Below are 115,343 nucleotides of genomic sequence, written 5' to 3'. Positions count from 1 at the left end.
CCCGAAGATATTAGTTTTGGATGAAGCAACGGCAAATATAGATACAGAGACAGAGGAAGCTATTTCAGCAGCCTTGGCTGAGATGCGCAAAGGGAGAACCACCATTGCGATTGCTCATCGTTTGTCAACGATACAGGATGCTAATCTTATTCTTGTTATGCATCAAGGAGAAATTGTTGAAAGAGGAAACCATCAAGAATTACTTGCTCAAAAGGGTTTGTATCATAAAATGTACTTGCTCCAAAATGGTGTTACTGAGCTGGAGGATGCTTTAGGATAGGGAAATTTTGAAGGTCTAATTAAAAAAGTAATAAAACAGCTTGGAATAGTAAGAATTTCAAGCTGTTTTATTGTGCTTGTACTTTTTTTAAATAATGTCTGTTATATTCGTTTAAGAGAATATCAAGTTCCTCGCTGTAACGAATTGCAATACTTGAATGTAAACCGTTAATCATCGCTATTTTGACTAACTCTGCTCGTTTTTTTTCGATTAGGGTTATTAACTCTTTTTTTAGCACTATGGTTTAATTCCTTTCAAATTTTTATAAATAAAGCTAAAGATTTGTAAATTAATTTTAAAATCTAGTAAATAATGTTAACTTTCTAGTATTATAACTGATTTTGGGAATTAATTCAAAGGTGTCATTCATAATTATTTCCAAAAAATTATTCAAATAAAATAATTTATAATGTAAAAACGGGGTTAATAGTGTAAAATTTGATACACGTCGATGTTCACATACAATTCGATTTCTTTTCAATCAAAGTTTTGATAAAATGAGAATTGAATAATGTTTTTTTCTATTAGGGGAATATAAGATTGTATGTCTTATAAATTGGGAGTTTTTTGGGAGATGTTTTCATGTCAGATGTGAACGTATTCATTGCACTTGGCGCGGGGTTTTTAAGTTTTATTTCGCCTTGTTGCTTACCTCTATATCCAGCTTTTCTTTCATATATTACAGGAATGTCAGTTGCAGAGTTGAAAACGGAAAATGCAATGCTGCAAAAAAGAAGTTTATTGCATACACTTTTTTTCCTCATTGGTTTTTCCATTATTTTCATCGCAATTGGATTTGGTTCCTCTTTTATTGGTGAATTCTTTCAAGAATATCAAGATTTAATACGTCAAATAGGGGCTATCTTTATCGTATTCTTCGGCTTGGTAATTGTTGGAATATTAAAACCGGAATTTATGATGAAGGAGCGCAAATTTGAATTTAAGAATAGACCATCTGGATATTTAGGTTCTGCTTTAATTGGTCTAGCGTTTGCAGCTGGTTGGACACCTTGTACAGGCCCTATTTTAATGTCGGTAATTTTATTAGCAGGGTCAAATCCGGGTTCAGCCCTATTTTACATGATTGCCTATACATTAGGCTTTGCGATTCCGTTTTTTATCTTATCCTTCTTTATTGGAAGAATGCAATGGATTAGAAAGCATAATGTCATTATTATGAAGGTCGGCGGTTATTTAATGATCGCTATGGGGATTATTTTGTTTTTTGATTGGATGACAAAAATTATCGCGCTTTTCTCGTCAATAACAGGTGGTTTTAAAGGTTTTTAGAGCGGTTATGGTCGACTGATGCAGGTTTCTCGAAGATAATATCAAACTTTGTCGTAAACAATAAATTGATATTTTGTGTAAAATTCGCTATATTTGAGAATGTGTTCTTACAAAAAAAGCTATGATTTAACCATAATTAATTGACATGAATTAAAAATTACTTCCGTTTGAAATACCAAGGAGGATTATACTATGGCAAGAATATTAATAGTGGATGATGCAAAATTTATGAGAATGACCCTTTCTAACATCCTGAAAAAGGCAAATCACGAAGTAGTGGGTGAAGGTGAAAACGGAAGAGATGGAGTTCAATTATATCGTGAATTACAACCTGACTTAGTAACAATGGATATTACGATGCCTGAAATGAGTGGTTTGGAAGCAGTAAAGGAAATCAAAGCTGAATTTCCAAACGCTAAGGTAATTATGTGTTCAGCAATGGGGCAACAAAAGATGGTTGTTGAGGCAATTGAAGCAGGGGCAAAGGATTTTATTGTTAAACCCTTTGATGAAAATAGAGTAATCGATGCGATCAACAGGGTATTAAACTAATTTTTATTGGTCGCAATTTTCAGAATTCTACTTTAGCTATTTTTTATGTTAATGATCGAGGCCAAACCTGTTGGATGGCCTTTTTTTTAATCACTTTTGTTTTCCTTATTTAAATGATTAGTATATAATATTTTCTGTAAAACTTGATTGATAAGGATGGATGTATGTAATGAATATGGTTGTAATTACTTCGATAGGTGCCATCTGTATGGCGGTCTTTGTCATGTTCATTCGAATGAAAGCCTCGAAGAAGCCAGCTTCTGCAAAGAAAATTATTTTGCCACCAATCTTTATGAGTACGGGTGCTTCTATGTTTTTTGTTCCTGCCTTTCGTGTAACTGGTATGGAATTAATTGAAGCGGTGGTTGTTGGTATGTTATTTTCCATTTTGTTGATAAAAACTTCTAATTTCGAAATTGTTGAAGATCAAATCTTCTTGAAACGCTCTCGCGCTTTTATCTTTATATTAGTAGGATTGCTAGTTGTCCGTATTGCAGGTAAGCTCGTCCTGAGCACATCGATTGATGTGGGTCAGTTAAGTGGAATGTTCTTTATCCTTGCTTTTTCCATGATTGTTCCTTGGCGGGTTGCGATGTATATCAATTACCGTAAGTTATATCAGAATCTTATGGGTGGTAATGGAGATATGGAAACTGTATAATGTAATTAGGTAAAAGACGCGAATTTGCGTCTTTTTTTTTATCGTGAAAATGTGATTAGCGGAACTAGGGTCCGTTAGTGAGCCCCCTCTTCCGAAAGAAATATGCCTTAAACATGTTAATAAGTTTGAAAAGCACCAATTCGAAAGCGGTTTCCAAACAAATCGACAAAAAGATACGATTTTCTTAAACTAGAAACCTATCAATTCACCCATTTATCCTATAAAAGTCGATTTGTAGCGAAACCGTTTTACAAATAAATAACAAAAATTTTAAAAAAGTGGTTGATTTTCCCTGCTATAAGGAATAATATAGGTAATGTAAGCGGTTGCTTCACATATTTTTTTAAGATTTATAGAAACCGGTTTCCATCATTGGAATATCCTTATTGGGGGTGAAATCTTACAGCGACTAAAGATGGAGTACCTTGCTTAGTTTTTAGATTACTATGTTACCTTAAAAAAATAGGGGGTATCTAACTTGAAAAGCATGAAAAAATTGGCTGCTATCGGGATTTCTTCTATGCTAGCGCTATCATTAGCTGCTTGTAGTGGAAATGATGAAAAGGCCTCAAGTGATTCGAAGGATAGTAACAAACAAATTACATTAGATTTTTGGACATTTGGTGCAACAGGGTATGAAGATTTAGCCAAAGAATATGAAAAGGAAAATCCTAATATTAAGATTAAGGTAAGATCCGCTGAAACTGCTGACCATCATGATGCGTTATTTACTGCACTATCTGCTGGCAGTGGTGCACCTGATATGACAATGATAGAGATTGACCAATTTGACCGCTTTAAAGCCGCTAAAGATAGATTTGCAAATTTATATGATCTTGGTGCGAAGGACGTTCAAGATCAATACTTAGATTGGAAATGGAAAGGTGGGGAAAACACCAAAGGAGATTTCCTTTTTGGTTTACCTACTGATATAGGTCCAAAGGCTTTATATTACCGTACTGATTTATTCGAGCAAGCTGGATTACCTACAGATCCAGATGAAGTATCAAAACTCATAAATACTCCTCAAGCATTTGAAGAAGCAGGGTCCAAAGTAAAAGAAAAAACTGGAAAACCATTTGTTGATAGTATTGAAATGGCATTTAGAGCTTATTTAGACGCTGCTGATGAAGCATATTTAAGCCCTGATAATGAATTATTGCTAGAAAAAGATGGTAATCAGGTGAAAAAAGCATATGATTATGCTGTTCGCTTAAATGATTTAGGTATCGTTGGCAAATTTGAAATGTGGACTCCAGAATGGGGCAATGCAGTAAATAAAGGTGAATTTGCTGCTGAATTAGGCGCTGGCTGGTTAAAAGGTTGGATGGAAGGAAACGCACCTGAAGCTTCTGGAAAATGGAAAGTTGCAACATTACCAACAGACTTTGCTGCTAACTGGGGCGGATCTTATATAACCATTCCAAAAGAAACAAAGCATCCTCAAGAAGCATATGACTTTATTGAATGGCTAGTATCACCAGACAATCAATTAAAATCATTCCAAAGCCATGGTTTATTCCCATCAGCTCCAGCAGTCTATGACATGGATGCATTCAAAGCGAATGAAGACAAATTCTTCGGTGGCCAAGTAACTGCTTCTGTATTTGCTCAAGCAGCACAAGATATTAATGGTTCTGTTTATAAGGGTGAAAAATACTTCCCAATTCATAATGAAATATTAAATGCTCTTAAAAATGTTCAAAACAAAAAAGCAGATCCAGAAAAAGAATGGAAAGCTGCCGTTAAACGTGCAAAAGATTTACTAAGCAGATAATTTCATATTTTAATAGTTTTATATGGATATGGTGCTGCGAAAAGGCACCATATCCTACTTTAAAGGAAAAGGGGCTTGAAAATGAATTCAATTAGAAAGAAGGATACTATATTAAAAAAGAGGTTCATGTCTGAAGAGAAAAAAGACATGGTTTCTGGTTATGTATATATAGCACCTTTCTTCATCATTTTTACAATTATTGGACTATATCCAGCCCTGTTTAGTATTTTTTTAGCTTTTCAAAAATGGAACGGCTTTAGCCCAATGTCTTTTGCTGGGTTGGCTAATTTCAAAATTGTATTAGAAGACCCCATTTTTTGGAAGTCTGTGTATAATACGATTGTTATGGGTATTTTAGGAACTGCTCCTCAACTAGTTGTTGGAATCATTCTTGCATACTTATTAAATCTCACCTTTCTCAAATTTAAAAATTTCTTTCGTGTGACTATTTTTATGCCCTATATTACATCGATGGTTGCCGTAGCTCTCATTTTTAGCGTGCTATTTAGTAATCATGATTCTTCCTTAGCCAATTTTGTTATGACCCATCTATTCGGACTTGATCCAGTTCAATGGGGAACCTCTGAATGGGGAACGAAAATTGCCATTTCTATCATGGTCTTTTGGCGCTGGGTGGGTTACAACACGATCATTTATCTCGCGGGAATTCAAAGTATTCCTAATGATTTGTATGAAGCTGCAACGATTGATGGAGCCAACAAGTTTCAACAACTTATGCATATCACCATGCCGATGCTGAAGCCATTCATCATCCTAACGGTATTCACTTCGACTGTTGGAGCTATGCAATTATTCTCTGAACCTACCGTATTTTTAGGTAGAGACGCTTTTACTAGAAATGAAGCGATGACGATTGTCATGTATTTGTATCGTGATGCCTTTAGATTGCAATCCTTTGGAACAGCTTCAGCAACAGCTGTCATCCTTTTAGTCATTATTACAGTTTTTGCGGTAATTAATACTTTACTTACATCTGGTTATGGTAGGAAAAAAAGAGGTGGAAAAGCATGAGTAAACAGAACAAGAATACGAAGAAATTTTCAATAAGCAAGGTGTTCATTTACTTATTTTTATCATTAGCATCCCTATTTTCCTTGTTTCCTTTTTATTGGATGTTTGTTATGGCTACTCGGCCTAGTGCAGCTTATAACTCCATCCCGCCGACCATTACCCCAGGAAAGATGTTGGTTGAAAACTTTAAAAAGGTGTTGAGCCAAATTGATTTCTTCGGTGGCATGTGGAACTCATTCATCGTTTGTTCTGTCGTTACGATTGTAGTGCTGTTTATTAGTTCCTTGGCAGGCTTTGCTTTCGCCAAATTTAAGTTTCCAGGAAAAAACATCCTGTTTATGGCAGTCTTACTAACAATGATTATTCCTCCTCAGCTTGGACTAATCCCACAATATTTCCTAATTTCGAAAGCGGGATTACTCGATACATTACCTGGGGTTATGATCCTATTCTTTTTAAATCCTCTTGGTATCTTTCTAATGCGGCAATATATTACTGAAGCAGTACCAGATGAGCTAATTGAAGCAGCAAAATTAGATGGTTGTTCAAATTTTAGAATCTATCGAAGTGTTGTTTTACCTATAATTTTACCTGCCTTTGCTACATTGGGGATTATCGTCTTTACAGCAGTATGGGGAGAATTCCTATGGCAGTTTACAGTCTTAAGGGATCCAGAAATGTATACAATTCAAGTAGCCTTGGCACAATTAAGTAATACCCAAAATGTTGACTTCGGTATGATTTTGTCAGGTGTATTTTGGGCAACTGTACCATTATTAGTTATTTTCTTATTATTTAACCGATTATTTATTTCAAGTATTACGGAGGGTTCGGTAAAATAATAATATCTACTGCGAACAATTAGTTTTTGTAAATACAAGTATTATTTACTTTGAGGATAATAGAAGGGATTAAGATGAATTTAACGATTAAAGATATTGCGCAAATGGCGGGAGTTTCCCAAGCCACTGTTTCAAAAGTAATTAATAATTATGGAGGAATCAGTGAGCAAACGAAGAAAAAGGTCATGGATATTATTAACCAAATGGGTTACGAGCCTAATTTTTCTGCTAAGCTTCTTGCAACGAAAAAGTCAAACCTGATTGGATTGATTTATGCAGGGAAGATCAATGTAGATATGACCCACCCTTATTTTAATGAGGTCATTTCTACTTTTAAAAAGAATATTGGGCTATTAGGTTACGATATCCTCATGTTTTCAAATGAAAACTTTCTTCAAGATAATGGAAGCTATTTAGCTAGGTGCAAACATTTTCAGGTAGACGGATGTCTCATTATTGCTGGGGAAGAAGTGGAAGGTGCCATTTATGAACTGGCTCAAGCTGGAGTAGCTTGTATTGGGATTGACATTGAACTTAATGGCCCAAGGGCGAGCTTCGTTATGACAGATAACGTCAACTTATCAAGAAAAGTAGTTGAGCATTTTTATTTGAATTCAGTTAGAAAAATCGGTTTTGTAGGTGGGATGCCCGATTCTGTGATTTCTAATTTGCGGAAAAAAGGCTTTATCGATGCCATGAATCAGTTTGGACTTGAGGTAAGGGAAGAATGGATTCAATATGGTGATTTTAAAGAAGAAAGTGGCTATCTCGCCATGAATAAATTGCTTGAAACCAAAGATTATCCTGAAGCTGTCTTTTTTGCATCTGACTTAATGGCACTTGGAGGATTGAGAGCCATTAACGAAAAGGGATTAAGTGTCCCTGAGGATATTAGAATAGTAGGATGCGATGATATAGCTGCTTGTAGGTATAGTAATCCGAAATTAACTACGGTGAAACAAGATAAAGAAAGAATTGGGAAACTATCTGCCTATATGTTAAATGATTTAATCAATGGGAAATCTCAGTTAAAGCCTGTATTAACAGACTCAGAATTAATCGTAAGGGAATCTTGTGGGACTAGTAAAAGCATCTAGTAACCCCATCAATAGTTATTAAAATATGTTAAGTATCCTAAAGAGAGAAAATGCTCAATAACATTTTCAAATCGTAATACTTTAGGGCAAGGTTTTTAAGGGTTGATAGGAGGTTGGCGCATGAGTTATTATTCAGTTTTTGACGTTGGAGGTTCCTCTATTAAATATGCCCTTATGAATGAGTCTGGTGATTTTATAGAAAAGTCATCCGTTACAACGCCAAAGGATGGGATCCAATCATTTGTCGATTGCATCGATTCTATTGTAAAGGATTTTCAAAAAAGGTTTTTACTTGAAGGGATAGCATTAAGCATGCCAGGCGCAGTTGATATTGATACTGGATTCATTTATGGAGTTACTGCGCTTCCCTATATCCATGGACCGAATATAAGACAATTGCTTCAGGATCGAACAAATCTATCAGTTGAGCTTGAAAATGATGCGAATTGTGCCGGACTTGCGGAAGGCTGGATTGGTGCAGCGAAAGATGTGAAGGATTACATTTGTGTTGTCATTGGTACAGGTATCGGTGGTGCATTAATACTGGACAAAAAAATTCGCCACGGTAAGAATCTTTTTGGTGGGGAATTTGGCTATATGATCATGGAAGATTATTTCGAAAAGCCCCTTGGAGAGAACTGGAGTTCACTTGGCGCGGTGGGTGGATTAATTCAGCTTGTCGGTAAGCGGAAAGGAATCGATCCAAGTACACTTGATGGAAAGAAGATTTTTGAAATGGCTGAAGCAGGCGATATGGAGGTACAGGATGAAATTGATAAGTTTATCATTCGCCTAGCAGTTGGTATATATAATTTGCAATTCATCATCGACCCAGAGAAAATTTTGATTGGCGGAGCCATTAGCGGTCGTGAAGGCTTCATTACGGAAATTAATCATCGATTAAGCCAAATGAAACTCGATCAAGATAGCTTGACCATTCAGGTGGAACAATGTCGATTTGGGAATGACTCTAACTTAATTGGAGCTTTATATCATTTTTTGCATAGGAAATGTGCAAACTTCATAGATTCCTCCGTAAATTAAACAACAATGGAGATTAGAGAGCAGGAAGGCTAATCTCTATTTTTCATTTATTTAGGGGAATTTTGAAAATGAAAAGTATTTTCTTAGATGAATAGAGTGTTCAAAGAATTTACTTCATGAGAGGAGACTAATACAATGATACATAAACATTTAAAACCATATCCTACTAATTTCCTATGGGGTTCTGCGTCTGCTGCCTATCAAGTGGAGGGCGCCTGGGATAAGGGCGGAAAGGGACCTTCCAACTGGGATTTATTTGTCCGCATCCCGGGTAAGACCTTTAAAGGAACTACCGGTGATGTCGCAGTAGACCATTACAATCGCTTTAGAGAAGATGTTCAGCTCATGGCTGAGATGGGACTGAAGGCTTATCGATTCTCTGTTTCTTGGGCAAGAATTTTCCCTAAGGGCAAAGGAGAATTGAATAAAGAGGGCATTCGTTTTTATGATGAGTTAATCAACGAGCTAATCAAATATAATATCGAACCGATTTTAACGATTTATCATTGGGATCTTCCCCAAGCCTTACAAGATGAATATGGTGGTTGGGAGTCCCGTCAAATCATTGAAGACTTTACGAATTATGCAGTGACCTTATATGAGCATTTTGGTGACCGGGTAAAATATTGGGTTAGCCTGAATGAACAGAATATTTTTACTAGCTTTGGATATCGGACTGCCTTACATCCACCAGGTGTGAAGAATGAAGAGCTTTATTATCAGGTCAATCATCATGCCAATTTGGCAAATGCAAGTGCAATCAAGGAATTCCGAAAATTTGTTCCAAATGGAAAAATTGGACCTAGCTTTGCCTATTCACCAGCCTACGCAGCTTCTTCTAAACCAGAGGATGTGTTAGCTGCAGAAAATGCTGAAGAGTTTAATAGCCATTGGTGGATGGATGTCTATGCATGGGGAATCTATCCTAAGGCCGCTTGGGATTATATTGCTGAGAAAGGCTTAGCTCCAAAGTTAGAGGATGGCGATCTTGAACTATTAAAAGAAGGAAAACCAGATTTCATGGGTGTCAACTACTACCAAACAACTACCTTTGAATCCAATCCTTTAGACGGGGTTTCAGAGGGACAAATGAATACCTCAGGGAAAAAAGGAACATCCCAGGATACTGGAATTCCAGGAGTTTATAAAACAGTGAAAAATGAGCACCTCGAAAGAACAAATTGGGATTGGAATATCGACCCTACTGGATTAAGGGTTGGTTTGCGTAGAATTACCAACCGCTATCAATTACCAATTTTGATAAGTGAAAATGGTCTAGGGGAATACGATAAAGTTGAACCCGGTGATGTGATTAATGATGATTATCGAATCGCTTATCTTGGTTCCCATTTAAAGGCCGTGCAAGAAGCGATTAGCGATGGAGTAGAAATGCTTGGTTATTGCACATGGTCATTTACTGACCTTTTGAGCTGGTTGAACGGCTTCCAAAAGCGCTATGGGTTTGTTTACGTGAACCAGCATGAAGAAGGGGAGCATGACCTTCGTCGCATTAAGAAGAGAAGCTTCTATTGGTATAAGGAAGTAATTGAGGCTAATGGGCGAAATCTAATGGATGACGATAAATGAATGGAATAGAATGATTGTTATAAACTCGACTCGGTCTCGAAAATGGGGCCGGGTTGTTTTATGTGGATTTAAAGGGTGTCAGAGAATTCGTTATTGGTTGAATACGGGAGGGGAATCATGTGAAAAATCAGCAAATAAAGGAACAAGGGTTTGTAAAACTTAGAATATCCTATGAAAAACGAAAATAATGGAACCAGTGTCCGTAAAGGTAATGCCAGTCAACATCACTGCATTTTTGTGTGTCTATTTTATAAATTAACCTCCAAACAGATTACTGTTCTTCCCTAGTATATTGCTTAACTTCATTATAGAAGATCATATTTTGTATAATAATAATCACGAATATTCCAGAAAAAATCATCAAGCGTGTAGCAAAAATGGATAGCCCGAACAGAGCAGGCGTTACAACAGCCATGAAGGTGTGTACCTTTTTGGTAGCTTGCATTGTGACTAGCATAAACATTTCGTCTTCTTCTATATATTCATTCGGGCGGAAGCTGAATGGGTTTATTTTTTGCATTGGATATTTTTTATTAAAGCTCCAAACTGCAAACGAATATACAGTTACAATGATGATTAATAGAATGGTCCAAACAAGAATGCTATTTTGTAAGAATTGAGAAAAATCACTTTCCTTACCACTTCCTTCACGTAGAATAATCGAACTACCAATGAAGAATAATGGAATTAAACTAACGATGTTCCAAAGTGGATAATGAACCCGTAAATTCATGATTTATTCCTCCTCCAGCCAAAATAATTTTTCCAATGGGACTTGAAGCTCTTTTGCTAATTTTAATGCCAATGTGACAGATGGTGAAAATTCACCTTTTTCGATAAAGCTGATAGTCTGACGAGTAACACCAACTCGTTTACCCAACTCACTTTGTGAAAAATTAAATTTAGCACGCAATTCCTTCACTCGATTTTTTAGCAATATTCTATTTCCCTCCAGTATAGCGAACCGAAATGTTAAGTTTAGTTAACAAAAATTGTTATATTAAATGTAAACAATACTTAACATTATGTCGAGTATTGTTTACTCCTGTTTTACAAAAAAGAAAATTGACTAGAGATTTATATATTTGTTACGAGGAAAAGTTAGTTCTAGGTATCCTTATTTTGCCACAATTTTTACCATTAAATTTCGTCGAATATTGTTAGAATTAGCTTAAGGTATTCAATCCATAAATCCGTTATTCGTGCTAAAAAACTAGCCAAAAAATTTTACTATTCTTTTAGGAGAATAAGAGTGATGAAACGAAAGCCTACTCGGCTGGGGAGGAGACCATATGAGTAAAATAGTATTCTTTTCGATTCCCGCACATGGACATACAAATCCAACAATTCCGGTGGTATCTGAGTTAGTAAACAGAGGGCACGAAGTTTGGTATTATTCGTTTACTGAATTTCAGGGAAAAATTGAAGGAGCAGGAGCTAAATTTATTTCCTGTGACAAGTTTTTACCACCGATATCAGAAGAAGAATTGGATCGCAAGGTTGGAAAGGATTTTGCGGCATTAATTGAAATGGTTGTGGATACGACGATTGCATTGGATGAAAAGGTGTGTACGGAATTAAAGGAATTTCAGCCAGATTGTATTGTTAGCGATTCTGTATGCTTTTGGGGAAAATTATTCGCAAAAAAATTAGGTATCCCTTATGTCTGTTCGACAACCACTTTTGCTTTTAATCAGTACACCGCAAAGCTAATGAAACGCGGTTTTAAAGAGATTGTTCGAATGATCTTTGGTATTCCACGAATCAGCAAAAAAATGAAATTACTTAGGAATCATGGCTATCAAGTGGATAATTTTATATCAATCATTCAAAATGACAATGAAACGGACACCGTCGTCTATACGACAAAAGAATTCCAGCCAATGGCTGAGACCTTTTCAGACAAATATACTTTTGTTGGCCCCTCCATTCGACAGTCTTCAGAGATGCCTGTTGATAAAAAAGGGAGTAAAGTTATCTACATTTCATTAGGAACGGTATTAAACCAAAATAAGGATTTTTACCAACATTGCTTTGAGGCTTTTGCTGACAGTGATTATGAAGTTGTGATGTCTATCGGCGAAAAAACAGAGATGGCATCTCTTGGTCACATACCGGACAATTTTTCTATACAAAAATATGTCGATCAAATTGCCGTTTTGCAGAGGGCGGATGTGTTTATTACTCATTGCGGGATGAATAGTGTGAATGAGAGCTTATACTTTGGAGTTCCAATGGTTTTATATCCTTTACATAGTGAGGAAGGGGCAGTAGCAAATCGTGTAGCCGAGCTTGGAGCAGGAATTAAACTACAAGGAAGCCATTCGAAAAATCTGGAAAAGGCAGTTGCGGAATTGTTGACCAATCCAAGTTATCTTGGAAATGCTCAGAAGCTGTCAGTGAACTTTCAAAATGCAGGTGGAGCGGGAGAGGCTGCCGATGTGATTTTGGCTAAAGCGGAGAGGAAACCTTATAAATAATGGTGTCTGGCCTCACAACAAAAAAGTGTCAGGCACCTTGAATGCCTGACACTTAATGAAATCGAACTTTAAAAGAGATGTTGATAGGGGGTCATATCGACATTTTTCTCGTCTAATTTTTTCTTTAAAAATTTATGATCCCTTTTTGGTGTTGCTTGAATATATCCACGAATCACTAAATCATCGGTAATCCTCTCCGCATGTTCTTCCATAGCAAGCTCACCAATTTTTCCAGCAATTTTATGCCTAGCCACATCACGGAATAATTCGGGAACGGGACTTACCAGGTCATCTAAAAGCAACTTTTGCTCCTGATTCCACAAATGGCTAGTTTCATTCACATAATGCTCTTCCCAATCCATATCGGACTTTCCATCTTCCTTTGGAAGCTTCTTCAAAAACTTTCGGAACATAAAAAATCCACCAATCCCAAGAAAGCCAACTAAAAAAACGGCCCAAAATAAAACAATCCAAAGAAACATTCCATTTCACCTACAATACTCATTTTCCTATCTTCTATTATAGATGTTTCCGTGGTTTTAAAACAAGAGATTCATATGCGACTCCAATGAAAACTATTAGAATGGCAAAAGGTTATTACTATTGAAAAATAATTGGACAAGTATTATAATCATTTTATTTCTAACATGGGGCTGAATGGGGTACTGGTGTCTCCCGCGGTCTTCAAAACCGTTTGTGACCTGCGTGCCAGGTTAGCTGGGTTCGATTCCCAGGCAGTCCCGCCAAACCTTGATAGACAAGGGTTTATGAGGTTTTTTGTTGAAGTTAGTGTTCGTATAGAATTGTTGGCCAACAAGTAAAATTTATGGTTTGGGACACATATCGGACACAGTGCTTTTCCGTGAATTACATACATCATCCCAAAACGATATATCATAAAATTATTTCAGAAGTTGCTCGAACTGATCGGCAGCTTCTTTTTGCATATTTGGCAATACGTGTGTATAGGTGTCCATTGTGATTCCAATCGTTGAATGACCCAATCGCTCTGATACAACTTTAGGATGGATGCCTTGTTGGAATAATAAAGTTGCATGAGTATGTCTTAAATCATGAAATCTGATATAGGGCAAATTAGTACTCTTGACTACCTTACGATAATCTCGTGCCATTTCAGGTGATTGAATTGGCTTGCCATTTTTCTGAGCGAAGACTAAATCAAGAGCATGGTATTCTGAACCGAATTGCTCCTTATAGATGAATTGTTGTTCATTAATTTTCCTCAATTCAGCGATTATATTTGATGTAATAGAAATCGAGCGGCTTTTTCCTGATTTAGGTTCTTTGAAAGTTAATCCTACTCCTCTTAATGGCTGCAGGGTTTGTCTTACGTAAATGATTTTGTTTTCCCAATCAACATCCTGCCAACGTAAGCCTAAGACTTCACCACGACGCATTCCAGTATAGATCGTTGTCAGATAAATAGAGTAGTAGACTGATGTTTTAGCAGCCTCTAAAAAGGTTTTTATCTGCTTATCATCCCAGGTCTGCATCTCTACTTTCTTCACTTTAGGAGGAGAAACTGCTTCGGCTACATTCCTTGCCAGGAACTGCCATTTTACAGCATCCCTAAGAGACTTCGAGATGACTCTATGCTGGTGCTTGACCGATTGAGCTGAAAGTCCGCCTTCTCCATTTATTCTGCCATTTGCTAATTTTTCAGTATAATACTGCTGAAGATGTGAAGGATTAAGCTGTGCAATCTTTATGTTCCCTAAAGAAGGTTTTAAATGTAGATTAATAATATAGCTGTAACCTTCAATTGTTTTTGGCGCTGTATTTAGCTTTGCGTGGTTGTCTAACCAATAGTCCAAAAACTCACTGAAAGTGATATCCTTAGGCTCAAAATAAGTCCCTTTATTAATTTCATTTAATTGTTCGCTAAGGAACTTCTGAGCTTCTTTTTTTGTTTTAAAACCACCTTTTTTTCTTTGCTTTCTAGCACCAGTTACAGGATCTTTTCCTGCATCATATCGGACTTGCCAAGTATCTCCGACCTTTTTTATTGAACCTTCCATCTTGTTGCCTCCATCGTCTATAAATTATGTGGTCATCCAACGCAATTTATAGTTACCGACTATTTTATTGTACAATATCATTAGGAATTTGAAAAACTGTAGAATAAATAAATTACTATGTTGATGGTTATCTTCCTACTTGATTCAATTGCCCAAATAATAATGGTAACTATAAAGATAAGGTCTTTCCCAATTGATACATCTAGCAGCAGTGATCGTCACGTTTTATCGTGAATTTACTTTCCTTCGAACCATTCAATAAATCCTCTCTTAGGAATCTTAATTCTTCGATTAAGCCGGATCACGTGAAATTCACCTGAGTTAACCAAATCATATGCCTGCACCCTGCCTATATTGAGAAAATCTATAATGTCTTTGACATCTAAGACATCAGGTAAATGATCGTAATTTATAATTAGACATAAAAAATTCTCCTTGAAAAATTAATTTTGATAAAGGAATAACTCCTTTAAAGGACCTTTTAGTTTTGTTGGGTTTTGATTGCACTGGTAGGCTTAACAGTAATTGCTCTGAATGCCCAGCATTGGTTTCCTAATATATCACATTGGATGTCATGCTTCATTGCATTCGCAACTTTACTATGTGTGAACCCAGTAATTTACACTTTTTAGCCAAATGGAAATTGGGGTTTGTTTTAAATAAATGGCTTGCCATTTTAGCTTTAATGGTGAGTAATAGCTTATTATAAAAGGATTTCTACTGATTCAGGTGTATCAAGCTGTGATGTTAAGATACTACATACAAAATAGTACCTACGCCATGAAAACTGCCAGTAGTTATATAACCACTTTGATTTTGCAAAGTAACCTGTTTATTAAGGGGACAATCAAGTTATAGGTTCGCTGATGCCGCTGATTTAAATATAACTAAATAGAATTTTTAGGTATAATTTTATTTGTAAATGATGGCTTCATAATTCTTATGATGGGTAATAGATGAGGGGAAAGGGAGAGAGGTAGGGTATGTCTAATACAGCAGTTAAAAATATAACAGTTGAAGTTTGTAGTTTTGAAGATTTCCTTGCGAGTAAGGCAAAATACCAGTAGGGATTGATACTTATCAGCGCCCCTATGTTTGGGATGAGAATAAGATTCAGGAGTTGCTGCAGGATCTAGAAGATTATTTAGAGCCAAAAGGTAATGTGCCATATTATATGAGAACGATTTTAATACATCAAAATGATGATCAACAAAAGTTATATATCATCGACGGACAGCAGAGGCTGACTACTTTAAATATACTTTATTATGAATTGAATAAAAGGCTTATTAATGAATAAAAGGTGGCCCTGGAATATGATTCACCTATTTCTATTCAAAATACCAACAAAATTCACCGGTTATTTAAAGAGTATAAATGGACTCACGATTATTCTAACTGGTTTAATAGTATCCATTTTACCATCATAATAACCAGATCACGGTGTTAAATGGTATTGCTGAATTTGAAGCAGATATGATTAAAGAAAGACAGTTGGAAGGAATAGAATTAGCAAAGCAACGAGGTGTCTATAAAGGAAGATCTCATAAGTATATGGATAAACATAAGGGGCTGCAACATGCTCTTGAGTTATTTCATAATAGAAATATAAATAAGCTGACTGTTAATGAGATAGCAGAGATTACGAAGATAAGGGCTACTTTATATAGGGCAGTGAACGAAAGGAAGCAGGAAGATTACATAAATATGTAAAACGCTATAATGAAAAGAATGATGAAACTTTCTTTGAAGAATTAACATTATTTATTGAGGAAGAAAAAATACGTAGACAACTTACACTTGAACGTCCTGGGGAGTTGTTTTTCTTTTATAAATCCGATCACATTGTGGTAACGGAAGAATTGTCAAAAATACCGCTTAATGCAGATGAATTTAAAGGAATTCCGAGCCTCCTAAGACAACTTAATGAAGATCAAATTGAAACAGTTGGACAGTTACCACAAGAACTTGTTATTTTAGCCAAGTATGCAAATGTTGGGATAGGGACAGTAGAAAAATTATTTGAGCAATTAAAAGAAAAACAATTAAGAAGCAGCGATCCTGTGTCTGCTACATTATTATAGATTGTGAATTTGTAATACAAAGTAGTAGGGAGAGATTCATGAATTTAGAGCAAATTGATCCTCAGGTACACATTGAAAGAGGATATATAGATGTAAGGGATGACATAGCTTTTAAAAGGATTTTTGAAGCTTGTAATATTTTTGGCCATAACTATAAAGGATTTCAAAGAGGTGGAGCATATCATCCATATAGAGATGATGTTACCATTTGGTTTCCTAAAATATATTCTAATGGAACTTGGGATAATAGTATCTCTGCTGATGAAAATACTATTTATGAAAAGCCAACAGATCCAGGTAAAGTAGAAGAACATATGAATTATCATGTATCTAGAGATATTCAGAAAAGAATTGTGTTTGCACATGAAAAGGATGGTCAAGGTAAATTGATGTATCGATTTAAGGGAGAATATGAAATTGATGTTCAGCGGTCATATAAAGAGAAATGTTTAGTATGGACAAGAATAGCAGAAAGAGTAAAAACATATCCGCCAAAACGGTAAGATTATTGAAAATCTCAACCTAGTAATAATTTAGGCTTTGGTCAATTATTGGGAGGGTTTGTATAAATTATATGGTTTCTAATTATGAAAAATATCATTGCTGTCTAAGAATCAGTATTCTGTAAAAAGTAGGTGAGTCAATGGATATAAGAGATTTGTTAACGGTCATAAAAGATGGTTTTCCTGACAAGGCAATTGATTTATCAGAAAGTCTAGAACTTTTAAAAGAAACGATAAATGATACTATGTCTGTGATAAATAACGAGGTTAGTGCTGCTTACTTCAATAGAGATTTTGATAGTGTAAGAAATTATGCTCAAATAGGAGAGAGCATCAATCATTATGAACAAAAGATAGATGAATTTATTGAACTGTTAGAAGTTGATGGGTTGGATGAAAGTATTGATGAAGCGGAACAAGAAGAAGTTGAGAGAATAGCATTTCGAGATTATTCAGCTTACTTTGTTGATACAAATGTTGAGCATACACTTTATGAGAATTTTACACATAAACGACCATTTGCATTTCGTATTAATAATAATCAAATGATTGAAGTAAAGACTTGGCAGGAAATGTTACTCAAAACATGTGAATTACTTATCTCTGTAGATGAAGATAAATTTATAAATTTTGAAAGTAAACCATCCATGCAAGGGAAAAAACGTAAATATTTTTCAAGCCATGAAAGTGATATGAGAAAACCTAAATTAGTGGGTGATAAGATATACGTTGAAACTAATATTAGTGGAAATGGAGTAAGAAACTTATTGCTCAAACTTTTAAAAGAATATGGGTATAAGCCAATTGAATATAAAGTTTATTTAAGAGCTGATTACACAGAACGGCATAGTTAATAGAATTGTAAAGTTATCAGGCTGGAAGGAGTAAATTTCGGCCTGGTTTATCAAGCAAAGAGTGAAAATGAGGTAAAGCTTGTTAAAAGAATTTCATTTATATATAAAAAGCAATAAAAAAAGCAGATAAGATAATTTTAGCTTGGGGAGAAAAAGGGGAATTCCAGAAAAGAGGAAAACAAGTCCTATTACTGTTGAAAAACTCCCTTAATGATAAGGAAGTTTATTGCTTAAATATTTTAAAAGGAGGACATCCACAACATCCTTGATATGTTGATAGTATGGAACAGCCAATTGAATATCCACTTTTAGAGCAACTTATAATTTTATAAAAAAGACAGGTTATGATTTCCCTCTGTAAGTTTATAAAGCAAAAGAACTATTAGTCTATTGTCATATAGTGATGATCAATATATTAATTTCTCACTATAATATGTTGCAATTTTACAATAATAAAATAATTCATATTAAAAGGGTGGGTTTAATGACTAACCATATTACTGTTCGCTTGGCTTGGCATAATGACGGCTGGGATGGTCATATTTGTAAGAATCCCAAGGAGAATACCTATTGCATAGGAAGACATTCATATCCTGGGGATGTAATATCTACAGAACGAGATTTAGAATGGGAACAATCCTGTGCTGGTAAATCATGTGCTAGCATAGATGGTATCCCGGCTTGTGCCTTTAGTATTAATGCTTTTGGGAAAGAAACTATTAAGGCATACTCCGATCCTCCTGAATGGTACAGAGATGGCTCTAAGGGGATATACATTAATTTACCACCTTCAAGCGTTTGTATATGGCCATATGAGGGGATGTATAGCGACGATGTAACGAATTTAGCAACAAATGGTCAAAAATATAACGGAAATCAACGTTTTAAAAATGCATCAGATTATTTTAATAAACTTGAACCGAATAAATCGTTAATATTCTACTATGCCAACTATAGTAATCCTTTTAGTGGAGAAGACAATCCAAAGTATGTCGTTGTTGGAATATCTAGATTGAAATCGGTTGGGGATTTCCAATATTATGAGAACGTTTCTGAACGGGTTAAAGAAAAGTATGCGAACGGAATGGTTTGGCAGCGTGTGGTGACTTCGAACTATCCTGATGAAGGTTTTAGAATCCCCTACGAAAAATATATGGATAACCCTGAGATCTTGGAGAGAATACTATTTGTTCCAGAAAACCCAAGAAATTTCAAATATGCTACCAGACATGTATCTAATGATGATGCCCTTACACTTGTAGAGAGAATGATTGAGATTGTAAATACTTTAATTGAAATATCAGACACAACTCAAAATTGGGAAGAACGTAGAAACTGGCTGTATGGACTATTAAGTGAACTTTGGAAACATAGAGGCTGTTATCCAGGATTTACGGAAGTATTACGATACATAGATCTACATGAGGGAATTGAGTATTATCGTAATCAGACTTTATTAGGAAATGAGCTCGAGGCTTATACTTTAATTAGTGATTTTATTAAAGGTAAAAGTAAAGAATTGCAGGATAGTGATATGAGCACCAGAAGAGTAAAAGAATTTCAACGAGGATGGAAGCTGCAGGAGGATGAAGAGCAACAATTATTATTAGAAATCTTGCCACGTTTTGATATTGGTCTTCAACAAATCAAGAATATCCTAAATCCTAATCGTGACAAAAATAATCTTTCAGCTACATTAGTAGAAATTATTGAAAACCCTTATATTTTATCAGAACAGTACATTGGCGATGAAATGGATGACTATATTTCCTTTAACAAAGTGGATAATGGAATATTACCTTCACCAGAGCTTGGGATTGATCATCTTATGTCCAAGAATTCAGCGGAAAGATTTCGAGCTTTGTGTGTCTCAGCCATTCAGCGAGACAGTGTTCATTCCTTTGTATTAGCTAATCGTATTCTTGATAATATTAATAGGAAACTCGAGAGTAATTCTGATTGGAAAAGGCACCAATTTGTAATGAAAAACTTTATTGTTGACGAGGAAGTCATTGAAGAAGCAATCGTCATGCGGAAGGATAATGAGAAGCTATATCTTTACTTGAAAGAAGTGTACGAAGATGAAAGGCTTATTGAAAATACGATTCGAGAATTAACAAAGAGGAGAGATATTTCGCTTCGAGTACCTGCAACAGCAGAAAAGTTTTATGATTCATTAATTGACACAAGTAGTGTACTGAATCAAAAAGCTCCAAGTGAATATGATGCGGCTCTTAAGGGACAGGCTGATGTTTGTGTTAAGGTATTTAATAAACCTGTTTGTGTAATTTCAGGAGCAGCAGGAACTGGAAAAACAACCATCATTCGTTCCATTATTCAAATGATAGAAAAGGTTCATGGTGTTGGAACAAATATTTTATTAATGGCTCCAACTGGAAAGGCAACAGAAAGAATTAAAGACAAGGCCCAAAAACCTTCCTCTACTATACATTCTTTTTTGGCAAAAAATGGTTGGCTAAATGATAATTTTACTTATAAACGAGATGCAGGAAAGGTAGAAACTGATATTCAAACCATTATTATTGATGAATGTTCCATGATTGATTTGCATCTCTTTGCAGCACTATTTCGTGCAATTAAATGGACCAATGTACAAAGGCTTATTTTAATCGGTGATCCAAATCAGCTGCCGCCAATTGGCCGAGGAAAGGTATTCTCCGATATTATTAATTGGTTAAGAGAGACCGATCCTGAAAACCTAGGAAAACTTGATGTCAATGTTCGTCAATTGGAAAATAAGGTAAGTAATAAGGGCAATGGAATTCTAGATTTGGCGGAGATTTTTATTCAAGAAAAACAGCAAGAGAAGGATAGCAAATTCGATATGGAAGATGTAATAAAAAAAGTACAGGAGGGAGGAGAAATTGACAAAGATCTTTCTGTTTATTATTGGAACAATGAAGATGAGCTAGAAACTCTCTTACAGAGGATCATAATACGAGATTTAGAAAATGATACGGGCCAAGAAGCAGAGGAAGGTAAGGAATATTACCTTTGGGGAAATGCTTGCAGCAAAAATTCAGACTCAAAGGATCCTGCTTATTTACAAGTTCTATCTCCATTTAAAGGGGAGCTTTATGGTACAGACAACTTGAATCTTATGCTTCAAAAGCTTTTTAATGGATATTGGATCTCGAAGAATCAAATTGATGGAATTTCTTTGTTTGATAAAGTTATTCAGTATCGCAATCGGCCAAAGTCAGACCCTATTTTTGCTTATGATATAAGTACTAAAACAGGGAAATATGTTGAGGTTTATAACGGTGAAATTGGTTTTGTTAAACCTCATCCATTTGATAAAGGTGAATATAAGAAGCCATACTTTCGACTGGAGAAATTCCAAACCCAATTTAAAGGGAAAGAGCATCTATGGATTGGTTATGGGAAAAAGCTTGGAAAAGATAATGCTGACAAATGGATAAGAGAACAAAAACCTGAAGACAATCTTGAGTTGGCTTATGCAATCTCTGTTCACAAGGCACAAGGAAGTGAGTTTGACCGTGTATATTTCGTATTACCTAAGCGGACAAGTAGCCTGCTGTCCATGGAGCTTCTCTATACAGCTATAACGAGGGCGCAACGCCACTTTACTATTTTTATTCAAGAAGACGTTTCGACCTTACTTTCATTAAGAAGAATCGAAAGATCTAATATTAGACGTATTAATTCATCTTTATTTAATTTTGAACCAATACCTGAAGAGTTTCTTCATTTTACTGGATGGTATGAAGAAAATAAGGTAATTTCCACTCTTACCCAATATCTAGTAAGATCCAAATCGGAAATGAATATTGCTAATATCTTATTTTTAAATAATATTGACTTTAAATATGAGGAACCGCTCTTTGCGAAGGATGGTTCTATGTACCTGCCAGACTTCACTTTAAACTGGCACGGTGAGAATTATTACTGGGAGCATGTTGGAAGACTGGATTTGCCAGATTATCAGAAAAAATGGGAAGAAAAGAAAAAATGGTATAACAAGCATTTCCAAGGTAAGCTCATAACCACTTTTGAAGGTAATAATCAGACTTTGGAAATTAAGAAGATATTAAAAGAACAGTTCGATATTGAAATTAATGAATAATTCTTATACATACTCTCTGTATTTACAGGGGGTATTTTTTATATTTGGGTTTTACAAACAGGATAATTGTACTATTTTCTCGAATATATTAAACAATACAGCTGTTTAAATTATATATAAGAAGAAAAATAGTATCCATAGTAGTTAACTATTTTTATGGCTGTATTTTAGGGGGAGTATTAGTGATTATTCAGGACGATATTTATTTTGACCAATTATCAAAAGGCAGAGAACATATTGCTGACATTCTTGAAGTTCCTGCTTTGCGTGGCGTGAAGACAAGTGTTGTCGAGAAGTATTCTGACCAAGCACACTTTATTTACGAGTTACTCCAAAACGCTAATGATGCTGAAGCAACATCTGCTCGGTTTGTGTTGCGTAAGGATAAATTAATCTTTGCCCATAACGGAACAAGGAGATTTACTATTTCCGATCCAGCAAATGAAAAAGAAGATTCTGAAAGTGGCAAGTTAGGTGATATTAATGCAATAACTTCCATTGCTAACTCTAATAAAAATGAAGCCTCAATAGGTAAATTCGGTGTGGGATTTAAGTCAGTGTTTCAATACACGTCTACACCGCATATTTATGATCCAAATATCTATTTTAAAATAGATCGTTTTATCGTTCCCATGAGGATTAGAGAAGATTTTTCTGGAAGAAAAACAGACGAAACACTATTTGTTTTTCCATTTGATCACCCAGAAAGAAGTGCAGCGGAGGCGTATGAGGATATTTCAGAGAAACTATGTTCATTAGATTATCCTCTTTTGTTTCTATCATGCCTTGAACATATTTCACTTGAGATACAAGGAGTATTGGGATCATATAAGAAATCCATATTGGATAAGAAGAAATTCGGCGAATCAGTCGCAGAACTCATTTTCCTTACGCAAAATTACGGTGATAAAATTTATAATGATAAACTTTGGCTGTTTACTCGAAAAGACAGAAACGAACACAAATATTCCGTCGGCTTCTTTCTCGATGAAAAAGAAAATCTGATTTCAAAACAACATGCGGCCTTTTGCTTCTTTCCAACAAAAGAAGTAACAGGTCTTAACTTCATTATTCACGCACCGTTCTTGCTTACTGACAGCCGTGAGGGTATTCGGGCAGGTGTTTCGCATAATAAAGATATGATGGAATTATTGGCGGCTTTGGCAGCGGATAGTCTTGTTTATCTTAGAGATACTGGTCAAGTTAATGGTTATCCACTTATTAATGATGAAATATTTGATATTATTCCTTACGACGAAAGCAAGTTTAGCGATGTGAATGACAAAAGGAAGATTTCTTTCATGCCATTTTATACAGCTATTTTGGAGAAAATGAGTAGTGAGGAGCTACTGCCAGCTTCGGATGGATTTGTATCAATGCAAAATGCATACTGGGCGAACGTTCCTCAAATTGCGGAGTTATTTACAAATGGCCAGTTGGCTGCATTAAGCGGAAACGAAAAAGCAAAATGGGTGTTCACATCTTTTGGAAGACAGGATACACAACGTAAAAATAAGGAACTTACTAAATATATAGATTCCATAACCAATTTATGGATTGATGAAAATGATATTATAAATGGTTGGAAATCTGAGGGAGGGAATGAAGTTATTGTTGGTATCAACAGTGCTTTTATTGAAGCCCAGCCCGTAGATTGGCTACACAGGTTTTATAAGTGGATCACGGAAACAAGTGGACGAACTAAGTTGACAAAGATGAAACCAATATTCCTCAATCAAGACAGAAAGGCTGTTGCAGCCTTTGATGCAAACGGACAATCTATACTGTTCCTTCCATCTGAAGATGTCAGTGGTTATGAAACCGTAAATACGTCTTTATTGGATGATAAAGAAACAATTGAGTTCCTTCATAGTCTCGGTATTAAGGAACCTTCGCTGCGTGATGAGATATATAATATTATTCTACCGAAGTATCAGGATGCTAACGAGATTGATACCGACCCACATTTTCGGAAATTCTTTAAATATTACAAAGAATGTCCGCAGTCGGAGATCGAGGATTATATAGAACTAATTATGGATTGTGAATTTGTCAGCTTTCGCTCCGCTGAAGACAATACGGTTTATCGAGGAAAAGCCGGAGACCTGTACTTTCCGAGCGAGTCACTTTGCCAGTGGTTTCAATCAAAACCAGATACCAATTTCGTAGAGTTTGATGAATATCTACAACTTGTTGGTGAAAATGATAAAAAAGAGTTGATTAGTTTCTTGACTGAACTTGGTACAAAGGATGTGCCTAAAGTTCTGGAACGTGAAATAAACTATCAAGATGCGATGAATATACGTCAAACTTGGTCTCGTTCAACCGGGAGACAGAAATGGATTGAACGGTACATTGATGGATGTCAAGAGATACTGGAACATGCCACAACCGATAACTCTACTATAATATGGAGGCAATTGCTCAATGTTATTTCTTCAGTTTGCACCCGTTGGGATAGATTCGATCGTGTTTTAAATGGAACCTATGAGTATTATTTTCGGGTTCCTCGTAACGAAAGTTTTGAATCAAGGACAGTAGTTCAACTACGAACAACCCCGTGGCTACTCAATGCAGAGGGGAACCTTGTTTCCGCAAAAGAACTAACTTTACAAACTCTTTCTCCGCAATATGACACTAAGAGTGACGAAGCTAAAGAACTGCTACAGTTTTTGGGGATTGAGGAAGAACTCGGTGATGAGAAGGATGACTATTTAACCGATGAGCAACGAGAAAAAATTGAACTAGCTGAAGCCCTTTCTGATATTCCACTTGAAGAAATAATGAGTTTTGCGGAACAATTCCGTGCAAATAAACATATCTCTACTAATCTAGATGAAGATGACGAAAGAGAAGAAAGCGATTCTGCTTTAGAAAACCCAGTTGTATCCCGTATAGCAAAAGAAATTATTAAACGAGCTATATCAGCTCCAAAAGAAAAAGAAACTAATACTAATTATAAAGACGAAGATACTAAAGACTCTGACGAAGATGATTACACGAAGCCGTCTATTAATTTCAGCCAGAAAATTGAGCTAGCGAAAAAAAGAAGTGCAAAAGAGATAGCAGAGATCGCATATCTTGATGAATTAACGCAAAAAGCGATAAATACAGATAAGTATTCTTTCGGGTGGTTCAAAGCTTTACTTGAACTTGAATCACTGAATAACGGTGAGAAAACCGCTTATAGCAGGGAAATTTCCATAACCTTTTCAAAGGTAGAACGGGAGGAAGGCACTTCAAGAACTCTTATTTTAAAACATCCAAGCCGTTATATTCCTCAGTCTATGGAAGACCTTGCGGATATTCCACTTGAATTGCATTTTGCCAATCAGCCGATGGTAAAAGTCGCCGTTGAAGTTGTGAACGTAAAATCATACACTTTAAGGGCGAAATTAAGGACGAATGCGCAGATTGAAGGAGTGGATTTATCACTGGTCACCGAGGCAAGAATCGAGGCAAAGAATCCAGTGTTTTTATTAGAGGAGCTACGAAAGGCATTCAATCAACTTGATTTCGATGACGACTATGATATGCAGAACAACCTCTGCGGTAATATTGAATTTGTGTTTGGACCACCTGGAACTGGAAAAACAACGCACCTAGCGAAAGAGGTTATTCTTCCTCTGATGCAAGAAGATAACAACCTGAAAGTTCTTGTTCTAACTCCGACAAACAAAGCGGCAGATGTGCTTGTGCGTCGCCTTATGGAGACGGATACAAATCAAGGTTATACGGATTGGCTTGTTCGTTTTGGTGCGACGAATGACAGTGTCATTGAGCAGAGCGGTGTTTTTCGTGATAAGGCCACCGATATTCGTACATTCCGAAGAAATGTAACTGTAACGACAATTGCTAGGTTCCCATATGACTATTTTCTGCCTGACGAAGCCACAAGACTTCATTTGAGTGCGCTTAAATGGGATTACATCATTATTGATGAAGCGTCAATGATACCACTGGTAAACATCGTTTTTCCACTTTACAAGAAGACACCTGAGAAGTTTATCATTGCGGGTGATCCATTCCAGATTGAACCAATCACAACTGTAGACATCTGGAAAAACGAAAACATTTACACGATGGTGGAGCTTAATTCATTTACTGATCCCAAAACGATACCTCATCTGTACCATGTTGAGCTTTTAACCACTCAATATAGAAGTACTCCAGAAATTGGAGAGGTGTTTAGCCAGTTTGCATATGGCGGTGTGTTAAATCATAACCGTCCCACAGACAGTAGGCGACCATTACTTATTGAAGATTTCCTTGATATTAAATCATTAAATATCATAAAATTTCCTGTAAGCAAATACGAGAGCATTTATCGTCCGAAACGTCTACAAAGTAAGAGTAATTATCAGGTGTATTCTGCACTTTTTGCATTTGAGTTTGTAAAGCACCTGTCTTCTCTCCTTGAAAAAGCAAATGGAAAGGAATTCTTTCGTATAGGTTTAATTGCACCATATCGTGCTCAGTCTGATTTAATAGATAAGTTAATGACCTCTATCACATTCCCAAAGAATATTGATGTTCAAGTAGGGACAATCCATGGATTTCAAGGGGACGAATGCGACATTATTATTGCACTATTCAATCCGCCACCGTCCATATCAGCTTCAAAGGATATGTTTCTCAATAAACTTAATATTGTAAATGTGGCAATTAGTAGAGCCAAAGACTATCTGTTCATAATGATGCCGGACGATGCCACAGAAAATGTAGGAAATCTCACAATGGTAAAGAGAGTCGAACAACTATGCAAGAAACAACCGGAATGGATTGAGCTGGAATCGCATTATATTGAAGAAGTAATATTCGGAAGCAATAGCTATCTCGAGGATAATTCGTTTTCGACAACGCATCAGTTGGTCAACGTATATGGAAAGCCTGAAAAAAGATATGAGATTAGGAGCGAAGACAGTGCTGTCGATGTTCAGATCCATGATTAGTTAATCAAGGTTTTTCAGGTATTCCAAAATAGGTTAATAAGTTTAGTTATGGGAGTACTCATAAAAATTATTTCAATCTTGATGATATTGCTTTTCTTTACAATAGGTTAGTTGTATAAGATTGTAACTTATATGATTTAGTTAAAGACGCTGGTGAATTTGTACCAGCGCTTATTTTTTATAGGCTCAACGTGAGTACGATCGATGTGGTGCACGAAATTATCAAGAGAATAGTAGTGATTTTAAGCTATTTATGTTGAAAGTATTATACAATGGATGCTAAAAGAAATAAGAGAAGAATTGTTAAAATCTTACCTTCATTTTTAAGAATAACAATCGGGTTGTTACTGTGGATAGTCTTTAGGGATAACCTTTGGTCAAATTTCTGATCAGTTTCTGTTTTATTTTAACTTTTAATATTTCTAACAAATTAACATTCAAATAACATCATGTGCTAAATACAAATAGTATAAGTTAACTATCAAGCGGTAAAAGAAAATCAGAAACTTAAAGGTAAATCGAGGAAACGGAGTGATAAGAATGTGTGAAAAGGTTTGGGATTACCAAAGCGTATTAATTAAGGTTAAAGATTCTCTGCCTGCTGCTAAAAAAATAAAAATCACTGATATACCAGTACCCGTTACGATCTATAAAGGGATATATTGTTCAATATTTGGCGCTCCATTGGAAAAAGATCAGGATGGTATTGATTTTGAATATAAAGAAATGAAATTTCCGAGATATAACCCTAAGAAACAAAATACTTTACGTGCAAATGGACGGATGATCGTAATTTTTCCAGATACAGCTTCTAGAAATGGTAGTTTCATCGTAGCACATGAAGTTCCATCTGGACATATAAGACCGATCATTGAAGTTAGTGATGCAGGGAGAGCGTGTTTTCGTGCAAGGCAATGGGCAATGTTATTCCAATGTGATTTTCAGGAAAAAGTGGATGGAAAGCTAGTAATGGAACAAAACGAATATAGAAAACTACTAATACAGTTAAGTAGTATACAGGTTATTTAGGAGGAATCATGGCACAAAGTAAACACTCTATTTCCGACTATTGGAGAAATAAAATTAGTCAAGAAGAGGAAATGGGCCTGACGAAAAACGAATTTCTAGAGCTAGCCTCAGATGACATCTATCAAAATAATTTCTTGAAGAGAAAAGTCACAGGCATTTTAACAAATCGATTGAATGTTGCATTTTAGTCTATAAAATGTGGTTAACATAAACATGCTGCACTCTCTATATGAAAGGGATGCAGCATGTTTAGCTTTGTTTATCAATGTCCTCTAGTAATTACTTCATTGATTTGTTCTTCCGATTTTCCTTTTGCTCGTAATTCTTGTTTTAAATCCTCGATAACTTTCCAGTTGCCGCCTTCTTGTTCATATTTAACTAGACAAGTTTCAAAGAAATGGATTAAAAATAATTGCGTTTCCTTTGATTGTTCGGCCAAGTATTTGTCAAACCACGATAGAATCGTATTTAAGTTGGAAAAATTTCGCGGTGCGATTAAGTAATGACTTAACCGTTCAATGATTGCTACCGCTGAGTTATTTGGAATCATGACTACTTTCAGGTGTTGGCGAACAATACGATTCAGTTTGCATCTTTTGCGATATTCGAGATTCGTTTCTAATGGCATTCTTCATCCATCCTTTTTATAAATACAGTATCAAAAATGATAGTCTAGATTAATCCACTCAGGGTAATCGATTTCGTGATAGCGGCATGATCTTTTAATCTTTCGGATATAGAAATGCCAGTTCGATTTTCTTAATGGCTCTTGAAGTTCAATCCTTTCATCCATTAGTTGAATTTCTTTTTGAAGCTCTTCTTTTGAAAAGAACCCGGGATAGTAGGACTGTTCACAAGAATCACAAAAAAACCATCCGTCTTGAGAATCGATATTGTTAATGACTTCAATATCAGCACATTCTCCTTCGCATCGATAAGCTTCGTCATAATAAATATCGATATCATCGTGAAAGATTTTTTCTAGCTTTTCGATGACCCTATCTAGTTCCTCTTGTGTTTCAAAGTAAAAAGCTAAACCGTCGTAAGGGTGAGTATGATCTTTTAGTAATTCATATATTTCGATTGCTTCGATTTGATAAAGATACTTGGCAAAAGCTTCCCAATCCTCGATGTTTTCAATGGGATTGAAGTGAAGCGACAAATAAAAAGATATCTCACGTTGTGGCCTCCAACACAAGATCTTTTTTTGCAGATCTTGAAATTTAAGTAAATATAAATAAATCTCTCGAGCAAATACACCATCATCTCCCTCAGTAAATAAAAAGTCACTATAGGCTGTATATACTTCATCGATTTTGTCCAGAATGTCGTCCGCATGATGTTGAAGGTTATTCCATTCTGGATCTACAATTAAATCATTTTCCCAGTTTTCCAGCCAATCGAGATAATTGCTGCGAATTGATTCATAATCATCAATATAAGGATGAATGATGTCCTTACATTCATGAGACTCGTAAAAACGGTTATAACAATCATCATGACAAAATACATTCCCATACTCGTTCACTCGATATTTTTCAGCTGTTTCTTTGCCGCAGAAAAAACAAGTTTGATTCACAATCCTCTACCTCCTTGATCTATGCTCATTTTACATATACATCGGTTAATGATTTTCTGTTATGGCACGCTGAAAGAAGCTGGATTAATAGTTTTAATAAAAAATATAGGGTTTTACAATGTATAATGTGATTTTGCCGTTTAGTATGTGATTGTTGGTGCAACGGAGATATGGTTTGATAACTAGCAACAATTCCGATATATAGGCAGTCTTACAGTATAATAGAATGAGAAGGAGGGGAAAATAATGCTTAATATGAAAAGGATTTTGAAAACACTTTCAGAAAAAAGACCTATTTTCCATTCGGAGGCTGATTTTCTAGTGGTACAAGGGGACAGGTGCTCTGTCCCAATTAAAAGAGTAATCCTATAAAGGGGGATCTGTTTTCTCCATAATTCAAAATATTAAAATGGGATGATAAAGAATAGTTCGATGGTTTTATACATGGTGAAGTGATGCCAGGGTTTTTATCGAGCAGATAAAGCAGGAAGCGGGGATATTTTAAAAGATATATATATAGCTGCTTTCACTTAATGTTTTGCTAATTTTACTATAACAAAATTTTATTAAACTATTAATTTGATGACAAGGACACCTGGTATTAGATTAACACAGGTGTTTTTTTAATGAATCATAAATTGTTGCCCGTAGACTTATTGACTTGTGTAATATTAAAGTAATATACGATTTACTAAATAAAGGGTGATGAGAATTGATATTTTATCCTGTTGAACAGTTAAGAGAAGAATTTGAGGTATCGGCAAGTTTTTATCAAATCAAAGTCAATAACAAATCGTATCAATGTAGAAATCATGCTCTAATAAAACGGAAAGGGATTGACAATCATCAGCCAGATGCTGTGATTATTATGGCAAACCCAGGAAGTTGTTCTCCGAAAAATACTGATATTGAATTACCTATTATGAAACAGCACCCTTTAAATAGTCATTATGTTGATGTAAAAATCGATCCTACACAATACCAACTCATGCGACTGATGAAGATGATGAAGTGGAACATGATATCTATAATAAATTTAAGTGATCTTTGTTCCGGCAACATGAGTGATTTCAAGAAAAAGAATTTAGAAGTGGAACAAAATAAATATTATTCACACTCCATTTTTTCGAAAGATAGAATTGAAGAATTAGAGAAAATGTTAGCCTGTTTTCGTAAATATTGTGGTTTTAAAACTATTAAACATGGTTAGTTGTAATTTTATGGTAAAAAATAAATATATAAAGGAATGTGAATTTTATGGTTTGGAAAAAATACGCAATACTAACACCGCTATTTTTGCTTATTGGTATAATTTTAGCAATCTATCTCCCGTTGGGTCATAAGCATTATGCAATATTAGTGGCATTTGTATTTTGGGCAACTTACTATGCTTGGGTTTATATTGAGAAAAAGAGAATAAAAGATGACAATAAACCACCTAATTTTAAAGACATCAACAAATAAGACCTGGTGAAACATCCGGAAACATCGGAACGCATCTCGTGTTTCAAGATGGATTGGAACGGAAGAAACGTCCCCGTGTTTCGCCAGTATAATACTTATTCAATATATGGGATGAGGTACCTGTCCCTGTGTCCCTACAGTTAATGTATGTTTTTATGGTGTTGGCACTCATTTTATACGGTTTCCAACATCTTAAAGAAAAGGTATCGTTAAGAGAGTTGTCGCGTTAAACCAACTTGGGTATGTATATATTTTTATGATTACAGTTCCACTTTCATTTAAGAATAAAAATAAAGCCATGCGAATGCTCTGCAAAAATGCTTCCAAAAGTAGTGGAGAAGTTTATTGAAATAATGTACATCATGCACCTCTTTGTATGAAAGGGCAATTTAATTGAACATACAGTCGGCTTAATGTAGGTTCAATTAGGAAAAGTGAAGGAATATACCATAGTACGTTAGACGAAATAGGATTATCATATATCTTGACTAAATTTCTATAAGGAGCACAGCGATGAACTACCAAGTCATTAAAAGAAATGTACTTAAGATCATTGGTTTGAAAAAGGTTTTTTAGTGTGATGGCCAAGTTGGACACTCTATTGAGATTCAACAACTTTGGGGACAAGCCGTTCAGGATGGAACGATTATAAATTGATGTCATTGAATTCTGGTGAAATCACTGGTTTAATTGGCATGACAGTAAGTTATAGTTACGAAAGAAATTATTATACAATGTAAATTTGATAGGAGGTTTATAATGAAACCACGAGTGTCAGTTATTACATTGGGTGTAGATGACTTAGAGAGGGCATTGAAATTTTACAAGGATGGACTTGGACTACCAACAGAAGGAGTAGTTGGTCAAGAATTTGAGCATGGTGCTGTTGCATTTTTCGATTTACAATCGGGACTAAAACTCGCAATTTGGAAACGTAAAGATATAGCACATGATACATGCCTAGAGAAGACAGCGATTAGTCCAACTGAATTTACGATTGGTCATAATGTTGGGAATAAAGAAGAGGTCGATATGGTAATGGAACAGGCAATAAATGCTGGGGCAATTATGACGGTTCCTGCACACGATACCTTTTGGGGAGGATACTCCGGATACTTCCAGGACCCAGACGGCCATTTGTGGGAGGTAGTGTGGAATCCGGCTTGGGAGTTTCTTGAATAAGGTTATTCAGAACTTCATCTTTAATGAAGAGTTGCTTTAACACTACAATGAGAACGTCACAATAATCTTTTTTTGACAATACCGAAGCATCAAACAAAATCGACTTGACAAAAAAAATCTAATTAATCTATACTTCTAATTTTATTTATTCTAATTAGCCCTTTGTAAAAAAAGAAAGAAGGTTTTCCATGAAATCTATATTATTAATCGGACAATCGAATATGGCAGGCAGAGGATTTATTGAGGATGTAACTCCCATTTATAATGAGCATATTAATATGTTGCGAAATGGTAGATGGCAAATGATGGCAGAGCCAATTAATTTTGATCGTCATGTATCTGGTGTTGGGCCGGCAGCCTCTTTTGCTCAGGCTTGGACAGAGGATCATCCGGGTGAGTCCATTGGGCTTATACCATGTGCCGAGGGAGGAAGCTCTATTGATGATTGGGCAATTGACGGACTATTAACCAGACATGCGATTTCTGAAGCAAAATTTGCTATGGAAACAAGTGAATTAGTGGGAATTCTGTGGCATCAAGGAGAAAGCGACAGCTACGGAGAACGTTATAAGACCTATGAGGATAAATTACTTTCATTATTAAAATACTTCAGAGAAGAATTGAATGCACCAAAGATCCCGATTATTATTGGTGAGTTGGGGCATTACCTTGGAAAGGTCGGGTTTGGAAAAAGCGCTGTAGAATATAAGCAGATAAACCAGATATTATCCAAAGTTGCCACCACAGAAAAAAATTGCTATTTTGTAACATCCAAAGGCTTAACTGCCAATCCAGATGGCATACATATGGATGCTATATCCCAAAGGAAATTTGGATTAAGATACTATGAAGCTTTTTCAAAACAAAAGCATGTTTTAGATATTTTGGACACAGAGGATGAATGGATGGAAAAGGTATCAAAACGTGAACTAACTAAAAATGAACGTATATTTGTTCAAAGCACTATGTTTGCTTTGGGCCAATTGAGTTTTGGGGAGTTTACTATTAATATCTCCAATATTAATGAAGGTAAGTAAAGAAAAATTGTTCAAAAATCGGGCGCGATTATTGAAGGACTTTTATTGAAAAATAATTGGAGTACACTACCACATCAATGTTTTTGGAATCATCACTCAAGCCACGTTGAAACGGTGCTTCTGCTAGAGAAAAATAGGAAGGAAAGCTCCTGGAAAGGTGTGCTGATGTTTCCAAGGGCATTTTTATTTCTAGGCCTGGAGGTTTTTTATGAACTATATTAGTTTTTTCATATAAAGGTAATTATCAATAAATAACGGTAATTTATCTTTGTAACATATATCCATCATTGGATTATATAAATGATGGATATATGAAGAAAAATTATGTAATAGCAAGTCCCTATGATACTGGGGAACGGATTGATAGGATTTTTTTATACTTCTGACGACGCTTAATTTTCAGAAAGTCATAAATAATAATATGGACTATTTCAGTGGTCGCGAAACGTCCCGATATGTTTCCGAAACATTCATAGAAAATCGTGAAAATGGATAATTTTACCACGAAAAGAATGTTACTTATTCATCTCTTGTTCAGGAATTTTCCCATTCAATGTGATTAAATCAAGTATTTCTCGGATTCCTTAGTATAATGCACTACTTGATCAAGTTCACCATTTTTAAGTTTTACTGCCCATTCTGCATCAGCTAAAAGCGCACGGCCCACTGCTACATAGTCAAATTCGCCTGCATTGATTTTTTCATCTATAATTTTGAGATTGTCTATGATTGTTACATGATCATTATCCTTATTGCTTAGATAGGCACGATTGATCCCTACGGAACCGACCGCAATCGTTGGCTTTTTCGTAATTCGTTTCGTCCAGCCGGCTAAGGTTAAGGATGGATCTTCATCTTTAAATTCAGGTTCCCATATTCGTCTTGTCGAGCAGTGGAAAATATCTACTCCAGCTTCAACCAAGGGGAGAAGGAATTGCTCGAGCTCCTTAGAATTCTTAGCTAATTTTGCTTGATAATCGGTTCCTTTCCATTGTGAATAACGGATGACAATTGGGAAATCGGGCCCGACTTCTTTCCTGCAAGCACCGACAATATCTGCCGCGAATTTTGTTCGCTCTCCTATATCCCCACCATACTCATCGTTACGCTTGTTCGTTAATTCCCAAAAGAATTGGTCAATTAAGTATCCATGCGCGCCATGCAATTCAATTCCGTCAAAGCCGAGACGCTTAGCATTTGAGGCTGCTTCGGCGTATGTATCAATCATTTTTGCGACTTCTTCCCTTGTTAACGATTTTATCTTCTCATTTCTCTTGCCTTTTAAAGTGATTCCTGACGGGCTCACAGGAGGTGCGTCAATATTTGGTTCACTGCCTGCTTTACGTGCGGCGCCAACATGCCATAATTGTGGAATGATTTTGCCACCTGCTTCGTGGACTTCATTAACTACATTTGCCCAGCCGCTTAATGCGTCATCACCATAAAAACGGGGAATGTCGGGGCTCATTACTGCAGCTGGGTGGTTGATTGCTGTTCCTTCCGTGATGATAAGTCCAATCCCATTCTCTGCACGTTTGCGGTAATATTTTGCCACGTTTTCTCCTGGGACTCCGTTCGGCGAAAACATTCTTGTCATCGGGGCCATGACTAACCGGCTTGCTAACATTTCATTTCCAAAGGGTACAGATTGTAACAAGGTATGACCTGGGTAATTTTCCTTCAAGACTTACACTTCCTTCCAGTAAGTTGTAATATATTCCTTTTACTATACAATTTTACTATATTATACCAAGAGGTCTTATTCATTACTAATAATATAATTCAGAGAAAAGGTTGTTGGCTGATCATAAATTGTATTGTCGACGTTTGAAAAAGTCGCTTTATCAATATTGTGACAACTCCTTCTTGAAATAATTTTAAAAGAAGGGAGGGGATGTCTTTAGTAAGGATCATCGCTTATTTTACAGGATTTTCCAAACCAAGCACAACTGGAGTAGATTTATACCCAATTCCCATACGGTCGATCCCCATGTCGATTAATTGAAGGAAATGTTCACGTGTGCGAATAGCACCGCTACCTTTAATCTTGATTCTTCCTTTACATTGGTCCATCATCATTTGGATGACTTCAATGGTTGCACCCTTTGATTCATAACCTGTGATAAATCCTGTACTTGTTTTAACAAAGTCAGCTCCAGCCTCGATGGCACACTCACAGGCTTGGCGAATTTGTTCTTCATTTAATGTATCTGTTTCAAAAATAACTTTTACTGCAGTACCGTATTTATGGCAAACATCAACGACCGCTTTAATGTCGTGAGTGACATCTTTGTATTTTCCGCTGCGAATCCATCCGAAGTTTGCAACAATATCCAGCTCATAAATGTCTCCTCGTTTGCAATATTCCTCCGCTTGCATCCCTTTTGAAGCAGTTGTACTTGTGCCAAATGGAAAGTCGCAAACAACACAGATTTTTGTGTCAGTACCCTTTGTCATTTCTGCTGCGATATCAAGAGAAGAAGGGTTGATACATACAGTTGAGCAGTTGTAATCGATTCCTTCTTGAATGTATTTTCTGATTTCCTCTTCAGTGAAATCGGGTTTTAAAACAGATTGGTCAATATAACTTCCTAATTCTTTTAGGCTCATATCTTTTGCTAATTTTTTCGGCGTTTTCATAGATTTTCTCCTTTTTTTATGTCTAATTGTATTTTTGCTACAATTTTAATATAAGACTTTTAGGTTTGTTTGTTAATAGATAAATGTAATTTTCCTACAATGTTTAATTAAAAATGTAGTTTTGCGGAAATGCCGATATGATTGCTGATCATAAAGGTAGATACATCAAAGGATGGAGACGGGCTTTGGAAATAGAAATGGTAGTAGTGAAACATATCCTTGGGGATTTTTTTGCGAAAAAAGAAATTAGGTTGAGCAATTAATAAATTTGACGATATAGATTGTGTTTATTAAAATGTAGTAAAACTACATAGGGATGAAATTGGTGATGAATAACCAAACTTATACAGAAATCATTAAACTAAACTATAATTCACTCAGTAAATCAGAAAAGAAAATTGCTGATTTTGTTCTCGCTACAGGAAATAAAGTATCAGAAATGACGCTTTCAGAATTAGCCAGAGCAACAGAACTGAGTGAACCATCAGTTGTTCGTTTTACGAAGGCAATTGGATTTAAAGGCTACAGCGAATTTAAAGCACAAATATTGCGTGACTGGGGGAAAGAAAGTTCATCTGAAGGGGAGAATAAACTCGTAAATATAAATATTACTCCAGAGGACACGCTTGGTTATGTTCCAGAAAAAATAGTCAATTCAACGATTCGCGGACTGGAAGATACGCTGAAAATATTCGACCAAAAGGCATTTGAAGAGGCAATAATAGCCATCATAAACGCCAGAAGAATCGACGTATTTGGCGTAGGTACATCTGGAAGTATCGCTCTAGATTTTGTTAGTAAGCTTATCAGAATTGGGCTAGATGCTCGCTATTTCGCCGATAACCATCTGGAGCAGTTGAGCTGTGTCTCGTTAACAGAAAAAGACGTAGCCATCGCAATTTCTCACTCTGGTAGCACAATAGATGTAGTAAATACGCTTAAAATCGCAAAAGAAGCTGGGGCGAAAACGATTGCATTAACCAACTACAAAGCCTCGAAAATCTTAGAATTTGCAGATATAAAATTATTAACAGGCGACCATGAAACAACTTTCTACAGTGAAACGATGATTTCAAGGATTTCACTCTTAGCCATCGTAGACATGCTGTACACAGGGATTTTACTAAGCGACTACGAAACCTTCACTACAAGACTTCACAAAGTCAATAAACTTGTGTAGGAAGCATGGGGACGGTTCTCTGCTTCCAAATGGTGGAAGCAGAGAACCGTCCCCATGCTTCCTTTTTAAAGTTGCTCGAATGTGAGCAGCTTTTTTATATGTGGATCAGATTTGTATCAATATATCAGATTGTTGACTTTGCTATATTTCCTAATTCATGTGAGTCTCAAATACGAAAACATTTTAATGAAGGAATGAAGGAAAGAGAAATTCCCGATAGTGTAATTAAAGTATAAAAAAATGAAAAAGTATGCTCTTTGTGGTATTGTTTAATCGACCAAAACCAAACACTCCACGAAAGGCATACTTTTTCATATGTTCATAATATCACGTACTGCAACAAAAATACATCTTCATATTTTCCCTTTTCCAAGTCGGGCCGTATTGTCAAGATTTTTATAAGAAATAGGCTACAAATTGCCTTGATAGAGGGCTATATGAGCAAAAAAATTGCCACCCCCTAAAATTTAAGGAAATAGAGGTTACCACACACCCAACAACCTTAGAAAAGGAAGTGACAATTTGTACCCTCAAATTATAACCTATTTGTTAACTTTTATGAACTATCAAGAACAAATGATTCGAACATTACTTACCTTATTAATCAGAAGACTTAACATTCCTAGTAGATGGGAATCCATTCTGTCTTCTGGCTCAACACGATATTAAATTTTACGTGAAGCAGGTAATAGTACTAACCAATGAAGAACCTGTTTCAACGGAATACAGACCTTTAAAACAGATCGTTGAAAGGCTCAATCGCACATTTAAAGGCAATTATCGTTCGACCCATGGGTTTGGATCAGAACAAGGTAAAGTATCCTTTGTGACGTTGTTTTGGCCTACTTTAATTTTCTTCGCCCACACACCTCACTAGAAGGAAAGGTACCTGTTGTGAACCCGGAATCGGGAGCTATCCATGAACAAGGATAAGCATTCACTTAAGGGCAATTTTGAAGTAAAAAGATTTAATATTTAATGTTATATTTGGTATTATAAAGAAACAAGTAATTTATTATTAAGGGGGCATTTATGGTATATATAATAATTTTATTTGCAATTTTAATTTTATCACTGTGGAAAATAATTGATCATCTTCGTAAAGGTACAGGGCTTGATGTTTTACCATATTTATTAATATTTGTAGGGTTTGGGACAATTTTGGTTAGTTTTTCTGTGCCAGGTGGTTTTGAGGGAATGGCAATAGGTGGAATGGGATTAATTGTAGGTTTTATAGGTATAATTTGGTTGTTAATATATATATTTGTGAAAAAATGATTGCTAAAAATTGATGTTTTCCCTCAATTTAACTCCCGCATTTGGTGCGTTGAATTAAAAGGGTTTTAACGCCTTTTTGTTGAACTTATTGATGAAACGGGACATAAGAGTCTAAATAAAGTAAGGGGAATTTTATGAATAATAAGATGAAAAGCAGTAGTTGGTGGATAAAGAGATTTGTTGTATTCATTGTCATTTTTGTTTCTATAATGACTTGGCTATATCCTTACTCCACTTTCAGTGTTTATAAAAGTTATTCCTTTAAACCCTACAAGATTCTATTTAATGATAAAAGCTATAAAGAAATCGTAAATGAATTTAAAGCTTCCTATGAAAAAGATTTAAAAGATAATTCAGATAACAAAAATATAAATCTAACAATAAATCGAACACAATATATTCTACCGATTTTTGAACAAGATTGGTTAATTAATAAAGATTCTGTATCGTTTAATTCTATGAAATTAGATTCTATGATTTTTGAGGTGCAAGAAGTAAGAGAAATTTTACTGAAACTAATTGTTCAGGTAGAGTATACAAGTGAACAAAGAGGATATTTAGTTGATATAATAAGAAACTTATTATCATTGGAAGAGAATATTGCTGAATTAAAAAATAATAAGTACATTACTAGGAGTGGACTTAAAAATCAATTTAGTAATATTTATGTAGAGTATACAAACAACTTTAGATATTTTGTGACCTTTTATGAGAGAAGCCACTAATTAAAAGCGTTCTTCAAATAATGGGGGCTATTGTTTAACTCTCCTATCAACGCGGTTCAGTAATTGAACTATTTGTTAATCATTTCAATCGACATGCCATTAGAATGATAATAATGTGTTTTAGGCTCCCTCAAGTTACATATCTTAAGGGAATTACTTTAAAAACAATTCCAAAGCGACTCTTTGTAATTATAATTATCATTTCTCTTGTATTTATTATCGGGATACTATCTTCAATTTATGCATCAAAGATACTACCTGAAGATTATGACCAGGCGGCATTAATGTCATAGTGGGGAGGGGGAGAATGTATCCAAAATCAAACGAAATCTCTATAGATGAGAATCCTGGGCATATTAAATTAGTAAAAAAATAAAATTCTAGAGAGAGATAAAAGTTTGAAATCCCATAGAGATGGGGGCCGCGACTTCATTCTTCTCCGGCAATCGAAAATTTTGCATTTGGAACTCCAAACAAGAAAACAGCAAAGGCACAACGAGCAATAATACGCTAGTTGTGCCTTTTTGAGTGCAAAACTTCCGATTGTCCGCTTAAAAGAGCCGTCCCCATGCTTACGGCTGTGCCACTTTGGAAGCAAAGAACCGTCCCCATGCTTCCAAAAAAAGTCGAAAATTCATGCTAATTGCTTTAAAATAGATGTGTGATATATTTTTTTGCTATCACTTGTGAAATTATTCACAAGACTATACATATAATGTGAGGGCTCGATATGAATAATCAAAACATTTTCAAGGAAGGTAAAATTGGTGATTTAACTTTAAAAAACAGGATTGTTATGCCCCCAATGGGAACGAATTTGGCTGGTGTGGAAGGTGAGGTCACAGATCACCTTATTGCCTATTATGAAGAAAGGGCAAAGGGGGGAACGGGGTTAATTATTATTGAATTTACCTGTATCGATTATGAATACGGGAAAGGATTTGTTAGGCAATTGCGGTTTGACGATGATCGATTTATCCCTGGAATCCAACGTTTAGCTAATTCGATACATAAATATGGGGCGAAGGTTTTTATACAAATCCATCACGCTGGAAGGCAGTCAAATTCCGCATTTTTAAATGGGAAGCAAATCGTTGCTCCGAGTAACGTTGCCTGTGCTGCAGTAGGTGAAGAACCTCGGGAATTAACGACAGCAGAAGTAAAAGAATTGGTAAATAAATTTGTTCAGGCTGCTGAAAGATGCAAGCGGGCTGGGATTGATGGTGTTGAAGTTCATGGTGCCCATGGCTATTTAATTAACCAGTTTTTAAGCCCAGAAGCAAATATACGTACGGATGAATACGGAGGAAGCTTTAGGAATCGAATGAGATTTCTTGAGGAAATTATTCTTGGCATTCGTGAAAAATGTGGCGAGGATTACCCTGTTACCGTTCGTCTTAGTGTGGAGGAATTTATTGAAGGGGGCATTGATTTAGAACTAGGCAAAGAAATTTGCCGTTACGTGGAAAAACTAGGAGTCGATGGACTGCATATCAGTTGTGGAACCTATGACTCTAGCGACAAAATTATAGAATCTCCTTTGTATGAACAAGGTTGGAGAGTGTACTTGGCAGAAGAGATAAAAAAAGTAGTCAATATCCCATTGATCACGGTCGGGTCTATCCGTGAACCGCAATTTGTGGAAAATATCTTATCTGAAGGTAGAGCAGACTTTGTTGCCATTGGAAGGGGTCTAATCGCAGATCCTGAGTGGGTTCATAAAACAAAGGAAGGTCGCGAGGATCAAATTAGAAAATGTATTAACTGTCTCCATTGTATCCATTCAGTTAATAAAAACTTACATGTCCGGTGTTCCATCAATGCCAGAGCAGGCCGGGAACTGGAATTTAAGGAACTAAAGTGTCTTCCTTCTGCTGAAAGACGCCATGTTGTGGTTGTTGGCGGTGGACCAGGTGGAATCGAGGCCGCGCGAATTTTAAGACTAAAAGGGTATGAGGTTACTCTTTTTGAAAAGGATGATAAACTTGGTGGCCAATTGAACCTTGTCGATGATCCAACTTATAAAAAGAAAATGGCATGGCATCTTCATTACCTCAAAAATGAAATGGAACGTTTAAATGTAGACGTCCGATTGAATACTGAGGCAACTGTACCAGGAATTATCAATCTCAATCCTTATGCTGTTTTATTAGCAACAGGCGGAAGACCAAGACTTCCAGAGGTAGAAGGCGTTGATTTGGATCATGTATACACCTATGAAGATATCAAATTAGAGAGAAAAGGATTTACGAATAATAAAGTTACTGTCGTAGGCAGTGGTATGACCTGTCATGGAATTGCACGACGTCTTGCGGAGGCCGGCAATCAAGTTACATATTTAGAAATTCCTACGAAAGCAAGCAGAAAAATTGGTGAAGATACTAGATTAAGACTTCTTAATAAGCTGAAAAAAATAAATGTGGAAATTGTTACGGGACATCAATTAGTGGAAATCCTTCCGGAGAGGGTTGTTATAGAGGACTCTTTATCTGGGAAACAATCAGTCATTGACTCAGAATATGTAATAATTGCGATGGGTATTATGGCGTATAACCCACTAGAAGAAGTATTAAAAGAAGAAATGGATAATGTGTTTGTGCTGGGAGATGCTCTAGGCTATGGTTCTCTTGGCGAGGCTACTAGAGAGGGATTCGAAAAGGCCTATGTTCTTGAATCCATTGTTACAAATAGATAGAAGAAAAGGCGTTACAAATCTTTTGATTAGACATCTCATTTGAATTCTGTCTTACCAATTAGATTATGGAAGTAGGCTCATGTTCTTGTGTGATAAGGACTTGAGCCTGTTTTCCGTTTGGTTCATTTTTTCAAGTAGAGTTTTTGGTTTCTCTACGCTCTGACCAATTTTTGGCCAATTGGGAGCAGATGATCCTTTCCCAAGGTATTTTTAGAAGCAGAGAATTGCCATTGCAATTTCTGCGGGTTTCTTATGTGCTTCCGTTTCGGAAGCAGGGAACCGTCCCCGCGAATCTTCTCGGAAGCAGGGAACCGTCCCCACGCTTCCTGCAGATTTGGAAGCAGGGAACCGTCCCCATGCTTCGAAAGTTTTTGCTTTTTGAATATTATATGATATGGGATAATTGACAGGGAAAGGAGTGGTTTTTATGCAAGGGATTTTGATTATTGAGGATGATCCTAAAATTGCTGAGCATTTGCAATTATACATAAATAAATATGGATATGATTCGTATGTTGTAACTGATTTCGACCAAGTTATGAATGATTTTCAAGAACAAAAGCCAGATCTTGTTTTATTAGATATTAATCTACCTAGCTTTGATGGCTATTATTGGTGCCGTCAAATACGTAAGCAATCGATTTGTCCAGTGATTTTCATCTCGGCGCGGGTTGGGGAGATGGATCAGATCATGGCATTGGAAAATGGGGGCGACGATTTTATTACCAAACCCTTTCATCCGGAAATTGTCATTGCGAAAATTCGCAGTCAGCTTCGCCGAGCCTATGGAGAATACGCTTCTAAGCTTGAGGAGCGTGTGTTGGAGATCGAAGGGTTAAAGCTACTTCCCGAGAGGCTGGAATTAATTTTTAAAGAGGAAACAGTTACCCTTACCAAAAAAGAAGCAGATTTGATTGAAAGTTTAATAGAAAGATATCCTCGAGTAGCGGGTCGAGAGGATTTACTTGAAAAATTATGGGATGACCAAATGTATGTGGATGAAAACACATTGAATGTAAACATTACGCGGATCCGTAAAAAATTTGAGGCTGTTGGTATTCAAGGAGCAGTCGAGACCATAAGAGGTGTAGGGTATCGACTGAATATTTCCTGGATAAGGGTTGAAAACCAATGAAATTATTTCTAAAGGAGCACACTTTTCTAGTTTTTGTGCAAATCATACAATTCTTTGTGATTCTGGCAATTTATTTTCTTGATGGGTATCATCATTTATTACCTGCCCTTTACTCGGTGTTCCTCGGGATTTTTTTCCTCGGGGGATATTTAATTATTCATTATTATAATCGTCGTCATTTTTACAAAAGGCTTAGCAGCGACCTGGAGTCTTTGGATCAATCCCTACAAAAAACAGAACAAACCCCCATTTCTGAAGCACTTGATCAATTATTAAAGAATCAATATAAGCTATTTCAGGGACAAATAAAAAAATTAGAATCGAGCAAAGAAGAGCATTTGAAGTTTATGGATCAATGGGTCCATCAAATGAAAACGCCATTATCAGTTGTTGAGCTCATTGCCCAAAACCTGGATGAGCCAGATTCATCGAGTATTCGAGAGGAAACCGACCGTATCAAGACTGGCTTGAATACCATTCTTTATATGGCAAGATTGCGGACGATTGAACAGGATTTTCATATCAAACCGGTAGAACTTTTAAGGCTTGTTAATGAAGTGAATCATGAAAATAAACGCCTCTATATTAGAAATCAAGTGTATCCAAATTTTTCGCAGGAAAGGGAAGGGATTACGGTCGAAACAGATGAAAAATGGTTGTTCTTCATGCTTTCCCAGCTTATTAATAATGCAGTTAAGTATTCAAAGGGAAAAAGCAGAACCATCTTTCTATCGATTTATGAAAGAGGTGGAGAAGCCGTATTAGAGGTTAAGGATGAGGGTGTAGGAATCCCTGAAACGGACAAGCGCCGGGTGTTCGACCCCTTTTATACAGGAGAAAATGGTCGGAAATTTAGAGAATCGACTGGAATGGGTCTTTATTTAGCAAGGGAGGCCGCTGAGCAGCTTGGCCACCGAATCGAACTCGATTCAAGGGAAGGGGAAGGCTCCACTTTTAGAATCATTTTTTCTGTGGCCCAAAACCTTACATGCGTGTAAGGAAAGTGAAAGATAAATCGATTTTTATAAATAGAAATAGCGGCTATACTAGTCACAAGTTAAGAAAATGGTAGAGAGAGGGGAACTTGTGATGCTGAATGTAAAACAGGTAAGTAAAATTTACGAAGGAAACATTGCGTATCGTGCATTAACAGATATTGATTTAGTGATAGATGAAGGTGAATTTGTCGGCATAATGGGGCCGTCCGGAAGTGGGAAAACCACCCTATTAAATTTGATTGCAACCATTGATGAGCCAACGACCGGAGAAATCTTAATTAATGGGAATAATCCTCATCAATTAAAAAAGGATGCCTTGGCCAAATTTAGACGTCGTGAGCTTGGCTTTGTCTTTCAAGACTTTAATTTGCTACATACATTAACGGTTGAAGAGAATATCGTTCTTCCATTAACTCTAGATGGGAAAAAAGTGAAGGAAATGAAGCGGAAAGCCAATGAAATTGCTGAAAAGCTAGGGATTAGCGAAATTATGAAAAAACGCACCTACGAAATTTCGGGAGGACAAGCACAAAGAGCCGCAGTAGCAAGAGCGATGATTCATGGACCGAAGCTATTATTGGCAGATGAACCGACAGGAAATCTTGATTCAAAGTCATCAAAAGATGTGATGGAAATGCTTGAGGCAATTAATAAGAAAGAACGAACAACGATGATGCTTGTGACTCATGATGCCCAGGCTGCCAGCTATTGTAATCGGGTCGTATTTATCCGTGATGGAAAGTTCTATTCCGAAATCCATCGTGGCGATAATCGCCAAGCCTTTTTCCAAAGGATCATCGATACACTTTCTTTATTGGGAGGGGATGCACGTGACCTTTCGTCAATTCGCGTTTAATAATGTGATACGTAATAAAAGGTTATATGCTGCCTACTTTCTTAGCAGTTTATTTACCGTGATGGTATTCTTCACATTTTCGATTTTTGCTAATCATCCAGCATTAAACGGGGCTGGAATGAATTCAAGTGTAGCAAAAGGGATGAACATATCTGCAGGAATCATCTACGTCTTTTCTTTTTTCTTCATTCTTTATTCAATGAGTTCATTTTTACAATCGCGGAAAAAAGAATTTGGTTTGTTAATGATTCAAGGAATGTCAATGAAGCAAATTCGCTTAATGGTGTTTTTAGAAAATATGTTGATTGGTTTTTTTGCGACACTTGGAGGGATATTACTAGGCGTTGTGTTTGCGAAGGGAATTCTGCTCCTAGCAGAAAACGTGTTAATAATTGAAAGTGCCTTACCATTTTATTTTCCAACAAGGGCAATCATTTTGACCTTTGCTTCATTTATTGTCTTGTTTTTCTTTATATCCTTATTTGTGACCTATGTATTGCGAAGTAAAAGGTTGATTGAACTGATTAAAGGAAATAAAATCCCTAAGGGTGAGCCAAAGGCTAGCATATTTTTAACCTTGTTAGCAGTTTTTTTACTTGGAACCGGCTATGCAGTGGCCTTGCTTGTAAAGGGAGTTTTGGTTGTTGCCGCAATGCTTCCTGTTATTATCGTTGTCGTTATTGGCACCTATTTATTATTTACGCAATTAAGTGTTTATATCATTCGGAGATTAAAAAAGAAGGAATCAATTTTTTGGTTTAAAACGAATATGCTTCTCTTTTCCGACTTAGCGTTTCGAATGAAGGATAACGCGCGCACATTTTTTATGGTTGCCATCGTTTCGACGGTTGCATTTTCTGCCATTGGAACTTTATTTGGGTTCCAAACAGTACTTACATCAGGTCTCAAAGATGTGAATGCCCATACCTTTTCCTATAAAACTTCTGAGGAAAACACAGAAAAGCAAGACGTTGCGTTGATTAACCAAACATTAAAAGAAGAAAAGATTGAGGCAGATTATGAGCATATGGTAATGAGTTATTATGATATTGCAAACGATGAAGTCTTAATCACAAAGGAATCAGATTTTAATCGTTTTGTCTCGTTAATCGATGAAAAGAAGGTAGCGGTGAAGGATGGTCAAGTAATCGTTGTCGATTTTATAGGAACGAATTTTGGCCAGAAAACAGAACTGTTAGATAAAACCATTCAATTAGAATCAGGGGTGACATTAAAAGCTAACAAAGATGATGTTCTCTCCTCTAAAGCTCTACCTGCAACAGGCTCTTATTATATTGTGTCTGATCATGATTTTGAATTGCTTCCTAAGCCAAAAGTGAAGCAAAGCTATTATGCATGGCAAGTCACTTCTGGTAAGGATGGAATTATGACTGCAGCTGAAAAGATAATAAAACATATAGAACGCTATAAATTTACGTCTATCGATTATGAAACCTATGAAATCATGAAATTTTACGGACCAATTTTATTTGTAGGATTATTTATTGGCATTGTCTTTTTCGTATCAGCCGGTAGCTTCCTTTACTTCCGATTGTATATGGATTTAGATGAGGATAAGCAAAAATTCAAGGCGATTTCGAAAATGGGGCTAACAGTGAAAGAATTAAAGAAGGTATTAAACAGACAAACCGCCATTCTCTTTTTCGCACCAATAATAGTCGCTCTCGTCCATGGAGCTGTTGCGTTAACGGCATTATCCCATATGTTTTCCTTTAACCTCTTTAAGGAATCGGTAATGGTATTAGGTGTGTTTTTAATCATTCAAATCATTTACTTCTTCATTGTTCGATTCTACTATATTAAGCAGATTCGAGCGGGTATTTAAAGGTTATGGAGAACGTAGGTTCAAGAGCTATTAAGAGCTTGAGAAACCTACGTTCTTTTTATTAGAGTGATTTGTTTTGGTGTAGGCTCAAGTTCTTTTGTAATAAGAATTTGGGCCTACTTTCGTTGGTTAGGGGTATCTGGTATTTCATTTTTGAGATCTGTACAAACGGTGATAGCTTTGTGCGAATGACTATTATTTGGAAGCAAAAGAACCGTCCCCCGTGCTTCCCCCGTGCTTCATTTGGAAGCAGAGAACCGTCCCCGTGCTTCTTCCCGTGCTTCTTAGTTTGCATGAGGTTGCTGGACTGGGTGGGCATCGTTGATTACTGTTATTGGTCTCATCATGTCGTGGTCCTCATGTTCTAAGAAGTGACAGTGCCAAATATAGTTCCCTGTGAATTCCTTCCAGTGCATGATAACCGATGTTACGTAACCTACATCTGCCTTAAAGACATCTTTCCAACCGGTTTCATAATTACGTGGTAATTCAAGGGGTCCCATTTCAAGCTTTCCTTCATTAATATATTTTTGTACATTAAATGGTCTTCGTCCAAGAATCTTGCCCTGAATTAAGTGGATATGCATTGGATGTGGGATGGGTGTCGTGTTTATGAAATTCCAGATTTCGATGCTGTCCAGTGATGGTTTTTCAGTTGCTGGTTCATGATACATCATGTTGTTTAACATTAGCATGAGTCTGCCATACGAATCATTAGAAACCGTTAAAGGCAAATCTCTTTTAATATGTGCATGTTGCTCATGGAGGTCTAAATCACGCGGTGCCATTTCTTCAGGAATGACACTTGTATCTTTTCCTATTAGTGGAAGGGTTACTCGGAATTGCATAATGACACCAGTATGTTCATTTGGTGGAGCAGATTCGATGTCATCGTTCATTAATGTAATCGTCTGACCTTCTAATCCGGAAAAATCAATAATCAAATCTGTTCGTTCGGCTGGCAATAATTCAATGGCTGGAATGGGATTGGGGTCTGTCAAAAAACCACCATCCGTTCCTATTTGAATCATTGATTGATCGTTGGAAAGTCTTAAAATGTATCCTCTTCGGTTGGAAGCATTAAGTATACGGAAACGATATTTTCTAGGCTCAACGTTTAAATAGGGCCATACTTTACCGTTTACCGTAATCGTATTACCGAAAAATCCAACGGTAATAGAAGGGGTGACTGGAGCTGGTGGAAGAGGTGGTTCAGGTCCAATTGGATAGAAGAGGGAGCCGTCCTCGTTAAATGATTTATCTTGGATCATCAAAGGAATTTCATATTTTCCCTTAGGCAAATGTAATCTTTCCTCCATACTATCCCGAAGAAGGTAGTAGCCAGCGAGTCCAGCGTAAACATTTAATCTAGTTAATGCCATTGCATGATCATGGTACCATAAAGTGGTGGCAGGTTGGTGATTGGTATATTCATGGACTTCTCTTCTGAATTTTGGCCCCACATATTCATAGTTTTGCGTATACCATGCCTCAGGGTGACCATCACTTTCCCAAAAGACATTAGCCCCATGTAAATGGGTGACTGTCCGAACCTCTGGTGAATCACTGGCAACATGAAGTGTACGGTCCACAGGAAGAAAATGTTTCTTTGGCAGGTTATTAATATATTTGACATAAGTAGTTTTATCCTTTTCCGCCTCAATAGTGGGACCTGGAATAAGCCCATCATATCCCCAAATCGTTGTAAGTGGGAAATCTCGATGGAAACGGTGTTTGTCTTCTTTCATTTCCAACTCATAATAGGAATAATAAGGATAATTAGGATTTCGTGTAGGTCTAGCAACCTCAGGCTTTTCTAACCTGTCGACAAACTTAGGGATTGTTTCTGGGTCAGAAGGATTGACTTTACTAAATATACTCAAGGATATCACTTTCCCTCATAATAAATTTTGTGAAAAACCAAAAAGTGATGTTGAGCTGTGTGCTCATATTCACTTTAGAATATTCACCATAGGCATAAATGAACATGGAGAAATTCAATTTTTATAAAAATACAATGGAACACTCCACTAGAAAAAATGAGTATACTAGTCCTATATTGCTAAAATTGGGAGGGAAAAATAATGAATCGATCAGAAATAACGATAAGATTAGAGCAGGAAAGGGACTACTTTGAAGTAGAAAATCTTACGAGAGAGGCATTCTGGAATTTATACCGCCCTGGGTGCTTCGAGCATCTGGCTTTACATAATTTAAGGAAGGATGCCTGCTTCGTACCTGAGTTAGACTATGTTCTAGAGGAGAACGGTAAAATCATCGCTAATATCGTCTATGCAAAAGGGACATTAGTCTTGGATGATGGCGGAAAAAGGGATATTTTGTTGTTTGGTCCGGTAAGCGTATTACCTGAATACCAAGGCAAAGGATACGGTTCAAAATTAATAAACTTCACGCTGGATAAAGCAAAACAAATGGGATACCCAGCAGTTGTAATTACAGGAAACCCTACATATTACATCAAATTTGGCTTTGAAAGTGCCTCAAAGTATGGAATTTTTTATGAAGGGATGGCCAGATCTGAGGAGGTTCCATACTTTATGGTCAAGGTTTTTGACAGCCACGAAATCAAAACGATGAAAGGAACCTATTCCGATCCGAAATGCTATTCCATAGATGAAAAGGAACTTGAAGAGTTTGATAATGCATTTCCGTATAAAGTCAAAGAAGTTAGGCCAGGGCAGCTGCAATAGTTTTTGTAGGGAAAGGCCATGCGTTGAGTGGGACCAGTAAAATACTTATTTCAATGATATGCTTTACTAACTCAAATAAAGGGGAAAGCTGTTTAAAGAGAAATTGATTGATATTTTTGTAAAAACAATTGACTATCCCCTTGGGTGTTAGCTTACGTTAGTTCTGAGGTGACAAATATGTTAATAAACGAAACTAGTAAAGCAACAAATTTAACTAAAAAAGCAATTGAGTATTACACCGAACAAAAATTAATTTTCCCTACTATTTTAGAAAATGGGTATCGAGATTTTAGCCCAGAAGATATTGTACGTCTACAAAAGATTTCTGTATTACGAAAACTTGGACTAAGTATAGGGAAAGTAAAAGCTGCGCTCGATGATGAAACTAGTGAAACACTACATAAATTATCCATTCAAAAGGAATTAAGTATTCAAAAAGAACAGGCAAAAAAAGAAATTCTCGATAAGCTCAGTTGTGGTAAGGGCTTTGTTGAAATAAGTGAGGATTTAAAAGCAATTGAGCAAAATGCGACAGTAGCTGAAAAACTTTTAGATGCCTTTCCGGGTTATTATGGAAGATTCATTTGCCTTCATTTTTCCCGGTTTTTGAACGAACCAATATTAACAACTGAGCAGCAATGGGCATATGAGGAAATCATAGATTTTTTAGATCATGCACCTTCCCTTCATTTTCCTGATGAATTACGTGCATATTTTGAGGAAAATACAAAACAAATCAGCGCACAAAATATGAACGAGATTATTGAAAGCACAAGGCAATCTGTAGAAGATCCTGAAAAGTTTTTATCTGAAAACAAGGCTCTTCTAGAGCAATATTTAGAATATATTCAATCCGATGAATACAAGAATTCTCAGGCGTATAAAATGCAAGCTTTGCTTAAGGATTTCAACAAGATGAGCGGATACTACGATAGACTCATTCCAGCCATGAAGAAGTTAAGTGTTTCTTACGCAGAGTATTCTAAGCAAATGGAATGCGCAAACGAAAAGATGCTTACTCAGTATCCTGAGCTGGAAAAGTTTTCGAACTAAAAGAGCCATTTTTTTCATTAACAAACAGGAGCAGTTCTTCAAGAGTGAAGGATTGCTTTTTTGCTTTTACTAGATTAAGGGCAGTTTACTTTGATAAAACTTATATATTACGAAAAAAAGTTACCCTCTAGGCATAATAATATTGGTGTAACCAATTGTGATTGGGGGATTTAATAGGTGAACTGGGGACATATTCGAGAAAAAGGGAAAAAAAGATTTATTTTACTATCTGGATTGGTCTTATCTATGCCGCTGGCTCTTGACTACTATATTATTAGGTTTCTTATTAGCTCATTTAAAATGGATTTTTCCGTTAATGAAATGTTGATTGTTTGGATTATTTGTTTGTTATTGGGGTTAACATGGTCTTTTTATATTTGGGGTAGAATGGAAAGGGATTGGCTTAGAGATCATTCTGTTTTTAAGTAACGGGGATATATTTCATTAAAATGGATAAAATCTTGTAATTTTTGAAGAAAAATTGAATTGTTCTATCCTTGAATGTAAAGGGAAGCGGGAGCACAGTAGGGGAAAAACTGATTTGGGGCCTCAGAAAATTGGATATCCACGATTATTTCAATATATCCGCGATAATTTCAATATATCCGCGATTTTGCCCGATATATCCGAGATAATTTCAATATATCCGCGATGGGCTATTCCTAATGTGGTAGCCATTAAAACACAGAAACAAAGATGAAAAACTCCCCCATGCTTTACTATCCTTGAGCGTGAAATAGCAGATGGAAGCAAAGAACCGTCCCCACGCTTCCACCCACGCTTCCATGAAACCTTTTTCAGGCCCTTTACGTATTAAAGAATAATCAAAATATGATTTTTAGGAAGGGGAATAACGATGTCTGAAAAAGGCTGTATAAAATGTGGAAGTAAGGATGCTGGAAAAAAGGAAGTGGCTATGACGGGAACTGGTTTATCTAAAATGTTTGATGTTCAACGGAATGAGTTCATTGTAGTTTATTGTAAGAAATGCGGCTATTCTGAGTTCTATAATAAGCAATCTTCTACCGCTTCAAATATTTTGGATTTATTCTTTGGGTGATTGAAGCAAATAGGTATTTTGAACAAAGAAGGAGATTGGCCGAGCATAATAAAGGCGGGGTGCCTGTCACCCTGCCTTTACTTTTCTTCGTCGGAAGCAAAGAACCGTCCCCACGCTTCGTCGGAAGCAGAGAACCGTCCCCATGCTTCATTGTTTCACTGCGTGGATAAAGTGAATGGTCTCGAAGGCAGATAAGTAATCTGTCCTATCTTTAAAATAAAGCTCATTTATCTTGGCTGGTGATAAATGTTCATAAATGAGTAAGCCTGATTTTTCTAGCATCTTCTCCATTTCAAGATAGGTGAAACAAGATTTCATTGGTTCTCCACTGGCTGAGACCATTTTGACCATATTTTCAACTCTATTAGATAATCCTTTTTCCACAAAGAGGTTTTCGTCTGCATAATCCAATACAATCGAGCTACCTGATGGGAGGTTAGCAAATATATGATTGATTAAGTTTGCTATTTGCTCCTTAGTTAAATAATAGGAAACACCCAAAAGGCTAAAAAAGGTTTTTTGGTGATCAAACCCTTCATCTATTAAATCTTGTTGAGTAAAATTAGTGGTAAAATCCATGGGAACGAAATGAAGATTATTCGGAATATAAAAATTAGCTTGATTTAATTTTTTCCTTTTAAAATCTTGTGTAGTTGGATAATCAACTTCAAATATTTCTAAGCTATGCTCCATTTCAGAATGACGGAAACCGAAAGTATCTAAGCCAGCTCCGAGGATGACATACTGTTTTAATCCTAGCTTTACTTCATTAAGCAATACTTGTTCGCAATAGGCAGAACGTGCTAAGGGAGTTGGAGAAAGCTGGACTTGTGTAATCCATTTTAAAATTTCATCCGGGTTATCTTTAAACATTTCTCCGATATTCTTGTTGAAAAATTGTATTCCACCAATCATATTCCTGCTGATCATTGAAAACTCTTCTTTTGACAGTAAATCCTTTGCAATAAAATCATCAAATATCTTTGGTGTGTCATATTGACTGTGATAGGCTCGACCAAAAGCCGATACCAAGGAAGTTAAACTGGACTCCTTTTTTTTCATACCATTTCTCTCCCATATAAAAAAATAAGGTTCCCCTGGCCAGGAGAACCTTATTATATACGTTATAATTTTAATTGTAAATTATAGCATAAATAAAAATTTTTGTCAACTTTTTTGTATTTGAAAAGGAAAATAGTCTTTCAATAATAGAGCAAGGGAAGGGTTGATACATGGTTAATGTGGCATAATTTCCGCCTGGACCTTATTTGTCATGTTTTGTAGTTTACTTTTGTTACATCAGATTTACTACTCAAGGCATCATTTGATTGAATAGGAATAGTTGATAAAACACAGGTACTACTAAAGCTAGAAAAAGACAAATGACTGCAAAAAGTTTTGTTTGTTTTATCAGACGGTGATCTTCCTGTTTTAGGTGCTCAAAGTATGTCAGAGTAAAATAAAGGCATCCGGCCAACATAATTGTTGAGAATATCCCTAATCCAATTCCCATTGACCCCGTTAATCCTAGTTGGTTCATTTCCAAAACACTCCCCTCTATAAATCCAATATAAAACGGATTCTCTCTATTTATTATTCTACCAACTATTTAGCAATCCTGCTTTATTAACATGATGAAGTGAAAAGCACTACACTTCATCTTTATTAAATGAATGTTAAGTGGTTGGGCCATTTTCGGTCTTCAATCAAAAGCATTTTTTATATTGTGGTCACGTTTGGAAGCAAAGAACCGTCCCCGCGCTTCCAAGGCGGCCCCTATGCTTCTTTCCTATGGAGCAACCATTCGACTAGTCCAAAGAGAGCAATGGGCAGAATGATGACAAGGACGATAAATGTTGGGTTTTGACCGCCTTGAAAAATATCCTTTGTTTGTGGAATTCTTACTAATAATCCAAAGATACCTAGACTGACTACAAAAGCAAGACCTCCATAGAATTCTCTTTTCTTTTTGAATAAAACATAGGTAATTGCCATGATTAAAATAACAAGAATGGCCATCCAATCATATGGGGAACCAATTTTTACTATCCCTTGTTTCGGTGCATAAAACTGGATGAGGATAAATAAGCCAAATGATATCATCAGCAAGAGCCACAAGACGAAAAATTCAATGATTTTGGGAAATTGTTTTTTTATATAAATACTTAGATGTAACAATTTAAAGATGCCGTAAACCAATGCAATAGATAGAATCCCATTTAATAATAGAGCAAATACATTGACTTGCAAGGTTGGTGCAGTAAAGCTTCCGGAGATGGTGAAAAAAGAACTAATTAAAAATAACATTCCGCTCATCTTAAAAATGGATTTCCACGAAGGTTGATCAAATTCCTTTGTTAGTTGATCGACGATTTCTTTTGGATTTTTACCAAAATACTCTTCCGCAGTTTCACCATTCTTTTGAGCTTCTAAAATATCTTGCAGGATTGTCATTAAATGGCGTTCAGTTTCTAATTCCTCATAGAAAAATCCAAACGTTCTCATATACACAAGAATATCTTCATAGTACGACTTATTTTCTGGGGTTAGCTGTTCTCGTAGCATGTTATTTTGTTCAATTAATTGTTCCGCAGTATTTGTTTTCAACCCACTCACTCTCCGTTCTTTTCCAAAATATTATTCACTTTTACAATCAACGAGCTCCATTGTTCTTTAAAAGCGTCTAACTGTTGTTCTCCTTCAGGCGTAATAAAGAGGTATTTTCGATTCGGTCCATCAGGTGAAGCGAGCTCCGTGCTTTTGATTAACCCTTGTTTTTCTAACTTTTGCATGAGAGGATAAACGGTCCCGCCTACCATTGAAGTAAACCCATAATCTCGCAATATTTGCACAAGCTCATATCCGTATACACGTTGTTCCTTAATAATAGATAACACGCAACCTTCAAGCACGCCTTTTAATAATTGCGTCTCCTTCATTTACCCACCTCACTAGTTTGCATTGCATAATAGTTAAATTCATTGTAGTATACGCTAGCTAGTTTGTAAAGCATACTAGTAAAATTTGGACATATGCCTATTGATAAGTTTTTTATGAAGCCGTTTCTTTCCTATGTATGAATGCGTTTGTTTCGTATGTAGTTATGAAATGAAGATTTGTTAAAAAAGGAAAGGGTGAAATGGTTTGGGAGAAGGTTGTGAAATAGGTTAGGCAGTCTGGATGGTGGTCCGGGCTGTTTTTTACGGGAATAATACATATAAGTTGTTACAAATTGCTGTGACCCCGACTACATAGAGAATAAGTGGAATAAATATTGTTGCATTTGCAATAAAAATAGATTAAATTAAATATACGCTTCTTTTTGTTGCGTTTACAATAAAAATTCGTATAAAGGAGTTAAATATGAAGGATATTCTTCGTGAAATTGGAATGATCGCAAGGGCATTAGATTCAATAAGTAATATAGAATTTAGAGAATATCAACTTACTAAGGGGCAGTATTTGTACCTTGTGCGAATATGCGAGAATCCAGGAATTATTCAAGAAAAGCTAGCTGAGATGATAAAAGTTGATCGAACCACAGCATCTCGCGCAATAAAAAAACTTGAAATAAATGGCCTGATTCAAAAGAAAGACGATCCGCATAACAAAAAAATAAAAAAGCTGTTTCCAACTGAGAAAGGGAAAGACGTTTATCCATTTATCAAGCGGGAAAATGATTATTCAAATCTTGTAGCTTTATCAGGACTTTCGGAGTCGGAGTCAGAGAACCTATTCCATCTTCTTCAAAGAGTAAGAAAAAATATAGAAACTGACTGGGAATTTGTAAAAAAGGGAAATAAAAGAACCTACTGATTATTCGAATGGAGCTGTATATTAAAATGACGATAAAAGTAATAAAATGCACCCAAGAAGATTTGCAAACACTTCAAGAAATAAGTATAGAAACATTCACCGAAACATTTAAAGATCAGAATTCATCCGAACACTTAAATGCCTATCTGGAAGGGGCTTTTAATTTAAAACAATTAGAAGGGGAACTATCCAATAAATGTTCTCAATTCTTTTTTGTTTATCTTAATAATGAAATTGCGGGGTATTTAAAGGTCAATATCAATGACGCCCAAACGGAAGAAATGGGTGATGAAACACTTGAAGTCGAAAGGATTTATATCAAAAGCAAATTTCAAAAAAATGGACTTGGTAAAGTTCTGATAAATAAAGCGATAGAAACTGCCGTAGAAAGTGGCAAAAGGAAAATTTGGCTTGGCGTATGGGAGGAAAATAATAAAGCAATCGCCTTTTATAAAAATATGGGGTTTGTTCAGGAAGGAACTCATTCTTTTTTTATGGGGGAGGATGAGCAGGTGGATTATATTATGGTGAAAACACTTTGAATATCTTTTGGAGGAGAGAATTAAAAGTCAGAAGTTAAATTATCAGAGTTGGCATATATTAATTTTTTCATGGTGACCTTAATAAAACTGTTGTCTTATCAAAAAAGATAAAAAGTATGAACAATCTATTGAATGCAGGCAATACTAGTTTATGAGCAGATTTTTTGGCAAAAAATATAATGTTTGTAGGTTATAGGTTAAGAGACATAAATTTCAGGGAATGTATACTAAACAAAAGATGACTTGGATGGACAATTGCAGCAAAATCAATAAATGTATGATTTCGTAGAGGTATAGTAATGAATTGCAATCTGTGAGTGACATATTTGGAATTTTATTAAAAAACCTATTGAAAGGAATACATTCTCTTGAGAGGGTCGGTTCGATCCTGACCACCGGTATCTTTAGGTGAAAATGAGTTTAATTAAGGAACGATAAAACACTCACAAATGTTGATATATCAATGTTTGTGAGTGTTTTTGTTTTTTTGGAAATACAGATGAATAAGGTGGGTTTTGAAATCATTTTACACAAATTTTACACAGGCGAAATTAGTAATACTTAATAGCGTATTGGTTTTACGAAGGTATAAAATATTAAGTAGGTAAGGTTGGAATAACTATTAATGGGGAGTTTTATGAGTGAGAAGTAAGAAACAAGGCCATTTCTGCAAAGGATGTGGGGATTTTCTGTCTAATGAAAAATTTAGCGGTAGAGGTCACCGTGAACATCTTTGTAAAGAGTGTAAAAAAGCAGGTATAGTAAGAAATACTAAGTCAAATTCCAATTATGATCGGGATTTTCATCGTCTATCTAATATAGATAGTATTTTAGTCCAAGCTGAAATCCGACCTGAAATACCATTCGGAGATGTTATTTCAACTAAATGGGTCTTATTTTGAACATGGTTAATTGTTTTTTTGTAACTTTATGACTTTTACGAATAGATTTCTTCTGTTAGTATTCATTAATTGTTATAATGTAATGAAAGAAAGAGTTTAAAGGGAGGAATGTACCATTGGCTATGGATGAATCAAAAGCAAAAGTTGGAATTAATCCTGGATTCATACCTTTTCTAAAAGGGGCACATGTAAATTCAATTGATGAAGATGTTAATATTTCACTAGCCTTGTATTTGTTTACTGCGAGAAAAATAACACTTGCACGAGCAGCTGAACTGGGTGGTAAAAGCATATCAGATTTTATTCAAATCTTAATTAATCATAATATTCATTGGGCAGAGTATACAGAGGAACATAAAAAGCAAGATGATGAAACGATTGATTTTATTCTAAAAGAAGATGGTAAAGGAAAACAAGATGAAAGCGATATGTAATACTAGTCCTATTATTGGGCTATCTATCATTGGTCGTCTTGATCTTCTGTGGGAACTGTTTGATATTTATATTCCACAAGAAGTATATAATGAAGTTGTGAAACAAGGTAGTGAACAAGCAATCGGGAAACAAGAATTAAGAGATGCTGTGGCTAAGGGGTTAATAAAAGTCCATGAAGTAAAAGATCAAGGTTTTGTAGTAAAGTCTTATGGACGTTTGCATAAAGGAGAGCTAGAAGTAATCGTTGGAGCCAAGGAACTAGGTGTGAGTATTGTTATTATTGATGAAAAGTCTGCAAGGAATTTTGCTGAAACATTGATGCTAAAACCATTAGGTCTTTTCGGTATTTTAAAACTTGCGAAACAAAAAGAAATGATTAATGAAATTAAACCACTGATAGAAGTGTTAGTTTCGAAAAAGTTTCGGATATCTGAAAAGCTAATTAGCCAGTTACTAATGGAAGTTGGAGAATATTAAATGGTCATCACACAGAAATGTCAGCAGCATATAATTTACTGGTGAAATTCAAATAACTGTTATCCTGGTCCAGCTAAAGTTAACTGGGCTTATTTTGTTGTAAATATAAATTCAGGAAGTTAAGTTTGTGAACAGTTACACTTAAAGTAACCAATTATAATAATAAGACTATTACGAAGCGACTTAGAACTTCTATCTACTTATAAAAAAGTAACTTACCCTGGCCGTAAAGTAATGTGAGTTACTTATTTCTTGCAAGTATTAAATTAGCCACCAGCACCGCGAATAACTGATGCTGACGTCGATGTTCGTGCATCGGAACCTTCATATATCATAAACCACAACGATCTTAACTTCTAATAAGCCTGTAAATTTTCATAGGTATCAATTGTCTTTTCTCATCTCTTCCCACAGTTCCTTAATTACATGGGTACTTTGGTGCCTGTGAACTCTTTAATGATAAACGATGGTTCAAAGAGTTCAAAGAGTTGAAAGAAACGAAATAAATCTTCACTAGGAGTGTAATGAGATGCATTTATCAAATTTTGAAAATTACTTTCAGGAGCATATTCTTGGGCGTGGCCTGGATTATTATCACAGTAAATTGATTACTAGTCTTGAAACAGATGATGGACATCATTACGTCGCAGGCGTCGACGGAACGGAAATGTATAATGTACATGTGGTTATAAGTGAGAATGAGGATGTAACTGAAATTTCGTGCGACTGTCCTTACGACTACGATCAATTATGCAAACATATGGCAGCAGTCCTTTTTGCTATTCGCGAGCAGAAGGGTGTTCCTATACCAGGGGAAATAAAGCAGGACTTACCCTCACTGCTACAAAGTCTAGATAAAGAGGAACTTATACGTATCCTCCTTGAAATCGCGGATGAACGCCCGGATATTGAAAAAAGGCTATTATTTACCTATTCAAAAAGTGAAAATGAACTTTTATCGAGTGATCGATTAATTAAAGAATATATACGTCGAGCTAGTAGAAAGGGCTATATCGAATGGAATCAGGTTGATTACGCCCTTGAGGGGGCTGAGATGGTCTTGGAAAAAGCCCGAACGAAAGCGGATGAAGGAAATTACAAAACAGCTGTTTTATTAGGAATAACCGTCTTAGCGAATGCGGTTGAAATATTAGAATACGCAGATGATTCAAGTGGTTCAATTGGAATGATCATATCTTGGAGTATTGAAACGATTGATCGGGCTATTTGTGAGGGAATGGATGAATTCCCATTACATGAAAAAGCAGAGCTTTTTGAGACGCTGATTAAAGAAGCTATGAACGAAAGATATGACGATTGGTGTGAGTGGCGTATTGATTTATTAAGGGTTTGTGTGCACTTTTGTGCAGCAGAGGAATTGCGCAGTACATTAGAAGACCGGTTATCAAGAATGATGAAAACCGTATCTACAGATTCTTGGCGTTCGAGTTATGAAATAATTGAATTGAAAAAACTTCAGCTAAAGATAATTGAAAACTTTGATGAGGATGAAAAAGCGGAACGATTTATTGAAGAAAATATTGTTCACCCCTATTTTCGTGAACAGGCAATCACAAAAGCAATGCAAAAAGGAGAATATAACAAAGCCATTCAGCTTGCATTAGATGGGGAAAGAGAGGCAGCAAATCAGTGGAATGGATCTGTTAAAAAGTTTAAAGAATATCGTTATCAAGCGTATAAACTGATGGGTGACATTGATAAACAAAAAAGACTAGCACTAGAGTTTTTACAACACGACGATTTTAACTATTATGCAGAATTAAAAGGACTTTACTCACCGGATGAATGGCAAGTAAAATTAAAAAATATAATTGCCTGGTTCCAAAGCCAAAAGAATCGTTCTTACACATACCTTTCTATTATAAAAGAAGAAAATTTAACGGAGCATATTCTTGAATATTGTAAAGCCAAGGCATCCACGATCACAGAACTTTATCCCTATTTAGAAGAAAGATACCCTGATGAGGTGAACAATCTTTTTATTGAATATATCCGAAAGGAAGCAGAATCTGCTTCTAATCGGAAGCAATATCAAAGCGTTGCTTCCATAATAAAACAATTTAGAAAGGCTTGTAGTCTAGGACAGCCAACTGACATCATTGATGAGCTAAAACTAAAAAATAAAAGGCGTCCGGCATTTATAGATGAACTGGAAAAAGTGAGTTTCGCTTTTGCTAGAAAAAGATAATCTGTTTGAACAATGCTGCAATAGTGAATAAAGATTTGAGGTTATTAGTAATGGGGAAGAAGAAGGAAAATAAGAACAAGAATTTGGGACCGCGGCGCAAACGAATGAATCGAAAAGGCAGTCTGCAGAGTGCCAAGGGACAATCATACTTATTTCTCCCTCATCTACTTTATCAACTATATTCCTGAATGAATATGCTTAATAGCGTATTGGTTTACGAAGGTGATAAAATATTAATTAGGTAAGGTTTGAATAACTATTAATGGGGAGTTTTATGAGTGACAAGTAAGAAACAAGGCCATTTCTGCAAAGGATGTGGGGATTGGATTTTCTGCCTAATGAAAAATTTAGTGGTAGAGGTCACCGTGAACATCTTTGTAAAGAGTGTAAAAAAGCAGGTATAGTAATAAATACTAAGTCAAATTCCGATTATGATCGGGATTTTCATCGTTTATCTAAAGCTGTTAGAAACTGTATGATTATTTATATGGAGCATGAAAGTTACTTTTTATTTGAATATCAACTTTCCCGGTATATTATTGGAGGAGGAGATGAACTTAGCTCAGAAATCTATGTGTATCAGGGAGAAAAGGAGCAAAAATTCCTTGTATCAGAAAAACTACAAAAGAATGAAGCTGTAATGGACGTTTTATACAAAAAATACTACGATACAATGGATAGCAACCAAAGTTTTGATTATGAAGAATTGATATACGAGACCTGCGGTAATATGTCAACCAAAAGATAATTAGTATTTTGTTATCAAGAATCAAAATTTCAGAAAAAAGGCAGCACTAAACTAAACCAGTAATAGTTTGTTAATTACTGGAATTAGTGAAAAAGGATGAATTAACGCTTATGCGTCATTTATTCACGCTCCTTTTCGGCGTGTAAATTTGGTGATTGCGTAGTAGCGCATCTACCAAACGCACTAATTTTCTTGCAGTTAGAACGAGTGCTCTTTTGTGTTGATGTTTCGGTACTTCCTTGTACTTTTTCTCGTAGTACTCTTGGTACTCGGGTATATGCTTTCTTACTGAGTTGGCGGCTTCAACTAAGTAATATCTTAGATATTGGTTCCCGTTGCGAGAAAGGGAAGTATCATCTGCGGTAAAGCGTCCAGATTGGTGTTTTCGCCAGTAAAGGCCACCATATTTGGCTACTTTTGTTTCATCTTCAAAGCGTTCGATTTGGCCAATTTCAGCGATAATGCCAGCTGTGAAGACTGGTCCGATCCCAGGAATGGATAGAAGAGTCTGTCTCTCTTCTAGGCCAACCATGATGCGTTCAATTGCCTTTTCAATCTCCTTCACTTGTTTTTGAAGGGTTCGAATCACTTCAATGGATGTGCCAAGGAGAACGTCAATGGAATCTTCGACTACCTTGTCTAAGCGATAGGAAGAACGTACAGCTTTTTTTATGGATTTCGCCACGCACTCTGGGTCATTAAATCGATTTTTCCCTTTTTCCTGAAGAAAATGGGCTAAATCTTCTAATGGCATTTCTGCTAGTTCGTCTAGGCTGAACTTTTCGGAGAACATTTCCATCATGGCGTTTCCGAATACAGATGAATCCACTTCTAGTGAAAAGGTATTACACTTATAACTCAAATGTTGTAAGAAATGTTGTTTTTCTCTAGCCACTTGATGGATAAGTTGGTAACGTGAGCGAGTTAATTGTTGTAAAGCAATATACTGTTCTTCTTTCACCACGGACATGGAGTTACGTCCGAAACGAAGATAATCAGCAATAACGAACGCATCAATTTCATCCGTCTTATCCATATCGGAATAGCTTTTCTTAAAGTTAGCAATCTGTTTGGGATTCATGACAAACACTCGGGCTCCCAAAGCTTTAAGAGATTCATCGTTGTGTAGGAACATCGATGGATGAAAGCTATAGACGGACGTGGATTCCAGTCCAATTTTTAACGCTTGAATGGTTTGATTTTTGGTACATTCTAAAATACGATCTCGGAGTTCTGTTGCGCCAGGTAGATCGTTACAGACAGAAAAGGATTGAAGTTTCTCTCCTTCATCGCCCAAAATACAAACCTTAATATCAAAAGAACTAATGTCTAAGCCAACAAATAATTTCATGGGGTGTCCCCTCCTTTCAAATTAGAATCATAGGTACATTTCTAGGATGCCCTGAGATATCTCTAGTGTGAACGCCGACCAGCAACCTCGTGTATCAGAACTTGCCCTGGTTCGAAAGCCGCCCTAGAGCTACTACCATCTAGGTTCGAAGAACAGGGAGAACAGCCTGCGAGTAGGAAGCACCGCACGAACACTGAGAAACAGTCTTTAAATGTGGTTAAGCCCACAGGGGGATAAAGAATTGTCCCAAATGATCCTAATCTCATTATCTAGAAATATCTCGGGACACCCAAGAAATTTGATTTATTTTGTACAGGAAAAGTAGGGATTACGGTCCTCAAATAAAAGGGACTAAACATAATATACGAGGAGAATTAGAAGTGGAAAAGCTTGATGGAAAATCACTTGATCTTACAAAAGAAAATATCAATGCATTAAAGCAACTCTTCCCTGAAGTGGTAACAGAAGGGAAGATTGATTTTGAAAAGTTGAAGTTTGTTTTAGGAGAAGAAATTGAAACAAACAAAGAAAGATATGAATTCACATGGCATGGTAAAGCACAAAGCTTGAAATTAGCTCAAACACCTTCTACCGGAACATTACGACCAGATAAGGAATCAAGTAAGAACTGGGATACAACAGAAAATCTTTATATTGAAGGGGATAATTTAGAAGTCCTAAAGCTCCTTCAAAAATCGTATTTTGGTAAAGTGAAAATGATATACATAGATCCTCCGTACAATACTGGGCATGATTTTGTCTATAAAGATGATTTCAGAGATAATGTAAAAAATTATAAACAAATTACAAATCAAACTACAAAGTCGAATTCTGAAACAAACGGAAGATATCATACTGATTGGCTAAATATGATGTATCCACGATTAAAATTAGCAAGAAACTTATTAAGAGAAGATGGAGTAATTTTTATATCAATTGATAATAATGAAATCCATAATCTTAGAAAAGCATGTGATGAAATATTTGGACAAGAAAATTTTGTGGAGGAAATTATCTGGAAAAATAAATATGGTTCGGGTGCTAAAACTAAAGCGTTTATTGAAGTACATGAGTATATTCTCTGTTACAGTAAAACACCTATAAATAATATTACTTCAGAGTTAGGAGAAACTGAGAGAGCAAAATATGTAAAAAAGGATGAAAAATATGAACTAAGAGGTGGATATAGAACACAACCACTAATGACAAAAAGTTTAGGAGACAGGCCAAACTTAGTTTATCCAGTTTATTATAATGGAGTTGAAATTTGGCCTGAGAAGCAATGGGTTTGGTCAAAAGAAAGAATGGAAGCTGCTATCAAGGATAATCTGGTTGAATTTAAACAAAAAAATGATGGTACGTATACTATTGAGTCAAAAGCATATTTAAAAGATGTACACGGTAATATGAGAAGAGGTAAGCCCTTATCACTGTTAAACGGTCCATTTAATCAGGATGGCACATCAGAGATTAGAGAACTGTTTAATGGTCATTCACCATTTGATTTTGTAAAACCTTCAAAATTAATACGAGATCTACTTTCAAATGAGATAAATGATAAAGTTGATAAAGAATTTATAGTGGTAGATTTTTTCTCAGGTTCGTCAACAACAGCTCATGCTGTAATGAAATTAAATGCTGAGGATAATGGTAAACGAAAATTCATTATGATTCAGCTACCTGAATTAACAGATGAAAAATCTGAAGCATATAAAGCAGGTTACAAAAATATTTGCGAGATAGGGAAAGAACGTATACGCCGTGCAGGAGATAAAGTTGTAGCAGATACTGAAAAAACGGATTTGGATATTGGATTCAAAGTGTTTAAACTTGATTCTTCTAATGTGAAACTTTGGGATCCAGATAATGAAAATCTTGAACAAAATTTATTTGATTTACAAGATAATATTAAAAAGGACCGTTCAAAAGAAGATTTGTTGTTTGAAATTTTATTAAAAATAGGTGTTCCATTAACAACCCCAATTGAAGAAGTGAATGTAAACGGCAAGGTTATTTATAATGTTGGGTTTGGCTCTGTTCTTTTATGTTTAGAAGATGAAATTGAATTAGATACCGTGCGTGTATTAATTAAACTAAAACCAGAAGATTTTGATGTAAAGGTAATATTCAAAGAAACTGGTTTCCTAGATGATTCAGTGAAAACAAATGCTATTCAAACGTTGAAGAAAAACGGAATTACTGATGTAAGGAGTGTGTAAGAAATGAAGCTGCAATTTCAATCTGATTTATCTTATCAACTCCAAGCAATTGATTCAGTAGTCAATATTTTTCAAGGACAACCCATTCGTCAATCCAATTTCACAGTATCCTACGGTGAAGATGCAGGCCTTATTCAGACGGCATTAGGGATTGGCAATCGTTTAGAATTAACACCAGAGGAAATCTTGAAAAATGTCCAAGGGGTTCAAATTAAAAATGGACTACCTCGTAGTGAAAATTTAAAGGGTATGAACTTCACAATTGAAATGGAAACCGGGACAGGGAAAACCTATGTTTACTTACGGTCTATCTATGAATTACATCAAAAGTATGGCTTCACAAAATTTGTTGTGGTTGTTCCATCGGTTGCTATCCGTGAAGGGGTATATAAATCACTACAAATTACAGAACAACATCTAAAAAGACTTTATGATAACCAAACTTTAGAATACTTTATTTATGATTCGGACAAGTTAGATCGAGTTCGTAGCTTTGCGACAGCAACAACGATTCAAGTAATGATTATCAATATTGACGCATTCCGTAAAAGTTTTGAAGACCCTGAAAAAGAAGATAAGGCAAATGTCATTCACCGTCCAAATGACCGGTTAAATGGATATAAACCGATAGAGTTCATTCAGCAGACGAATCCAATTGTAATCATCGATGAGCCACAAAGCGTTGATACAACGGATAAATCTAAAGAGGCAATAGCTTCATTAAATCCTTTATGTACATTACGCTATTCAGCAACTCATGTTGATAAATATAATATGATATACCGTCTTGATGCGGTAGATGCTTATAACGAAAGATTAGTTAAAAAGATTGAAGTTATGTCCATTCGTTCCCAAGAGTCATTTAATCAACCATACATTAAATTGGTAGAGGTAAAAGAAAGAAAAGCAAAAGTAGAACTTGATGTAGAAACGAAAGGAAAAGTAAAACGTACGACAAAAACTGTAAAGTATGGAGACGACTTGTTTGATATTTCAGGAGACCGCGAATTATATCGAAATCATATAATCGAACAAATTGATTGGACAGAGGGTAATGAATCCATTGAGGTTGGTGGACACTTATTAAGAATTGGAGATGCTATTGGCGATATTGATGATGATACGATAAAAAGATATCAAATCCACCAAACAATAGAAGAGCATTTAGATAAAGAATTACGATTAAATCCCCGTGGCATCAAAGTATTAAGTTTATTTTTTATTGATAAGGTAGCCAATTATCGAGATTATGACAAAGATGGTAATCCGATAAAAGGGAAATATGCTTTAATGTTTGAAGAGGAATACAAAAAACTTATTAAGAAACCAAAATATAATACTTTATTTAAAGAGATTGATGTTGATATCGATGTTGAAAGAATCCATAATGGATATTTTGCTCAAGATAAGAAGGGTAAATTAAAAGATACAAAAGGGAATACGCAAGCTGATACAGATATTTACAGCTTAATCATGAAAGATAAAGAGAAATTATTGAGTTTTGATGAACCGCTTCGGTTTATATTTTCACACTCAGCTTTACGTGAAGGCTGGGATAATCCAAATGTATTCCAAATTTGTACGTTAAAGGATTCTGGTGGAACATATGTTAGTCGCAGACAGGAAATTGGTCGTGGATTACGTCTTTCTGTAAATCAAAATGGTGAACGTGAATCTGATTACAGTGTCAATACGCTAACCGTTATGGCGAATGAATCGTATGAGGAATTTGTAACCAATCTGCAAAATGAAATTGAAGAGGAATCAGGTATTACATTTGGTAAAATTGAAAAACATACCTTTGCGAAGTTAGCGTATATAAATAAAGAAACTGATGAAGCTATTCAGTTAGGTTACGATTTGTCGAAAAAACTATATGAAGATTTTAAAGCGAAAGACTATATTAATGAAAAAGATAAGGCTACAACTCTTTTAAAAGAAGCAATTGAGAACTATGACGTAGATATTCCTGAAGAATTTCAACCATGGAATAAAGCAATTATGATTGAATTAAAACGGATTACAGAGCGTCTTCCAATTAAAGATGGTTCGAAAAAGAAAAAAGTAAAATTAAATAAAGCAGTTATCGATAGCAAAGAATTCATTGAATTGTGGGATAAAATTAAATATAAAACTGTTTACTCCATTCAATTTGATAGTGAGGAATTAATAAAAAAAGCAGTCGATAGCATTCAAGAAATGAAAAAAATCGAAAAGGTACGGGTAATTAGCCGGAAAGATGCTATTTCTTCAATGGATCGGTTAACAGGTTTAGAGACTGTAACAGTAAAAGAAGGAGTCGAAGATTATGTATCTATTCAGCACACCTTACCTGACGTGATAACGGAACTACAAAATCGAACAAATTTAACTCGTAAAACAATTGTCCAAATCCTAACGAATAGTAAACGATTAGACGACTTTAAAAATAATCCACAAAAGTTTATTGATGAAGTTTCGAAAATAATCTTGCGGGAAATGAAGTTTATTCTTCAGGATGGCATTAAATATTACAAAATGGATGATGAGTTTTATGCAGTTGAGTTATTCCAAAACCAAGAATTACTGGCATATTTAAATGATAATGCCGTTGAAAGTACAAAATCTCCATATGATCATGTTATATACGATTCAGATATTGAGGAAAGCTTTGCAAAACGATTTGAATCAGATGAAAATGTCAAAGTGTATGTCAAGCTTCCAAACTGGTTTAAAATCGATACCCCTGTTGGTAGCTATAACCCAGACTGGGCTGCTGTTATTAACAAAGATGGTGTTGAAAAGCTTTATTTTGTAATCGAAACAAAAGGAACAGATATTTTTGGATTCTTACGTCCAGAAGAGCAATCGAAAATCTCGTTTGCTCGAAAACATTTTGAAGCTATTAATACGAATGTAGCATTTGAAGGCCCAGAAAGTGATGTAGGAGACTTCTTATTAAGAGTTTCTTCAAGGAGCTAATCTTAAAGAGGATGATAGTGAATGGTCTACTATCATCCTTTAATAGCTACCTAATAATATAAGAAAAAAATAGAAAGGAATTATGAAAAATTAAAGGAAGTGATAAATATGGCTGAAATCAAATTTGAAATTTTTGAAACTCTTGCTGTACTCTCAGAAGGCAATAAAGGATGGAAAAAAGAGCTTAACTTAATGAGCTGGAATGGGAGAGAACCTAAGTATGATATTAGGGACTGGGCAGAAGAACACCAAAAGATGGGCAAGGGGATTACACTTTCACTTTCGGAGCTTCAAAATTTAAAAGAGATTCTTAATAAAATGCCAGAATTAGATTGAAAAGGGAGCCCCCGCTTTGGCTCCCTTTTAATTTTTTTCCTTTTCAGGTTTTATTTTTGCAAACCATGACGGCTTGTAATGAGTTAAGCTATGTCCCTTTTCTACATAGCGGAAGATGACTTTCATTTTTTTAAATACTTCTACAAAAGGACGAAGTTCTTCTCCACCAACCAGCCAAACTGTTTCAGATATATATCGATGATCGATTACTTTAAATCCTTTATTTTTTAATTCCTTCAACAATTGAGATTGAGAAAGCTTTTTAATTTCACGAGTTTCATCTGTAGGGTTTGTTTTATTTAATGTTTCTGCAGGTGTTTTTAAAGCAACCTTTTTTTCTAACACTTGTACAGTTTTCTTTGTTGATACAGATTCTTTGCTTTGGTCATTAATATTTAAGTTCGAAATCTTGTCACTTTTTATATCAGAAACAGTATAACTATTGAGTGAAGCCAGTTCTTCATCGTCCAGACTTAGGCTTGGATGACTACTAGTTGAATCAACTTTGTAATTTACTTCGTTTAATTCCTCATCTTTCTGCCATTCCAGATATGGTTGTATATCCATTTCTTTCAGCTTGGCCCAAAGACTTTCCATTGCATTTTTAGGGTTATAGTAGTAAGTACTGCCTAAAACGCGCCAGAAGGTCCATCCAGCTCTTTGTAATACTCGTTCCCTTTGGAAGTCACGTTCACGGTCTTCAGGAGAAGTGTGCCAGTAATCTCCATCGCATTCCACTGCTAATTTAGTTTTTTCGCCTACAACAACTATGTCAATTCTATACCCTGCGACTTCATATTGTGGAATTACTCTATATCCTTTACCTGTAATTTGATCGAAGACATTTCTTTCAAATTCACTTTCACATTTTAAACGATTTGACTCTGTTTCTTCTCTTAAAGGATTTGCAATATAGGATAATAGTTGATATCGCATGCAATCTTTATTAGTAATATCATTTACGGTGATTGAGTGCATCAACCATAATTGATCCTTTGCACGGCTGACGGCAACATTGAATCTTTGTCGGGCTTTGTCATCAGTTAGTGGAGTAATTCGTTTTTCACCCTTAGCGGCGACCATCGATAGAAAGATAATATCCCTCTCATCACCTTGGAAGCTGTATGCATCGCCACAGATTATCTTTCTTTCTTCCATAATTTCTGCACCTAGTATATTAAGCAACTTATCCTGAATTAGTTTAGATTGTGCAGAACCTTGTAAAGAAATGATACCAATTGTTTTCCCGTCATATTTTTTGTCAAATACACATTCTTTAATTTGTTCAACAATGGCATTTGCTTCCACTTCGTTAGTTGCATTTTGGGAAGATCCGACACGTACACCTTCAGGCAAATAAACAGTTTTAATTGGCTCTAATCGATTTGCTGGGTATTGTCTTAAAGGAATAAGTGGTTTATCCTGATACGAAATCGAATTCGAAAACCCGATAATTTCTGGCATACACCTAAAGTGTTCACGCAGCGTTATCGTTTCTTTAAACATGATATAGCAAATATCAAAGAAGGAGTTCTTTAAGTTTAAATCCGTACCGAATTCAAAGTTTATATCCGAAAAATACTTATGTTGTAATTTTGTAATGTCATTTTCATTAACACCGATAATAGTTGGGCTAATCTGTTTATCATCTCCAACAATAATCATTTTCTTTGCTATATATTGTAATAGTATGGCATCATGCCACGATTGACTCGCCTCATCTATAATAACAACATCAAATAGGTTTGGCTTAATTTTAAAATTATCAAATACCTGATTTAATGGCATAATCCAAGCAGGAATGGCATCAATACAATATTCCATATGTTTTTGGGCTTCTTCACGATACTTTGGTGCATTTTTTCCGGTCATTTTCCCCATATTTTTAACGGATTTTGCCCATGCCTTTAAATGCATATTTTGTGAATCAGTCATGGATTGGAGCATATTAATCCAAGCTTTCGTTGTTCCGATATTTATAATTGCCTGTTTAATTTGTTTTTCTGTGTCATCGAATTTCTTTGACAAATCACTTTCGTTTCGCGAAGAAAAGTCATCGAGCCAACGTTTTACTTGTTGCCATTGAAATGCCTTTTCCCATGATTTTAATCTTTGTTCCCAAACAGGGTTAGTATAAGTTTCGCTAAGTGATTTCGCTAAAGTGGTTGAGTCTTTCAATAGATGTGAATAAATAGTATCTACTTTTTCATCACGGCTTTTAACTTCTTGAAAATAGCTGTATAGTTTGTGTTGTTGTTTAAATTTATTAGAATCTCGATTTTGGACACTGTTTAATAATCCAACATATAATGGATGTGTTTTTTCTGTAATAGCTCCTTTTAAAGTATCAATCATTTGGTCAAGTATAGATTTGTTGGTTTGAATAGCTTTTTTTAATTCGGTGTTTGTCAATATAGTTGTCGCATTTAGCTACTTTAGTATTTTAATAGAATTTTCTCAATGCCCTAGCTTAGTCAAGGCTACCGCGCTGCGCTTGCTGACCTGGTGATTTGAATCGAAAGGAAAAGCGTGCTTTCGATTCAAATCACNATTCAATAATTGTTATGTTTTCAATTAGCTTTTTGATCATTTCATCGTTAAAAGAATCTTTAGATAAAAACGAAAAGATATTCAGCAAGTCTTCTCGCCAGTCATGGATGTTTAAAGCCATTGTTAATTGCTCAATGACTTGTTCGCTTTCACCTAGAGCAGTGATCGGATTTACGAAGCTTGATAAAAATGTCGGGATAATTATTTCTTTCAACTGTTCTTTAGCAATGCGTAGTTGGGTGTATGAATGTAATAATACCACGTGTTCTTTATCTTTTATAAACTGACCATTATATTTCACTTGTTTTAGTTGTTTTTTATATTGACTGACAACCTTGGGCTTAATCAGGAAATTCCCTAAGTCACCACCGTTTTGTATATGAGCATATAAATCTTCTGTCATTTTTTTCAAAATAGCAGATGATAGATTCCCTGTTTCAAATAATTCTTCATCTACCTTGTCTTTATGAACTTTTATGGTTTTAATTAACGCTTTTGCTCTAGTGTTCATTTCTAGCCAAATATGACCTCTGTTGCTGAAAATATCATTTAAAACTGTAGTTAACACAGGATATGCACTAAACAAAAGTTGATGTTTTAAAACATCTAATTTTTGTAATTTATCTTGAAGCAAAGTACGGTCATCACTTGATAATTCTATTAACAGGTTTTGATGCTCTTCACTTTCTTTGAATTTTAATAATTCGTATTCAGATAATAATTGGAGGTCTCTTTCAATAGCTGAAAGAATAAAATTAAAATCAATATCTTTAGGAATAGTAGGATATTCATATTGCTCATACTCTTTAGACACATCGGAATACATACTTTTCAGACTTATGTATTCTGATACACATTGTTTCTCCTGATCGCAGAAAGAACTAGGAGTCTGTATTGTTACATTAGAAGTGTACCAATCAAAAAATGATTTATCTTTATATATTTTGTCTGCGACTTGGGAGGCAGTACCTTTATAAGTTGGATTGAAATCATGTACATAAGTTTCGCTTTCACGAATCTCAAATAACTCGGTTTTGGTTTTATTTAACTGCTGCTTGAGATGAGAAAGTCTAGATTCTTCCTTTTCTACAAATGCAGATTGTTCCCTAAGACTAAGTCTCTCCTTATTAAGTGAGATTGTGCCAACTACTTTTTCTAAATCTTTAATGGAAGCGGAATCGCCACCAAGGAGACTAACAGTTAGGTCTTGTAACTGTTCAGGCAGCTTGCTTTTTACTACGTTTAATGCTTTTGCAGTTTGACTGGTAATTAACACACGCTGACCAGTTGCAAGTAAATGTGAAGTTAAGTTTGCAATGGTATGAGTTTTCCCTGTACCGGGAGGTCCTTGTACTAGGACACTATCCTTACTATTTAAAGTGGAAATAATTCGTCTTTGTTCCTCATTAGCAGAAAGAGGAAAGTAAAATTCATGTTTCACACTATTTGTTTTGTTATTATCTTCAGCAGTAGTGTTAGTATAATTATCAGATTGGATTTCTTTCCGAAACATATTAGCTAGATTTACTGGTATATCAGAATCGTTTGCAATATTTTCGAGTTGCTCAACTGCAGTTTCACAAGCCTTTTTAAAACTTTTCTGTGTTTTTTTGCGTAGGATGAACCCAGGACTTAACGATATAGTTGGAGCATGTTTTTTTTGTATAGTAGGAATATCAAGTGTATCAATATACGTCCCTTGAGAATCAATTGCATTCGAGATATTATTTAAAATTGTTTCCAATTGTGGTAATAAATCGTTTTCGGGATCTAATTCACTTAATAAATTCTGTACTTCTTTAGTGTCATCACCTTGTAATCTGTTTTCGACTAGTAGCATATCTTCTTCGTATTCAAATGTTTTTCCCTTTGAAGTTGACGTAATGGTGAATTCTGCTCTATCTTTATCAAAAAATAACTCTACAGCTGTTACGAGTACATGACGTTCGACAAGGTTACTCGTATCAGTTTTCCATTGTAATAATCCAATTCCTAAAACAAGCTCAAGAGATTCTGCATTAAGCTGCAAGTTTTGATAAATAGCAAATAGGTTATCATACAAATTTTGTATTTTTTTGACACGTTCGGATTCAGCTACAAATGGATCCCATTTTTCTGTTATAAAATTATCGATATTATTTTGAGTTTCAGGTAGGTCCTTTAAAAAAACTTCAGTGAACTCAAGTTGTTCATCAATAATTTCTTCTTTATGTATTGATTCACGTACAGTTATTGTTAATTCATAGGTATCTATTACAACCCAATCACTTAACTCATTTGATAAGTTAGGCGCCTTTGGATGCTTTGGTTTTTTTACATATAACCAATCGTCTGATGAATTCCGAAAGGCATCAGAGGTTTCTGGCTCATTTGGAATATCTTTATGAACCCATAAAATATCCTCATAATTACGGTAACTTAATACTGGCTTTTGTCTTAGCTGCGATAGTTCGTTTATATATTGAATTAATCTGGAAACTTTTTCATTCAATGGGTAAGTTGACATATTTAACACCTCATGAATAGTGGTTATATAGTTTAGGTAATCCTTCCTATATTTTAACATAGAAATTACCTGAAACAGTCTATAATATAGTAGTAAATATATGGTATTTCTCGATTAAAATGCATTTTTCTTTTTTAATTCTAATAAGGCATTATTGTTCATTTCCTAAGTTTTACTGTAAAATTTAAGAAATAAAACTAATTAATTTTTTGTTTTAAATATCGCCAAATCATTTAAAAAAGGATTTGATTACTATAATCCTTTATTAATAATATGAAGGGAGTATATGTGAGATGGAAACGAAAGTCATTGATACGACTGGTTATTTCTATAGTGGGTTATCAACAAAGAATCGATATGATGAAAAAACAAAAAAATGTATAGAGAACACCGTAATGAACCTTTTAGATAAGGAAACTAGTTTAAATAGACCCGGCATGTTGCTTGAAAAGATTCAAAGTGGTAAAACAAGAACATTTATTGGAATAACAGCTTTGGCATTTGATAATGGTTATGATGTTGCTATTGTTTTAACAAAAGGAACAAGGGCATTAGCACAGCAAACATATGAACGTCTAAAATCCGAGTTTGATGAGTTTTACCGTAATGATGAAATACAAATACATGACATTATGAATCTACCGGATAATTTAAGTCAGTGGGAATTAGATCAAAAACTACTCCTAGTTGTTAAAAAGGAAACCAATAATTTAAAACGATTATTTCACGCTTTTTTTGAACAATATCCTTCTTTGTCTGAGAAAAAGGTTCTAATCATTGATGATGAAGCGGATTTCGCTAGCATAGGATTTTCCAAGACTAAACAAGAGATTATTGATATCAACGTCATTGCTGGTCAAATTGATGAAATTCGTAAAACCTTAGCTGAAAGCGATTTTCTACAAGTAACTGCAACACCATATTCATTGTATCTTCAACCGGATGATTTAAGAATTGAGGGATCAAACAAAACTTTTACACCAATTAGACCGGCATTCACAGAACTTGTCCCTGTACATAAAGGGTATATTGGCGGGGATTACTATTTTGAAGAAAGTGAAGATCAAAATACTGTTGCATCATATATTTATCAACCTATTTTAGAGGATGAATTATTAGTATTAAAAAAATCAGATCGTCGAAAATTTAAATTGGAAGAAGCATTAACAAGTCGCAAAATTGATACGATTCGTAGTGCCATTGTGAATTTTATTGTTGGTGGAGTTATTAGAAGGCTGCAGGAACAACATAAAGGTGAGAGATTAAAAAAATACAGCTTTATTGTACACACGGAGCAGGGAAAGGCTGCGCACGAATGGCAAGAAACGATTGTAAAATGAAATTAAGGAACTATTGAGAGCATCAGTAGATACAGATCCGATTCTTCTGGGTGATTTAGTTCTAACGTCTTATAAAGATTTTGAGGAATCTATAAATATACTAGATTGTTATATGCCGTCTTTTGAGGATGTTAAATATGAAGTCTTGAAAGCATTAAAGAAAGATTATTTAATGATTACAAAAGTAAATTCAGAAAAAGATGTTAGTCAATTGTTGGATGAAACAGGCCAGTTAAAATTACGCACACCATTGAACATTTTCATCGGCGGACAAATCTTGGATAGAGGAATAACGATTGGAAATTTAATCGGATTTTATTATGGAAGAAACCCGAATAAATTCCAGCAAGATACGGTGCTGCAGCATTCTCGTATGTTTGGTTACCGTCCAATTGAAGATTTGGCAGTTACAAGATTTTATACAACTCTTAGAATATATGAAGTGATGAAAAAGATGCAGGAATTCGATTCAGCCCTTCGAGAAGCATTCGAAAAGGGTAGTCATGATAACGGTGTTGTATTTATTCAAAAGGACTCAAAAAATCAGATTGTCCCATGTTCACCAAACAAACTTTTGCTGTCAAAAACAACAACGCTGAAACCTTTAAAACGATTGCTACCGGTTGGGTTCCAAACTGGTTATAAAACTTATATTTCGAGCGTTGTCTCGCAAATAGATGAAATAATTGATCGAGAAGGCAATGGCAGTGAGAATCCGTTTTTACTTGATATAGAAACTGCAACAAAAATTATTAATCTAATAAAAAGCACGCATGATGATTCAGTAGGTGAACCGTGGGATGAGGTATCATTTATTTCGAGTATGGAATATTTGTCACTAAACACTGATAGCGAAAATGCTGGTCATGTATGGTGTATTGTAAGGAAAGATCGTAATATCGGCCGCATACGACAAGATGGTAAATATGAAGATGCCCCTGATACACCAAAAGGTGAAAAAGGCGAGCTAAGAATTGCCAAAAGTGTAGCCAAAGACATTCCTTCGTTAATATTGCTTCGCCAGAATGGGGAAGAAGGGGAAAATAAATGGAGAGGTGCTTCTTTTTGGTGGCCTGTTCTAGTGACTCCGGAGAATACAATGACGGTTATTTTTTCAAGTAAATCAAGTGATTAATATGTATAGAGCTATTTAGAAAACTCTATAATGTATTTGTTAGTACGCTAGGGCAATAGAAGTAAATCCTTTTCTATTGCCTTAATGTAACAAGGAATTCGAAAAGGATGATCTTATGAAAAAAATACTTGTTAACAAAGTACGCTGTAAAAAGTGTAACGACATCATTGAGTCAAAACATAGCAATGATTTCAAGCGATGTATGTGTGGTGAAATTTTCATAACTTAACAACGCTGATTATGAATACAGAATGTACAAAGACTATTTAAATATCGACCCGGAATTACTAACGGAGAAAAAGACATTCTTTTTATCAAAAAGGGTTTACAAAACATTAAAACACGAAAGTACCAGAAGATCGCTTAAAATTAATGTAATGCTGAATCTATGCTCATAAAAGGATTGGAGCATTATAATATAGACTTTGTAAATAATAATGGAAAAGAAGATATGAGTGATTAAAAATGAGATTTTTGATTCTCTGTGCTAGGATAGTAAGATGATGCTTTTTGTAAGTAGTAAAAAGCAGTGTTTGGCATTTTCTTATTGATCATAATTAGTGAAGTATAGGGGAAATTGATAAAGGATCATTGAAGTTTGGCGAGTAATTTGAAATAATAATATTTGCGATGAAGCGGCCTCTATGGTCGAAAAATTTTATGGTTTTTGGTAGGAACCATATAAAAGGAATGTCCTCCAGTTTCAATACTGGGGGACTTTTTTATTATCTTAACCATAATCGTAGTGATCCTATGGAAGTAACACCAAATAAGGGCTTCAATCAGCTCTATCATCAGTTAAGTGAAATTGTTATTTTAGGGGAAATTAATACAATGAAAAGGGTTAAAAAGAGGCAAAGTGTAAGATAGAATAATAATATATGATAGATTTTATCTACTTTTTCTTTTTACAAACAAATTTAATAGATGAACCTTTTGGATTCAAGAATCAGTTAAAAATCATCGGTGGGATGTGTGACGAAAGTAATCGTGGCATTCCTGCCGATGTTTTTTTATAAATAACTTTTTGGAGGGATTTTATTTGAATAAGTATTATGTAGTGAAATCGTCGGAGGAAAGTGATGTTAAGTTGGGTGTTATCGATGCGTTATCTCTAGAAGAAGCACATGGTATTGCAACAATCCGTTATCAAAAAAAGATGAAGTCAGGGGAGACAATATATACTTTTCCGGAGAATGAGCCACTGGTGTTTGATGAGAACAATCGATTAGTGCTTCAAATGAAAAGAGTAATGAGCCTTAGTAGATGGTAATGACATAATGGTGTAATTTACTAGAGTTTATGAATATGAGAGTGGTATCTAGTAAAAGGAATAATCATAAAAATTAATGAAAAGTTGGCTTTGTATAATTTTGAAACAAGGCCATCTTTTCCTTGTTTATTCATGATAATTTACAATAAATTAGGATGCTTTGAAATGGGTGTATTCCATTTGCTGTTCTTTGAAAATAACAATTTAGAGTAGTCTTATTTATCGAACATTGTAAAATAATGTATAATTAGATTAAATATTGACGTTATAAACAATATAAGATGGAGGGGAGTTTACATTGATAATTACAAAACTTATAATAAATAATTTTAGAAGCTTTGGTGAGACAGAGAAGCAAATTAATCTATCAGATATCACAACATTAATTGGTAGCAATAGTTCTGGGAAAACAGCCGCACTTCAGGCTCTGCAAAAAATGTTTGGTGTAACTCAGAGTGAACGTAGACTTGTAAAAGGGGACTTTAATATTCCTAATGACGTAGATATAAATACAATAAAAGAATTGGGTTTATACATAGAAGTCAAAATTGAATTTCCTGAACTAGAGAATGAGGGGAATGATGGAGAGTTCAGTGTTCCACCATTTTTCTCACATTTCACTATAGATTCTTCAGATCAAAGACCATATGTAAGAATGAGATTGGTAGGTAATTGGTATTCAGATAATACTCCTGATGGTGATATTCAACAAAACTTATTTTTTATAAATGTTCCAGAAGGTGAGGAAGTTACAGAAGAATCTCTTCTCCCAGTTTCTCCCCATCAACGTTCCAAAATTCAAATGCTTTACGTTCCTGCCATTAGGGAACCAATGAAACAGTTAAAGAACGCTTCAGGGACTATTCTTTCAAGAATTTTAAAAAGTATCAGTTGGCCAGAAGATATGAACCAACAAATAAAGGATGAAATGAGTCCAGTTAATGATTTATTCAATAGTATTGAAGGCGTAGATGGAGTAAAAGAGATTATAGGAGAACAGTGGAAAAAATACCATAGTGACTCACGTTATAATGAGGCTAAACTTGAATTCAATAGTACTACACTAGAATCTATACTAAGTAAAATAGAGGTGCAATTTTCACCATCTGTTGAATCTAATCCTTATACTGTAGATAAGTTAGGTGACGGTTTGCAATCTTTATTTTATTTATCCCTAGTATCATCATTATTAGAGGTAGAGGATAAAATTTCAAATAATTCAGGTGCAGCACTAACAATTTTAGCTGTTGAAGAACCGGAAAATCATATATCTCCACATTTGTTGGGGAAGGTAGTAGAAAACTTAAATGAGATATCCCAAATAAGCAATGCACAAGTACTGTTAACATCTCATAGTGAATCTATAATTAAAAATATTTCACCAGAAGAGTTATGTCATTTAAGAATTGATAAAACTACAGGTTCTACTGTTGTTAACAGTATTATACTGCCTAGTAAAAGTTCCGATGCATATACATATATAAAAGAAGCTATTAAAGCATATCCAGAAGTTTACTTTTCAAAACTTGTAGTTCTAGGTGAAGGAGATACTGAAGAAATAATTCTACCAAAATTATTAAAGGTAAAAGAAATTTCTTCATATGACACAGGTATTTCAGTAGTTCCATTAGGTGGAAGACACGTAAACCATATGTGGAGATTACTTAATCAATTAAATATCCCCCATATAACGTTGCTGGATTTAGATTTAGAACGTGGTGGTGGCGGTTGGAGTAGGATTAAGTATGTAATTAAAGAACTAATTGAAAATGGTTACGATAGAAATAAATTATTGAAAGTTAAAGGAGGGATTTTATCAGATGATGAATTTAATAAAATGCATGAATGGAAAATAGATGTACCTATTTTGTCATCATGGATATTAATGTTAGAAGAATACAATGTCTATTTTTCGAGTCCGTTAGATATTGACTTTCTTATGTTAGAAAGATTCCCGACTGAATATAAAAAAACAATGAGAATAGGACCTAGATTGCCAGATAAAGAGACTGAACCAGATAATTATAGAAAAAAGGTTATATCATCCATTCAAGCTACACTAAAAAATGAAAATGCAACTGGCTATACATATTCGGAGGAACAACATGAATTAATGGTATGGTACAACTCTCTATTTTTAGGTAGAGGTAAACCAAGTACTCATATTGATGCTATATCAGGGTTATCCGATAGCGAGTTAATAGAAAAGTGTCCAGAAGTTTTCGAAAGATTAATCAATAAAATTAGAAGTTTGATTAGTTTGTAGGTGATGTAATGATAAAAGAGGAATTATGGAAACCCACAGATGGGATAGTTCTAGAGGAAGCTGCTAATCAAGTCGTAAGGAGTCAAGAAAGTACTTTGGTAATTGCTGGACCGGGGGCAGGAAAGTCAGAATTGCTAGCCCAACGTGCTTCTTATTTATTGGAGACAAATATATGTAAAGATCCTCAAAAGATACTTGCAATCAGTTTTAAGGTTGATGCAGCTGATAATTTAAAAAAGAGAGTAGAAAAGAGAGTGGGGGGCGATTTAGCGAAGAGGTTTGAGTCCAGAACATTTGATTCTTTTGCTAAATCCATTCTAGATAGATTTAGACTAACGTTACCAAGCGGATGGCGTCCGGATGCAGAGTATAACCTTGTTTTTAATGATCGAGAAGTAATGGATATTGCCACTGGTTATATTAAAAAGGAACATCCTAACTTTCCAAATTGGCAATATGAAATAAAAACGGATCGGCTGGTGAGAAGTTTTACTAAAGATCCATTGCATTTACTTGGCGAAAGAGAAGATGATTTATATGGTTGGGTAACAAAAGAACTATGGAAAATAATGATAAAAGGAACTTCATCTCTTCAAAGTTCATTAACATTTCCTATGATATCTAGATTAGCAGAATATATATTAAACCTTAATTCATTTATAAACACTGCACTAAGATTGACATATAGCCATATCTTTTTAGATGAATTTCAGGATACAACTTATGTTCAATATGATTTACTAAAATCAGCGTTCTTGAGATCGAGATCTGTTCTATCCGCAGTTGGTGATGACAAACAAAGAATTATGGGTTGGGCAGGGGCAATGGCTGATTCATTTAAGGCATATTCTTCTGATTTTAACGCAAAAAGTTTTCAATTAATTTTTAACCATCGTTCTGCTCCGAGATTGATAGAAGTACAAAATGTATTATCTCAAGCAATTAGTCATAATACTACCCCTGTAAAGTGTACAGATAAATGGGAAAAAGATGATGGAGTTTGTGAAGTGTGGACTTTTAATGATTATATCCAAGAAGCAAAGCATATTGCGAAATTTTTAAGTCTTAAACTTCAATCAATTAATCCACGAGATATTTGTATAATTGTTAAGCAACAAGAGAGTGTTTATGCAAAGCAAATTATTGAAGAATTACAAAATGTGGGAATTAATTCAAGGATTGAAAAAGATTATCAGGATATATTGTCAGAAGAATATGTTCAGTTGATAGTAAATACCCTTTATCTTACGGTTTTTAAAAATTCTCCAGCAAGATGGCAAGAAGTTATTAAACTAAAATCTGAGCTGGATGGAATTGATTATAATGAGGACTTGAAAGCAATGTGGGAAATTGAAGAAGACTTTCAAAAATTTATTTCTCTATTAAAAGGTAAAATAAATAGTATAAGTAACATACACAATGAAATACCTCAAATACTTGATGACATAATAGAATACTTTAGTTTAATTAAACTTAAAAATTACTATCCAAAGTATTTGGTTGGCAACTTATTAAAAAATACTAGGGAAAAATTTCATCAAAAAATAATAGATTCTTATGTAGATCATAGACAATGGGATAAAGCAATTGAAGATTTTTTAGGGGTTTATAGTATACCGATTATGACCATTCATAAAAGTAAAGGGTTAGAGTATGAATGTGTTTTCTTTATTGGTTTAGAAGATGATGCCTTTTGGAGCTTTAGGAGCCAGTCTGAATCTGATATGAGAGCTTTTTTTGTTGCATTATCTAGAGCAAAAAGTGAAGTATATTTTACGTTTAGTGAAATTCGGGAAATTATGAAATATAGGAAATTGCAAACAACATATCAGTCGAAATCTATAATTTCTTCGTTATATGATCTATTAGTTGAAGCAAATGTAGTAACAAAAAATCTTACAGAAACCGTATAATGTTTTTAAATGAAAAATTAAAGGGGACGAAATATGCCTAATCTATCCCAAATTGAAAAAGGAATTTTTATGAAGTTGTTTAATAGAAGCGGTTATGTCCTGAATTTCTCTACAAACGACTTTGACGTGTTTACAATGGAAAGTGTTGGGGTTCCATTATGTGAGACGTATAAACTATCTAAGGGTAAATCTCTAATGGCTTATATTAACGAGGCTTCAGACTACAACACAGTAAAGTTGTTAAAAGATTTATTAGATTATTATGAAGTCTATTTTGAATGCGAAATTGAAAACGACGGTGAGTATTCAAAAACGTATTACCGCTGCAAAGATATAATGGCTCGAATCTTATACAACAAAACCCCCCTTGCTTCTGTTGTTGTAGAACTGAAGGAGAAATTTTCAAGTGCATATCTTTCTGCACAGATTGATTTAATGTTAAAAATGCAGTCTGAAAATCCAACTGAAGCAATTGGGAAAGCTAAGGAATTGGTTGAAAGCTGTTGTAAAACTATTCTTGATGAAAATGAAGTAGTGTGGGAAAAAAACTGGGATGTCGGTCAGTTGACTGGTGCAGCTGTTAAACTTCTCAAGCTTATGCCTAAAGATATACCCGATACAGCCCCGGCATCTGGTGAGATGAAATCTATTTTGGGCAATTTGCGCGCGATAGCTACAAATTTGGCAGCGTTGCGCAACCCTTATGGTAGTGGACATGGGAAAAGTGCTACATATAAAGGACTTGAAGAGCGACATGCAAAACTTGCAGTTGGCAGTAGCATAACGCTTGTTAGTTTTCTTTGGGACACTTATGAAAGTCGAGGTATTTTAAACCGTGAAACGAATTAGTGAGATAACAAAACGTGATATCCTCGATTTGTTCCAAAATGGCATTGAAATAGATGAATGGTTTGAAACAAAAAAAGTTACCTATCCTTATTTTGGTCGGATGAATGAGCTTGATTTTCTCAAAAGATTATATGATTTGAAAAGTATGCGGAGTTTGGATTCAAGGTTTCAGGATGCTGAAAGTGACATTTGGCAACATACGGTAAACAACGATGATTATCCATCCTGTTGGGTATTTGAGGATGAACGATTCCAATTGAAGAACGGTAGCGATGAAAAATACTTGAAATTTATTTGTGAGATTTTTCATCCAGCAGTTAGGTTTGAAAAAGGATATTGGAAGGAGTTTCTTGCTGAGGTAAACATATTATTGCAAAACGATGGATACGAACTTTATCCCGCAGCAAAAATATCTAGCCGGGATGTCTATGGGTGGAGAATATTTCAACCAGAAGAAAATAGTATATTTATTCCTTACTCTCAAAGAAATTTAAAAGCGATAAAAGAGAAAAGAATATCATTATCTATTAAACGTAATGCAAGAAATCAGATTTACCAACTTCTAGAAAAGTATAATGACATCTATCAGAAAACGGATGAAACAGGATTTTCGTATAATGTTTCAATAAGCGAAGAAGTTTTCAATGATTTACATCAGTTTTACACTCCTAAATGCTATAATGATCAAAAGCAATATGTGGAAACCAGTAGCCTACAAGATTTTGTATACCACAGTTCGCCTTTCTGTGTAATGGATACGATAGAACTTTTTGTGAAGCATAGCTGTTCCAACGAATTCGAAGCGCAACTTAATGCAATATTGAAGCTGAATGATCTTGATTTGAAATTAGATAACGGAAAAATTGTATGCACGTTCGACAATCATATAAAAAAAAGAACATTAGTTTTAATTGAAGAGGCGGGACTCAATGAGTTGCTTCAGGAAGCCATTCAGTATTACGATGAAGGAAATTTGAAAATTGCCGTTGAAAAACTCTGGGACGCTTTTGAAAGACTGAAAACATATCACTCTCCCACATTAGATAAGAAGAAATCGATAAATAGAATTATTTGCGATATGAGTAACAACAAAGAACCGTATAAAATGATGTTTGAAAAGGAATTTCATGAACTTACGGCTATTGGTAATAACTTTAGAATTCGTCATCATGAAACTACAAAAACAGATATTGAGGATAATAGACACTATGATTATTTTTATAATAGATGCCTATCATTAATTTCGGTTGCAATTCAATATTTGAATATTGGATAATTAATGTAAATATAGTCTTTCCGGATACGTAGCTCTATATATGTTATTAATATCTAAACAACACGCACTGAACTAACCGGACATAATTAAGTAAACGGTAAATTCCACTGCGCTTGCTATTGATTTTTTACAGATAGCTCTTTTACAAGTTGATAATGGAGAAATAAGAAGTTGAAACATCCATCTTGGTTCACATCAAAATTATATTATACAAATTTTACACATAGCAATTACAAAACATTGTAAAATCAATACTTAAAGGCCTATTTCGACCCCGACCACCGGTATCTTTAGGTAAAAACGAGTTAAATAAGGAAACGATAGAACACTCACAAATATTGATAAATCAATGTTTGTGAGTGTTTTTGTTTTGTTAGGCAAAGGATGGGATGAATGGGGTAGGATTTGAAATGGGTTTATACATTTTTTATCCATGCGANGGATGAAAGGGGTAGGATTTGAAATGGGTTTATACATTTTTTATCCATGCGAATTAATAAATGTCTTATTGTGTATTGGGCCACTGAAGATGATAAGATATTTATTTAGAAAGCTTAATATAAGAAAATGAGGAGTTGTATTAGTGAGAAGGAAGAAACATGGCCATTACTGTAGAGGATGTGGTGAATTTCTGCCAAATGAAAAATTCAGCGGTAGAGGTCACCATGTACATATGTGTAAAGAGTGTAGTAAATCAGGAAAATCAGGAAATACTGAGGCAAATTTTGACTATGATCGAAATTTTAATCTTTTATCCAAAGCTATTAGAAACTGTATGATTGTTTATTTGGAGGATGAAAGTTACTTTTTATTTGAATATCAAAATTCAAGATATATTATTTGGGATGAACTAAGCTCTGAAATCTATGTGTATCCAGGGGATAATGACCAAAAAATCCTTGTGTCAGAAAAACTACAAAAGAGTGATGTGGTAATGGAAGTTATATGCAAAAAATACTATGATTCAATGTATAACAACCAAAGTTTTGATTATGAAGATTTGATATATGGGGATTATGGAGAAATATCAAAGAAACGTAGACAACATCTTGAAGTAATATCTTCTATTCAACATTTGAAGGAGTCATTGTAATTTGGAAGAAGGGTAGAGTTGAAGACTCAATCAAGAATTGTGCATTGTGAGGAGGGTAAGAATGGATTTAGAAAATGAATTTGAAAAAATTATCCTTGAAGTATCCAAGGTACTAGGGAAACCTATTGACAAAGAAAGATTTGAAATAATTGATCGAGGACTTCCACATCAACCAGGAAATTTGCCAGCAGGGAAGATGGGTGTTTATACCTTTTGGTTTGAAGGTGACTTTTTGAAAATAGGGAAAGCAGGGCCAAGTAGTAAGGCTAGATTTTCCAGTCAGCATTATAATCCTAGATCAGCCCGAAGCACACTAGCAGCATCGATTTTATTAGATAGGGGTATTCAAGAAAAAGGTATTAATGAAAATAATGTTGGGGATTGGATAAGAAATAATTGTCGTAGGGTGGATATTTTACTAGATTCGGACTTGGGAATATTCACATTGGAACTTATTGAAGCGGCCCTGCATTATAAATATGAACCTATTTATGAAGGGTTTGCCACGCAAAGATTAACTTCAAAAGGATAAACCATCCAATGAATTAGCACAACCACTTTGTCTCTTTATTCAGAAGGTATAAAAAATAAGTTTAGTTCTGGAATTCAATGAATAAAACAGAATTATTAGCCGATTTTCTAATATAAAAGTAATTTGATTAAATTGGTCAGGGACTATTAATATATTGAATGCAATGCGGGGATAGTCCCCAGGTTTTTCAATTTTTTATTACATGATTATTAAGGAGGCAATCACATGTGGATTCGGCGTGGTAGGAAGCAGAGAACCGTCCCTATGCTTCTCCAATCGCATGTGAATCCGTTGTTTTTTGGAAGCAAAGAACCGTCCCCACGCTTCTTTGCGGTTAGACAAATGATTTTTGCGCGTATGCACCCGAATTGGAAGAGGTGATTCGCTATAAGATGTTGAATTATGGAAAAGATGATAACTATGTCTTTGCGTTAAACGCTCAAAAACATTATGTCAGCCTCTATGTGGGTACAATAAATAAGATAGAAAATGCAGAAGTCCTATTAGCAGGATATAATAATGGAAAAGGCTGCATTCGTATCAATAAATCGAAAAAGATAGAAGATACAGGATTGGAACAATTTATTCATAAAAGCGTTGATATGTGGCGCGCCGGTGAAGATACGGCTTGTTAGCATTGAATAAATAACACAGCTATGAAAAATAATCATCAAGGCAATAGAGAAATGAAAGAGTATGCAGAGTAAAGGTGTGGCAACAAACATAGTACAAATTTAATGTTCAATTTAAAAAAGTTACTCTCGCTACTGTTAAGTAGTGGAAGTTGTTTTTTTACACGCATTAAAATAGCCAACGCAGCTTTGAAGGAAGCAGAGAACCGTCCCCACGCTTCCTTTAGGATGTAAGAGATAATGAGGTAGAATAATGTATAGTCCAAAATGGAGCAAGGTAAAGAAACAATTAAAAGGTTTTACGTGTGATTCATTAAAAGATCGTATTGATTTTCAAATTATAAATTACCGTAAAGCCCATGATCAATTAGGTAGGGCAGTAATTACAGTCGACAAAAAAGAAATATTAAGTATGTGTACCATTACAGCTGAAAGAGAAATGTATAGAAAAGAATGGAAAATTAGAGAAGAGAATAATATTGTATACGATATCTATAATGAGCGGGTAAACTTAGAAATTGGAATAGATGCCCATGAATTGATTAAGGCTGAGGGAATTCTAGCACAGTATGACTTTTTTGATGCCGTAGAGGAATACCTTCTTTCACCAATAGAAACATCTATAAAATCTGACAACATTATTATTAAAATTCTTTCCTTAATAGATAGACGAGTTGGAAAAAGAACTTTACAAAAAATTAGCAAATCTATTGAAACTGAACATGAGAAAGTTAGATACTTTTTCAAGTTGAGATGTGATGTTGAGGGGATACAGGTTAGTTAAATAATATCCGTTATTTCACGGAATGGCAGGGCTTGATCCCCACATCTTTCAAGCTTTAGTGTAGCGGGGGACTGGCCCGCTAATTTGTTTAGGAAGCAAAAGAACCGTCCCCATGCTTTTCCCCATGCTTTTCAAGGAATTTATGTATAATGGGTTTATTACTATCGAAAGGGATGATAAAAATGACAAAAGTAACAATGTGTCAAAGCTGTGGATTGCCCTTTAACGAGGAACACTCACATTTTATAGCAACAGAGCCAGATGGAAGTAAAAGCATTTACTGTACAAATTGCTATAAAGAGGGGAAGTTCATTCACCTTAATCTAACTATGGAGGAAATGATAGAGATGCTTGTACCTGTATTGGGAGAAGCAATGGGTGAAAAAGAAGCAAGAAAAGAACTGACAACTTTATTACCCACTCTTAAACGCTGGAAAAGAGCATAATCCTTCTAAAATCAATATATGATACATTCCATTTAAACAAAACGAGGTCTTTAGTAGATTATAAAGCAGAAACGATATCTTATTTATTCCAGATAAGCGAGCTATTCCATAATAGGAAGGCGCTTTTTTTTATTCAGCAAGATTATGAAGATGCACACTTTTAAAGAAAAATGTCTATACCAATGTCCAAAATATTAGACATTATTATATTTATATATTAAAATGTGTGTCTAAAGTATTGGACAAATTAGGTGATAGATTTGCAAAATATGATTAAGGTGCTACGAAAAAATTTGGGGATTACGCAGGAAGCTCTTGCGAAAGAATGCGGGGTGGTTAGGCAAACAATTAATAGTATAGAAAATGATAAGTATGATCCTACTCTTGAATTAGCTTTTAAGATTGCAACAGTATTAAACAGGAAAGTAGATGAGGTGTTTATTTTTGAATAAGTTTACCCCAGAATACATAATTACAATGAAAGATATTGTAAAGGAAGGTTCTGACATACTTCGAAAGAAGACAGAGGAGGTAAATGTACCTATTTCTATTGAAGATAAAGATGCATTGCAATGTATGCTTCAATTTTTGAAAAACAGTCAGGACCCAAGTTTATCAAAAAAATATAAACTCCGTCCCGGTTCAGGGTTATCAGCAAATCAAATTGGTTTAGATAAACGGATGTTTGCAGCATATTTTGAGGATGGACAAAAAGTTAACGAATATATGTTAATGAATCCAAAAATCATAAGCCATTCTCTTAATATGATTTATTTACCTCAAGGAGAAGGGTGCCTTTCTGTGGATAGGGAAGTAGATGGATTCGTTCCGAGATATGAGAGAGTTAAGGTAAAAGCATTTGATATAACGGGGAAAGAAGTTATTTTCAAATTCAAAGGATATGGCTCCATTGTTATTCAACATGAAATAGATCATTTAAACGGAATCATGTTCTTTGACAGAATAAATAAAGAAAATCCATTCAAGCTGCCAGAAAATGTTGAAATCGAAAGTTTGAATTAATTTAGCAATGAGGTTTAATAGAGAAAAAAATTAGAAAACTCCATAGTATTTTAATAAATGGCTCCATTATTGAATATCATAACCATAAGAAAGTCCACGCAAATGTTGATACATCAACATTTACGTGGACTTTTCTTAGCTTGATAATCTATTTGCCCATTATTCTAACTCCAAAGGCAAAAACGCATACTCTCCATCTCTTACAATTTCACATTTTCGAACGGGGATAGGATGTTTAAATATGGGTCCATCTAAGACGGTGGTGTGGAACTCGCCACCTTCTCCGCAAGGGTCAATTCCTCGGGATTCGAGTTCTTTTATGTATTCGTGGGTTAGTGTTCTACCTAAATCTTCTTCACGCATGCCTAGTAATAAATTGATAGTTACTACAATTGTTTTAAATCCAAGCTTGATAAACTCTTCCACTGTTTCTCTATGATTCAATTCCCATAATGGCATTCCAAGCTTTAATCCAACTTGATTTGTTACCTTTTCATGCCAGCATCCATGAGCAGGCATATCCAAGTCACCCGTTACTAACACTTCTGCACCTTGAGTTTTTGCTGTTTGTAACCGTTGGATAAATTCTTTTTCATAATCGGCCCAACTCGTATTGGCTGAATAGACTGGTAATCCAATTGCTTTCGCCTGTGCCTTGATGATTTCTGGTGGCATCCCATGGGATCTGGAACGTTTTCCTTCTTCCTCCATCATGACAATTAATCCAATTGGTTCTCCTACCTTAGATGCTTTGTATAGTGCAAGAATGCTATCTTTTCCACCACTAAACGAAGCGATAAATTTATGGCCATGTGCTCCGTTCTTCCAACCTTTTATGTCTTCCATTCCAATCGCTCCTCTTTTTTACCTATGAAGTTTGATAGTATTATTTGTATTATTTTATCATGAGTGAAGAAGCACGGGGACGGTTCTTTGCTTCCTAAGAAATTTATGGAAGCAGAGAACCGTCCCTCTGTTTACCCTCTGTTTTCACAGATTTTCCAATAACTTTTTACAACTTTGTGAATAAAATCACAAACTAAGGATTTTTAAAATAGATTCTGCTATTCTTACAGTGTAATCATTAACAACTTAATCACCGTGAAAGGATGAAAAACAATGTTTGTTAAATTTTTTAGAGAAAACGTAATTGCTTCTGCGTTGCTATTAGTGGCTCGTTTGTATTTTGGGTACGAATGGATGAACGCAGGTATTTATAAATTAACTGGGGGGGTTGACGCATCCGGGTTTTTTAAAGGAGCATTGGCAGGGGNTACGAATGGATGAACGCAGGTATTCATAAATTAACTGGGGGGTTTGACGCATCCGGGTTTTTAAAAGGAGCATTGGCAGGGGCCTCTGGAGATCATCCAAATGTCCAAGGCTGGTGGGCAGCATTTCTAGAACACTTTGCTATTCCAAATGCAGATCTTTTTAATACACTAATTCCTTTAGGGGAAACGTTAGTCGGTCTTGGATTAATCTTAGGTTGCTTAACAACAGCTGCTGCTTTCTTTGCAGCCTTAATGAACTTTTCCTTCTTATTTTCTGGGACAGTAAGCACGAACGCACAAATGGTATTATTAACAGTATTCGTTCTAGTAGCAGGTGCTAACGCAGGCAGATTCGGTCTTGACTATTATGTAATGCCTTTTATCCGCAAGCAAATGGATAAGCGAAAAGCAGCGTCTGGTGGCCCTGTGAAGGCATAGTAGGTTCGAATATTTTAACTGGGCAAAATTTATTAGAGTTAAATTTTTATTAGTAAAGGGGCTTTACTTCGATTAAGAAGTAAAGCCTCTTTTCGTTTACATGAATCTTTTTGTAGAGATTTGAAGTTTTATTTTGGAGATTGAAGTGATTTATCATGTGTTACTAATGATTAAAAGATACATCATATTATATGGAAAATCCCTTTATCGAAAAATATCTGAAACGATGTTAATATCGTTAACAAGGAAGGAAAGGATGCTCGTGCATTTTCGATGGGATTTGGTTTAAAGGAGGATGAAGGATGGTTAAGGGCGAAAAACCGCGAAAGATTGTTTTAGATTTAGCAGTTTCATTAGATGGATTGATTGAGGGGCCGAATGGGGAAATTGACTGGTGTATAATGGATTCGGATATGGATTTCAAGAGATTTTTAGATAAAATTGATACTATTTTATATGGAAGAAAAAGCTATGATTTATGGGGGCAATTTAAACCAGGTATAGAGGATTCTGAGGGGGAGAAAGAAATTTGGGAATTGGTTCATAGCAAAAAGAAATATGTATTTTCCAAAACACTGAAAGGATCAGAAAATAATGTTACTTTTATCAATGAAAATTTGGAAGAGGAAATAACCAAATTAAAGAATAAGCCTGGGAAAGATATTTGGCTTTATGGTGGGGCGAGTCTCATTACGACCTTTGTTAACTTGGGGCTTGTCGATGAATTTCGGTTATCGATTCATCCTGTTATTTTGGGCGAGGGAAAACCTCTGTTTATGGATATATTGAAAAGGGTGAATTTAAAGCTTGTTGGAACAAAGAGGTTTTCCTCTGGTGTGGTTCAGTTATGCTATCATTTGACCCAGAAATGATAAAGAATGTTGAGTGCCATTTTTAGAAAATGAATTCTAAAAGGAGTTGTTAGCTGATGGAAAAGGTTACACCGTTTTTAATGTTTCAAGATGGCAAAGCAGAAGAAGCAATGAATTTTTATACGTCTTTGATTGAGGATTCATCCATTACTAGTATTGTTCGATATGGTGTGAATGAAAGTGGGGATGAAGGGACTGTCATGCAAGCAACTTTCACCTTAAAGGGTCAGGAATTTATGTGCATTGATAGTAATGTCAAACATCAGTTTACATTCACACCTTCTTTTTCAATATTTGTAACATGTGAGACAGAGGAAGAACTTGACCTTCTATATCAGGTCTTGAACGAGGGTGGACAAGCGCTAATGCCACTGGGGGATTATGGTTTTAGCAAGAAGTTCGGTTGGGTAAATGATCGTTTTGGCGTTTCGTGGCAGCTTAATCTTCCTAAATAACATGGAGCTATTACAAGAGTACTTTAGAGTAAATGAAATTGTATTAATTGGATGGGATACAAAAAAAGGTAGTAGATATGCAATGAAACCAATCGGAGTTTGTTTTGCAATATATAAATAACTTAAATAAACGTAATATTGTTACACCTGGGAGGAGGGAGGATAATTTGTGGAAAATATATCAGGAAGCACAAGAACCGTCCCTATGCTTCACTTAAATAATTGCACCCTTTAGTGAAACTAAAATAAATATTAAGGCGATTCTGAGAAAAGGGGAATCGTCTTTTTTTATCTTCTAAACTTCCTAATCGTTGTAAATACGCACTTTCCTGATGGTTCCACTTATTCAAGATAGGGGAGCAATTTTAGAAATTGGAATTGTGTTTTTTTTCATTTCAATGGACTCTATTAATTTTTATTGGAATATAATACTACATATTTAGTACTAAATATCTACTCTAATAAAATTAATATTGTAATATACTATTATTAATAGGTTAACAATGTTAATTTTTGTTTTATTCAAAGATCTCTAGAATAATCAGCAAAAAAATACTTTTAGGAGTCATAAAATGAAAAAGAAAATAAACTATTTAATCTTACTTCTAACCTTCATCTTTATGGTTGGTTGCACCAACGTAGAAGATGCATCCAATACAGATGTTGAAACAGTTAAACAAGAAGTAGCCACAGTTGAAACAAATAAAGATAATGAAAAAGAAGAAACTGCCACTACAGCTGATGAACCAGTAGGAGAGGAAACACCATCCCAATCTAAAAATGAACAGTTTTCAGGATACAAACTTATTGAAGTTGATGGTGGTGATTTGTCTGGATATCGTGAATCTAACGTCGTCGTTGACATTGGTTATGGGGATCGTGAATATTGGGCATTTACGAATGAATACGGGCAACTAGTACGTGTCATTGCTGACGAACTCATTCTCCAAGATGACAGGAACGAACCGGTATTATCGTCTGGCAGATACTACTCTGATGAGGCAAAGGTTCCTGGTGTCGAAAGTGTTTCTTTAGATGAAGGACATATCATTGCTGATTCACTCGGAGGGGTCTCGAATGCTTATAATATTACCCCTCAAGATAGCACGCTCAACCGACATGGTGATCAAGCTTATATGGAGGACGCGATTCGTAGGGCAGGTGGAGCCACTAATTTTGAAGCCATTATCACATATCCGAATACGAAAACGCAGATTCCTTCAAGCTATCAGTACACCTATACTTTAATGGGAAACGTGATTGTTGATAAGTTTGATAATGTGAACCCTGATGAAGTGAACGCATCACTCGGTTTAACAGGCAGTAAGCATTCCAATTCAACTAGTTCAAACACAAAACCAACTAAACCAAATACAACCGGTGATATTTCTAGTGTTGATACAAACGGCAATGGACAGGTGACAATTCAAGAAGCAAAAGATGCAGGTTTTAGTATGCCAATAACGAGTGATCATTGGTTATATCCCTATATGCGCGATAATGATCATGACGGTATGGTGGGGGAGTAAGGCCGTATACCTTTGATAGTCTTTATAGGAACAACTAAAGTTAATGGTCATATGATCAAAATTTGTATGGTGAAAATGTAATTTTTTTTAACGGGTGCGTTGGTCCAAGAGGATTAACCACCTTTTTTTGTTGAAGTTATTAAGCTAACGGAGCAGGTATATTGAAGAAGGTTATGTAATTTATTCATAGTAACATAGAATATAAATATGATAATAAAACAATGGAGGTTTTTATTTTTATGAAACGAAAATCAATCGTTATTACTTTTAGTGTTGCAGGAATTCTTTCACTTTCAATGGGATTTACAAACGTATTAGCAAAAGGACAAACGGACGTTAGTGATGGGGATAAATATAAAGTTGTTACAGTAGAGGAACAAAATATGCGTGAAAAAAAGACTATTGAAGGTAAAAATGTTAAAACCGTTATAACAGTAGAAGAACAAAATATGGTGGAAAATTCATCGGCTTTATCAGGAATTGTTCCACAAGAAAATGGGACAGGTTTTTATTTTGTAAAAATAAAGTAACGAGGGCGACAATGCAAAAAGACGGTCTGAAAATGATCGTCTTTTTCTTTTCAAAAATACAATAATAATATGTTAGGATAGAAACGAGAGATCAAGGTAACTTACAGGATTGTTTAAGATCTAACATTAGAAATACGGAGAAAGACAGGTTTAGTTGTAAATGAAAAAAATAATAAAGATGATTTTTGGTATTAGTTTCATATTTTATTTATTAGCACTGGTAATGCTATTGTTTGTAGGTGTTATGTTTGTGGGAGTTAGAGGTCATATATGGACAGACTTATCATTAATAGAATATATAAGTAGTTCTTCAAATTTCGTTCCATTTAAAACTATTAGTACATACATAACGGCAATGTTTGACGGAAGTTTAAATATAGCTATACCTATAAAAAACCTCCTTGGTAACTTAATTCTGTTTTCACCAATGGGAATTTATCTACCTTATTATATAAAAAAGATAAACAAGGTTGGTGGATTTACTTTCTCGATGATTATATTGTTATTAGTTATTGAAGTAACACAATTAGGTACAAGAAGAGGAAGTTTTGATATAGATGATTTTATACTTAATCTGTTAGGTGCGTTGATTGGTTTTGGTATTTGGAAAACAATAATAGTTCAAAGATTACTTAAATAGTTGTTTCTAATTCTTCAACGATCGGGTGCGCTAGTGGAACGAGGGGACGTTTCTTCTGTTTCACTCGTTTTCACTATTTTATGAGAATATTAAAATACTTATAGAAACTTAATCAATGTCCCTACGTTTCTTTAAAGTAAATTTCCCCCCTTGAAGATTATTATTCCTCCCTTAAAAGGGAATACTGCCAAAGCATAGGATGAACTGAGGTGTATCATCATGATTGCTAGATGGCTTACGATAAATGTTACTGTTGTATTCCTTATCGTGCTTTGGAGTATGCTCCAGAAAAATGAATCAAGTACGATTTTGGTTGCGAAAATCGCTGCTCAGGGTGCTTTTATTTTATTTCTAACCAACTTGAATATGTATTTCGTTTTCACGTTCATTAGAAAAAGCAAACAGCGAGAGGTGAAGATCAAGCTTGCAAAAATAGCAAAGAGATTGATGAAATTCCATATTCCAATTGCGTTCACTGCCACTTTGTTCAGCATTTTTCATGGGGTCATCATGGTTGATGTAAATTGGTTTCATCTCAAGCAGGCAAAACCTATTAGTGGGATATTCACAATTTTCCTTCTTTCAATTGTTTTATTCAGCGGATTTCTCCGAAGAAGGAAGGCAACAGGAAGAAGAAGAAAATTTCATTACCTGACAGCATTCACCTTTTTTGGATTGTTACTGTTACACATTTTCCTTTGAGGTAGCGGATTGCCCCAGTTGATACATACTGTTTTTCCAATCATATAAAAAAATAGTTGATTGAACTTGTGGTTAGCTAATAACTTGGATTGAAGGTGTTGGTTGATTTAAAATAGCCTTCCCATGCTTTTTTCAAGGAAGCAGAAGAACCGTCCCCACGCTTCCCCACGCTTCCACTCCCAAGGAAGCAGAAGAACCGTCCCCATGCTTCGGCGCTCCTGGTTTGTTATAATGAATTTGTTAAAACAGTTATATGGATAGGAGTACCACTAAAAGTATGAATAAGACAATTGGAATATTAGCTCATGTTGATGCGGGGAAGACGACTTTATCGGAACAGCTGCTTTATCATACAAAAAGTATTCGGAAACGTGGGAGAGTGGATCATCAAAATGCCTTTTTGGATAGTCATGAGATTGAAAAACAGCGGGGGATTACTGTTTTTGCTGATCAAGGTATTTTTGAATATGGAAACTCCACTTATTATATGATTGATACACCTGGACATGTTGATTTTTCTCCTGAAATGGAGAGAGCTATCCAAGTGATGGATTTTGCAATAATTATTGTAAGTGCAGTGGAAGGGATAGAGGGGCATACGGAAACGGTATGGAATCTATTGAAAAAACATCAAGTTCCTACTTTTTTCTTCATTAATAAAATCGATCGGACAGGAGCCGATGTCAATCAAGTATTAAATGAACTTCGAAATGAATTAACGGAGAATATTTGTGATATTTCTGCTTCATTTCATGATGGAATCATGGAAAATGAGCTAATTGAGTTTGTCGCTGAACGGGATGAGGAATTACTAGATCACTATATGGAAAAGGGGTATGAACCCAATCTATGGCTTGAAAAAATGCAGAACATGTTTTTGTCGAATCAAATTTATCCATGCTGCAGTGGATCGGCCATCCAAGATGTTGGAGTTCAGAACTTTTTAGAAAAGCTCGATCAATTAACGGTAACGCAATTTGATAGTCATGAGCCCTTTTCAGGCCGGATTTATAAAATTCGGCACGATGAAACGGGTACGAGAGTAACTTTTATCAAAGCATTGAGCGGATCGATCCGTACTCGTGATGAAATCTCTTTTGGGGTGGGAGAAACGGAGAAGGTCACACAAATTCGAAAGTATAATGGAAATCAATTTCAACAGGTGAACGAGGCTTATGCAGGGGAATTAATTGCTGTCACAGGTCTTACGAATGCATCTGTTGGTGATGGGGTTGGTACTTTAAGGGATAATGCAGTGTATGAAATGATTCCAACTCTAAAATCCAAGGTTGTTTTTGAATCAGAGGTAAATGCAAAGGAGGTCTTAAAATATTTTCGCATGCTTGAAGCAGAGGATCCTTCATTAAATGTAACCTGGGAGGAACGTTTGCAGAAAATTTATCTTCATGTTATGGGGAAAATTCAATTAGAGGTTCTTGAACAAATTTTATTGGATCGATTTCAGTTAAAAGTGACCTTTGGACAGCCAGAAATTCTATATAAAGAAACGATAGAATCAGAGGTTACTGGATATGGACATTTTGAACCTCTTCGTCATTATGCGGAGGCCCATCTTAAAATCGAACCGGGAATTAGAGATGGTGGAATTGTTTTCGAGAATCAATGCCACACGGATCATTTACCGGTTGGGATTCAAAATTTAATTAAACAACATATTTTTGAGAGGGAACATCATGGCATTCTAACAGGTTCACCTTTAACCGATGTAAAGATTACTTTATTGACTGGAAACGCCCATGATAAGCATACCTCTGGTGGGGATTTTCGGGAGGCAACCTATCGCGCTTTGAGACAAGGATTAGAAAAAGCCCAGAATATTCTCCTTGAACCTTTTTACCATTTCAAGATTCGGGTGGATATGGACGATATGGGAAGGGTTTTATCCGATGTTCAAGCATTATATGGCCGATTCGATTCGCCTGAGATAGAAGGAGAAAGAGCAATGATTTCTGGAATCGCACCGGTTGCTACCTTTATGGATTATCCTTCGACACTCGCTTCTTTTACTCACGGGAGGGGCCGTATTCATTTAAGCTATGCAGGATTTGATCGCTGTCATAATGAACAAGAGGTGATTGAACGAGTAGGGTATGATAAGAATGCTGATCCAGACTATACCTCATCCTCCATCTTTTGTGCAAAAGGACAAGGATATGCGGTTAAATGGGATGAGGCTGAAGGGATGATGCATTGTATATAAACAGGAATGTGAAATAGGGGACGTTTGTTTCTATTTGTAATTGATTCAGACATTGAATCTTTTTCTGCTAAACTCACTCTTAAATTCTATCAAGAGGCGAATGGGTCGGTTCTTTTAGAAATGAGAGCAGCTGTTGCTAAAATAAAAACATAAATAAGGTAGTTAGTGAAGGACTAACTACCTTATTTTTATAAGGAAAAATCAAATCTACAACAAAGGCTTCATTTTTAGTTAGATAAACTTTTGGTGATTTACCCGTATCCTTCTCATTGTATTTTTTCAAATAATAAATCGAGAATTTTTTCATCAGCTTTTCGGTTTTTTCCTTTGTAGGGATAACAATGAATATGGATCGCGGGATTAAAATTGATTTCAATTATACTATAATTAGAGTCAGTTGCTTGTTCTTCAATGTTATCAATCATCATATCCACCCCACAGAAAGTAGCGCCTGCAGCTTTAGCTGCTTGAATAGCAATCTTTTTATAACATTCCAGAACTTCATCTGTATAATCGATGCTGTCTCCGCCAGTACTGATATTTGAGTTTTCCCGTAAATACACGACTTCGCCTGTACTTGGAATATCGGTGATATGCTTCGATTGATTTTTCAAAAACATCTTTTCCACTTCCCCCAATTGAATTCGTTCAAGAGGGGTTTTATAACCTTTTCCTCGTAATGGGTCCTTATTTTTTTCTTGGACGAGTTGTTCAATCGTGTGAATGCCATCCCCTACAACATTTGCGGGTACCCGATGTAAAATCCCGACAACCTCATCGCCCATAACTAAAAAACGATATTCCTTTCCTGTCATAAATTCCTCAAGTAGAACAGTCTGGTCATATTCAAATGCCATCTCAAAAGCCTTTTGGTAATCCTCAAGGGAGAAGTCCCCGGAGAAAATGGAAATGCCAAGTCCAAAATTTGTCGACTTCGGCTTAATGACGATGGGAACATTCTGATAAGTCCCATAATCGGCCAATGCAGAATCCATATCACGATAAACCCTTCCATCAGGCACGCGAATACCGTGTTGCTTAAGAATTTTCTTCGTGACAACCTTATTTTCCATAATTAATACTGTACTGTATGAATCAAGGGACGTTCTCGTTGCTTGTTTGACGTACTCCCTATGGTTGCCTTTTTGTAGCAGAATAAAATTCTCTTCACGGTCTAAAAATTCAAACGAAATACCTCGTTTAACCGCAGCCTTCAGCAATAGTTGTGTGGATAGCTCCAAGTCTTCGTAGCCAATAAATTGGTAACCACTTGTCATACTTTCCTTGTTATACTGCTTTGCTTTGTCCATATGGTAAGAAAGATAAGAGGACTTTTGAATCTCAGACTTAACCAAAGCAGCAAAACTAAGCTTTGGATTTACTAATTTTTGTTTTTCCTGATGTAATATGCGTATGAATGTCTCGTCGCTCGGCTTTAACACCTGTAACATTTTCTCCATTTCTTTAAAAAAATCTAAGGCTTTTTCCTCTAAAGTTTCATAACTGTCTTCACCAAATAACCTGCCTTGTAAACCATTCATGATTAGACTATCATGATTAAGGGCAGCTACTTTTTGTTCTTCTTCTTCGAAAGGTCCATCTTCGATAAGTAACATAAATAAGAGAAACAAATGAACAAATTTCAACGTTTCTTTGCTAACTCCAATTTTATAAAGGGGGTTTAAATCGATCATACGCAATTCTAAATAGGCGATTCCATCCTTCATCAAAGCTTGAACCAGGTCTTTCCCATTTTCAGGTTTTATTCGTACGGAACAATAATACTCCCTCATACTCAATAATTCCTTTGAATTAACCAACGCTTGCAAGTCTCGAATATAGTCTTCAACCGAATGATAAGAAATATAGTATATTTTTTCATTACGGTAGCCACATACACTATTACGCAAAGAATTCATGTTCGGAAAAAAGTAGCTTTCTTCATCCAAGTGTTCGCTCAATTTAACACATTTTTTGATGTAGGTTTTATCAAAGACAGGACTAGCCCCGGTCAAATATATAAGCAACCAACGATATTTCAATACGTTACGAGCTACTTTCAAATAGATACTGTCTTTAAAATTTTTAAAGCTATTATTGACATGCAAAGCATAGTATAACCTTTTTAAGAACTCCTCATGAAAAGAAAAATTATAATGGATTCCGCTTATTAATTGTCTTTTCCGACCGTATTTTTCAGCCAATTGATGCCGATAATGATCTTCTTCTGGATCATTCATCAAAGCAATTGGAATTTCTTCATCATTAGGCAAGGCTGGTGGATTGCTGCTTGGCCATAAATACTCATCATTTAACTCAAGTGAAACAATATCATGGAGCGTTTCTAAAAAATGATACGTCTCATCAATCGTTTCAAATGGAGGCGTAACCATTTCGATTTGGCTTTCCGAAAAATCAGTCTTAATATATGGATTTTCTAGTTTACTTCCAAAAGCCTTTGGGTGAGGGGTCAATGCTAGATTTCCATTCTCATCGACTCGGTTATTTTCTTTTTCCAAACCAAAATTGCCCAGCCAAATATCTTTATATAAATGATTATCCATCACGAGTTGTAATAATTCACGATTCAACATACCCATTACAATGTACCTTCTTTCATTTCATCCTGTAGCCTTAATTCCGTTATCGTTTGATTCATTTTTCCAAGTGTCCGCATAAACCAAAAAACAAGTATGATTCCTTTTAAGACACTGCTTAATGCAATGGACATCCAAACACCATTCAGTCCAAAAGGACCCGACAGCATAATTGCCATTGGAATTCTTAATGCTGTAAAAATAATACTGAAAATAGGGGGGATATAGGTTTTACCAATTCCGTTGAAAGCACCGACCGTCATAAGCTCCAAGCACATAAACAATTGGGAATACCCAATAATTCTCATATAGTCACTGCCTAGAACAATGCTAGATTCATCCGACAAGAATAAAGAAAATATGGACCGCGAAAATATAATGAATAAAAACGAAATGAAAACACCAAAGATCGATGTGATCAATATGGCACTGTTATAGCCCTTTTTAATTCGGTCCAGTTTGTTTGCTCCAAAATTTTGACCAATGAATGCTGCAATGGCCCCTTGAAGACCACCAATTGTCATATAAGAAATCGACTCAATCTGAATCCCAATCCTTTGGACAGCAATAGCATTGGATCCCCACTGGACAATAATTTTTGCGATAATGATGGAAATTACGGTAAAGGTAACTCGTTGCACCGTAATCGGTATCCCCATCCGAAGAACTTCTTTCATTTGTGCTAGATTGAACATAAACGGTTTGGAGAACAAACTAAGGCTTTTCATGTGCCCAAAAAACATACTTGTTACAACTGCATTTGCCAATAAAGTGGCTAATGCTGCGCCTGAAAGGCCAAATCCATTAAAATTTCCTAATCCAAAAATGAAAAAAGGGTCAAGTATCAGGTTTATAAGGAACCCAATCGTTTGTACGACAAAAGGTTTTCCGCTGTTCCCCATTGAAGTGAGAACGGTACTGAGTAAGGTATTAAAAAAAGAAAAAATCGTTCCATAAGTCGATAAGGTAAGAAACTGGGAAGCCATTTTTTCTATTTCGACACTGTTTAAATCAAAAAAACCTATTAATTGATTTCTTGTCAGAAGAATAAACAACATATAAATGAAACCTAATAACAAGGACATTAATAATCCATTATGGATATAAACCTTGGCTTGATCTTCCCTTCTAGCACCTATTGATTGTGCAACTTTGACACCTGTACCAACGGAAACCATCGTAAACAACGCAATTGCTAAGTTCACAAAAAAGATGGCAGTCCCAATAGCCGCGACTGAACTGCTTCCCAATTTCCCAACCCAGATCATATCGACAAGCCCGTAGGTTGTTGATATGAAATTTGTTGCAATAATTGGCAAAGCTAATTTTATCAAAGTAGAGAAAAAGGGTCCTTCTCTCAAATCATACGTTCCCTTCACTTTCATGTACCTCCTGATTAATCAAAAAAAATTGATTAAATAACAAAAAAAAATTAACAACCAGTCGACTTGAAAACGCAGCAAAGCTCATGTGAGAGTATATGATTTAACTCATCCTGATTCAACTCGTAGTAACTCCAAGTTCCCTTTGTTTCCTTTTTTATAAGGTTTGCGTCTAATAAAATCTTCAGGTGATAAGATAATTTAGATTGCGCCATATCGACTAAGGGAGCTAAGTCACAAACACACATAGTCCCATTTTTCGTAAGAAGATTCATAATTTGTAGTCTTTTTTTGTCTGCGAGGGCTTTAAACTTTTGTTCATATTGTTCAAACAATCGATTCATTGAAACATCTTGAAAATCTATGTTTAAGTCCATTTCCTTTTTCATATTATTTCCCCTTCTTTTCCTTCATCAAATATTCTTGATATATATAATATATACATTTGTTTATTATGTCAATAAATCTCTAAAAGATTTGATTTATTTTACTAATAAAATCTTGGATAGAGTTGCAAACAGGAAGATTAAGAATCTTTTGAAGAAACGTTGGGGGGAGGGGCGGACCTCACGTTTTTTTAGAATTATCGATTCATTAAACAAATTCCACTAGAAATTGCCATCAAGAAGACATCCTGATATCTGGAAACAGGGGCATTAACCCCATGTCTCCATAGGTTTTAAGATTAAATTAAATTTTTCATATTATATAATCCTGGTTCTTTTCCTTTTAAGAAAATGGCCGCGTTGACTGCTCCAACAGCAAAAACTTCTTTAGAAGCAGCGTGATGGGAAAGGGTGATGACTTCATCCCTACCAGCAAAAATGATGTCATGATCTCCTACGATTGTGCCCCCGCGAATGGCATGAAGACCAATTTCTTTCTTTGTTCTCTTTTCTCGGACACTATGTCTGTCGTATGTATACGAATATTGATGATCTAGTTCTTCGTTTATCGCATCAGCAAGCATAAGTGCGGTGCCTGAAGGAGCATCGATTTTTTGGTTATGGTGTTTTTCTACGATTTCAATATCAAACTGATCACCTAAAACATTAACCGCTTTTTTGGCAAGCTCCGCGATCAAATTTACACCAAGGGACATATTGGCAGTGAAGAAAAGAGGGATTTCTTTTGCAGCTCTATGGATTTTATCCACCTCTTCCTGGCTATATCCAGTTGTCGCAATGACAAGTCCCACTCTGTGGGTAAGACAATAATCAAGTAATTCATCAAGAACCGATGGGTGAGAAAAGTCAATAATCACATCCGGTTCAATAGAAAGAGAAGAGAGCTGTTTAGGAGTCGAAAGCACTGGAAAATCCTCAGTACCATCTGTATTCTTGTCAATGCCCGCCACAACCTTACAATCCTCTCTACCTGATATGATACTATTAATCACCTTTCCCATTTTACCTGAGCTTCCACAAATGACAATATTAGTCAAAATCATTCATTCCCTTCATTAGTAGATTAGTTGTTTATATTTTACCAGTAATCTTCTTTTGCCGACATCTATTTATTCGATCATTTAAAACAAAATAGTTTTGTTACAGCTATTCAAAATGGTAAACAGTGTTTACTTTTTTCGCGGATGATGTTAGAATTTTCTGCAAAAGGGTGGTGGTTTGGTGGAAAAAGTTCAAGATTCTGTAAGTTATACTTTTCAACCATTTTTAGAAGTGAGAGATAAGCTGAGTGATTTTGACAATCCATTTTTATTAAAAGTTTTAGAAAAAACTGTCGGAGCGGATTGGCAAGAGGTGGAGGAGAGGCTTCGACCATATGTTGAAAAACTGTCGACCAAATGGCGAATGGCAACTAATGAGATTGCTAGACCAGAAAATCATCCGAAGCTCCGTCATTACGATGCCTACAATAATCGAATCGATCGTGTCGTGCGTCCCCAAGAGGCTATCAAACTCACAGAAGAGGTATTTGGTGAGGGTTTGTTTTCTTCGAAGCAGCTTCCTTATGAAGGAATAATCAAGCGTTATTTTTTACATGGGAATGGGGAGGCAGGGATTACCTGTCCACTGGCTTGTACAGATGGCCTCATTGCTTTGATTGAAGAGTTTTATGATGAACTACCTGAGGAAGTTAGGAAAATTCATACCCATACAAAGGAAGGAATCAACGGAGATTTCGCCCTTGGCGCACAATTTATGTCGGAAATACAAGGGGGATCCAATATTCCCGCGAATATCCTTCGGGCAGTACCTGATGGCGCTTATTATAGATTATATGGAAATAAATTTTTCTGTTCCGCTGTACATGCTGATTATTCCGTTGTGACAGCACGTGTTGATGGAACCAAGGATGTGGCCGTATTTATTGTCCCTTCCTGGCTTCCTGGAAATAAAGAAAAAGAGATTCGCAATCATTTCCGTATTAATCGTTTGAAGTGGAAGCTCGGTACGACTGAACTTCCTTCAGGAGAGATTGATTATGACGGTGCAATTGCTTATCGAGTCGGTCCGCAAAATCGTGGGGTAGCATTAGCAGTGAGTATTGTCCTTACACGTTCCCGTTTAGACATCGGCTTTTCAAGTGCGGCATTTGTGATGCGCGCAGCACGGGAGGCGAAGCTATATGCCCAATTTCGTCATGTGTTTGATCGAAAAATTGATGAATTTCCAATGGCTGCAGCACAGATAGATGATTTAGAGGATGCGGCTAAACGGATGGCCGCTACAGCTTTTGCTATTTATAAAATGTTCCATGAGCAGGATACACTTAATGAGCTAGAAGGTTTTGCTTTACGTGAATTAGTTTTACTTCAGAAAATTTATGCCTCTAAAGAAGCGGTGGAAAAATTGCGCCTAGCTATTTCCATATTTGGAGGGCATGGGGCAATTGAGGAGTTTTCTTCGATTCCAAGACTTTACCGCGATAGTATGGTTAACGAACTTTGGGAAGGACCGAAAAATGTACTACTAGCCCAAATCTATCGTGATCTCTTTAAAATGCAAAAGCAATTTTCCTTAAATGAAATTTTAAAAACGATGTTTCCACATTTAGCAGAGTCTGAAATCCTTGGATACAGTGAGCGTATTCGCAAAATTATGACTCAAAACCTAGTGGCAGTGCCAACAAAGGAAAATAAACAGGCCGCGAGAAACTGGGAGCTTCTTTGGGAGGAGTTATTTTTATCCTATCAATATGCAGTGATTAAGCCATATGAAGAATTACCGATTTTGCAAAAAGAAACTTTTAGCAACTAATAAGGGGGAACGGGCGATGGGAAGTAATGTAGGAGGTTTGTTACGTAGTCGAGCAGTGATGATGGGGGAGAAGATTGGATTTATTCATGGTGGTTTGAGAATTTCATTTAAAGAAATGAATGAAAGGGCAAATTCCTTTGCTGCCTATCTGCAACTGCAAGGTTTTACCAAGGGAGACAAGATTGCTATTCTTTGCAAAAACAATGAAAACGTCGTAGCGGCCTTTTTCGGAGCTGCCAAAATAGGTGTTATTGTCGTTTTGGCCAACTGGCGCTTACAGCCGGCTGAACTGCAATATATTTTTACCCATAGTGATGCAAAGCTTGTCGTATATGATGAGGTTTTTCAGTCAGTTATTGATGAATTAGAGGGTCAAATTCCTGCAACATTGTTTATTTCAAAGAACACATCTCCTTCATTTAATGAAATTTGGAATGGTAGGGCAGAAGAGCCGTTATATGCTTCAGGGGGAGATGATTCGATTTTAATCATGTATACATCTGGTACGACGGGTAAGCCGAAAGGTGCATTACTTTCGCACAACAATTTGCTAGCAGCTTCGGGAGGTTTATCCCATACTATCGATTGGTGGGAGCAGGATCGATTCTTAATGGTGGCTCCGTTCTTCCATATTGGCGGTTTTGCTCCGCTGATTACAAATGTACATACAGGTGCGACGATGATTTTAATGGAGGATTTTGAACCAGGAGCAGCGTGGAGAATAATAGAAAAAGAGCGCATCACAACGATGATGACCGTTCCAGCTATGCTAGCATTCTTGTTGAAAACGTATCCAATGTTAAAACCTGATATATCATCTATTCGCAATATTACATGTGGTGCATCTGCCGTTCCAGCACCACTCATTCTAGGATTTAGAAAGCTGGGTATTCCGATTCAGCAAGTGTATGGAATTACGGAATATACAGGTGCGGTAACATTTTGGAAAGAGTCTCAAAATGCTGATAAGTATGATTCAATGGGCAAGTCAGTCATTCAGGGGACATTGCGGATTGCTCATATAGATTCGAAGGAAACGTTACCACCGGGTGAGGTCGGGGAAATTGTCATTGGTGGCCCGCAGGTCTTCTCCGGATATTATAAAAATGAAGAAGCTTACCATGCAGCCGTTCAAAATGGAGAATTTCACACTGGAGATTTAGGCTATTTGGATGAAGATGGATTTTTGTATGTGGTAGATCGTCTAAAAGATATGATTATTAGTGGTGGAGAGAATATCTATTCTGCTGAATTAGAGTTAGCGCTAAGCTTACATCCTGCAATTGCCGACGTTGCGGTTGTTGGGATACCAGATGAGCAATGGGGTGAGATTCCACACGCGTATATTGTCAAAGCCGCAGATGCTAGCTTATCTGAAGAGGATGTCATTGCTTTTTGTAAGGAAAAGCTTGCCTCCTATAAGACGGTAAAAAAGGTCAGCTTCGTGGACCAATTGCCGCGTAATGCTGTGGGGAAAATATTGAAGAATAGGTTGAAGGAAGCTACGACTGTGCAGTAGACCCTTGGATGATAAGTCGAACTTTAACTTTGGGCAAATATAGAAAAAACAAGTATCTTTCAGGTTGGGGAAGATGCTTGTTTTTTTGGGTTGATAGGGTTAGTGATTGTAATATTTGTTGTAGTTATATTGGAATTTTCACTTGGATTTTGATCATCGCGGATATATCGAATTTATCGCGGAAATATGGTAAAAATCGCGGATATAATGAAATTATCGCGGATATATCAAAATAATCGCGTAAAAATTAAATTTATCGCGGATATGTTAAAAAATCTCCAAATATTATTAACTGGTACTAGTTATTTTCAACCTAAACAAGGGATATCTAGGAAGATATTTGTCCAATGGATCCATTCACAAGCATCATAATGTGGTCAAGTGATTGCTCCGGTGTAAAACCTGGATAGTTTTTTTATATAATTAGCAAACCATTTAAAGAAGTAAAAAGTAATTGTGCTTCACTTCTTGTTCCTTTATTACGATTTTTGACCGGTACGAACCTAACGTGGACAAATCTATTTGCGGATTCAATTGGTATTTGTTAGAATATTCCTGAGTTGTAATCCCCTAATATTTTCCTCTTCAATTTTTCCTCAAAGGATGTGTTAATATGGCAATGCTACTCCACGAAAACCCCAATCCGTACATTCACCATGATCAATTATTCAAACAACTAATCCATACTTTCTTTGCTGAGTTTCTAGAAGCCTTTTTCCCAGCTGTTTATGAGCACATTGATTTTTCTTCCATTAGAGCGCTACCTGAAGAAATGTTTACAGATTTGCTTGAGGGGGAGAGCCGTAGGGCTGATATAATTATTGAAACAAAATTAAAAAATGAAGACACACTTATCATTATTCATGTCGAACCACAAAGCTATGCACAGCCAAACTTCCATGAAAGAATGTTTCAGTATTTTTGTTTACTTTACAGCAGAGAGAGAAAGCCCATATTACCGATTGCAATATTTTCTTATGATCAGATTCGAGATGAAAAGAATAGTTTCAGGATGTCTTTCCCATTTTTTCATGTTTTAATTTTTGTTTTTCTTATATTAGAATTAAGGAAAATGAATTGGCGCTTTTTTTTAAATACCAATAATCCAGTGGCTGCTGCTCTACTGAGTAAAATGGGTTATACGGAAAAAGAACGAGTCCAAGTAAAAAAGGAATTTTTACGAATGTTGGTCAAAATGAAATTAGACCCTGCAAGAGCAGAATTAATAAACGGTTTTTTTGAAACGTATTTATCCTTAACTGAAAGTGAGGAGGAAGAATTAATGGAAGAAATTAAGCAGTTGAATCCAAATGAAGCAGAACAGATTATTGAATTGCCGAATTCCTGGCGAGAGAAGGGAAGAGAAGAAGGAAGAATAGAGGGTAGAAAAGAAGGGAAATTCGAGGCAAAAATAGAAGATGCCCGTGAAATGTTAAAAGAAGGTCTCGCGGTAGATCTAATTGCAAAGATAACTAAACTCAACTTAAAAGAAATTGAGGAACTTAAGAAAACTATATAAGAAAAGAAATGCTGTGAGATATTGAATTTGCTATCTACGATTTGTTTTCAAAGAAAAGATATGTAAGAAGAAAAAATTACTTCTTCATTAAAATCACCTCAATTGTGAAATATATATGCAATTATTAATAAATATTGAGAATGGATATCCTCTTCATTTATTTTACTATAATATAGTTATGTTAACTAAACTAAAAGAAATCAATCAGAATATTATTTTGGAATAACAAGAAGTCAAAAGGTAAACTTCTAATGATTTGAGGATCCACACTTTGCAATGACAAGCATTTCTAAATTAATACCCTATGGGCTGGGGAAGACAAATCATTCTAATGACATTCACATTTCTAAAAAACTGTGATAATAAGGATTACGAATGAATATTAGCCTTCGAATTATCAATAGCTAAAATCGTAATTAAATCCTTAGAAATTTGGGTTGGAGAAATTTGATAATTACTTTTAATCCATTCATGAATCATCCCGTAAAAGCCGTATGCTTTATAATAGGTGTTTGACTGAAAGGCTGGTGAGCAGCCTTCGAAGTTAGTAAAAATCAACTTATGGTTTAAGATTGAAATAATGGTTTCAATAATGGATCTTTTCAATTTTGGAATTGAGTTTTCTACTACTAGTAATTGATAGAAATGGGCATTTTTCAGGATATGAGGAAAAATAATTAGTTCCTGTGGTTTCATGCGTTTAAAGTTTAGTTGTTTATAAAGAACTATGAGTATAACTCAAACTCCATCCGATTTGAAAGATGGGGTTTTATTTTATTAATAGATACTTCTTATAGAAGTTCACCACTATATAAAAAACTGTACACATGTACCATTTTTAGAACAATTGACAAGAAAAAAAAGATGTAAAGTTTTTTTTCATTTCTTTGAATATCAGATGATAGGGAAAGTCATATTGGCACAATTCTTGCATATTATGAGGTTAGTGACTTGTATACTATAGCATTTTACAAGACAAGGGTCTTTTTTATAGGGGGGAACGAATAGAGTGTATGATTGGAAGGCAATTGTTTCGGAGTTGCATGAGCTTTTAAAAATTAAGACGGTCCCAATTGGAATGAAATTGTTCTGTACATGCGAGGAAATGGAAGCGGTTCCAAAAATAAGACGACCGAAACAAGTACATACAACCGATCAAATCGTTGCACAGGCTGCCAGACTTGGGTGGACGGTTGGAGTTACCAATGAAGATTTAGCAGGGGCCCAGTGTGGGGCTGTCATTGGTCTTCATCCTCAAAATGAAAAATGGCTAGAAGGCAAAGAGTATGCCGGGGTTTGGTACGAGACAACAGAGGATGCCCATGAGCATCAAAAAGCAATGGAGGTAGTACCAGATGGTATGTATGAGGCAATGGCTGTTTCACCGCTTGTTTCAGGAAGGCTTGACCCTCCGGATATTTGTCTAATCTATGCGACTCCGGGACAAATGATTTTATTGATTAATGGTCTACAATGGAGAAACTATCAAAAATTTGATTGGAGTATTGTCGGGGAGTCGTCCTGTGCCGATTCCTGGGGCAGAGCCTTAAAAACAAGAAAACCAAGTTTGTCTATTCCTTGTTACGCGGAAAGAAGATATGGGGGAGTTCTCGATGACGAACTGTTAATGGCCCTTTCTCCTGATGATCTAATAAAGGCAATAGATGGAATGAAACACTTGAGTCGTAATGGCTTGAGGTATCCAATACCACAATATGGGATTCAACAGGATGTCAGAAGCGGCTTGGAGGTGAGCTATGGGAAAAGGAATTAATTTTATAAAGCAATTTAGATATTATAAAAATTGGGGGAGAGTTTAAGTGGAAGAAATTACAATCTTAAATCGCGTAGCTATAGGGGACATAATTCGCCGGACTGCTGCTAAAGTTCCGAACAAAACAGCAGTAATCTCAGGCGACAAACGATTGAACTATAGAGAATTTAATGAGGATTGCAACCGCTTTGCCCATTACCTGCTAGATCTTGGTTTACAAAAAGGGGACACCGTAGCAACGATCTGTGGTAATTCGTGGCAGTTTCTTGTAGCCATTTTTGGAATTGCCAAAGCGGGATTAGTGTGGGTTCCGCTTAATCCAGGTATTTCCTTTAATGAAAAGGCCTATATTCTTTCGGAAGTGAAGGCGAAGGTGCTCATAAGTGATGAGGTATTTATACAAGGAAAAAAAGAGGAACTGTCAAGCATGGTTCCAGAAATCCTCATCATTGGCGAGGGTGCTCTTGAGAATGAAAAATTTGAAAATGCCCTCCAAAGCGATAAAACAGATGAGCCCGTAATTGATGTTGTTGACCGAGATATTGCTCAAATTATGTTTACGAGCGGAACAACCGGCACTCCAAAGGGAGTTCTAATCAGTCACCAGGCAGTCTTTATCACAAGCCTTGCCAATATTATTGAAGCCGGTATGAATAGGGACGATATTGCCACATTGATGATGCCTGTGTTCCATTGCGCTCAGCATACCTTGGTAACTTCCTTTTTCCATTTAGGTGCGACGTTGGTCATTATTCCGGGATTTGAACCGGTATCGTTTATGAAAACCGTCGAAAGGGAAAAAATTACATGGATGTTCGGCCTTCCGATGATGTATCGGGCTTTCCTCTATCATCCTGCCTTTAAAGACTTTGATTTAACTAGTTTGCGATACTGTTTATACGCAATGGCTCCGATGGATAAGAATACCCTTGAAAAAGGAATAAAAGAACTGAGCTGTGAATTTGCTCTTGGTTCAGGACAAACCGAAATGTACCCGGCGACATGTGTCTTTAAACCGGAAGATCAACTGAGGAAATCCGGGCCTTATTGGGGGAATGCCTCATTAATTACTGATATCGCGATTATGGATGATAATGGAAATATCCTTGATAAAAAAGAAATTGGTGAAATCGTCCATCGCGGCCCGAATGTCATGGTAGGTTATCTAAATAATCCGGAAGAAACCAAACGGGCTCAACAATTTGGCTGGCATCATACAGGAGATTTGGGATATTTAGATGAGGAAGGCCTTCTTGTGTTTGTAGACCGTAAAAAGGACATGATCAAGACCGGCGGGGAAAATGTTGCTTCCATCCAGGTGGAACAGGTTTTGCTTTCCTACCCGAAAGTCCTTAATGCAGTAGCTGTAGGAATTCCACATGAGCGATGGATTGAAGCGGTAACGGCGTTTGTCGTATTGAAGCCTGGGGAGGAAGCGTCGAAGGAGGAGATTATCTCGTTCTGTAAACAAAACCTTGGTTCATTCCAGGTGCCTAAAGAAGTGGTTATTGTTTCTGAACTTCCACAGACCACAACCGGGAAAATCCAAAAGCATGTTTTACGAGAAAAATACCAAAATCTTTACTCGAATAATCCGGTATAAAGAACGGGATAAATGGTTCAAATCTTAATGGTTTGAACCATTATCAATTTTTTTACTAACAGTATAGGTTATGAATTTGGAAATATCTGAAGGGTGTGTTGTTGATGTCTGTAGATTCTGTTCTTTTTAATGTTGAAAAGGGAGTTGCTAAGATCACCTTAAATGAGCCGACTCAATTAAATCCGCTTTCATCCTCAATAATCGATGGGTTAGAGAAAGCTTTGAAGCAGGTCGAAGAAGATCCATTAATCCGAAGTGTAATGATTACCGGAAACGGGAAAGGGTTTTGTGTAGGAGGAAATATTAAGGAATTTCCAATGAACAAGAATGCTTCAGAAGTTAAAGACTGGATGAAAACAGCAACAAATCTTGCAGTAAGACTTAACCAATTGGAAAAGCCAGTAATTGCAGCTGTAAATGGGTTTGCCATGGGGGCAGGATTCAGTTTGGCTTTAGCTGCCGATTTCATCCTTGCCTCGGAAAATGCCAGGTTTGGAATGGTATTCAATAAAATAGGTGCGGTACCTGATATGGGGGCACACTACTATCTTCCGAGAATCATCGGTTTGCAACGGGCAAAATATTTAATGTTCTCAGCAAAGACAATCAACGCTCAAGAGGCCAAGGATTATGGAATTGTGTTAGAGGTGATTTCCGAAAATGATTTAGCCAACAAGGCTACCGACTTGGCCAATGAAATGGCAGACTGTGCCCTTCCAGCATTGCGGCTAAGCAAGTCGATTTTGAATAGAAGCTTAGATATGACGATTGAACAGGTTTTATACCAGGAAGGAATGGCGCAGGGGATTGCCTTTTCTACAGAGGAAAATCGCGAGGGAGTGGCTGCCTTTATAGAAAAGCGACAGCCACAGTTCCGACCTATCCATATGTAGTAGAATGGCAGTTAAGGACACTGGTTCTGTTAAATCAATAAAAACAACCTCAAAAGAACACTAACGGACACACGTTCCGCTATCAGAAGAAATAGACAGGAAAAACATATCAAATGGATTAAATAACAGAACCAGAGTCCGTAAAGTTTAAAAATAAAAGGGTAAAAACTAAAATAACGGAACAAATGTCCGTCAAGGAATTACCTGAAGGATCAAGCAGACCATTTTACAAGTTTAGAGAATTTGGAGGATTGGCTGACAGTATATATTGCAACACTATCTACGTTTCATGGGTGAACAGATTGGTTTCTTTACAATGATATTGGAGCCCACGAATCATGTACAGCCTTTTGGCTGTTAATAATAAATAGAGAAAATGACCGGGCCGAGCAGTCTTCGCCCGGTTTTTCATATTTCAAAAGACAAATCCACCTAAGAGAAATCCCATTATTTAATTTCTGATTCGGTATTTTTGAATAATGATGTAAAACACAACTAGCGTCTCTTCAAGTTTGTTAACTTTTTTGAACAACTGTTCACCTCCGAATGTAAAAGTGTACAGCCTTTTTCCAAATAGAAAAAAACTGTTCAAGTTTTTTGCTATTAGTAAACAAAGTTCCTTCTTGGCACGATTATTGCAAGATAAAAAGATAATCAAAGAAAGGCCATAAGGGAAGGGAAGAGGTGAGTAGGATTAGGCACGAAACCATCCTATATAAAGAGTTTGATCACGTTGCAAAGGTAACATTGAATTTGCCTGAAATGAGAAATCCGTTAACAGAAAAATCTACTCAGGAATTAGTTCAAGCAATCAGGTATGCAGATGAGAATCCCGATATAAGGGCCATTATTCTCACAGGGTCAGGAAAAGCCTTCTCAGCCGGTGGGAATTTAAATGAATTTAAGAAAAATCTTGAGAAAACAGCTCCTGAACTTTATGTAGAGGGACTGGAGAGTACTGAATTATTTAGGCTCGGTGCTGAAGTAAAAACCCCACTGATTGCCAGTGTAAATGGGCCAGCATTGGGAGGAGGTACGGGCCTGGTCGCAATGTGTCACTTGGCGATTGCTTCCACAGAAGCCAAGCTCGGGTTAACGGAACTAAGACTTGGGCTTGTCCCATTTGTCATCATGCCATGGGTCCGTCAGGCAGTAGGTGAGCGGAAAATGCTGGAGCTGATGCTTACAGCGGATATCCTTTCTGCAGAACAGGCAAAAGAAATTAACCTTGTTCATCGAGTTGTCAGTCCAGCTGAGCTTGAGGATGAAACAATGAAATTGGCCAAACAAGTGGCTAGCTTTAGTCCGCTTGCTGTCAGGTTAAGTCTAGAGGCCTTTTTCAATACAGAACAGACGGATAAACAGAAAGCATTTGATTATTTAACAACCTTAAGGCTGGTATCCTTTATGAGCGAAGACTTAAGGGAAGGAGCTACCGCATTTTTGGAAAAACGTCCGCCGTCTTGGAAGGGAAAGTAAAACATATTTTGGAAAACTCTTTTTATTAAAAGGAAGTGATTAATAATGGTTGACATTTTATCAAACATGGCAGGAAGTGTTTGGAAAATTGAGGTAAAGGAAAATGACGTGGTGAACGAAGGGGATGTATTAATTATTTTGGAATCGATGAAAATGGAGATTCCGGTTGAAGCAACTCATAGCGGGGTTGTGGCAGCCATAAACACTGCTGAGGGAGAGTTTGTACAAGAAGGGGATTGTCTAGTGAAAATAAAGCTTGACTAAATTTGGGAGGGCAATATTTTATGAAAAAAGTCAGAGTAGGAGCTGCCCAGGGATTTTATGGGGACACCATTGACGCAGCCATTGCAACTGCTAAAAACGGCAACGTCCAATACCTTTGTTTCGATGCATTGGCAGAACTGACCATGGCGATCCTGGTCAAGGACAAGCGAAAAAACGAAAATGCCGGTTTTACAAGGGATATCCCCCAGCAAATGAAAGCCTTACTTCCTTTTGTAAAGGAAAAGGGGATAAAACTATTAACCAATGGTGGTGGAATCAATCCGATTGGAGCCCAGAAAGAGATCCTTCGGGTGGCAAAAGAGCTGGGAATCGAAGGGCTAAAGGTTGCTGTCGTAACAGGTGACAATATTTTGGATAGAATCCCTGAGTTTCTTGAAAAAGGATATTCGCTAAACCATTTAGAAACGGGTAAGCCGATTGATGATGTTAAAGATAAATTGGAATTTGCCAACGCGTATATCGGGGCCAAGCCCATTGTAAAAGCCTTGCAGGATGGTGCAGATATCGTGGTGACAGGAAGGACAACGGACACGGCCCAGTTCCTAGCACCGTTAATTTATGAATTTGGCTGGGGAGAGGAAGAATGGAATAAGCTTGCGAGCGGCGTTTTTATGGGGCATCTGCTTGAATGCTCGGCACAATCAACCGGTGGCAACTACAGCGGAAAATGGTGGGAAATTGAAGGATTTGACCGAATGGGATATCCGATTGCTGAGGTTTCTGAAAACGGGGATTTTATGATTACTAAGGTGGAGGATCGCGGTGGATTAGTGACAGTTGAAACAGTCAAGGAGCAAATGCTGTATGAGATACATGACCCATCAGCCTATATTACACCCGATGTGATTGTGGATCTTACCGAGGTTAGACTAGAAAATATCGGGGAGAACCAAGTACAGGTGACTGGAGTCAAAGGAAGCCCGAGGACAGATATGTTAAAAGCTGTGATGGGATATGAAAATGGATATGCAGCTCAGGTAGTTGTCGGTTTTTCATGGCCAGATTGCCTCTTAAAGGCGAAGAAAGTCGATGAAATTATCCGTAGCCAGGTGGAAAGATTCGGCCTTCGTTATCAAGAAATCAGAACGGATTATATGGGCTATAATTCCTTAAGCGGTCCACTGGCCCATGACAACAGTAGTGAATTAAATGAAGTATTCCTAAGGATGGTGGTCAGGGCAGAGACGAAGCACGAGGCTGCCAAATTTAGCCGTCTGTTCCCGCCAATAGCTTTAAATGGCCCACCTTCCATGAGTGGATTTACCGGAAATTCTGCTCCCAGAGCTTTGCTCGGAATGTGGTCTGCATTAATCCCGCGGGAAGAGGTTGAAAGTCATGTGAAAGTTGAAATCTTGGAGGTGTAAGACATGGCTCTTGTGAAATTGAAGGAAATTGCCCATACACGCTCCGGTGATAAAGGAAACTCAGTAAATGTTGGAGTGTTTGCTGTAAATCAAGAAATCTATCAAATCTTATTAAGTAAGTTAACAGCTGAACGAGTGAAAGAACATTTAACAGGACTGGTCCAGGGTGAAGTGATCCGCTATGAATTGCCTCATATCCAGGCATTGAATTTTGTTTGTCGGGATGCATTGGAAGGGGGCGGATCAGCTACTCTCCGTCTTGATAACCTAGGAAAATGTTTCGGCTCCCATTTTTTGAGGCTAGAAATTGAAATTGAAGAACAAATACTAAAAGAGGTGAGTTTGAATGCCCTATGAACCATATTTTACTGAAGAGCATGACCAACTGCGGAAGACAATCCGTAGATTCGTAGAAAAAGAGATAGCGCCGTTTGTAGATGAATGGGAAGAACAGGGAGAGTTCCCACGTTCTGTTTTTTCCAGGATGGGTGAACTTGGATTTCTAGGATTGCATTATCCTGAATCTGTCGGCGGGCAGGGCGGTGATTATTTTTCCGGACTAGTCTTTGCAGAAGAGCTGAATAAATGTGGCTGCGGAGGGCTACCCATGGCCATTGCCGTCCAAACTGATATGGCGACGCCGCCAATTTTTAAATTTGGTACAAAGGATCAGCATGAGCGTTTTTTAAAGCCGGCGATAAGAGGAGAAAAGATTGCAGCGATTGGAATCACCGAACCAAACAATGGTTCAGATGTAATGGGGATCTTTGTAACTGAAATGAAAGGATCTTTCCAAAACATTCTCTAATTGTCTGACGTTTCCGGGCCAATGGTATTTCTGAAAGAATTGGATTACTGCTGGGGATACACCCTGTACATGTTTTTTCGTTTTATTATTGAATTTCCTGACAAAGTAACTACAAAGGATTGGGATATCATCAAGGCGGTTTCGTAATGGTGGAATATTTAATTGAATGACATGGATTCTGTAATAGAGATCTTCTCGGAATTTCCCTTGGGCCATGAGCTTATTTAAATCCTTATTCGTGGCTGAAATAATTCGAACATTTACTTTTGTAGTTTTCGTGTCACCAATTTTTTCAAATTCCTGTTCTTGAAGAACTCTCAGGAGCTTAGCTTGCAAGGCGAGGGGCATATCACCGATTTCATCTAAAAAGAGGGTGCCGTTGTCAGCCAATTGAAACTTTCCTGGTTTTCCTCCCTTTTTGGCCCCAGTAAAGGCTCCATCGGCATAACCAAAAAATTCTGATTCCAACAGATCCGGTGGAATAGCTGCACAATTTACCTTAATAAAAGCACCTTTTCTTCCGGAGACATTGTGAATTCCTTGAGCTATTAATTCTTTGCCTGTTCCACTTTCCCCTGTGATTAAAATGTTTGAGAATGATTTGGCCGCAATAATGGCCTCCTGCTTTAAATTTTCCATACTTTTATTTGTAGTGACAATATGGCAAAATGGATCTGATTTTCCCGAAACCTTACTTAACTCTCCTTTAAAGAAGGAAATTTCATTCTCCAACTGCTCCATATGCACCAATAAATCTTTCCAGGTGTCTAGCTGTTTATAAATAATTTTATAGATAATAGCTACTTTTTTGTCATTTTGATAGATAGGAACTTGAGACACAATACACTTTTTGTTTTTTATACTTATGATTTCACTGGCGGTAGGTTGATTCAATTTTAGACTTTTCTCGTACACTAGCTCCGGTGCAATTTAGGAAAGAGGCCTATGAATTACTTCGCGTTGGGCTTGAATCC

108 protein-coding genes, 1 tRNA gene and 3 pseudogenes (1 of these 112 only partly in view) are annotated in these 115,343 nt (G+C 35.8%); 87 read left to right on the top strand and 25 right to left on the bottom strand.

Going from position 1 to position 115,343, the window contains the following annotated elements:
- Window positions 1–280: the final stretch of an ABC transporter ATP-binding protein gene (locus BQ6100_RS06145; RefSeq protein ID WP_075980825.1), read on the top strand. 1,511 nt of this gene lie to the left of the window's left edge; 280 of the gene's 1,791 nt are visible here — the last part of the coding sequence; the start codon falls outside the window, past its left edge; the stop codon is at window positions 278–280.
- 67 nt (window positions 281–347) lie between these two features.
- Here BQ6100_RS06145 and BQ6100_RS06140 read toward each other — a convergent pair whose 3' ends face one another.
- Window positions 348–518: an aspartyl-phosphate phosphatase Spo0E family protein gene (locus BQ6100_RS06140; RefSeq protein WP_075980824.1), complete on the bottom strand. Its 171-nt coding sequence runs from the start codon at window positions 516–518 to the stop codon at window positions 348–350.
- Between the two features lie 344 nt (window positions 519–862).
- On the opposite strand from BQ6100_RS06140, the gene BQ6100_RS06135 reads away from it, so the two are divergent.
- From BQ6100_RS06135 to BQ6100_RS06095, 9 genes are all read left to right on the top strand, one after another.
- Complete coding sequence (locus BQ6100_RS06135) at window positions 863–1,570, top strand: cytochrome c biogenesis CcdA family protein (protein ID WP_075980823.1); 708 nt, start codon at window positions 863–865, stop codon at window positions 1,568–1,570.
- A gap of 192 nt (window positions 1,571–1,762) precedes the next feature.
- Complete coding sequence (locus tag BQ6100_RS06130; RefSeq protein WP_075980822.1) at window positions 1,763–2,122, top strand: response regulator; 360 nt, start codon at window positions 1,763–1,765, stop codon at window positions 2,120–2,122.
- A 169-nt stretch (window positions 2,123–2,291) separates the two neighbouring features.
- The gene (locus BQ6100_RS06125; RefSeq protein ID WP_075980821.1) at window positions 2,292–2,783 is read left to right on the top strand and encodes a CcdC family protein; all 492 of its coding nucleotides are present in this window, start codon (window positions 2,292–2,294) and stop codon (window positions 2,781–2,783) included.
- 487 nt (window positions 2,784–3,270) lie between these two features.
- Window positions 3,271–4,560, top strand: a complete 1,290-nt coding sequence (locus BQ6100_RS06120) for an ABC transporter substrate-binding protein (protein ID WP_075983459.1) — start codon at window positions 3,271–3,273, stop codon at window positions 4,558–4,560.
- Between the two features lie 81 nt (window positions 4,561–4,641).
- Window positions 4,642–5,592 (top strand): carbohydrate ABC transporter permease, encoded by a 951-nt coding sequence (locus tag BQ6100_RS06115; protein ID WP_075980820.1) that lies wholly within the window; start codon window positions 4,642–4,644, stop codon window positions 5,590–5,592.
- On the top strand, window positions 5,589–6,434 hold the full coding sequence (locus tag BQ6100_RS06110; protein WP_075980819.1) for a carbohydrate ABC transporter permease: 846 nt from the start codon (window positions 5,589–5,591) through the stop codon (window positions 6,432–6,434). The genes BQ6100_RS06115 and BQ6100_RS06110 overlap by 4 nt, the downstream gene beginning before the upstream one ends.
- A 74-nt stretch (window positions 6,435–6,508) precedes the next feature.
- Window positions 6,509–7,531 carry a LacI family DNA-binding transcriptional regulator gene (locus tag BQ6100_RS06105; RefSeq protein WP_075980818.1) on the top strand — a complete coding sequence of 341 codons (1,023 nt, stop codon included), beginning with the start codon at window positions 6,509–6,511 and terminating at the stop codon, window positions 7,529–7,531.
- Window positions 7,532–7,651: 120 nt separating this feature from the next.
- Window positions 7,652–8,575, top strand: coding sequence for an ROK family protein (locus BQ6100_RS06100; protein WP_075980817.1), 924 nt, complete (start codon window positions 7,652–7,654; stop codon window positions 8,573–8,575).
- 135 nt (window positions 8,576–8,710) lie between these two features.
- Complete coding sequence (locus tag BQ6100_RS06095; protein WP_075980816.1) at window positions 8,711–10,162, top strand: glycoside hydrolase family 1 protein; 1,452 nt, start codon at window positions 8,711–8,713, stop codon at window positions 10,160–10,162.
- A gap of 271 nt (window positions 10,163–10,433) precedes the next feature.
- Here the strand turns inward: BQ6100_RS06095 and BQ6100_RS06090 are convergent, their stop codons facing one another.
- Together BQ6100_RS06090 and BQ6100_RS06085 are read right to left on the bottom strand one after the other, a co-directional pair.
- Window positions 10,434–10,895: a hypothetical protein gene (locus BQ6100_RS06090; RefSeq protein WP_075980815.1), complete on the bottom strand. Its 462-nt coding sequence runs from the start codon at window positions 10,893–10,895 to the stop codon at window positions 10,434–10,436.
- 3 nt (window positions 10,896–10,898) lie between these two features.
- Window positions 10,899–11,099, bottom strand: coding sequence for a helix-turn-helix transcriptional regulator (locus BQ6100_RS06085; RefSeq protein WP_075980814.1), 201 nt, complete (start codon window positions 11,097–11,099; stop codon window positions 10,899–10,901).
- A gap of 355 nt (window positions 11,100–11,454) precedes the next feature.
- Between BQ6100_RS06085 and BQ6100_RS06080 the strand changes: the two genes are divergently transcribed.
- Window positions 11,455–12,642 (top strand): macrolide family glycosyltransferase, encoded by a 1,188-nt coding sequence (locus tag BQ6100_RS06080; RefSeq protein WP_075980813.1) that lies wholly within the window; start codon window positions 11,455–11,457, stop codon window positions 12,640–12,642.
- A 68-nt stretch (window positions 12,643–12,710) separates the two neighbouring features.
- On the opposite strand, the gene BQ6100_RS06075 is transcribed toward BQ6100_RS06080, so the two are convergent.
- Entirely contained in the window at window positions 12,711–13,124 is a 414-nt protein-coding gene (locus tag BQ6100_RS06075; protein ID WP_075980812.1) for a DUF2621 domain-containing protein, read from the bottom strand.
- A 167-nt stretch (window positions 13,125–13,291) separates the two neighbouring features.
- Here BQ6100_RS06075 and BQ6100_RS21215 point away from each other — a divergent pair.
- A tRNA-Sec gene (locus BQ6100_RS21215) sits at window positions 13,292–13,388 on the top strand.
- A gap of 156 nt (window positions 13,389–13,544) precedes the next feature.
- Here the strand turns inward: BQ6100_RS21215 and BQ6100_RS06070 are convergent.
- Both BQ6100_RS06070 and BQ6100_RS21990 read right to left on the bottom strand, forming a co-directional pair.
- Window positions 13,545–14,681 carry a site-specific integrase gene (locus BQ6100_RS06070; protein ID WP_075980811.1) on the bottom strand — a complete coding sequence of 379 codons (1,137 nt, stop codon included), beginning with the start codon at window positions 14,679–14,681 and terminating at the stop codon, window positions 13,545–13,547.
- Between the two features lie 236 nt (window positions 14,682–14,917).
- Window positions 14,918–15,025 (bottom strand): hypothetical protein, encoded by a 108-nt coding sequence (locus BQ6100_RS21990; RefSeq protein ID WP_390622402.1) that lies wholly within the window; start codon window positions 15,023–15,025, stop codon window positions 14,918–14,920.
- Window positions 15,026–15,738: 713 nt separating this feature from the next.
- Here BQ6100_RS21990 and BQ6100_RS06060 point away from each other — a divergent pair.
- The 10 genes from BQ6100_RS06060 (at window position 15,739) to BQ6100_RS06015 (ending at window position 28,399) form a co-directional block, all read left to right on the top strand.
- Window positions 15,739–15,981, top strand: coding sequence for a DUF262 domain-containing protein (locus BQ6100_RS06060; protein WP_084780262.1), 243 nt, complete (start codon window positions 15,739–15,741; stop codon window positions 15,979–15,981).
- Window positions 15,982–16,124: 143 nt separating this feature from the next.
- Window positions 16,125–16,394: a serine integrase family protein gene (locus BQ6100_RS06055; RefSeq protein WP_235816496.1), complete on the top strand. Its 270-nt coding sequence runs from the start codon at window positions 16,125–16,127 to the stop codon at window positions 16,392–16,394.
- Window positions 16,395–16,528: 134 nt separating this feature from the next.
- Window positions 16,529–16,765: a hypothetical protein gene (locus tag BQ6100_RS21545; protein WP_175578194.1), complete on the top strand. Its 237-nt coding sequence runs from the start codon at window positions 16,529–16,531 to the stop codon at window positions 16,763–16,765.
- A 38-nt stretch (window positions 16,766–16,803) separates the two neighbouring features.
- Window positions 16,804–17,268: a hypothetical protein gene (locus BQ6100_RS06045; RefSeq protein WP_075980808.1), complete on the top strand. Its 465-nt coding sequence runs from the start codon at window positions 16,804–16,806 to the stop codon at window positions 17,266–17,268.
- A gap of 140 nt (window positions 17,269–17,408) precedes the next feature.
- A complete protein-coding gene (locus tag BQ6100_RS06040) occupies window positions 17,409–18,122 on the top strand; it encodes a hypothetical protein (RefSeq protein ID WP_075980807.1) in 714 nt (237 codons plus the stop codon).
- A 113-nt stretch (window positions 18,123–18,235) separates the two neighbouring features.
- On the top strand, window positions 18,236–18,391 hold the full coding sequence (locus BQ6100_RS21985; protein WP_084780541.1) for a DUF1643 domain-containing protein: 156 nt from the start codon (window positions 18,236–18,238) through the stop codon (window positions 18,389–18,391).
- 215 nt (window positions 18,392–18,606) lie between these two features.
- Complete coding sequence (locus BQ6100_RS06030; RefSeq protein ID WP_075980806.1) at window positions 18,607–22,230, top strand: ATP-dependent DNA helicase; 3,624 nt, start codon at window positions 18,607–18,609, stop codon at window positions 22,228–22,230.
- A 182-nt stretch (window positions 22,231–22,412) separates the two neighbouring features.
- The gene (locus tag BQ6100_RS06025; RefSeq protein ID WP_075980805.1) at window positions 22,413–27,182 is read left to right on the top strand and encodes an AAA domain-containing protein; all 4,770 of its coding nucleotides are present in this window, start codon (window positions 22,413–22,415) and stop codon (window positions 27,180–27,182) included.
- A 540-nt stretch (window positions 27,183–27,722) separates the two neighbouring features.
- Window positions 27,723–28,211: a hypothetical protein gene (locus BQ6100_RS06020; protein ID WP_075980804.1), complete on the top strand. Its 489-nt coding sequence runs from the start codon at window positions 27,723–27,725 to the stop codon at window positions 28,209–28,211.
- An 8-nt stretch (window positions 28,212–28,219) separates the two neighbouring features.
- The gene (locus tag BQ6100_RS06015) at window positions 28,220–28,399 is read left to right on the top strand and encodes a hypothetical protein (protein ID WP_075980803.1); all 180 of its coding nucleotides are present in this window, start codon (window positions 28,220–28,222) and stop codon (window positions 28,397–28,399) included.
- Between the two features lie 74 nt (window positions 28,400–28,473).
- Here BQ6100_RS06015 and BQ6100_RS06010 read toward each other — a convergent pair whose 3' ends face one another.
- Window positions 28,474–28,839 carry a hypothetical protein gene (locus BQ6100_RS06010; protein ID WP_075980802.1) on the bottom strand — a complete coding sequence of 122 codons (366 nt, stop codon included), beginning with the start codon at window positions 28,837–28,839 and terminating at the stop codon, window positions 28,474–28,476.
- 30 nt (window positions 28,840–28,869) lie between these two features.
- The gene (locus BQ6100_RS06005) at window positions 28,870–29,790 is read right to left on the bottom strand and encodes a hypothetical protein (protein WP_075980801.1); all 921 of its coding nucleotides are present in this window, start codon (window positions 29,788–29,790) and stop codon (window positions 28,870–28,872) included.
- A 246-nt stretch (window positions 29,791–30,036) separates the two neighbouring features.
- On the opposite strand from BQ6100_RS06005, the gene BQ6100_RS21820 reads away from it, so the two are divergent.
- From BQ6100_RS21820 to BQ6100_RS05985, 5 genes are all read left to right on the top strand, one after another.
- Window positions 30,037–30,162: a hypothetical protein gene (locus BQ6100_RS21820; RefSeq protein WP_261798572.1), complete on the top strand. Its 126-nt coding sequence runs from the start codon at window positions 30,037–30,039 to the stop codon at window positions 30,160–30,162.
- Between the two features lie 340 nt (window positions 30,163–30,502).
- Complete coding sequence (locus BQ6100_RS06000; RefSeq protein ID WP_075980800.1) at window positions 30,503–31,000, top strand: hypothetical protein; 498 nt, start codon at window positions 30,503–30,505, stop codon at window positions 30,998–31,000.
- Between the two features lie 47 nt (window positions 31,001–31,047).
- Window positions 31,048–31,254: a SoxR reducing system RseC family protein gene (locus BQ6100_RS05995; RefSeq protein WP_075980799.1), complete on the top strand. Its 207-nt coding sequence runs from the start codon at window positions 31,048–31,050 to the stop codon at window positions 31,252–31,254.
- A gap of 759 nt (window positions 31,255–32,013) precedes the next feature.
- Window positions 32,014–32,436 carry a VOC family protein gene (locus tag BQ6100_RS05990; RefSeq protein WP_075980798.1) on the top strand — a complete coding sequence of 141 codons (423 nt, stop codon included), beginning with the start codon at window positions 32,014–32,016 and terminating at the stop codon, window positions 32,434–32,436.
- A gap of 188 nt (window positions 32,437–32,624) precedes the next feature.
- A complete protein-coding gene (locus BQ6100_RS05985; protein WP_075980797.1) occupies window positions 32,625–33,473 on the top strand; it encodes a sialate O-acetylesterase in 849 nt (282 codons plus the stop codon).
- A gap of 559 nt (window positions 33,474–34,032) precedes the next feature.
- Here BQ6100_RS05985 and BQ6100_RS05980 read toward each other — a convergent pair.
- Both BQ6100_RS05980 and deoC read right to left on the bottom strand, forming a co-directional pair.
- Window positions 34,033–35,157 carry an NADH:flavin oxidoreductase gene (locus BQ6100_RS05980; RefSeq protein ID WP_075980796.1) on the bottom strand — a complete coding sequence of 375 codons (1,125 nt, stop codon included), beginning with the start codon at window positions 35,155–35,157 and terminating at the stop codon, window positions 34,033–34,035.
- A 233-nt stretch (window positions 35,158–35,390) separates the two neighbouring features.
- Window positions 35,391–36,113, bottom strand: coding sequence for a deoxyribose-phosphate aldolase (gene deoC / locus BQ6100_RS05975; protein WP_075980795.1), 723 nt, complete (start codon window positions 36,111–36,113; stop codon window positions 35,391–35,393).
- A 328-nt stretch (window positions 36,114–36,441) separates the two neighbouring features.
- Between deoC and BQ6100_RS05970 the strand changes: the two genes are divergently transcribed.
- The 10 genes and pseudogenes from BQ6100_RS05970 (at window position 36,442) to BQ6100_RS05920 (ending at window position 46,826) form a co-directional block, all read left to right on the top strand.
- Window positions 36,442–37,293: a MurR/RpiR family transcriptional regulator gene (locus BQ6100_RS05970; protein ID WP_075980794.1), complete on the top strand. Its 852-nt coding sequence runs from the start codon at window positions 36,442–36,444 to the stop codon at window positions 37,291–37,293.
- A 607-nt stretch (window positions 37,294–37,900) separates the two neighbouring features.
- Window positions 37,901–38,199, top strand: a pseudogene (locus BQ6100_RS21675) (DDE-type integrase/transposase/recombinase); the annotation flags it as partial.
- A gap of 126 nt (window positions 38,200–38,325) precedes the next feature.
- Window positions 38,326–38,571: a hypothetical protein gene (locus BQ6100_RS05955; RefSeq protein WP_075980792.1), complete on the top strand. Its 246-nt coding sequence runs from the start codon at window positions 38,326–38,328 to the stop codon at window positions 38,569–38,571.
- A 134-nt stretch (window positions 38,572–38,705) separates the two neighbouring features.
- Window positions 38,706–39,296 carry a hypothetical protein gene (locus BQ6100_RS05950; RefSeq protein WP_075980791.1) on the top strand — a complete coding sequence of 197 codons (591 nt, stop codon included), beginning with the start codon at window positions 38,706–38,708 and terminating at the stop codon, window positions 39,294–39,296.
- 59 nt (window positions 39,297–39,355) lie between these two features.
- Window positions 39,356–39,589 (top strand): annotated as a pseudogene (locus BQ6100_RS05945) (lipid II flippase family protein); the annotation flags it as partial.
- 437 nt (window positions 39,590–40,026) lie between these two features.
- Window positions 40,027–41,991, top strand: coding sequence for an oxidoreductase (locus BQ6100_RS05940; RefSeq protein ID WP_075980789.1), 1,965 nt, complete (start codon window positions 40,027–40,029; stop codon window positions 41,989–41,991).
- A gap of 427 nt (window positions 41,992–42,418) precedes the next feature.
- On the top strand, window positions 42,419–43,126 hold the full coding sequence (locus BQ6100_RS05935) for a response regulator transcription factor (protein WP_075980788.1): 708 nt from the start codon (window positions 42,419–42,421) through the stop codon (window positions 43,124–43,126).
- On the top strand, window positions 43,123–44,124 hold the full coding sequence (locus BQ6100_RS05930; RefSeq protein WP_075980787.1) for a sensor histidine kinase: 1,002 nt from the start codon (window positions 43,123–43,125) through the stop codon (window positions 44,122–44,124). Before BQ6100_RS05935 ends, BQ6100_RS05930 begins: the two co-directional genes overlap by 4 nt.
- Window positions 44,125–44,215: 91 nt before the next feature.
- The gene (locus BQ6100_RS05925) at window positions 44,216–44,980 is read left to right on the top strand and encodes an ABC transporter ATP-binding protein (RefSeq protein WP_075980786.1); all 765 of its coding nucleotides are present in this window, start codon (window positions 44,216–44,218) and stop codon (window positions 44,978–44,980) included.
- Window positions 44,955–46,826 carry an ABC transporter permease gene (locus BQ6100_RS05920; RefSeq protein ID WP_075980785.1) on the top strand — a complete coding sequence of 624 codons (1,872 nt, stop codon included), beginning with the start codon at window positions 44,955–44,957 and terminating at the stop codon, window positions 46,824–46,826. Before BQ6100_RS05925 ends, BQ6100_RS05920 begins: the two co-directional genes overlap by 26 nt.
- A 284-nt stretch (window positions 46,827–47,110) precedes the next feature.
- Here the strand turns inward: BQ6100_RS05920 and BQ6100_RS05915 are convergent, their stop codons facing one another.
- Entirely contained in the window at window positions 47,111–48,703 is a 1,593-nt protein-coding gene (locus tag BQ6100_RS05915; protein WP_173719893.1) for a multicopper oxidase family protein, read from the bottom strand.
- A 207-nt stretch (window positions 48,704–48,910) separates the two neighbouring features.
- On the opposite strand from BQ6100_RS05915, the gene BQ6100_RS05910 reads away from it, so the two are divergent.
- The 4 genes from BQ6100_RS05910 (at window position 48,911) to BQ6100_RS05895 (ending at window position 51,650) form a co-directional block, all read left to right on the top strand.
- Entirely contained in the window at window positions 48,911–49,537 is a 627-nt protein-coding gene (locus tag BQ6100_RS05910) for a GNAT family N-acetyltransferase (RefSeq protein WP_075980784.1), read from the top strand.
- A gap of 177 nt (window positions 49,538–49,714) precedes the next feature.
- On the top strand, window positions 49,715–50,590 hold the full coding sequence (locus BQ6100_RS05905; RefSeq protein WP_075980783.1) for a MerR family transcriptional regulator: 876 nt from the start codon (window positions 49,715–49,717) through the stop codon (window positions 50,588–50,590).
- A gap of 177 nt (window positions 50,591–50,767) precedes the next feature.
- Complete coding sequence (locus tag BQ6100_RS05900) at window positions 50,768–51,019, top strand: hypothetical protein (protein ID WP_075980782.1); 252 nt, start codon at window positions 50,768–50,770, stop codon at window positions 51,017–51,019.
- Between the two features lie 427 nt (window positions 51,020–51,446).
- Window positions 51,447–51,650, top strand: a complete 204-nt coding sequence (locus tag BQ6100_RS05895) for a zinc ribbon domain-containing protein (protein ID WP_075980781.1) — start codon at window positions 51,447–51,449, stop codon at window positions 51,648–51,650.
- Window positions 51,651–51,797: 147 nt separating this feature from the next.
- Here the strand turns inward: BQ6100_RS05895 and BQ6100_RS05890 are convergent, their stop codons facing one another.
- The 4 genes from BQ6100_RS05890 to BQ6100_RS05875 form a co-directional block, all read right to left on the bottom strand.
- On the bottom strand, window positions 51,798–52,712 hold the full coding sequence (locus tag BQ6100_RS05890; RefSeq protein ID WP_075980780.1) for a class I SAM-dependent methyltransferase: 915 nt from the start codon (window positions 52,710–52,712) through the stop codon (window positions 51,798–51,800).
- Between the two features lie 250 nt (window positions 52,713–52,962).
- On the bottom strand, window positions 52,963–53,190 hold the full coding sequence (locus BQ6100_RS05885) for a hypothetical protein (RefSeq protein ID WP_075980779.1): 228 nt from the start codon (window positions 53,188–53,190) through the stop codon (window positions 52,963–52,965).
- Window positions 53,191–53,426: 236 nt separating this feature from the next.
- Entirely contained in the window at window positions 53,427–54,266 is an 840-nt protein-coding gene (locus BQ6100_RS05880; RefSeq protein WP_235816495.1) for a DUF1129 domain-containing protein, read from the bottom strand.
- Complete coding sequence (locus BQ6100_RS05875; RefSeq protein WP_075980777.1) at window positions 54,263–54,589, bottom strand: PadR family transcriptional regulator; 327 nt, start codon at window positions 54,587–54,589, stop codon at window positions 54,263–54,265. Before BQ6100_RS05875 ends, BQ6100_RS05880 begins: the two co-directional genes overlap by 4 nt.
- Window positions 54,590–55,013: 424 nt before the next feature.
- On the opposite strand from BQ6100_RS05875, the gene BQ6100_RS05870 reads away from it, so the two are divergent.
- From BQ6100_RS05870 to BQ6100_RS05840, 7 genes are all read left to right on the top strand, one after another.
- Entirely contained in the window at window positions 55,014–55,466 is a 453-nt protein-coding gene (locus BQ6100_RS05870; protein ID WP_075980776.1) for a MarR family winged helix-turn-helix transcriptional regulator, read from the top strand.
- 26 nt (window positions 55,467–55,492) lie between these two features.
- Window positions 55,493–56,008 (top strand): GNAT family N-acetyltransferase, encoded by a 516-nt coding sequence (locus tag BQ6100_RS05865; protein ID WP_075980775.1) that lies wholly within the window; start codon window positions 55,493–55,495, stop codon window positions 56,006–56,008.
- 641 nt (window positions 56,009–56,649) lie between these two features.
- Complete coding sequence (locus BQ6100_RS05860; RefSeq protein WP_075980774.1) at window positions 56,650–56,910, top strand: hypothetical protein; 261 nt, start codon at window positions 56,650–56,652, stop codon at window positions 56,908–56,910.
- 122 nt (window positions 56,911–57,032) lie between these two features.
- A complete protein-coding gene (locus BQ6100_RS05855; RefSeq protein ID WP_235816572.1) occupies window positions 57,033–57,344 on the top strand; it encodes a UPF0175 family protein in 312 nt (103 codons plus the stop codon).
- Window positions 57,310–57,822 (top strand): DUF3368 domain-containing protein, encoded by a 513-nt coding sequence (locus BQ6100_RS05850; protein ID WP_235816494.1) that lies wholly within the window; start codon window positions 57,310–57,312, stop codon window positions 57,820–57,822. The genes BQ6100_RS05855 and BQ6100_RS05850 overlap by 35 nt, the downstream gene beginning before the upstream one ends.
- A gap of 529 nt (window positions 57,823–58,351) precedes the next feature.
- A complete protein-coding gene (locus tag BQ6100_RS05845) occupies window positions 58,352–60,031 on the top strand; it encodes an SWIM zinc finger family protein (protein ID WP_075980771.1) in 1,680 nt (559 codons plus the stop codon).
- Between the two features lie 322 nt (window positions 60,032–60,353).
- Complete coding sequence (locus BQ6100_RS05840) at window positions 60,354–60,779, top strand: hypothetical protein (protein ID WP_075980770.1); 426 nt, start codon at window positions 60,354–60,356, stop codon at window positions 60,777–60,779.
- A 115-nt stretch (window positions 60,780–60,894) separates the two neighbouring features.
- On the opposite strand, the gene BQ6100_RS05835 is transcribed toward BQ6100_RS05840, so the two are convergent.
- Window positions 60,895–62,130 (bottom strand): IS110 family RNA-guided transposase, encoded by a 1,236-nt coding sequence (locus tag BQ6100_RS05835; protein WP_075980186.1) that lies wholly within the window; start codon window positions 62,128–62,130, stop codon window positions 60,895–60,897.
- Window positions 62,131–62,510: 380 nt separating this feature from the next.
- Here BQ6100_RS05835 and BQ6100_RS05830 point away from each other — a divergent pair, with 380 nt between their 5' ends.
- From BQ6100_RS05830 to BQ6100_RS05820, 3 genes are all read left to right on the top strand, one after another.
- Complete coding sequence (locus tag BQ6100_RS05830) at window positions 62,511–64,349, top strand: site-specific DNA-methyltransferase (RefSeq protein ID WP_075980769.1); 1,839 nt, start codon at window positions 62,511–62,513, stop codon at window positions 64,347–64,349.
- Window positions 64,350–64,352: 3 nt separating this feature from the next.
- Window positions 64,353–67,310 (top strand): type III restriction-modification system endonuclease, encoded by a 2,958-nt coding sequence (locus tag BQ6100_RS05825; RefSeq protein ID WP_075980768.1) that lies wholly within the window; start codon window positions 64,353–64,355, stop codon window positions 67,308–67,310.
- A gap of 108 nt (window positions 67,311–67,418) precedes the next feature.
- Entirely contained in the window at window positions 67,419–67,646 is a 228-nt protein-coding gene (locus tag BQ6100_RS05820; RefSeq protein ID WP_075980767.1) for a YdbC family protein, read from the top strand.
- Between the two features lie 27 nt (window positions 67,647–67,673).
- On the opposite strand, the gene BQ6100_RS05815 is transcribed toward BQ6100_RS05820, so the two are convergent.
- Window positions 67,674–70,058 carry an AAA domain-containing protein gene (locus tag BQ6100_RS05815; protein ID WP_075980766.1) on the bottom strand — a complete coding sequence of 795 codons (2,385 nt, stop codon included), beginning with the start codon at window positions 70,056–70,058 and terminating at the stop codon, window positions 67,674–67,676.
- A 133-nt stretch (window positions 70,059–70,191) separates the two neighbouring features.
- Window positions 70,192–71,709, bottom strand: coding sequence for an AAA domain-containing protein (locus tag BQ6100_RS22110; protein WP_452082091.1), 1,518 nt, complete (start codon window positions 71,707–71,709; stop codon window positions 70,192–70,194).
- A gap of 1,286 nt (window positions 71,710–72,995) precedes the next feature.
- Here BQ6100_RS22110 and BQ6100_RS21910 point away from each other — a divergent pair.
- The 17 genes from BQ6100_RS21910 (at window position 72,996) to def (ending at window position 87,264) form a co-directional block, all read left to right on the top strand.
- Window positions 72,996–74,042 (top strand): DEAD/DEAH box helicase family protein, encoded by a 1,047-nt coding sequence (locus BQ6100_RS21910; protein ID WP_315970010.1) that lies wholly within the window; start codon window positions 72,996–72,998, stop codon window positions 74,040–74,042.
- A gap of 13 nt (window positions 74,043–74,055) precedes the next feature.
- Entirely contained in the window at window positions 74,056–75,177 is a 1,122-nt protein-coding gene (locus BQ6100_RS21905) for a Z1 domain-containing protein (protein ID WP_315970009.1), read from the top strand.
- Window positions 75,178–75,292: 115 nt separating this feature from the next.
- Complete coding sequence (locus tag BQ6100_RS22105) at window positions 75,293–75,406, top strand: DUF7695 domain-containing protein (protein ID WP_452082090.1); 114 nt, start codon at window positions 75,293–75,295, stop codon at window positions 75,404–75,406.
- Between the two features lie 431 nt (window positions 75,407–75,837).
- A complete protein-coding gene (locus tag BQ6100_RS21210) occupies window positions 75,838–76,047 on the top strand; it encodes a hypothetical protein (RefSeq protein WP_159433136.1) in 210 nt (69 codons plus the stop codon).
- 172 nt (window positions 76,048–76,219) lie between these two features.
- The gene (locus BQ6100_RS05795) at window positions 76,220–76,450 is read left to right on the top strand and encodes a hypothetical protein (protein ID WP_075980763.1); all 231 of its coding nucleotides are present in this window, start codon (window positions 76,220–76,222) and stop codon (window positions 76,448–76,450) included.
- A 298-nt stretch (window positions 76,451–76,748) separates the two neighbouring features.
- Window positions 76,749–78,716 carry an ATP-dependent nuclease gene (locus BQ6100_RS05790; RefSeq protein ID WP_075980762.1) on the top strand — a complete coding sequence of 656 codons (1,968 nt, stop codon included), beginning with the start codon at window positions 76,749–76,751 and terminating at the stop codon, window positions 78,714–78,716.
- Window positions 78,717–78,724: 8 nt separating this feature from the next.
- A complete protein-coding gene (locus tag BQ6100_RS05785) occupies window positions 78,725–80,629 on the top strand; it encodes a UvrD-helicase domain-containing protein (RefSeq protein ID WP_075980761.1) in 1,905 nt (634 codons plus the stop codon).
- A gap of 33 nt (window positions 80,630–80,662) precedes the next feature.
- Window positions 80,663–81,478: an abortive infection family protein gene (locus BQ6100_RS05780; RefSeq protein ID WP_075980760.1), complete on the top strand. Its 816-nt coding sequence runs from the start codon at window positions 80,663–80,665 to the stop codon at window positions 81,476–81,478.
- Window positions 81,465–82,754: an AbiJ-related protein gene (locus BQ6100_RS05775; protein ID WP_075980759.1), complete on the top strand. Its 1,290-nt coding sequence runs from the start codon at window positions 81,465–81,467 to the stop codon at window positions 82,752–82,754. Before BQ6100_RS05780 ends, BQ6100_RS05775 begins: the two co-directional genes overlap by 14 nt.
- 583 nt (window positions 82,755–83,337) lie before the next feature.
- On the top strand, window positions 83,338–83,847 hold the full coding sequence (locus BQ6100_RS05770) for a hypothetical protein (protein WP_075980758.1): 510 nt from the start codon (window positions 83,338–83,340) through the stop codon (window positions 83,845–83,847).
- 61 nt (window positions 83,848–83,908) lie between these two features.
- A complete protein-coding gene (locus tag BQ6100_RS05765) occupies window positions 83,909–84,379 on the top strand; it encodes a hypothetical protein (RefSeq protein ID WP_218921355.1) in 471 nt (156 codons plus the stop codon).
- 225 nt (window positions 84,380–84,604) lie between these two features.
- Window positions 84,605–84,760 (top strand): hypothetical protein, encoded by a 156-nt coding sequence (locus tag BQ6100_RS21205; RefSeq protein ID WP_159433135.1) that lies wholly within the window; start codon window positions 84,605–84,607, stop codon window positions 84,758–84,760.
- On the top strand, window positions 84,757–85,014 hold the full coding sequence (locus BQ6100_RS05760; protein ID WP_235816571.1) for a DUF1801 domain-containing protein: 258 nt from the start codon (window positions 84,757–84,759) through the stop codon (window positions 85,012–85,014). The genes BQ6100_RS21205 and BQ6100_RS05760 overlap by 4 nt, the downstream gene beginning before the upstream one ends.
- Window positions 85,015–85,261: 247 nt before the next feature.
- Window positions 85,262–85,795 (top strand): SF0329 family protein, encoded by a 534-nt coding sequence (locus tag BQ6100_RS05755; RefSeq protein WP_075980755.1) that lies wholly within the window; start codon window positions 85,262–85,264, stop codon window positions 85,793–85,795.
- 182 nt (window positions 85,796–85,977) lie between these two features.
- The gene (locus BQ6100_RS05750; RefSeq protein ID WP_075983457.1) at window positions 85,978–86,241 is read left to right on the top strand and encodes a zinc ribbon domain-containing protein; all 264 of its coding nucleotides are present in this window, start codon (window positions 85,978–85,980) and stop codon (window positions 86,239–86,241) included.
- A gap of 269 nt (window positions 86,242–86,510) precedes the next feature.
- Window positions 86,511–86,693 carry a helix-turn-helix transcriptional regulator gene (locus BQ6100_RS05745; RefSeq protein ID WP_390622400.1) on the top strand — a complete coding sequence of 61 codons (183 nt, stop codon included), beginning with the start codon at window positions 86,511–86,513 and terminating at the stop codon, window positions 86,691–86,693.
- Window positions 86,686–87,264: a peptide deformylase gene (gene def / locus BQ6100_RS05740; RefSeq protein ID WP_075980753.1), complete on the top strand. Its 579-nt coding sequence runs from the start codon at window positions 86,686–86,688 to the stop codon at window positions 87,262–87,264. The genes BQ6100_RS05745 and def overlap by 8 nt, the downstream gene beginning before the upstream one ends.
- A 159-nt stretch (window positions 87,265–87,423) precedes the next feature.
- On the opposite strand, the gene BQ6100_RS05735 is transcribed toward def, so the two are convergent.
- Window positions 87,424–88,110, bottom strand: coding sequence for a Dph6-related ATP pyrophosphatase (locus BQ6100_RS05735; protein ID WP_075980752.1), 687 nt, complete (start codon window positions 88,108–88,110; stop codon window positions 87,424–87,426).
- A gap of 273 nt (window positions 88,111–88,383) precedes the next feature.
- Between BQ6100_RS05735 and BQ6100_RS05730 the strand changes: the two are divergent.
- The 8 genes and pseudogenes from BQ6100_RS05730 (at window position 88,384) to BQ6100_RS05695 (ending at window position 95,925) form a co-directional block, all read left to right on the top strand.
- Window positions 88,384–88,976 (top strand): annotated as a pseudogene (locus BQ6100_RS05730) (DoxX family membrane protein).
- A 302-nt stretch (window positions 88,977–89,278) separates the two neighbouring features.
- A complete protein-coding gene (locus BQ6100_RS05725) occupies window positions 89,279–89,848 on the top strand; it encodes a dihydrofolate reductase family protein (RefSeq protein ID WP_075980751.1) in 570 nt (189 codons plus the stop codon).
- A 56-nt stretch (window positions 89,849–89,904) separates the two neighbouring features.
- Entirely contained in the window at window positions 89,905–90,303 is a 399-nt protein-coding gene (locus BQ6100_RS05720; protein WP_075980750.1) for a VOC family protein, read from the top strand.
- 572 nt (window positions 90,304–90,875) lie between these two features.
- Complete coding sequence (locus BQ6100_RS05715) at window positions 90,876–91,832, top strand: DNA/RNA non-specific endonuclease (protein ID WP_075980749.1); 957 nt, start codon at window positions 90,876–90,878, stop codon at window positions 91,830–91,832.
- Between the two features lie 239 nt (window positions 91,833–92,071).
- The gene (locus BQ6100_RS05710) at window positions 92,072–92,362 is read left to right on the top strand and encodes a hypothetical protein (RefSeq protein WP_075980748.1); all 291 of its coding nucleotides are present in this window, start codon (window positions 92,072–92,074) and stop codon (window positions 92,360–92,362) included.
- Between the two features lie 160 nt (window positions 92,363–92,522).
- Entirely contained in the window at window positions 92,523–93,002 is a 480-nt protein-coding gene (locus BQ6100_RS05705) for a VanZ family protein (protein ID WP_075980747.1), read from the top strand.
- Window positions 93,003–93,221: 219 nt separating this feature from the next.
- Window positions 93,222–93,704, top strand: a complete 483-nt coding sequence (locus BQ6100_RS05700) for a hypothetical protein (protein ID WP_084780251.1) — start codon at window positions 93,222–93,224, stop codon at window positions 93,702–93,704.
- A gap of 277 nt (window positions 93,705–93,981) precedes the next feature.
- Window positions 93,982–95,925 carry a GTP-binding protein gene (locus tag BQ6100_RS05695; protein WP_075980746.1) on the top strand — a complete coding sequence of 648 codons (1,944 nt, stop codon included), beginning with the start codon at window positions 93,982–93,984 and terminating at the stop codon, window positions 95,923–95,925.
- Between the two features lie 266 nt (window positions 95,926–96,191).
- Here BQ6100_RS05695 and gshAB read toward each other — a convergent pair whose 3' ends face one another.
- From gshAB to dapB, 4 genes are all read right to left on the bottom strand, one after another.
- Entirely contained in the window at window positions 96,192–98,525 is a 2,334-nt protein-coding gene (gene gshAB / locus BQ6100_RS05690; RefSeq protein WP_075980745.1) for a bifunctional glutamate--cysteine ligase GshA/glutathione synthetase GshB, read from the bottom strand.
- Window positions 98,525–99,901 carry an MATE family efflux transporter gene (locus BQ6100_RS05685; RefSeq protein ID WP_075980744.1) on the bottom strand — a complete coding sequence of 459 codons (1,377 nt, stop codon included), beginning with the start codon at window positions 99,899–99,901 and terminating at the stop codon, window positions 98,525–98,527. Before BQ6100_RS05685 ends, gshAB begins: the two co-directional genes overlap by 1 nt.
- Window positions 99,902–99,954: 53 nt before the next feature.
- The gene (locus BQ6100_RS05680; protein WP_075983455.1) at window positions 99,955–100,248 is read right to left on the bottom strand and encodes an ArsR/SmtB family transcription factor; all 294 of its coding nucleotides are present in this window, start codon (window positions 100,246–100,248) and stop codon (window positions 99,955–99,957) included.
- 341 nt (window positions 100,249–100,589) lie between these two features.
- Window positions 100,590–101,354 carry a 4-hydroxy-tetrahydrodipicolinate reductase gene (dapB, locus tag BQ6100_RS05675; protein WP_235816492.1) on the bottom strand — a complete coding sequence of 255 codons (765 nt, stop codon included), beginning with the start codon at window positions 101,352–101,354 and terminating at the stop codon, window positions 100,590–100,592.
- Between the two features lie 178 nt (window positions 101,355–101,532).
- Here dapB and BQ6100_RS05670 point away from each other — a divergent pair, with 178 nt between their 5' ends.
- From BQ6100_RS05670 to BQ6100_RS05660, 3 genes are all read left to right on the top strand, one after another.
- Window positions 101,533–103,125, top strand: a complete 1,593-nt coding sequence (locus tag BQ6100_RS05670) for an acyl-CoA dehydrogenase family protein (protein WP_075980743.1) — start codon at window positions 101,533–101,535, stop codon at window positions 103,123–103,125.
- A gap of 16 nt (window positions 103,126–103,141) precedes the next feature.
- A complete protein-coding gene (locus tag BQ6100_RS05665) occupies window positions 103,142–104,644 on the top strand; it encodes a class I adenylate-forming enzyme family protein (RefSeq protein WP_075980742.1) in 1,503 nt (500 codons plus the stop codon).
- A gap of 613 nt (window positions 104,645–105,257) precedes the next feature.
- A complete protein-coding gene (locus BQ6100_RS05660) occupies window positions 105,258–106,163 on the top strand; it encodes an RpnC/YadD family protein (RefSeq protein ID WP_075980741.1) in 906 nt (301 codons plus the stop codon).
- 369 nt (window positions 106,164–106,532) lie between these two features.
- Here BQ6100_RS05660 and BQ6100_RS05655 read toward each other — a convergent pair whose 3' ends face one another.
- Window positions 106,533–106,859: a TetR-like C-terminal domain-containing protein gene (locus BQ6100_RS05655; RefSeq protein ID WP_075980740.1), complete on the bottom strand. Its 327-nt coding sequence runs from the start codon at window positions 106,857–106,859 to the stop codon at window positions 106,533–106,535.
- A gap of 313 nt (window positions 106,860–107,172) precedes the next feature.
- On the opposite strand from BQ6100_RS05655, the gene BQ6100_RS05650 reads away from it, so the two are divergent.
- The 8 genes from BQ6100_RS05650 (at window position 107,173) to BQ6100_RS05615 (ending at window position 114,369) form a co-directional block, all read left to right on the top strand.
- A complete protein-coding gene (locus tag BQ6100_RS05650; RefSeq protein ID WP_075980739.1) occupies window positions 107,173–107,937 on the top strand; it encodes a DUF169 domain-containing protein in 765 nt (254 codons plus the stop codon).
- Window positions 107,938–107,983: 46 nt separating this feature from the next.
- The gene (locus BQ6100_RS05645; RefSeq protein WP_075980738.1) at window positions 107,984–109,540 is read left to right on the top strand and encodes a class I adenylate-forming enzyme family protein; all 1,557 of its coding nucleotides are present in this window, start codon (window positions 107,984–107,986) and stop codon (window positions 109,538–109,540) included.
- 104 nt (window positions 109,541–109,644) lie between these two features.
- Complete coding sequence (locus BQ6100_RS05640; RefSeq protein ID WP_075980737.1) at window positions 109,645–110,433, top strand: enoyl-CoA hydratase/isomerase family protein; 789 nt, start codon at window positions 109,645–109,647, stop codon at window positions 110,431–110,433.
- 684 nt (window positions 110,434–111,117) lie between these two features.
- Window positions 111,118–111,912, top strand: coding sequence for an enoyl-CoA hydratase/isomerase family protein (locus BQ6100_RS05635; RefSeq protein ID WP_084780249.1), 795 nt, complete (start codon window positions 111,118–111,120; stop codon window positions 111,910–111,912).
- 45 nt (window positions 111,913–111,957) lie between these two features.
- Window positions 111,958–112,176, top strand: a complete 219-nt coding sequence (locus BQ6100_RS05630) for a biotin/lipoyl-binding carrier protein (RefSeq protein ID WP_075980736.1) — start codon at window positions 111,958–111,960, stop codon at window positions 112,174–112,176.
- 20 nt (window positions 112,177–112,196) lie between these two features.
- Window positions 112,197–113,561 (top strand): acyclic terpene utilization AtuA family protein, encoded by a 1,365-nt coding sequence (locus BQ6100_RS05625; protein ID WP_075980735.1) that lies wholly within the window; start codon window positions 112,197–112,199, stop codon window positions 113,559–113,561.
- A gap of 3 nt (window positions 113,562–113,564) precedes the next feature.
- Window positions 113,565–113,918 carry an AtuA-related protein gene (locus BQ6100_RS05620; RefSeq protein ID WP_075980734.1) on the top strand — a complete coding sequence of 118 codons (354 nt, stop codon included), beginning with the start codon at window positions 113,565–113,567 and terminating at the stop codon, window positions 113,916–113,918.
- Window positions 113,908–114,369 carry an acyl-CoA dehydrogenase family protein gene (locus BQ6100_RS05615; RefSeq protein ID WP_084780247.1) on the top strand — a complete coding sequence of 154 codons (462 nt, stop codon included), beginning with the start codon at window positions 113,908–113,910 and terminating at the stop codon, window positions 114,367–114,369. The genes BQ6100_RS05620 and BQ6100_RS05615 overlap by 11 nt, the downstream gene beginning before the upstream one ends.
- Here BQ6100_RS05615 and BQ6100_RS05610 read toward each other — a convergent pair.
- Entirely contained in the window at window positions 114,310–115,263 is a 954-nt protein-coding gene (locus BQ6100_RS05610) for a sigma-54 interaction domain-containing protein (protein ID WP_075980733.1), read from the bottom strand. The two genes, BQ6100_RS05615 and BQ6100_RS05610, sit on opposite strands and share 60 nt — an antisense overlap.
- Between the last annotated feature and the right edge of the window lie 80 nt (window positions 115,264–115,343).

This window comes from Bacillus massilinigeriensis, from assembly GCF_900117315.1.
Taxonomy (GTDB): domain Bacteria; phylum Bacillota; class Bacilli; order Bacillales; family Cytobacillaceae; genus Bacillus_BE; species Bacillus_BE massilionigeriensis.
The sequence above is the reverse complement of the archived record's forward strand: the minus strand, read 5'-3'. Positions and strand labels throughout refer to the sequence as shown.

Excerpts from the sequence above, each read along its gene's own strand:
- BQ6100_RS06110 (WP_075980819.1), top strand. The coding sequence starts at position 5,589 with ATGAGTAAACAGAACAAGAATACGAAGAAATTTTCAATAAGCAAGGTG.
- gshAB (WP_075980745.1), bottom strand. The coding sequence starts at position 98,525 with ATGGGTATGTTGAATCGTGAATTATTACAACTCGTGATGGATAATCAT.
- BQ6100_RS05870 (WP_075980776.1), top strand. The coding sequence starts at position 55,014 with ATGAAGGATATTCTTCGTGAAATTGGAATGATCGCAAGGGCATTAGAT.
- BQ6100_RS06090 (WP_075980815.1), bottom strand. The coding sequence starts at position 10,895 with ATGAATTTACGGGTTCATTATCCACTTTGGAACATCGTTAGTTTAATT.
- BQ6100_RS05765 (WP_218921355.1), top strand. The coding sequence starts at position 83,909 with ATGGATTTAGAAAATGAATTTGAAAAAATTATCCTTGAAGTATCCAAG.
- BQ6100_RS05720 (WP_075980750.1), top strand. The coding sequence starts at position 89,905 with ATGGAAAAGGTTACACCGTTTTTAATGTTTCAAGATGGCAAAGCAGAA.
- deoC (WP_075980795.1), bottom strand. The coding sequence starts at position 36,113 with ATGAAAACGCCGAAAAAATTAGCAAAAGATATGAGCCTAAAAGAATTA.
- BQ6100_RS06115 (WP_075980820.1), top strand. The coding sequence starts at position 4,642 with ATGAATTCAATTAGAAAGAAGGATACTATATTAAAAAAGAGGTTCATG.
- BQ6100_RS05970 (WP_075980794.1), top strand. The coding sequence starts at position 36,442 with ATGAATAACCAAACTTATACAGAAATCATTAAACTAAACTATAATTCA.
- BQ6100_RS05640 (WP_075980737.1), top strand. The coding sequence starts at position 109,645 with ATGTCTGTAGATTCTGTTCTTTTTAATGTTGAAAAGGGAGTTGCTAAG.
- BQ6100_RS06105 (WP_075980818.1), top strand. The coding sequence starts at position 6,509 with ATGAATTTAACGATTAAAGATATTGCGCAAATGGCGGGAGTTTCCCAA.
- BQ6100_RS05660 (WP_075980741.1), top strand. The coding sequence starts at position 105,258 with ATGGCAATGCTACTCCACGAAAACCCCAATCCGTACATTCACCATGAT.
- BQ6100_RS05985 (WP_075980797.1), top strand. The coding sequence starts at position 32,625 with ATGAAATCTATATTATTAATCGGACAATCGAATATGGCAGGCAGAGGA.
- BQ6100_RS06080 (WP_075980813.1), top strand. The coding sequence starts at position 11,455 with ATGAGTAAAATAGTATTCTTTTCGATTCCCGCACATGGACATACAAAT.
- BQ6100_RS05890 (WP_075980780.1), bottom strand. The coding sequence starts at position 52,712 with ATGAAAAAAAAGGAGTCCAGTTTAACTTCCTTGGTATCGGCTTTTGGT.
- BQ6100_RS05930 (WP_075980787.1), top strand. The coding sequence starts at position 43,123 with ATGAAATTATTTCTAAAGGAGCACACTTTTCTAGTTTTTGTGCAAATC.
- BQ6100_RS21910 (WP_315970010.1), top strand. The coding sequence starts at position 72,996 with ATGGAAACGAAAGTCATTGATACGACTGGTTATTTCTATAGTGGGTTA.
- BQ6100_RS05905 (WP_075980783.1), top strand. The coding sequence starts at position 49,715 with ATGTTAATAAACGAAACTAGTAAAGCAACAAATTTAACTAAAAAAGCA.
- BQ6100_RS06135 (WP_075980823.1), top strand. The coding sequence starts at position 863 with ATGTCAGATGTGAACGTATTCATTGCACTTGGCGCGGGGTTTTTAAGT.
- BQ6100_RS06130 (WP_075980822.1), top strand. The coding sequence starts at position 1,763 with ATGGCAAGAATATTAATAGTGGATGATGCAAAATTTATGAGAATGACC.
- BQ6100_RS05695 (WP_075980746.1), top strand. The coding sequence starts at position 93,982 with ATGAATAAGACAATTGGAATATTAGCTCATGTTGATGCGGGGAAGACG.
- BQ6100_RS21210 (WP_159433136.1), top strand. The coding sequence starts at position 75,838 with ATGGTTTTTGGTAGGAACCATATAAAAGGAATGTCCTCCAGTTTCAAT.
- BQ6100_RS05780 (WP_075980760.1), top strand. The coding sequence starts at position 80,663 with ATGCCTAATCTATCCCAAATTGAAAAAGGAATTTTTATGAAGTTGTTT.
- BQ6100_RS05680 (WP_075983455.1), bottom strand. The coding sequence starts at position 100,248 with ATGAATCGATTGTTTGAACAATATGAACAAAAGTTTAAAGCCCTCGCA.
- BQ6100_RS05820 (WP_075980767.1), top strand. The coding sequence starts at position 67,419 with ATGGCTGAAATCAAATTTGAAATTTTTGAAACTCTTGCTGTACTCTCA.
- BQ6100_RS05990 (WP_075980798.1), top strand. The coding sequence starts at position 32,014 with ATGAAACCACGAGTGTCAGTTATTACATTGGGTGTAGATGACTTAGAG.
- BQ6100_RS21820 (WP_261798572.1), top strand. The coding sequence starts at position 30,037 with ATGCTTAATATGAAAAGGATTTTGAAAACACTTTCAGAAAAAAGACCT.
- BQ6100_RS05950 (WP_075980791.1), top strand. The coding sequence starts at position 38,706 with ATGAATAATAAGATGAAAAGCAGTAGTTGGTGGATAAAGAGATTTGTT.
- BQ6100_RS05750 (WP_075983457.1), top strand. The coding sequence starts at position 85,978 with ATGACAAAAGTAACAATGTGTCAAAGCTGTGGATTGCCCTTTAACGAG.
- BQ6100_RS05855 (WP_235816572.1), top strand. The coding sequence starts at position 57,033 with ATGGATGAATCAAAAGCAAAAGTTGGAATTAATCCTGGATTCATACCT.
- BQ6100_RS05745 (WP_390622400.1), top strand. The coding sequence starts at position 86,511 with ATGATTAAGGTGCTACGAAAAAATTTGGGGATTACGCAGGAAGCTCTT.
- BQ6100_RS05845 (WP_075980771.1), top strand. The coding sequence starts at position 58,352 with ATGCATTTATCAAATTTTGAAAATTACTTTCAGGAGCATATTCTTGGG.
- BQ6100_RS05875 (WP_075980777.1), bottom strand. The coding sequence starts at position 54,589 with ATGAAGGAGACGCAATTATTAAAAGGCGTGCTTGAAGGTTGCGTGTTA.
- BQ6100_RS06015 (WP_075980803.1), top strand. The coding sequence starts at position 28,220 with ATGGCACAAAGTAAACACTCTATTTCCGACTATTGGAGAAATAAAATT.
- BQ6100_RS06095 (WP_075980816.1), top strand. The coding sequence starts at position 8,711 with ATGATACATAAACATTTAAAACCATATCCTACTAATTTCCTATGGGGT.
- BQ6100_RS05835 (WP_075980186.1), bottom strand. The coding sequence starts at position 62,130 with ATGAAATTATTTGTTGGCTTAGACATTAGTTCTTTTGATATTAAGGTT.
- BQ6100_RS05885 (WP_075980779.1), bottom strand. The coding sequence starts at position 53,190 with ATGAACCAACTAGGATTAACGGGGTCAATGGGAATTGGATTAGGGATA.
- BQ6100_RS06125 (WP_075980821.1), top strand. The coding sequence starts at position 2,292 with ATGAATATGGTTGTAATTACTTCGATAGGTGCCATCTGTATGGCGGTC.
- BQ6100_RS05630 (WP_075980736.1), top strand. The coding sequence starts at position 111,958 with ATGGTTGACATTTTATCAAACATGGCAGGAAGTGTTTGGAAAATTGAG.
- BQ6100_RS22105 (WP_452082090.1), top strand. The coding sequence starts at position 75,293 with ATGAAAAAAATACTTGTTAACAAAGTACGCTGTAAAAAGTGTAACGAC.
- BQ6100_RS05910 (WP_075980784.1), top strand. The coding sequence starts at position 48,911 with ATGAATCGATCAGAAATAACGATAAGATTAGAGCAGGAAAGGGACTAC.
- BQ6100_RS06070 (WP_075980811.1), bottom strand. The coding sequence starts at position 14,681 with ATGGAAGGTTCAATAAAAAAGGTCGGAGATACTTGGCAAGTCCGATAT.
- BQ6100_RS05935 (WP_075980788.1), top strand. The coding sequence starts at position 42,419 with ATGCAAGGGATTTTGATTATTGAGGATGATCCTAAAATTGCTGAGCAT.
- dapB (WP_235816492.1), bottom strand. The coding sequence starts at position 101,354 with ATGATTTTGACTAATATTGTCATTTGTGGAAGCTCAGGTAAAATGGGA.
- BQ6100_RS05725 (WP_075980751.1), top strand. The coding sequence starts at position 89,279 with ATGGTTAAGGGCGAAAAACCGCGAAAGATTGTTTTAGATTTAGCAGTT.
- BQ6100_RS05865 (WP_075980775.1), top strand. The coding sequence starts at position 55,493 with ATGACGATAAAAGTAATAAAATGCACCCAAGAAGATTTGCAAACACTT.
- BQ6100_RS05615 (WP_084780247.1), top strand. The coding sequence starts at position 113,908 with ATGCCCTATGAACCATATTTTACTGAAGAGCATGACCAACTGCGGAAG.
- BQ6100_RS06045 (WP_075980808.1), top strand. The coding sequence starts at position 16,804 with ATGAATTTAGAGCAAATTGATCCTCAGGTACACATTGAAAGAGGATAT.
- BQ6100_RS05735 (WP_075980752.1), bottom strand. The coding sequence starts at position 88,110 with ATGGAAGACATAAAAGGTTGGAAGAACGGAGCACATGGCCATAAATTT.
- BQ6100_RS06100 (WP_075980817.1), top strand. The coding sequence starts at position 7,652 with ATGAGTTATTATTCAGTTTTTGACGTTGGAGGTTCCTCTATTAAATAT.
- BQ6100_RS05850 (WP_235816494.1), top strand. The coding sequence starts at position 57,310 with ATGGTAAAGGAAAACAAGATGAAAGCGATATGTAATACTAGTCCTATT.
- BQ6100_RS21205 (WP_159433135.1), top strand. The coding sequence starts at position 84,605 with ATGTGGATTCGGCGTGGTAGGAAGCAGAGAACCGTCCCTATGCTTCTC.
- BQ6100_RS05705 (WP_075980747.1), top strand. The coding sequence starts at position 92,523 with ATGAAAAAAATAATAAAGATGATTTTTGGTATTAGTTTCATATTTTAT.
- BQ6100_RS05620 (WP_075980734.1), top strand. The coding sequence starts at position 113,565 with ATGGCTCTTGTGAAATTGAAGGAAATTGCCCATACACGCTCCGGTGAT.
- BQ6100_RS05995 (WP_075980799.1), top strand. The coding sequence starts at position 31,048 with ATGGTTTGGAAAAAATACGCAATACTAACACCGCTATTTTTGCTTATT.
- BQ6100_RS05710 (WP_075980748.1), top strand. The coding sequence starts at position 92,072 with ATGAAACGAAAATCAATCGTTATTACTTTTAGTGTTGCAGGAATTCTT.
- BQ6100_RS05655 (WP_075980740.1), bottom strand. The coding sequence starts at position 106,859 with ATGAAACCACAGGAACTAATTATTTTTCCTCATATCCTGAAAAATGCC.
- BQ6100_RS06075 (WP_075980812.1), bottom strand. The coding sequence starts at position 13,124 with ATGTTTCTTTGGATTGTTTTATTTTGGGCCGTTTTTTTAGTTGGCTTT.
- BQ6100_RS06010 (WP_075980802.1), bottom strand. The coding sequence starts at position 28,839 with ATGCCATTAGAAACGAATCTCGAATATCGCAAAAGATGCAAACTGAAT.
- BQ6100_RS05955 (WP_075980792.1), top strand. The coding sequence starts at position 38,326 with ATGGTATATATAATAATTTTATTTGCAATTTTAATTTTATCACTGTGG.
- BQ6100_RS05625 (WP_075980735.1), top strand. The coding sequence starts at position 112,197 with ATGAAAAAAGTCAGAGTAGGAGCTGCCCAGGGATTTTATGGGGACACC.
- BQ6100_RS05785 (WP_075980761.1), top strand. The coding sequence starts at position 78,725 with ATGATAAAAGAGGAATTATGGAAACCCACAGATGGGATAGTTCTAGAG.
- BQ6100_RS05925 (WP_075980786.1), top strand. The coding sequence starts at position 44,216 with ATGCTGAATGTAAAACAGGTAAGTAAAATTTACGAAGGAAACATTGCG.
- BQ6100_RS05700 (WP_084780251.1), top strand. The coding sequence starts at position 93,222 with ATGATTGCTAGATGGCTTACGATAAATGTTACTGTTGTATTCCTTATC.
- BQ6100_RS06040 (WP_075980807.1), top strand. The coding sequence starts at position 17,409 with ATGGATATAAGAGATTTGTTAACGGTCATAAAAGATGGTTTTCCTGAC.
- BQ6100_RS05895 (WP_075980781.1), top strand. The coding sequence starts at position 51,447 with ATGTCTGAAAAAGGCTGTATAAAATGTGGAAGTAAGGATGCTGGAAAA.
- BQ6100_RS05665 (WP_075980742.1), top strand. The coding sequence starts at position 103,142 with ATGGGAAGTAATGTAGGAGGTTTGTTACGTAGTCGAGCAGTGATGATG.
- BQ6100_RS06020 (WP_075980804.1), top strand. The coding sequence starts at position 27,723 with ATGTGTGAAAAGGTTTGGGATTACCAAAGCGTATTAATTAAGGTTAAA.
- BQ6100_RS05715 (WP_075980749.1), top strand. The coding sequence starts at position 90,876 with ATGAAAAAGAAAATAAACTATTTAATCTTACTTCTAACCTTCATCTTT.
- BQ6100_RS05940 (WP_075980789.1), top strand. The coding sequence starts at position 40,027 with ATGAATAATCAAAACATTTTCAAGGAAGGTAAAATTGGTGATTTAACT.
- BQ6100_RS06030 (WP_075980806.1), top strand. The coding sequence starts at position 18,607 with ATGACTAACCATATTACTGTTCGCTTGGCTTGGCATAATGACGGCTGG.
- BQ6100_RS06120 (WP_075983459.1), top strand. The coding sequence starts at position 3,271 with ATGAAAAAATTGGCTGCTATCGGGATTTCTTCTATGCTAGCGCTATCA.
- BQ6100_RS05825 (WP_075980768.1), top strand. The coding sequence starts at position 64,353 with ATGAAGCTGCAATTTCAATCTGATTTATCTTATCAACTCCAAGCAATT.